Origin of the sequence: Sulfitobacter sp. EE-36 (assembly GCF_000152605.1) — a bacterium.
Classification (GTDB): domain Bacteria; phylum Pseudomonadota; class Alphaproteobacteria; order Rhodobacterales; family Rhodobacteraceae; genus Sulfitobacter; species Sulfitobacter pontiacus.
On the sequence record NZ_CH959310.1, the window covers coordinates 1,380,393 to 1,492,520 of the forward strand.

Here is a 112,128-nt window from a genome sequence, read left to right on the forward strand (position 1 = left end):
ACGCGCCGCGCATGATTGGCTGGCTGATGGCAGCGGGGTCGGCGGCGACGCTGGTCGCCTATCTGGCGATCATGGCGCTATGGGATACCTTGTCGCTGTCCTATAACATCGTTTATCTGATTGGCGGCGGGGTGACGGCGGTGATCGCGCTGGTCGCGTTGCTGGCCTATCCGCAGTTCGAGGCCCCGACACCGCAGGTCAAGAAGATGGTGCTGCGCAAGCGGTACTGGCTGTATTATGCGCTGCAATTCATGTCTGGCGCGCGGCGGCAGATCTTTGTCGTTTTTGCGGGCTTCATGATGGTCGAACGCTTTGGCTTTGATGTGCATGAAATCACCCTGCTCTATCTGATCAACCTGATCGCCAATATGATCTTTGCCCCGCTGATGGGCCGTGCAGTCGGCTTCTTTGGCGAACGCCGCACGTTGAGCTTTGAATACGTCGGGTTGATCATCGTGTTTCTGGCCTATGGCGGCGTCTATTATCTGGGCTGGGGCGTGGTGGTGGCCGCGACGCTTTATGTGCTGGATCACATGTTCTTTGCGCTGGCGCTTGCGCTCAAGACCTATTTCCAGAAGATCGCCGACCCTGCCGACATCGCGCCCACGGCGGCGGTGGCCTTTACCATCAACCATATCGCGGCGGTGTTCCTGCCTGTGGGGCTGGGGCTGCTGTGGCTGATCTCGCCCGCGGCGGTCTTTTTCCTTGCGGCGGGGATGGCGCTGGTGTCGCTGTTGCTGTCGCTGATGATCCCGCGCCATCCCGTGCCGGGCCACGAGACGATCTTTTCCAATCCACTGCCGGCCCCGGCCGAGTAGCATCCCCTGACACAGCCGGATGCCGCGCGGCGATATCGGCGATCCTGACGGAGTTTCCCATGCCAACATTCACAGCTTTGACGACCCTTGAAGGACGCAAGCCCGCCTATGCTTTGGGCGAGGCGATGGAGCGGCTGGTGCCAGAACCCACCGGTGTCGGCGTTTTCGAGATGGAAGACGGCTCGGGCCTGTGGGAAGTCGGCGGCTATTTCGAGGAACGCCCGGATGAGACGGCGCTGGCGGTGTTGGCGGCCTCTATGGGGGCGAAGGAATTTGTCGTGTCAGAGCTGCCGGAAACCGATTGGGTCGCCCATGTGCGCCGCGAGCTGTCGCCGGTCGAAGCGGGGCGGTTTTTTGTTTACGGCAGCCATGACGCGGACAAGGTGCCCGAAGACTGCGAGCCGCTGTTGATCGAGGCGGCAATGGCCTTTGGCACCGGGCACCACGGCACCACATTAGGCTGCTTGCGCGCGTTGGACCGGTTGGCGAACGGCGGCATGGTCGGGCAGAACGTGGCAGATATCGGCTGCGGTACAGCGGTGCTGGCGATGGCGGCGGCGCGCATCTGGCCGAACCCCGTTTTGGCCAGCGACATCGACGAGGTTGCCGTCGACGTGGCCCGCGCCAATGCGGCCGCGAATAATCTGGCCGACCGTTTGATCTGCGTCGAGGCCGCGGGGTTTGACCATCCCGAACTGGCATCGCGCGCGCCCTTCGATCTGGTATTCGCCAACATCCTGAAAGGGCCGCTGGTCGCACTTGCCCCCGATATGGCCGAGGCGCTGGCCCCCGAGGGCTATGCGATTCTATCTGGCATTTTAAACGAACAGGCGGATGACGTGATCGAGGTTTATGCGCAATCCGGCATCAATCTTGTGAACCGAGAGGTGATTGGTGACTGGACCACGTTGACTGTCCAGAAAATGCCATAATCTTTGTCACTTTTCGCCACGAACAAGGTCGAAATGCAGAGAATTTGACACATTCTTGCTTTATTATGATCTTGCGAGAGGTGGGGGCCTTTAGCGACTAGAGGCTGCCATGGTTGATGCTCGTCAACAATTTGGGACACGCGTAAAGAGTTTAGAGAGTAAGAACGTCAAGCTCGCGCGGGGCTATTACACCACCATCCGCGCTGACGGGCTGGTTGTCGCGCGGCCGGCGCGGCGCAGCCTGCGGGTGCCGACCAAATTACTGGTCGCGTTGGTGGTCCTGTTCGTCTGCTTCAAAGGGTTCGTTCTGGCGGCGATTGGCCCCACGGCCTATGACAGCAGGCTGGACAGTTTGGCGCAGGGCACCGTGATCGAGCAGGCGGGGGCTTGGGTTTTGCAGGTCGATCCGGTGACGCAAACGCTTGCCCGTAAGCTGGGGCCGGTCTTTCGCGGATAGGGACGCTGCGGGACGGTGGCCTGCACCGTCATATTTCACTGTCGTAGAATAAATGAAGCCACGCAGATCATTCAGATGTGCGTGGCTTGTGCTTTGGGTTGGCAGCCCCTTGGGCGCTATGAAACATCGACCCTTAGCGGATGAAGTGGTTCATTGCGACGCGTTCGATGTCGCCACGGACCAGACCGATATCGTCGAGTTCACGGTCGGACAGCGCGGACAGGGCGTTGCGTGTGACACGTGCGTCGTTCCATTTGATGATGCTGCCGACAACGTCGCCAAGATGCGCGAAAAAGCGGTTAACAGCAGCGGCGGTGCCGTAGGTGGTTGGGGTATTATAGTAAACAGCCATTGGAGCCATCCTTGAATAAAGAAAAGCCGGATAATCCGGCGGTGCGCTGTGCAATTAGGCAGAATGAAAACACTTCACAACACACACCGGCGCATGTGTGTTCTGCGTTTGCTGCATAGCAGCATTTGGCGGTTTAGCGCCTATGGATAAGGGGTTTTCCGCTATTGGCGCGGGGGTCGTTTTCAGCGTCTTGAGCGTCGTAACCCGCCCCGAAATTCAGGTTGCAGGTTGAATTGTGACTTTTGTGTGGCGCGGTGCAAAAACCTTGGTGGATGTTCGCGTTTCGTGCTACTGCCTTGGAAAAAGAAAATTCTTGAGGATAATGGGCATATGATACGGGTAATCGGCATTGATCCGGGCTTGCGCAATATGGGCTGGGGCGTCATCGACGTGGCCGGCAGCCGCATCACGCATGTGGCGAACGGCATTTGTCAGTCCGAGGGGGCCGATCTTGCCACGCGTCTTTTGTCTCTTCATGCGCAGTTGACGCGCATCATGGTGACCTGTCGACCCGATGCCGCAGCGGTGGAACAGACTTTTGTGAACAAGGACGGTGCCGGGACGCTCAAGCTGGGGCAGGCGCGGGGGATCGCGATGCTGGTGCCTGCGCAGGCGGGGCTGGCGGTGGGTGAATATGCACCCAATACGGTCAAGAAAACGGTTGTTGGCGTGGGCCACGCGGATAAGGGGCAGGTGCTTCATATGGTACGCATGCAATTGCCGGGGGCAGAGATTGCCGGCCCCGATGCCGCGGATGCCTTGGCGATCGCCATCTGTCACGCGCATCACGGGGGGGCCTCGACCTTGGCGCAGGCCGTCGCAAGGGCAAGCGCATGATTGGCAAGATCACAGGACGCATTGATTATCGTGCGCCGGATCATCTGCTGATCGACGTGCGTGGTGTTGGTTATCTGGTCTATTGCTCTGACCGGACGATGGCCGCGCTGCCCGGCGTGGGCGAGGTGGTGGCGCTTTTCACCGATCTGGTGGTGCGCGAAGACCTGATGCAGCTTTTCGGCTTTCAGACATTGGCGGAAAAGGAATGGCACCGGCTGCTGACCTCTGTTCAGGGGGTGGGGGCCAAGGCCTCGCTGGCCATTCTGGGTGCGCTTGGGCCAGATGGTGTCAGCCGCGCTATCGCGCTTGGCGACTGGAACGCGGTCAAAGTGGCCAAGGGCGTCGGCCCGAAGATCGCGCAGCGCGTGGTGCTGGACCTCAAGGATAAGGCGCCGGGGGTGATGGCGATGACCGGTTCGCTGGCCGAGGCGCATGGCGAGGTCGAAGCCACAGCAGAGGTGATCGAAACCGCTGCCCCCAAACGCCGCCCCGTGGCCCCGCCGAACCAGTCCGCGCAGGCCGAGGCGCTGTCGGCGCTTGGCAACCTCGGCTATGGTCCGGGTGATGCGGCAGGGGCCGTGGCGCAAGCCGCCGGAGAGATGCCAGAGGCCGATACCCCGCAGTTGATCCGCGCGGCGTTGAAACTGCTTGCCCCCAAAGGATAGGATGCGCATAGCCGCGTGGCCGTCCGTATGAACCTTGCTTGGATATTTGATGATCGACAGTGACCCAACTTTGCGGCCGGACCCGCAGCCCGGTGATATAGACCGCGCCCTGCGCCCGCAGATGCTGGACGAATTCGTCGGTCAGGCCGAGGCGCGGGCCAACCTCAAGGTGTTCATCCAATCCGCCAAGCAGCGGGGCGAGGCGATGGACCACACGCTGTTCCATGGCCCGCCCGGATTGGGGAAGACCACGCTGGCGCAGATCATGGCGCGCGAGCTGGGGGTCGGGTTCCGCATGACCTCTGGCCCTGTGCTGGCAAAGGCGGGCGATCTGGCGGCGATCCTGACCAACCTCGAAGCCCGCGATGTGTTGTTCATCGATGAAATCCACCGTCTGAACCCAGCCGTGGAAGAGGTGCTGTATCCCGCGTTGGAAGACTTTGAACTGGACCTCGTGATCGGCGAAGGCCCCGCCGCGCGCACCGTGCGCATCGAATTGCAGCCCTTCACGCTGGTGGGCGCGACAACGCGCATGGGGCTGCTGACCACGCCGCTGCGCGACCGTTTCGGCATCCCGACGCGTTTGCAGTTCTATACCGAGGATGAGTTATTCATCATCGTCGATCGCAATGCCCGCAAGCTGGGGGCCCCCGCCGATGAGGGGGGCGCACGCGAGATCGCCAAGCGCGCCCGTGGCACCCCGCGTATTGCGGGCCGTCTACTGCGGCGCGTTGTGGATTTCGCCTTGGTCGAAGGCGACGGCCGCGTGACCCGCGCGCTGGCGGATATGGCGCTGACCCGTCTTGGTGTCGACAAGCTGGGGCTGGACGGGGCCGACCGCCGCTATCTGCGTCTGATCGCCGAGAATTATCAGGGCGGACCGGTCGGGATCGAAACAATGTCGGCGGCGCTGTCTGAATCCCGTGATGCGCTGGAAGAGGTGATCGAGCCTTACCTGCTGCAGCAAGGGCTGATCCAGCGCACGCCGCGGGGACGGATGCTGGCGCAGAAAGCCTGGACGCATCTGGGGATGGCACCGCCCAAACCCCAAAGCGATTTGTTTGGCTGAGGGCGGGGAAGCCTTCGGCGAGGATTTAAGACCATTTGGAAGTTGAGATGACACCACAAGAGATCGAAGCGCTGTTTACCCGAAGCGACGACAGCTATGCCTTTGCCCGTTGGGGCCGCCCGTTGGCTCCTGTGGTCTTTGGCGTGGATGATGCGACGCTGACCGTGGTCAAAAGCGCGATCGAGGCGGTCTGTCAGTTGGCGGGGCACAGCATGTCAGAGACCGACCCCGAGCTTGGCAGCAATCTGATGATGTTCTTTTTCAAGGATTGGGCAGAGCTGTTGGAGGTGCCCGATCTGCACCGCCTGGTGCCTGATCTTGCCCCGCTGGTGGAAAAGCTGGATGCGGCGGGGGCCAATCAGTATCGTCTGTTCCGCTTTGACGAGACAGGCGCCATCAAGGCATGTTTCGTCTTCCTGCGCATGGACGAGCAGCTGAGCGCGATGCCCGCGCAGGCCCTGGCACTGGGGCAGATCGTGCAGTCTTTCTTGCTATGGTCTGATACTGCGTTCCGCGAGGTGTCGCCACTTGCTCTGCACGAGGGGGCGACGATCCTGAAGCCAGAGGTGGCGGCGCTGTTGCGTGCGGCCTATGACCCCGTGATGCCCGTGGCAGCGCAGGACCCGTCTCATGCACTGCGTTTGTTCGCGCGGGTGGGGGCGGCGCAATGACCCATCATCTGCCGATCCGCGTTTACTATGAAGACACCGATATGGCGGGGATCGTCTATTACGCGAATTACCTGCGCTATATCGAACGGGCGCGCAGTGACTGGGTGCGCGAGATGGGAATTGATCAGCTGGCCATGAAGGCCGAAGGCGTGGTCTTTGCCGTGCGGCGGGTAGAGGCGGATTACATCCAGCCTGCGGTATTCGACGATATGCTTGATGTAGAGACATGGGCCACGTCGATCACGCCGGCCCGCATGGTGATGCAGCAAGAGGTCAAACGCGGCGATACGGTTCTGTTTCGGGCGGTGGTCACGATTGTTTGTATCGCGGCGTCAGGTAAACCCTGCCGATTGCCAGCGAAACTTCGCTCAATCCCCGTTTAGCAGGCGGATTGGCCCCATAATCCTAGCAATAGATATTGCACTCGGCTAAGCTTGTGCCAAATAGCGCCTTGGAAAACAGGGCCGTTGAGGCAGATGAAGCCCCTTTTGGGCGCAACAAAAAGAGCAGAACCGATGGAAGCAGAAACGCTGGCGGCGGCAAGCGAGATTGATTTCTCGCTCTTGGGTCTATTTCTCCGCGCAACGATTACCGTAAAACTCGTGATGATCATGCTGATCGTCGCGTCCTTCTGGTCTTGGTCGATCATCATTCAGAAGATGATCCAGTACCGCCATGCCAAAGCCGAGGCAGAGCGGTTTGACCAGGCATTCTGGTCGGGCGAGCCGTTGGACGGGTTGTATGACACGATCGGGCCGGATCCGGATGGGGCCGCAGAAAAAATTTTCGCCGCCGGAATGACGGAATGGCGTCGGTCGCATCGCGAGGATGGCGGGCTGATCCCCGGTGCCACCGCGCGGATCGACCGCAGCATGGATGTGGCGATTGCCAAAGAGGCAGAGCGTCTGCAAAAGGGCTTGCCCGTGCTAGCGACCACCGGGTCCACCGCGCCATTTATCGGTCTGTTCGGGACCGTGTTCGGGATCATGAACTCTTTCATCGAGATCGCGGCCCAGCAAAACACCAGCCTCGTCGTCGTCGCCCCCGGTATTGCCGAGGCGCTTTTGGCCACGGGCATCGGCCTTCTGGCGGCTATTCCCGCGGTTATCTTCTATAACAAGCTGAGCGCGGATTCTGATCGTATTTTGGGCGGCTACGAAGCCTTTGCTGATGAATTCGCCACCATCCTTAGCCGTCAGCTGGATAGCTGAGCCATGGCAGGTGGGGTGATGAAAAAGCAGGGCGGGGGTGGCCGTGGCCGCCGTCGCGGCCGTGCGCAGCCGATGGCAGAGATCAACATCACGCCGTTCGTTGACGTGATGCTGGTGCTCTTGATCATCTTTATGGTCGCGGCACCTTTGCTGACCGTTGGCGTGCCGGTCGAGCTGCCCAAAACAGCGGCCACCGCCCTGCCGTCCGAGCAGGAGGAGCCGTTGACCGTGACCGTTCTGGCGGACGGGTCCGTGCAGATCCAGAAGACAGAAACCGGGCGTGATGATCTGGTTGCCAAGCTGCGTGCGATTTCGGCAGAGCGTGCGAGCGACCGTGTGTTCCTGCGTGCGGATGGGGCTGTGCCCTATGCCTCGATCATGGAAGTCATGGGGGCGCTGAACGCAGGTGGCTTTAGCAACATTGGTCTGGTGACTGAAACCGGCGGGCCGAAGTTGGACGGCACAGGCGCGTCAGGCGGGTAACCATGCACAAGGGGCATTACATCTCTGGCGCGGGTCACTTGGGGCTCATCGGCTGGCTATTGCTGGGGAATATCTTTACCTCGCACAGCGACCCTGTCGAGATGCAGGAGGTGTCGGTCATCTCTGCCGCGCAATATGACGAGATGGTCGCCGCGGCGCAATCCGCGCAGGCGGAGGCCGCAGCGCAGCCCGAGCCTGCCCCGGAACCTGCACCCGAACCGGAACCGACCCCTGAGCCTGCGCCGGAGCCCGAGCCCGCCCCGGAACCCGAGCCTGTGCCAGAGCCTGAACCCATCGCACCGCCCCCCTCGGAGGACGTAAGCGATCAGGCCCCCGAGCTGCCCGAGCCGCCTGCCGATGTCGCCGTTCTGACGCCAGAGGAAGCACCCGTCGCCGTGCCGCGCCCTGTAGAGCGTGTGGCACCCGAACCCGTAGAGGCCCCGGATCCCGAGGCGCGCACCGATGATGTGCTGCGCGAGGCCGCGACACCGGATGCGCCGGCGGAGAAGGTCGTGGAAGAGGCACAGGAAGCCACCGCCCCCGAAGAGGCGACGACGCAGATTGTGACCGAAGCAACGGAAGCGCCCAAAGCGTCGCCGACCCAATCCGCACGTCCTCCGGCCCGCCGCCCCACACCTCCTGCGCCGCAGGTGGCAGAGGCACCCGCCGAGACGCCGAAACCCGAAGCGCCAAAGCCCGCCACACCGAAGCCGGAAACTCCCAAGCCAGAGGCCCCCAAGCCGACGCCTGAGCCGACAACGGATAAGGACGCCGTGGCAGCCGCGCTCGCCGAAGCCATGGGAGAGACCGACGCGCCTGCAACGCCGGCGGCACCCTCTGGCCCGCCATTGTCGGCTGGCGAGAAAGAATCGCTGCGCGTGGCGGTATCGTCGTGCTGGAACGTGGGGTCCCTTTCCTCCGAGGCATTGCGCACTACTGTAGTGGTGAGTGTCGCAATGAACCAAGATGGCACGCCACAGACCAATTCGATCAAGATGACCAGCAGTTCGGGCGGATCACAGGGGGCTGCCAATCAGGCGTTCGAGGCCGCACGGCGGGCAATTATCCGCTGCGGCGCGCGCGGGTATCAGCTTCCTGTAGAAAAATTCGGTCAATGGCAGAATATTGAGATGACCTTTAATCCTGAAAGGATGCGCATCAAATGATTGTACGAATTCTGAGCCTCTGTCTCGCGCTTATCGGCGGTGTTGCCTCGGTCGCGCAGGCGCAGGATGGACCATTGCGGATCGAGATTACCGAAGGTGTGATTGAACCCTTGCCCTTTGCTGTGCCCAGCTTTCAGCCCGAAAGCGGGGACGCGGGGCAGATGGCCGTTGATCTGGCGCGGGTCGTGTCCGAAGATCTTGTCGGCTCTGGTCTGTTCCGTGAAGTACCGGCGAGCGCCTATATCTCGACCGTAAGCGATTTTAACGCGCCGATCCAATATGCTGACTGGAAGGCGATCAACGCGCAGGCGCTGATCACCGGTGCCGTCAGTGTCTCGGGCAATACGTTGAACGTGAAGTTCCGTCTGTATGACGTGTTTTCGGGCGCTGAACTGGGGTCGGGTTTGCAGTTTTCGGGAACGGTCGATGGCTGGCGTCGCATGGCGCATAAGGTGGCGGATGCCGTCTATTCGCGTATCACGGGCGAAGGGGGCTATTTCGACAGCCGCGTCGTCTATGTCTCTGAAACGGGGCCCAAGGACGACCGCGCGAAACGGCTGGCTGTGATGGATTATGACGGGGCCAATGTACGCTATCTGACCGACAGCTCGTCGATCGTGCTGGCACCGCGGTTCTCGCCCTCGGGGGATCGTATTCTTTACACCAGCTACGAAAGCGGCTTCCCGCGGATCTATGTGCTCGACATCGGGTCGGTTCAGCGTCGCGTGCTGGAAAGCGCCGAAGGCACCATGAGCTTTGCGCCGCGGTTCTCTCCGTCCGGCAATACGGTTGTCTATTCGCTGACCCAAGGTGGGAACACGGATATCTACACGATGGATATCAACACCGGCCAGTCGACACGGCTGACCAATACGCCCGCAATTGAAACCGCGCCCAGCTATTCGCCGGACGGCAGCCGGATCGTTTTCGAAAGCGACCGTTCGGGGTCGCAGCAGCTCTATATCATGCCAGCGACCGGCGGCGAGGCGACACGGATCTCGTTCGGCGAAGGGCGCTATGGCACGCCGGTCTGGTCGCCGCGCGGCGATCTGGTGGCCTTTACCAAGCAGAACAAGGGCCGGTTCCACATCGGCGTGATGCGGCTGGACGGGTCGGAAGAACGTCTGCTGACCGCGTCGTTCCTGGATGAAGGCCCCACATGGGCCCCCAACGGCCGCGTCATCATGTTCGCGCGGGAAACCCAAGGGGCAGGCGGGGCGTCGTCGCTGTATTCGGTCGATATCTCGGGCCGGAACCTCAAGCCTGTGCGCACCCAAGAGGGCGGATCGGATCCGTCTTGGTCGCCGCTTCAGAAGTAAACAACAGCCATAGTGCCTTGGTGTTTCCCAATACCAAGGCACTATGGTAACACCGTCACAACAGACACATTAAAATGCTATCGTCAAAAAGGCACAGTCCATGAACCGCATTCTCACCGCAACTCTATTGATCGCAGCCCTGGCCGTATCGGCTTGTACCAACCCTGACCGCTTTGGCGCGGACGGCATGAATAACGGTGCCGCGAATGGCGCAGGCCTGAACGGGGGCATTATCCCCGGCAGCGCGAACGACCCGGCTTCTACGGCATATTTCCAGCAAGCCGTTGGGGATCGCGTGCTGTTCCTGGTTGACCAATCCAACCTGACCCCCGAAGGCCAAGCGACGCTGGACGGTCAGGCAGCCTGGTTGAACACCAACACCGATTACCAAGCCGTGATCGAAGGTCACGCGGACGAGCAGGGCACACGGGAATACAACCTTGCGCTTGGCGCACGCCGCGCCAATGCCGCGCGCGAATATTTGATCTCGCGCGGGATCGCCGCCAGCCGTCTTCGCGTTGTAAGCTATGGTAAGGAACGCCCGATCGAAGTCTGTTCGAGCGAGGCATGCTATGCCAAGAACCGTCGGGCCGTGACCGTACTTGCGGGCGGTCTGACCAGCTAAGTCGTCTACGTTAGGTTAGGATTTTAATATGCGGTTTGCTTTGATTGTAGCGCTTGGACTGGCCTTTGGGCCGGTCGCGGCGCAGGCGCAGGATGCGCAGACTTTGGCGGATGTGCGTCAGGAACTGACGGTACTGAACGTCGAGGTGCAAAAGCTGCGCCGGGAACTGTCCACCACGGGCGGCGCGAGCGTTGCCGTGACCGGTGGGTCGGTGCTTGAGCGCGTCAATGCAATGGAAAGCGAACTGCAGCGCCTGACCTCTAAAACCGAAGAGCTGGAAAACCGGATCAACCGCGTGGTCACCGATGGGACCAACCGGATCGGTGATCTGGAATTCCGGCTGGTCGAGCTTGAAGGCGGCGATGTGGGCAGCCTCGGCCAGACTTCTACCCTTGGCGGGGGCGAGATGCCCGCGACCATGGCACCCGCCACGCCCGTGCCCGCACCAGCGGACCCGTTGGCCAATACCTCTACCCCCACCAATACCGCAGAACTTGCGGTGGGTGAAAAAACAGACTTCGAGCGGGCGAAGGCGGCGCTCGCTGACGGTGACTTTCGCAGCGCCGCAGACCAGTTTGCGACCTTCAATCAGACCTATCCGGGCGGACCGCTAGGCCCCGAAGCCGATCTGCGGCGCGGCGATGCGCTGGACGGTCTGGGGGATACCCGCGAAGCGGCACGCGCCTATCTGGCAAGTTTTAGCGCCGATCCCGCCGGGCCTGTCGCGGCAGAAGCACTTTACCAGCTTGGCAGCTCTTTGGGGGCCTTGGGCCAAACCCAAGAAGCCTGCGTGACCTTGGGCGAAGTCGCATCGCGCTTCCCCACAAGCCCCTTCGTCGCGCAGGCCCAATCCGAACGCAGCGTGCTTGCCTGCCAGTGATCCGATGACCGACCCGCTGGCGCAGAGCATCGCCGCCAGCTTTGACCCCGCGCCGCCGCCCGTATTGGGTGTGGCGGTGTCGGGGGGCGGCGACTCTGTCGCGCTTTTACATCTTCTGAACGACTATGCCCGCAGCCGCGGGATCGCGCTGCGCGCAGCGACCGTGGATCACGGCTTGCGACCCGAGGCCGCCCGCGAAGCCGCGATGGTCGCCGCCCAGTGTCGCGCGCTTGGCGTTCCGCATGACACGTTGAGGTGGACGGGCTGGGACCACAGCGGCAATTTGCAGAACGAGGCCCGCAAGGCGCGTTACCGTTTGTTGGCGGATTGGGCACGGGGGCAGGGCATTGGCGCTGTCTGCATCGGGCATACCGCCGACGATCTGGCAGAGACTTTCGTGATGCGTCTGGGGCGCCGGGCAGGGGTCGACGGGCTATCCGCCATGCCTGCGATTTTCGACCGACATGGCATGCGTTGGCACAGGCCCTTGCTCAACGTTCGCCGCGCCGACCTGCGCGCGCATCTGACGCGTTGCGGGGTGACTTGGGTCGATGATCCCAGCAACGAGGATGACAGCTTTGCGCGGGTGCGCATCCGCAAGGCGCTGGCGGTGCTGACCGATCTGGGCGTTGATTCTGCCGCACTTGCCGATGTCTCGCGCCACCTTGCCGATGCCCGTACAGCGCTTGACGCGCAGATGTTTGCCGCCGCGCGCGCCCATGCTCACGTTCAATACGGTGCCGTGGCGATGGATTGGCAGGCGCTGTGTGGCCTCCCGACAGAGACACGCCGCCGTTTGCTGACCCATACGATCGCCTGGATCAACGGTGCCACCTACGCCCCACGCAGCAGCGCCGTGGCAGAGGTGCTGACGGCGCTTGATGATGCCGGTGCCGCGACCGTGCAGGGGTGCGAGCTGCGGTTAAAACGCGATAAACTGTGGATTTACAGAGAGTTGCAGGCGGTGCGGGCGGTTGCTGCGCCCGCGGATGCACTCTGGGACGGCCGCTGGCGTCTGGAACCTTGCGGCGATGCGCCCGCGCCCAACACGCAAACCACGATCCGTGCCTTGGGCGCTGACGGGCTGCGCAGCTTTGCGGATTGGCGCGATTTGGGCGTGCCGCGCGGTGTCTTGCTGGCCTCTCCGGCGGTGTGGCAGGGCGCGGAACTGGTCGCTGCCCCCCTTGTCGGTCGGTCGCAAAACTGGCAAGCAGTGCTCGAACGCGGCGAAGATGCCTTTTTTGCCGCACATATGACGCATTGAACATGCGCCGATCGTGTCTATCTTACACGCATTGGGCGCTGTGTTTGGTGCCGTCCCCCGGATGTAGGAGACTTTCCTTTGGGTAATATGCGCAATCTCGCCTTTTGGGTTGTATTGATGCTTTTGGTTTTGGCGCTGTTCAATCTGTTCAGCGGCTCGACTGGCGGGCTGCAAAGCCGTGAAATCAGCTATTCCGAATTTGTGACAGCTGTCGAAGCAGGGGACGTGCGCAACGTCACGCTTGATGGTGAACAGGTCCGTTTCCGTCGTGCCGATGGCAGTGACTATGTCACGATCCGGCCCGAAGACGCCGAGGTCACCAGCCTGCTGATGTCCAAGGACATCCCTGTGCGCGCTGAACCCCAGCAGCAATCCGGTTTCCAGACCTTCCTGATGTCGCTGTTGCCCATCCTTCTGCTGATCGGTGTGTGGATCTATTTCATGAACCGCATGCAGGGCGGTGGCAAAGGCGGGGCGATGGGGTTCGGCAAGTCCAAGGCTAAGATGCTGACCGAAAAACACGGTCGTGTGACGTTTGACGACGTGGCGGGCATCGACGAGGCAAAGGAAGAGCTGGAAGAGATCGTCGAATTCCTGCGCAACCCGCAAAAGTTCAGCCGTTTGGGCGGCAAGATCCCCAAAGGCGCACTGCTTGAGGGCCCTCCCGGTACCGGTAAGACCCTGCTGGCGCGGGCGATTGCTGGCGAGGCGGGTGTGCCGTTCTTTACCATTTCGGGCTCCGACTTCGTCGAGATGTTCGTGGGTGTGGGTGCCAGCCGCGTGCGCGACATGTTCGAACAGGCCAAGAAAAATGCGCCCTGCATCGTCTTCATCGATGAGATCGACGCCGTGGGCCGGTCCCGTGGGGCGGGCTACGGTGGTGGCAACGACGAGCGTGAACAGACCTTGAACCAACTGCTGGTCGAGATGGACGGCTTTGAGGCGAACGAAGGCGTGATCATCATCGCCGCGACCAACCGCAAAGACGTGCTGGACCCTGCCTTGCTGCGTCCGGGCCGCTTTGACCGTCAGGTCACCGTGGGCAATCCCGACATCAAGGGCCGCGAGAAAATCCTCGGTGTGCATGCGCGCAAGACGCCGCTTGGCCCTGACGTAGACCTGCGCATTATCGCGCGCGGCACGCCCGGTTTCTCGGGTGCGGATCTGGCGAACCTCGTGAACGAGGCCGCGCTGACCGCCGCACGCGTGGGCCGTCGCTTTGTCGCGATGATGGATTTCGAGGCCGCGAAAGACAAGATCATGATGGGTGCCGAGCGCCGGTCGATGGTGTTGACGCAGGACCAGAAGGAAAAGACCGCCTACCACGAAGCCGGTCACGCCATCGTCGGGATCAAGCTGCCGAAATGCGACCCTGTCTATAAGGCCACGATCATTCCGCGCGGCGGCGCCTTGGGTATGGTGATGAGCCTGCCCGAAATGGACAAACTGCAGATGTTCAAGGACGAAGCCGAGCAAAAGATCGCCATGACGATGGCGGGCAAAGCGGCTGAGATCTTCAAATATGGCGCTGAAACCGTGTCGTCGGGCCCGATGGGCGATATCATGCAGGCCAGCCAGTTGGCGCGTGGCATGGTGATGCGCATGGGCATGTCCGACAAGGTCGGGAACATCGACTATTCGGAAGCGGCGGCTGGTTACCAAGCCAACGGCGGCGCGGGCGGGTTCAGCGTTTCTGCGGCCACGAAAGAGCTGATCGAATCCGAAGTGAAACGCATCATCGACGAAGGCTACGACCGCGCCTATAAAATGATCACCGATCACGAGGAAGAATTCGAACGTTTGGCCCAAGGTCTGCTGGAATACGAGACCCTCACCGGCGAGGAGATCAAGCGCGTCATGGAAGGCAAACCGCCACAAGACCCGGACGGCGATGACACCAGCGGCATGGACAAACCAAGCCTGACCGCGATCCCCAAGGCCAAAGGCAAGAAGACGCCTCCGCCAAGCGGGATGGAGCCTGAGCCAAGCGTCTGACGCCTAGGCATTGATCACCAGAATACGAAAGAAAAGGCCCTGCACCCGCGGGGCCTTTTCTTTTGTCGCGGCTTTGCGCAGGTTACGGACAACGCAGCGCGAAAGGATGCCGGTCATGCCGACGATGAAAGAAACCGATTTTACCGCAACGATCACATGGCTTGGTGTGGTGCCCAAGCTGGCCAAGGGCATCCGCGCCGAACCCCGGAGCGAAGCTTTCGCCAGCTATGCCGGTTTCGAGGATGACGTGCACGCGGGGCTGACCCGCGCGTCCTGTGTGCGGGTCACGAACCTCTATCCCAAGGGCACCGAGATCCGGAACGTGCGTCAGCTGTCGATCCTGTCTGCGGAAGAAATGGCCCTGATCGCGGCCGACATGGGGATGGAGGCACTGGACCCCGTGCACCTTGGCACGTCGATGGTGATCAAGGGCATCCCCGATTTCACGCATGTGCCGCCCAATGCGCGGCTTCAGGCTGCCTCGGGTGCGACGATCACGATTGATACCGAAAACCGCCCCTGCGTATTGCCCGGTCGCGAGATCGAACAAGACAGCCCCGGCCACGGTCCCAAGTTCAAATCCGCGGCCGAGAACCGTCGCGGCGTGACCGCCTGGATCGAACGCGAGGGGCTGTTGCGCGTCGGTGATACGCTGCGCCTGTTCATCCCCGACCAGCCAGCGTGGCAGCACGGCTAGGCCCAATGGAGCGCGGGGTCACAGCGACCCGCCATGCTCAAATCAGCGACACACCCGCCGGATCGCCGCATCAAGCGCCGGATATGTCGGAATTGCCCCCTCTGCCCATGCCCTCACAGGCGTATTGAGGACATAAGAAACATAGAACGCCGACGGCGCATCAGGGAGGACATATGACCTTTAAATCCGACATCCAAATCGCACGCGAAGCCAGCAAACGCCCCATTCAGGAGATCGGGCAAAAGCTGGGCATCAGCAGCGATGATCTGCTGCCCTACGGCCATGACAAGGCGAAGGTGTCGCAAAAGTTCATCAACTCGGTGCAGGACCGTCCCGATGGCAAGCTGATCCTCGTCACCGCGATCAACCCCACACCCGCGGGCGAGGGGAAAACCACGACCACCGTCGGTCTGGGCGACGGGTTGAACCGCATCGGCAAGAATGCCGCCGTCTGTATCCGCGAGGCGTCCCTTGGTCCGAACTTCGGCATGAAGGGCGGGGCGGCGGGGGGCGGCTATGCGCAAATCGTGCCCATGGAAGAGATGAACCTGCACTTCACTGGTGACTTCCACGCCATCACCTCGGCGCACAATCTGCTCAGCGCGATGATCGACAACCACATCTATTGGGGCAACGCGCTGGAGATTGATCTGCGACGCGTCGTCTGGCGCCGCGTCGTCGACATGAACGACCGCGCCCTGCGCCAGATCACGGCGTCCTTGGGCGGTGTGTCGAACGGTTTCCCCCGCGAGGCCGGGTTCGACATCACCGTCGCGTCCGAAGTCATGGCGATCCTGTGTTTGGCCAAAGACCTGAACGACCTGCAAAAGCGTCTTGGCGACATGATCGTCGCCTATACCCGCGAGCGTAAACCGATCTATGCGCGCGATATCAAAGCGGATGGTGCGATGACCGTGCTGTTGAAAGACGCGATGCAGCCGAACCTTGTGCAGACGCTGGAAAACAACCCCGCTTTCGTCCACGGCGGGCCTTTCGCCAATATCGCGCATGGCTGCAACTCTGTCATCGCGACCACCACCGCGCTGAAGCTGGCGGATTATGTGGTGACCGAAGCGGGCTTTGGCGCCGATCTGGGGGCAGAGAAGTTCCTGAACATCAAATGCCGCAAGGCGGGGTTGGCACCGTCCTGCGTCGTGGTTGTGGCCACCGTGCGCGCGATGAAGATGAACGGCGGCGTGGCCAAGGCCGATCTGGGCGCTGAAAACGTCGACGCCGTGCAGGCCGGTTGCCCCAACCTTGGCCGCCACATCGAGAACCTGAAATCCTTTGGCGTGCCCGTCGTCGTCGCGATCAACCATTTCGTCACCGACACCGACGCAGAGGTGCAAGCGGTCAAAGACTATGTCGCCTCGCAAGGAGCCGAGGCCGTGCTGTCCCGCCACTGGGAATTGGGCAGCGCTGGCTCTGCCGAACTTGCCGAGAAAGTGGTCGAGACGATCGAGAAGGGTCAGGCGGATTTCGCCACGCTCTACCCCGACGCGATGCCGCTGGCCGATAAGATCAACACCATCGCCACAAAGATCTATCGCGCGGATGGGGCGGTGATGGATCAGAAGATCCTCAACCAGTTGAAAGACTGGGAAGAGCAGGGATATGGCGATCTGCCGGTCTGTATGGCCAAAACGCAATACAGCTTTACCACCGATCCCGAAGCCCGCGGCGCGCCAACCGGCTTTACCATCCCCGTGCGCGAGGTGCGCCTGTCTGCCGGCGCGGGCTTTGTCGTGGCCATCTGCGGTGAGATTATGACCATGCCGGGCCTGCCAAGAGTTCCTTCTGCCGAAAATATTCGTCTCAATGACATCGGCGATGTTGAAGGTCTGTTCTAAGCGCGTATGAACAGGGCGCGGAGGGTCGCTCCTTCGCGCCTTCGCCTGCTGTGGCAGGTGATAGCAGCGCCACAACAGACAAAGGACGGTCCCCATGACAGCGACGATCATTGACGGCAAGGCATTTGCAGCACAGGTGCGGGGGCAGGTCGCCCAGCATGTCACGCGGCTGAAGGACGATCACGGGATCACGCCGGGGCTGGCTGTGGTGCTTGTCGGGGCCGATCCTGCCTCCGAGGTTTATGTCAAATCCAAGGGCAAGATGACCAAGGAAGTGGGCATGAAATCGGTCGAACACCGGCTGGCGGACACCACATCAGAGGCGGAGCTTCTGGCGCTGATCGACACGCTGAACAACGATGACACGATCCACGGTATCCTCGTACAGCTCCCCTTGCCCGATCACCTGAACGAAGACCTTGTGATCAGCGCGATTGATCCGGCCAAGGATGTCGACGGGTTTCATATCTCGAACGTCGGTCTGTTGGGCACGGGGCAGAAATCCATGGTGCCCTGCACGCCGCTTGGCTGTCTGATGATGCTGCGCGACCACCACGGCACCCTGTCGGGGATGGATGCAGTCGTGATCGGGCGCAGCAATATCGTGGGCAAACCTATGGCCCAGCTTCTGCTTAACGACAGCTGCACCGTGACAATCGCCCATTCGCGGACCAAAGACCTTGCCGCTGTTGTGCGCCGCGCTGATATCGTGATTGCCGCCGTGGGCCGCCCCGAGATGGTGCCGGGCGACTGGATCAAACCGGGGGCCACAATCATCGACGTGGGCATCAACCGTCTCGACGCGCCAGAGCGGGGTGAGGGCAAGACCCGTCTGGTCGGGGATGTGGATTTTGACAGCTGCGCCAAGGTGGCCGGTGCGATCACCCCGGTGCCGGGGGGCGTGGGCCCGATGACGATCGCGTGCCTGTTGGCCAATACGGTCACGGCCTGTTGCCGTGCCCATGACCTGCCCGAACCCGAAGGGCTGACCGCCTAAGCGGCGGTCGCCGGAACCGGCACCATCGTGCCCTGAAGCAAGGCGATCAGCACCTGCTGGTCGCCGGTTTGGGCAAAGACCTCGGCCGTGACCACACAAAGCCGCTTGCCCGGTTTCACCACCTTGCCAATCGCGATCAGCCGGTCTCCTCGGGCGGGGGCCAGCAGATTGATCTTGATCTCTGCGGTGACGACTTCGGACTCCAAGGGCAGTGTCGTCAGCGCGGCATAGCCCGCGGCGCTGTCCCCGATAGAGAACGTCAGCCCCGCGTGGCCAAACCCCTGCTGCTGGCGCGTGCCGGGCAGGATCGGTGCCTCGATCCGGATGAGCCCATTCGACACATCGCTGAGTTCAGCGCCGAGGGTCTGCATCATCGATTGTGCGGCAAAGCTGTCGCGGATGCGGGCGATTTCTTGCGGGGTCATAGGGGCTCTTTCAACATGGATGGCCGGCCCCGTGGCTGCGACTAGCGCGGCATGGGGATCGCGGTGGGCTGCGGTCCGGTAAGTATGGCGCAGGCCTGCGGACCCATCAATGCCTGTAGCACCGGCGCGTCACTGTACAAGCCACCGGTATAGGTGCCAAAGGCAGGCATGATCAGCCGTCGGTCGTCATAGAGGAAGGCCGGACGTGTCACCGACCGCCCGCGCAGCCGCAGCCGAGCCTTGGGGTGATAATGCCCCGAAACCTCGGCCTGCGCGCTTGCCTGCGCGATATGCCGGAACTGCAAGGGGCCGATCACAAGCTCGGCCAGATGCTCCCCGCCCAGTTCAACGGGACCGGGGTCGTGGTTGCCCTCTACCCACAGCCACTGCCGGCCCGCCTGCAGCCGCGCCAGCGTCAGCCGCGCTGGCTCGGGCAGGGCATGGGCCGCGTGAAGATCGTCGAAACTGTCGCCCAGACACATCACAACGCGCGCGGGCACACGGTCAAGCGCCGCCGCAAGCCGGGTCAACGTGTCCATCGTCTCGTAAGGGGGAAGCGCCGTGCCGCCGCGCCGCGCAATTCGTTCGGCTTTGCCAAGATGCAGGTCGGACACGCAGAGCAGCCCGTGATCTGCCCACCACAAGGCGCCAGAGCCAAGCGCCGTCAGCCGCGCGCCGCAAAAGTCGAATTCATACCCGATGTTCATGCTGCGTTCATCACCAAGTTTGCCCGCGGGCGCAAGGGGCGCTGGCCGATGGACGCGCCCTTGGCGGGGCGCAGGAGTATTTGAAAAAGGGTGAAGCGGAAGACGCCCCCGCCTGATCCCGAGGGGCGTGGGGGCGTCTTCACCCTTTGCGGTCATCGGCTCTCCAGCCTGTACCGCGGGGTGATCATGGGGCAAAATACCTAAGCGAAGGTTAATTCACCCTTTCAAAAATACTCAGCTGCGCAGCGATTGCCACGTCTAGCGCCGTTTGAGGGGGATGTTATCCGGCGCGGGGGTGATCTGTGCGAGGCCGGAGGCTTCCATCAACCGCGCGGATTCCTCGGCCAGCAGACGCTCTTCTGCCTGCCCCTTGACCGGCACGCGACCCATTTCCAGAAACAGCGGTGCGGACAGCGGGCTGACACGGTCGAGGATACGGTGGTCAATCCGGCCCTTGATACGATGCAGCATTTCCTCGATCCGGCCAAAGTCGACCAGTCCGCGCAGGGCCTCTTCGCGGGTGATATCGAGCAGGAGGTGATCGGGTTCGTATTTCTGCAAGGTGTCATACAGGATGTCAGAGCTGAAGGTCGCCTGCCGGCCAGACTTACGGGCTTGGGGGGTGTTCCGTTCGATCAGCCCCGCGATGGTGGCGGCGGCGCGGAACGTGCGTTTCATCACCGCATTGCCAGCCAGCCAATGGTCCAACCCGTCATGCAGGGCTGTGGCATCAACGAGCGGGGCAGGGTCATCGACCGGATCCAGCCCCCAGATCAGCGTGGCATAATCGGTCGCGACGAAGCCCAGGGGGTTGAGGCCCAGTTCCTCCATCCGTTTTGTCAGCAGCAGCCCGAGCGTTTGCTGCGCGTTGCGACCGGCAAAGCCGTAAAAGACCGTTTGGGCGCGGCCCTCATGGGGGAAGCTTTCGATCAGCAGCCGGCCCGGTTGTGGCAGTTGGCTGACCTCGCGTTGCAGGGTCAGCCATTCGGCCGTGTGGCGCGGCAGCTCGGGCCAGCTCTCTTGGGTGAACATGCGTTGCACGCGGGCGGAGAGCTGGGTCGAGGTGGCGAATTTGGTGCCCATGAACGTGGCAACGCGTGGTTTCTTGGCGGCGGAGCGGCTGACCTCTACGGTCATTTCCCGCAACCCTTCGTATTTGACGATCTGGCCGCCGATCAGGAATGTGTCGCCCGCGCTGAGCGAGGCGGCGAAACCTTCCTCGATTTCGCCCAAAGGCGCACCGCCGCGGTTGCGTTTCATGCGGACCTTCAGCGTGTCCGTGTCCTGAATGGTACCGATGTTCATGCGGATACGCTGGCTGCTGCGAGGGTCGCGCAGGTGCCATTTGCCGTTTGTGCACATCAGACGTTGCCATCTGTCGTAGGCGCGCAGGGCGTAGCCGCCAGTGGCACAGAAATCGAGGCAGGCGTCAAAGGCGGCGCGGCTGAGGCTGGCATAGGCCCCGGCCGAGGTCACCTCGGCATAGAGCGCGTCGGCGTCGAAGGGGCCGGCGCAGGCGGTGATCAGGATATGCTGGCATAACACATCGCGGGGGCCGGGGCCGCGCGGGTCGCCGTCAAGATCGCCTGCCAATACGGCGTCGAGGGCGGCGACACATTCGACCACCTCAAACCGGTTTGCAGGCACCAGCAGCGCTTTGGAGGGCGCGTTATAGCGGTGGTTGGCCCGCCCGATGCGCTGGACCAGCCGTTTGACATTCTTCGGCGCACCGATCTGGATCACGAGATCGACATCGCCCCAGTCGATCCCCAGATCAAGGCTGCCGGTACAGACAATCGCGCGCAGATCGCCGCGCACCATCGCGGCTTCGACCCGTTCGCGTTGCTGCCGATCGAGCGACCCGTGGTGGATGCCGATGGGCAGGCTATCTTCGTTGGCGAGCCAGAGATTGTGAAAGAAAATCTCGGCCTGAGCGCGGGTATTGTGGAAGATCAGGGTGGTTTTATGCTGGCGTATCTGGTCGAGCACTGCCGGAAGCGCATAGGCCGCCCCATTGCCGGACCACGGCGGGGCCGCGTCCGTGCGCAGCATCCGGATGTCGGGCGGCGGGCCGGGATCAGCCAGCAGGATCGGGCAGGGGTCGGGGTGACGCGCCATGAAATGCGCGATGGCGGCGGGATCTTCGACGGTAGCTGACAGGCCCACCCGTTTCAGCCCCGGGCACAGGCGTTGCAGCCGCGCCAGCGCCAGCATCAGCTGGTCGCCCCGCTTGCTGTCGGCCAGCGCGTGGATCTCGTCGATCACGACACGTTTGAGCCCTTTGAACATGCGCGGTGCATCCTCATAGGAGGTCAACAGCGCAAGGCTTTCGGGGGTGGTCAGCAGGATATGGGGCGGGTCGGCGCGTTGCCGGCGTTTGCGCGTTTGCGAGGTGTCGCCGGTGCGGTCCTCGATCCGGATGGGGAGGCTCATTTCGGTCACCGGGGTGGTGAGGTTGCGCTTGATATCCGCGGCCAGCGCCTTGAGCGGCGAGATATAGAGCGTGTGCATCCCCTCGTGATCGCCGTCGGCCAGATCGACCAGCGTGGGCAGAAAACCCGACAGCGTCTTGCCGCCCCCGGTCGGCGCGATCAACAGCAGGGCGGGCGCGTCGGCGCGGGCCAGCATGTCTTGCTGGTGGGGGTGGATGGACCAGCCTTTGGTGGCGAACCAGTCGGAGAACTTGGGGGGCAGGGTCTGCATGGGGTGCAAGATAGGCTGTTTGCACGCGGGGGCCAGCCCCCGCACCCCCGGAGTTTATCTGGCAAAATGAAGCGGATGCCCGCGCCCGTTTCGAGCGCGGTGCTACCTGACGATGGTTTCATCCTCGACGAACATATTGGCCCAAGCACGGTCAATCAGATCAGGGCGCATCTGGTGCGGGATCCCTTCGAAATCGCAGATGGAAATCATCTGGTCGATCAGGAAGATCGGCTGATAGTTGGCGAAAACATTGTTGATCGTGGGGTATTTTGTCTTCAGCAAATGGATCAGCGTCGCCTCGTCCAGTTTGATGTTTCTTTTCTTGGCGACCATGGCGAAGATCTTGAGGAAGTTTTCCTGATTGGGCCCGTCGATCTTGATCTTGAAGAAGATCCGGCGCAGGGCGGCCTGGTCGAAGATCTCATTGGGGTGGAAGTTGGTCGAGAAGACCACCAGCGTGTCGAAGGGAACTTCGAACTTCTCGCCGGATTGCAGGGCGAGGATGTCCTTGTTTTCTTCCAGCGGCACGATCCAGCGGTTGACCAGCGCCTGTGGCGATTCTGCCTGTCGGCCAAGGTCGTCGACGATGAAGATGCCGCCGGTGGATTTCAGCTGCAGCGGGGCTTGATAGGTTCGTGCGGTGGGGTTGTAGACCAGATCAAGCATATCGAGCGTCAGTTCGCCCCCGGTGATCACCGTGGGGCGTTCGCATTTGACATAGCGGGTGTCAAAGCGCGTCACGCGGCGCAGGGATTTCGGGTCTTGTTTCTCTTCGGAAATGGCGGTGTGCACGATGGGGTCATAGACCGTGATCACCTGACCGGCGTATTCAATCGCACGGGGGACATAGATCCGGTCACCAAGCGCGTCGCGAATCCCGTTGGAGATGCTTGATTTGCCATTGCCGGGGGGGCCGTACATCAGGATGGAGCGACCGGCCGTCACGGCTGGGCCAAGGTTGCCGATCAGCTCGGACGGGAGCACCAGATGGCCCATCGCCGCTTCGAGCTTTGCGCGGGTGATTTGCATATTGCGCACGGACTGGCGTTTGATCTGTTCGCGGTAGACATCAAGCGGCACGGGCATCGGGCCGAAGTATTCCGATTGCGCCAAGGCATCCAGCGCGCGGGCCTTGCCCAGATCGGTCAGCTGGTAGCCCATTTCATTGCCGTTATTCGCGTTGAGCGTGCCCGTCGCTTCGAGAAGGCGTTGTTCGCGCGACAGATCCACCAGTTCCTGCGTGACCTGAAGCGGCAGGCAGATCGCCGCTGCGAGCTCGCTGACCATGGTGACGTTCTTGCGGAACATCGTCTTGATCATGATGTCGCGCATCATCACCACGGGCAGCTTCATCTCTTGGATGGTGCGCGGCGGAGGAGGGGCCATGACGGCGCTGGTTTGCATATTCATGAAGGCTTCTTTCATGGGGACACGGGCGTGCCCCAAGGCGTAGCGGTTGAATATGGCGAAATCAGGCCCCGAAGTAGGCGCCGAGCATTAAATATGCGGCAAGCACAGTTCCAAGGGCGAGGCCCATGGGGAATTTCTTGGCTTCGTGCCAGCTGACCCATTGCGGGGCAAGCTTGCGCAGGGGGGAATATTTGGCGGCGCGGTGAATGATATAGGCGGCAACCAGCGTCGCCATGAACAGCGCCATGAAGAAGCGCACATCCCCGAGCGCGATAAAGGGTGTGGCGGCGGCGATGAATTTCGCATCCCCTGCGCCCATCAGCCCGCCCGCGTTCATGAAGATACCCACCACAAGCGCCACCACCATCGCCAGCAGGTGCCAGAGGTAGCTGTCAAAGGGCAGGGCAATCGGGCCGATCAGCACAAACACGGCGGCCAATGCGATCACCGTGACATTGGTGATCCGCATAAAGGCCAGATCGGTGTAGATCGTATAGGCACAAAGGGGCAGCGCGAAGGGCAGGAACCACAGCGCTGCGGAGCTGGTGATCTCCACGCGTTAGCCTGCGTTTTCCAGCGCGCGCAGCGACCGGACGGCGGCCTCGAAGTGCTGCGGGTGGGTGCTGATGGCGTCGCGCAGCAGCCCTTTACCGGTTTCAACGTCGCCCTTCTTGATCGCGGAGAGGGCGAGGGTGTGCAACAGTTGCGCGCGCTCGGTCTGGTCCATCTCGATCGGGGGGAGGCTGTATTCTCGTTGCGCGCCACGGGCGAGGATCAGGTTGTTCTTGGCGGTAAACAGCGTCGAATCCTGTTTCACAGCCTCGCCGAAAAGGCGTTCGGCAGCCTGATAGTCGCCGCGCGTCAATTTGGAGTAGCCCCAGTTGTTCATGACCGAACCGGGCTTGGTGGTCAGACCAATGGCGATCTCGTAAAAACTGTCGGCCTTGTCCCATTCCTGTTTGCTGTCAGCGACGATCGCCTCAAGCCGGTAGCGGTTGTAGGTTTCATGGGTGGGCGGGACGGAATCCAGCGTCTTTTCCGCTTTGGCCCAATCGCCCGCGCGGATCAGCGCATCGGCGTAATCAACCTTGTCGTCGGGGGTGGCATCCTTGGAAGCGGCAACTTTGCCCCAGACGGATGCGGCCTCTTGGTTGCGTTTGGCGCGGATCAGGGATTTGCCCAAGCTGCGCTGGATGTCGATGCGGTCGGGGTTTTCCTGCGCGGTGCGGGTGAAATAGCTGACCGCCTCGTTCGGGTCGGCCACTGTCAGCATCACATCGTTGAGGTTGCTTTCATCCACGACGTTCACGTCCTGGAAGGCGCGGGTGACGGTATCCTCGCCGGATTTCTTGCCGCAGCCTGCTACTGCGACGACGCCTGCAATGCAGGCGGCCAATAGGATAGGGTGGCGCATTTTTGCGTCCTTTTACTGCTCTGCCTCGTTATGATGCTGGCCGAACCAGATAGTCGCCCGAGCCGCGCCGCACCAATTTATAACTGTCTTCTTGATCCGGGATCGTAACAGAGTTTTCCGATTTTGCGAGTGCTAAGCGCAAATTGTCACGGATTGCGTCACTTTCGCCATTATCGAGCGCATAGGCCTTGCGAAAGGTCAGCTGGGCTTCGGCGAGTTTGCCGCGTTCCATCAACACAACGCCGAGATTATTCCAGACCTCGGGGTGGGTTTCGTCCTTTTCTACAGCGTCGCGCAGCAGCTTTTCCGCCTGACCCAATCGCCCCAGCCCAAGGTTGGCGCTGCCCAGTCCCGACAGGATTTCGGCGTCCAACTGGGAGGCGAGCGCGGCGCGGTTGAAGGCCCGGATGGCCAGTTCGTATTCGCCCGCGCGCATCAGACGGTGGGCGACCTCTACCCCGTCTTCGGCGTCCTTGCGGGTGTTGACACCGGGGGCAAAGGGGTTGTCAGGGCTGGCGCGCTTGCCCCCAAACGCGGAAAGACCGCCTGCAGAGCAAGCGGCCAATCCGGCGATCAGGGTCATACAAAGCGCGAGCCTGAAGGGTAACGCGCGCTTGGGAATGTGGATCATGCAGAGCCTTACTGACCTAGTTTGGTAATGTTCATCACCGATGGCGCGACCAGAATGATCAGCAGCGGAGGAACGGTCAGCATCATTGTGGCAAGTGTCATCTTGGTTGGCAACTTGTTTGCGGCCTCTTCGGCGCGCATTACGCGTTTGTCGCGCATCTCGGCGGCATAGACCCGCAGCGCGTCGGCGATGGATGTGCCGAAGGCGGCGGATTGTACCAGCACCGTCACAAAGGACGACACATCTTGCACGCCGCAGCGTTCGCCCATGGCGTTCAGCACGCTGACCTTGTCTTTACCGGCCTTCATCTCATAGGCGACGATTTCGAACTCTTCCGCCAGCGCAGGGTAGGAGGCGCGCAATTCGCGGGCCACGCGGACGATACATTGATCGAGCGACTGGCCGGCTTCGACGCAGACGAGCATCATGTCCAGCGCATCGGGGAAACCACGCGTGATTTCTTCTTTTCGCTCGGCGACGCGGCGGGTCACCCAATAGCGCGGCAGGAAATATCCGATGCCGCCGGGGCCCACGGTATACAGCATCATCTTGTTGGTGGTCATGCCTTCGCCGCCGCCAAGGAAGTTGATGTAGACGGTGCCGATCACCAGCCCGGCAATACCAAGCGCCATCTGGGCAAAGTGAAAGAACCGTACCGCATCGCGCGAGCTATAGCCCGCCTGACGCAGCAGCAGCGCCTTGGCGCTTAGCTCTTCCACGTCTTCGGGTTCAAGGAACTTGGCGAATTTTTGCAGCTTCTCGTTGCGGTCCGACTGGCGCAGGCGCTGTTGCTTGCCTGCATCGGCAGCCTCGGTCTGGCTACGTTTGAGCTTGGCCAAAGGGTCTTCGGGCTGGCGCAGGATCATGACAAGCGTTGCGCCCACCATGGTCAGGCCCAATGCGCCCAGAATGGCGATCCAGCCCATGGGACCAAGTGCGGTGTCGAGTGAGTTGAGGAAATTCACAGTGAGGCCCCCTTAGACTTTGATATCGGTCAGCTTGCGCATGACGATGAGGTTAAGCGACAGGAACAGGACAACCGCGATACAGCCGGGGATGAACAGCGGGTGGGTCATGACTTCGTCATAGTAATGCGGGTCACCGAGTTTGATCACGATCAGCGCGAGGATCGGGAAAGCAGACAGGAACTTGCCGGACCATTTTGCTTCGGCGGTGATGGCGCGCACGCGGCGGAACAGGCGGAAGCGGGCGCGGATGACCTTGGCCAACCCCGCAAGGATTTCGGCAAGGTTACCCCCCGATTGCTGCTGGATGGTCACAGCCACCGCGAGGAAGCGCAAATCCTGCATATCAAGCCGTTCAGCCATATCCTTGAGCGCCTCGCCAATGTCGCGGCCATAGGCGGTTTCATCGGCGATCACGCCGAATTCCGACGCCAGCGGGTCCTGGATTTCCTTGGACACGATAGAGATCGCGCTGGTGAAAGGGTGGCCAACGCGCAACGAACGCACCATCAGTTCCACCGCGTCAGGCAGCTGCTCTTCGATCATGTCCATACGCTTTTTCGCTTTGGACGAGATCCAGAAGAATACGGCCCCGACACCGATCCCGACAGAGATCAGGATGCGCACGGGCACTTCGGTATTGGTGCCGATGGTCAGCCCCAGAAAGGCGACGACCGAAAGGCCGGCCATGATCATGATCAGCTGTTTCGGCGCAAAGGCGATCGCGGCCTTTTGTGCTTTCTCGGCGAGCAGGGAATAGACCGGAATGGATTTATTATCCATGTGCTGCTGCATTTCCTTGCGCAGCTTGTCCAGAACCTCTTCGCGGCGGGCCCCTTTTTCCAGCATTTCAAGCCGGCGGTTGACCTTGCTGTTGAGGCTGATGGATTTACCGAAAGCGACCAGATACAGCCCTTCGACCAGCACAAGGACACCGACGAAGATCAGGCCATAGATAATGGGTTCTGCACTCATGATTGATAATCCTTACTTGACCACAACGGGTTCATAGATCGACGATGGCAGGTCATAGCCCCACATCTTGAAACGTTCAGAGAAGTGGCTGCGCACGCCGGTGCCGGTGAAGTGGCCGATGATCTTGTTTTCGGGCGTCAGGCCGACGCGCTGAAAGCGGAAGATTTCCTGCATAGAGATCACGTCGCCCTCCATGCCGGTGATTTCGGTGATCGACGTCATGCGGCGCGACCCGTCCTGCAAGCGCGATGCTTGTACGATCAGGTTCACAGCCGACGAGATCTGGCTGCGGACCGCTTTCAGCGGCATTTCGATACCGGCCATGGCGATCATGTTTTCCAGACGGCTGACACCATCGCGGGCAGAGTTGGCGTGGATCGTGGTCATCGACCCGTCGTGGCCGGTGTTCATGGCCTGCAGCATGTCGATCACTTCCTCGCCGCGCGTCTCGCCGACGATGATCCGGTCAGGCCGCATCCGCAGGGCGTTTTTCAGACAGTCGCGCGGGGATACCTCGCCCTTGCCTTCAACGTTGGGCGGGCGGCTTTCCATGCGGCCCACATGGGTCTGTTGCAGTTGCAGTTCGGCGGTGTCTTCGATGGTCAGGATTCGTTCATCGTTGGCAATAAACGATGACAGCGCGTTCAGCGTGGTGGTTTTACCAGAACCTGTACCGCCCGAGACGATGATATTCAGACGGGTGGCCACGGCGGCTTGCAGATAGGCTGCCATCTCTTCCGAGAAGGCCCCAAAGCTTACTAGATCATCAATGCCCAGTTTGTCTTTCTTAAACTTACGAATGGAGACAAGGCTGCCGTCCACGGCAATCGGCGGGACCATAGCGTTGAAACGCGAGCCGTCTTTCAAGCGCGCATCGACATAAGGGTTGCTTTCATCGACGCGACGGCCAACGGCGGAAACGATCTTGTCGATGATCCGCAGCAGGTGCTTTTCGTCTTTGAAGGTCACGTCGGTCAGCTGCAGTTTACCCGCGCGTTCCACAAAGATCTGTTGCGGGCCGTTGACCAGAATATCGTTGACGCTGTCGTCTTTCAGCAGCGTTTCCAGCGGACCAAGGCCGGTCACCTCGTCATACAGTTCGGAGTTCAGTTGAACGCGGTCCTCGCGGTTCAATACGATGGATTTCTCGGCCAGAATCTCGGTCGAGATTTCGTTGATCTCGCTGCGCAGATCCTGTTCCGAGGCATGTTCAAGGGCGGCGAGGTTCAGGTTCTCAAGCAGGGCACGGTGCAGTTCGAGCTTGATGTCGCTCATGCGTTGCTTGCGCTTCACGTCGCGATCCTGCGGGGCGACGGTTGCAGCTTGAGCCACGCGGCGCATGCTGGCGGGTTTGGGCGCGACCACTTCCTCGGGCGGTTGCTGGGGCGCGGGAGCCTTCGCCTTTGGGGCGGGTGTGGCTACGGCAACGTCACCTGGCTTTTTATACTTCGAGAACATCTGAATACTCTTTCTAAATTATCTGGCGCTTGGGCCGGATCAGGCGGCTTTGGCTTCGTCAGCCTTGAGGTCGTGGATAGAAGACGCGAGCTTTGCGATCTCGCGGCGTAGCGGGTTCTTGGCGGCGGTATTGGCGAGCGGCAGACCGTGGTCGTTGGCCTGCGTCACCTGCTTGCCGCCATCAGGCAGCTGCACGTCGATGGAAATACCAAGGCTTTCTGCCATCCGTTTGACCCGCGCTTTGGCGTTAAGGTCGGTAAATTTCGGCGCGCGGTTCATGACATAACGCAGCTTTTCGACCGGCAGCTCTTCGGATTGCAGCGCGCGTTTGAAACGCAGGGCGTTTTGGGCGCAGCGCATATCCAGTTCGAGCATGGCAAAATAGACATGCGCATTGCTCAGCACGGTTTCGGTCCATTGCACCAGCGTCGACGGCATATCGACAACAACGTAGTCGAACTGGTTGCGCGCCATATCCAGAATCCGCGTCACATCTTCCGAGGTGATCAGATCAAGCGGCAGCATATCGGCGGGGGCGGTCAGCACCTGAAGCGTGTCTTCATAGGTCAGCAGAGCCTGACCAAAGCTTTCCTCGTCCATCTCGTCTGTCTCGATCAGCATGTCATAGACGACTTCGCGGCGCGGCAGGTCCAGATAGGTCGCCACGGCCCCGAACTGCAGATCGAAATCCAGCAGGCAGACCTTTGGCGGATTCTTTTTGTCGGAGGTCGCCAGTTCCCACGCCAGATTAACGGCCATGCTGGTCGCACCGGTGCCACCGGCCAAACCATGTACCACGATCACCGCGCCGTCTTTATCGGCACCGGGTTTCAGCTTGGGGCCTGCCTCGATGTGTTCGGCTTTGGGCTCGGGGCCTGCGCGCAGACGTTCGATGGTCGCCGCCAATTCGCCTTCGGGCAGCGGGTAAGGGACGAATTCATCCGCACCTTGACGCAACAGGGAATGGAGCGAGGCCGGGGACATGTCTTCGGCGATCAGGATCACCTTGATATGACGCGATTTCGCCTGCGAGATGATTTCGGACATCATCGGCAGATTCTCTTCGTCCTCGGAATCAAGCGCCAGTGCAATCAGCTCGAGCGTCGCCGCTTCGGGCTGGCTGAAAAAAGCGAGGCTTTCAGAAAAGCCGAGATCACCCCAGGCTTCGCCCAAAGCTGATTCCATATCCTCGATCAGCAGGTCAAAGTTCTGTACATCACGGCTGACAGTGCAGGCGATGATCTGTGGTGCGTCAATCTGTGGCATACTGCTGCTCATACCTAAACTTCCCCTTCTTCTCTTTGGGGCGCGGCAAGGGCGGATCGGGCGTCGCCCTGTTCTTTGCCTTGCGGTCCCCTGCGTCAGACCACGGTGGCCGGGCGCAACTGTCCTATTGCAGTGAATATCCCTGCCAAGTTGGGCAAGATTGGGGCTAAATAGTTTCTATTGTTTGGTCTTTTGAAACGATCCGCAGGGATTTGCCGGATTGAAACGCAAAAGGCCCGACCGTCAGCGACGATCAGGCCCTTCTCGAGGTATCCTTTATCCGGTTATTCCGTCGCGGTACCCGTCGATGTCGCACCACCCGAGAGCTGAGTCGGCGGCACGGCGCTGGCAACGTAATCGCGATATATGATCTGCGCGTATTTGCCGTCCAGAACGGTGGGATGTCGCCCGACAAAGCCGCTGACTTCGGTCACGGTGCGACGGTTTGCCCGTTCGCGGCCCTGTGTCACGATCAACGGCTGTGTTTCGCCAAAGGAAACAACGGCCTCAAGACGGCTGCGGCTGATGCCCTGCGTTGACAGAAACGCAACAACGGACTGTGCACGGCGCAGGCCCAACGCCTTGTTGTAGCTGTTCGAACCGACGGCATCGGTATGGCCATAGACGCGGAAGCGGACCTCGGGGAACTGGCGGATCCATCCCGCTTGGCGCCGCAGCACAGCCTGCGCGGCCCCGTCCAGCTGGGCCGAGTTAAAGGCAAAGGTCACCGTGGATTCGACTTCGCTGGCAAAGCGGTTGGCCAGATCGAAGGTGTACTGGCGTTCGCCTGTCATTACCAAACGGTTGTTCAGCGTGGCGTTACCGAAGGTGCCCAGATCGGTCAGGGATCCTGCTTCGCGGTGGAACTGGGTATAGACCGGATCAGGGCTGCTTACGCAGCCTGCTACGGTCATCGCCAAAGCGGCGCATAGCCCGGTGATTTTGCCTGTCGAAGGGATCGCTGAAGTCATCTGATCAATCCAATACATAGCCATATGACCCGCTAAAGTCCTGTTTGGCAACCTCGCCAGCAGCCCCTTTGGTGGGCGCTGTGCTGCCTTTGGACGTGCGACCTGACAGGAACAATTCGCTTTCCGTGGGCGGTTTGATCCGGTCGGTGGGCAGGGCCAAAGCCTCGCCGCGGGTGGGGGTCACAAGATGGGCCGTGATAATGATCACCAGTTCGGACTGGCTGCGCTGATAGTTCGCGCTGCGGAACAACGCGCCCAATACAGGCACATCGCCGATCCAGGGTAGCTGGCTGGAGTTATCGGTGAAATCGTCGGTCAGCAGACCCGCGATCGCAAAGCTTTCGCCGTCACGCATTTCAACCGTGGTCGAGGTTTCGCGGCGGGTGAAGGCCGAGATGTCGAAACCATTGCCCAAGGACACGCTGTTGCTGGCATCAATCGCCGACACAGCAGCTTTGAGTTCGAGGTTAATCAGGTCTTTATCCACGACACGGGGGATAAAGCTCATCTCTACGCCGAAGGGTTTGTACTGCACCGAAATCTGGTCGCCGGTCTGGGCGACAGGCACGGGGTATTCGCCACCGGCAAGGAACGTCGCCTCTTGCCCGGACAGCGCGACGAGGTTCGGTTCGGCAAGGAAGCGTACGGCACCCTTCTGCTCCAGGGCTTCAAGCAGCAGGCCGACTTGGGTGGACCCTGCGTTAAAGCCGAACAGTACCGCGCCTGCGTTGCTGTTGGACGCAGGTGTCGTGCCACCAAGAGAGTTTGCAATCGCGCCTGCCGTATTTGTCGTATTGGTCCCGCCGTTGATCGCAAGATCATTGCCCACCAACCCGTTCAACGCGAGCGACGCGCTTAGGGATTTGGAGACAGATCGGCTCATCTCGGCAAAGCGGACTTTCATCATCACCTGCTGGATGCCGCCGACGCTCATCAGGTTGGAGACGCGTTCTGGCGCGTAGCGTTCGGCCAGATCAAGGGCGCGCTGCAGGCGTTGGGTGGAGGACACGATGCCCGACAGGACGATACCGTCGTTGGCTGTGCGCACTTCGATCTTTTCGCCGGGCAGGATTTGCCGCAGGCGTTCCTTGAATTCAGAGACATCCGCCGCGACGCGCACATCCACGTTGGTGATCAACTGACCGGCCGCATCCAGCAGGGTCAGCGTGGTCAGGCCAGGGGATTTGCCCAGCACATAGATGGTGCGATCGGAGAGGGATGAGATATCTGCGATCCCCGGGTTGGCGATGCTAAGCTCGGCAAAGGGGATGTCGCTTTCAACCACAACCGCGCGGTTCATCGGGACTTCCAACACACGGTTGGTGCCCTTTTTGACCACACGGAGAGTGTTGGCCTGCGCGTCGATCGGCGCCGTCAATGCAAATGGCATCGCGCCAATGGTCAGTCCCAATAGGGCTGCTTTAATAAACTTATCGATTTTCATGTGACCTGCCTTTGTGATCACGCCTCAAAATAGGGTCTTTGCGCCCGCCGTTTGCGCCACTGTGCGGTCCTTTGCGTTTTTTTGCAAGAATCAATGACAGGGGGTGGCGGGTATATGTGGATTAACAGCAACATATCCGAAATGGCAAAACGCCGCGCAAAGGGATGCGCGGCGGTGCTGAGGTCCGTATTTGCCCTGCCTGATAAGCAGATCAGTTGGTGCAGGGGATCGGGATTTCGACCACTTCGGCACCACGACGGGTCCGGATGGTGCAGACTTTTTCTGTAGTTGTTTCGACTTTGACCGTTTCTTCCGTCAGGCCGAGCAGGCGGCGCTGGTCGACTTCGATCTCGCCGGCGACGGTGTCATCCTCTGCCCCGACGAGCGAGAGGGATAGGTCACCCGTCGATTGCGCCTGTGCCAATGCGGCAACTTGATAGGGCTGAACGGCAACAGTCACAGTATTCGCAATGGCCGCTTCGCTGCGTTCGCCGCCGGCGCTTTGGTCGATCGCGATGATCTTGACGCCTGCCTCGATCAGTTTGGTCACGTCTCCGGTATCGGCGCGGTCATTGCCGCCCCGGTTGATGCGGCCGGTCCAGTAGACATCGACACGGTCACCGGGGCGCAGGAAGCCCGAGACGCCACTTGATACATCGACGCGGATCGCGAAAGCACGGCTGCCCCGTTCCAGCTGCGAGGTGAGGCCGGTATCGGCACCGGGTTCGGTCACCTTCACGGCCATAATGGCTTCGTCTTTTTCCATCGCACGCAGCACGACACGCAGGTCATCGCTATTTTCGGGGAAAAGCGCTGCTTCTTCGATAAACGTGCCTTCGGGGATCGCATTTTCAGGCCAGTTCACCTGCCGCACATCTTCGCGGGTCAGGCGCTGGCCGTATTTCAGCGGCCCGTTGGCCACATATACACCAACCGTTGGCACAATCTGTGCCAAAGCCTCTTGGGCCTGTTGGTTGGCGCGTTGATATTCACTGATGCGGCCCTTTGCCAGATACACAGCACCACCTGCCAAAGCGATACCGGCGAGCAGGACCAGTCCAAAAACCATCCGCATGTTACTTACCTCTCTTGAGTGTGTGCCGGTCCCAGGACGCGGCGCGAAACTTATACCAATGGATAGGCGGTGATTGTGTTCAGACTATGGATAATCCGCGACCAAGCTGGGTCATTATGGGGGGGCTTGGGTTAGATGTCGCCCGGCGTCTGGGTCATCACCCGGTCTGCTAGATCCACAGTTCCGGTAGTCATGCTGACGACAATGAGAACCGCCAGAGATACCACGGCCGCACATAGAACAACCCAGTCAACTGTGACCGCACCGCTTGGGCTTCGCCAGAATTTGATAAGCTTCGAGAGCATTGTTTTGCCTTGCGTGATGAAGGTCTAAAAAACTGGCCGCATCCTGTCGAGCAGAATGCGGCCAGCGAAATTTCGTGGTGTGACGAACGCTTAGCCGCCGATGCTGCCAGGGTTTTGTGTCCCCATGTAGGAGTTGGTTTTCGATGTCAGGTTGGAAGCGCCTGTTTCGATCGAGGAGTAAGCTGCCACGGCCAGGCCAACAACGGCGGCGGTCAGAACAACCCAGTCAACAGTCACAGCGCCGGATTCGTCGTTTTTGAAGTTCTTGATAAAGTTCATCATGGTATGTCCCTCCAAGGATCATAAAGTTTTCAATCTCAACCCTGTCGTCCGTTTCGATGCTTCTCTCTCAATTCCGCATCTGGCTGACTTGGTATGAGCCTATATAGCCTTGTGAATGGGGCACGAATTTGGCGGCAATTGTGACATTTCGTTATTCAGGGCCGGTTTTTGGCAGAATTATTGTAGCCCGCTGATACAAAACAATTTTCCATCTTCATTTTTTGTTATCCTTGATGGGGAGCGGGGCAGGATTGCATCAATTATGGCGAAATCGCCATGTTCCCTGCCATGTTTGGTTGGTTTGGCGAGGGTTTCCGTGCGAGATTGCTGAAAAAGAGCATTAAATAATCAGTGCAGGCAGCGATGTTTCGACGAATGACCGTATCTTTGATGGTGGGGATGCTGGCGGCCTCGGCTGTCTGGGCAGACGCGCCAAAGCCGTTTCCCAAGTTCGAGGCAAAACGTGTGAAGCCGCCCAAGCCGGGCAGTACCAATCGGATCAATGTCTTTATCGAACCCAAGGCCGACGACGTACCCGAGGTTGTCGCAACCGACTCCGGTGCCATCGTGCCAGCGTCGCCGGGGCAATATGATTGGTTCTGGGATCGTGTCTCTCCGGCGGTCGAGAAATCTGGCCCGGGCCGGCTGGAGGCCGCGATGATCACGCTGGCAACGGCCAGCAGCAAAATCCCCGCGCCACGCATGCAACAGATGCAAGAGATCGCCAAGGCCAACGGGATCGACATCCTCCGCTCTACGATCGGGACACAGGTGTCACCTGCGCTTGTGCTCGCGGTGATCACGGTTGAATCCGCAGGGCGGCCCGATGCCATCAGCGGGGCGGGGGCGCAGGGGTTGATGCAGCTGATGCCTGATACAGCGACGCGCTTTGGGGTAACAGATAGTATGGTCCCGACGCAGAATATCGCGGGCGGCGTAAAATACCTAGATTGGCTGATGGGCGAATTTGACCGCGATCCGATCTTGGTGCTGGCGGGCTATAACGCGGGCGAAGGGTCCGTGCACAAGCACGCGGGCGTGCCGCCTTTTGCCGAAACCCGTGACTATGTGCCCAAGGTGCTGGCCGCTTTTCAGGTCGCCAAGGGCCTGTGCCAGACCCCGCCCGAGCTGATCTCGGACGGGTGTGTCTTTGCGGCGATGAACTGACACCAGTTCGGGGCCGGATGTAAAAGGGGCGCGGCCATCGCTGGCAGCGCCCCTTGTCGTTTATCGTGTCAGCAGATTAGACGATTGTCGCTTCGGTCGCGGCGCGCAGTTCGTCTTCGGTCACGCCATCCGCGCATTCAACGATCTTCAGCCCGCCTTCAACGACATCCAGCACACCCAGATTGGTGATGATGCGGTCAACGACGTTCTTGCCGGTCAGCGGCAGGGTGCATTCTTTCAGCACCTTGCTGTCGCCATGCTTGCTGGCGTGGTCCATGACCACCACAACGCGGCCCACACCCGCGACCAGATCCATCGCGCCGCCCATGCCTTTGACCAGCTTGCCGGGGATCATCCAGTTGGCAAGGTCGCCGTTTTCAGCCACTTCCATCGCGCCCAGAATGGCCATGGCAATCTTGCCGCCGCGGATCATCCCGAAGGAGGTCGAGCTGTCGAAATACGAGGTGCGGTCCAGCTCGGTGATGGTCTGCTTGCCCGCGTTGATCAGGTCGGCGTCTTCCTCGCCCTCGATGGGGAAAGCGCCCATGCCCAACATGCCGTTTTCCGACTGCAACGTCACATCCATCCCCTCGGGGATGTAGTTGGACACCAGCGTCGGAATCCCGATGCCAAGGTTTACATACCAACCGTCTTGCAGTTCCTGCGCGGCGCGTGCCGCCATTTGATTGCGATCCCAAGCCATTATGCCGTCCTCACTGTGCGCTGTTCGATGCGTTTCTCGTGATCACCCTGAATGATGCGGTGCACATAGATGCCGGGCAGGTGGATCGCGTCGCCGCCAAGGCTGCCACGGGGGACGATCTCTTCGACCTCGGCGATGCAGATCTTGCCACACATGGCCGCTGGCGGGTTGAAGTTGCGCGCAGTCTTGCGGAACACGAGGTTGCCAGTGTCATCCGCTTTCCAGGCTTTCACGATCGCCAGATCCGCAACGATGCCCCGCTCAAGGATATAGGTCTCGCCGTCGAAATCCTTGTGCTCTTTGCCTTCGGCGATCACAGTGCCAACGCCGGTTTTGGTATAGAACCCGGGGATGCCCGCACCACCCGCACGCATACGTTCGGCCAAGGTGCCTTGCGGATTAAATTCCAGCTCAAGCTCGCCGCCGAGATACTGGCGCATGAATTCCTTGTTCTCGCCGACGTAAGAGCTGATCATTTTCTTGACCTGCTTGGTCTGCAACAAGATACCGATGCCGAAATCATCTACGCCCGCATTGTTCGAGGCAAAGGTCAAATCCTTGGTGCCCGCGTCCCGGATCGCGTTCAGCAGCAGTTCGGGAATACCGCAAAGGCCAAAGCCCCCCGCTGCGATCAGCATGCCATCGTGCAGCACGCCTTCCAGCGCCTCGGCAGCGCTTCCATAGATTTTCTTCATTCCGGCTCCTTTCAAGAGAGGCTCACGGCCCTGTCGTATTATCGTTATACGACTTCTATGACGCGGCGTAACGAACGTGTCAAACCGCCGACGCTAATGTCAGCGGTACCAGTGGAGCTTGCCGGAAAATTCGGGTGAATGTGCGCCCACCCTGCGTCGGGTGGGCAGCTGTCGTTGCGGGGCCAGTGCAGCCCGCAGCGAGGTCAGACGATGCGTACCTGCGTGCCGATGGGGGCAATCTGGTACAGCGCCTCGATCATGTGGTTGTAAAGCCCGATGCACCCGTCCGAGCTTTGCCGCCCGATCTTGCGCGTGTCATGGGTGCCGTGGATCAGATAGGCGGGCCAGCTGAGGTACATCGCATGGGTGCCAAGCGGGTTGTCCGGACCGGGCGGCATATACTTCAGATCGGGATCGCGTTCGATCATGCTGGGGGTCGGTGTCCAGTCGGGCCCGACACGTTTGCGCACAATGCGGGTGTAGCCGCGTTTGGTCAGCTCGTCGCTGCGGGGCACGGAGGTCGGGTAAATCTTGTAGGTCTCGCCATCGCCGCCCCAATAGTGCAGCGCGCGGGAAGAGGTATCAGCCACGATCGCGGCTTTGCCCAATGTATCAAAGTGGTCCTGCCAGTTCTGGCTGGAAAATCCGTTGGTGTTATGACGTACCGGCGCCGCGATCTCTGGCACCGGCGTCTGTGCGCGCAATAGGGCCGGCGTGAAAAGCGCCGCGCCCGCTGTCAGGATCAACCCGCGTCTTGAGAATGTCTGCTCTGCCATCTTTATGTCCTTCTACCGTGGCGATTGTCACAGGTAAAAGCAGCAAGGGCAGGGCGGGGCAACTCACATATATGTCATTTCATGAATATGTGAGTTGCGCTCTCACTCTTCCGGTGCGGCGGCCGATTTTGCGGGTGCCTTTTTGGCCGCTGGTTTCTTTGCGGGGGCCTTCTTGGCAGCCGTTTTCTTGGCCGGAGCCTTTTTCGCAGCGGTTTTCTTTGCTGCGGGCTTCTTGGTTGCGGCTTTGCGCTTGGCAGGGGATTTCGCCAGCTTTTCCTCGATCAACTCAACCGCACGTTCCATGGTCAGATCGGCAGGCTCGACCTCTTTGGGGATGGTGGCGTTGACTTTCTCCCACTTCACATAGGGCCCGTATTTGCCTTCCATGATGTTGACCTCGCCGCCCAGATCAGGGTGTTCGCCCATCTCGCGGATCGGTTTTGCCGCTTTGCCACGCCCGCCACGGCTGGCGACTTTCTCGGCCAGCAATTGCACGGCGCGGTTCATGCCAACGGTGAACACCTCGTCCAGTGTTTCGAGGTTCGCATTGGTCCCGCCACGGTTCGACGTGCTGTCGGCGTGTTTGATATAGGGGCCGTAGCGCCCGATATTTGCCCAGACCATCACCCCATCTTCCGGGTGCGGGCCGATCTCTCGCGGCAACGACAGCAGCATGACAGCGCGTTCCAGCTCCAGCTCTTCGGCGGGCCAGTCCTTGGGCACCGATTGACGCGGCGGTTTTTTGTTCTCTTCGGTGACGGGGCCGCGCTGCACATAGGGGCCGAAGCGCCCTTTGAACACGCGAATCTCGTCGCCCATATCCTCGCCCAGAAGTTTGCCATCGGGCGGAATAGCCGAGGCTTCTGCCTCGGGGTCGGGCGGGCCGAAGGGGCGGGTATAGCGGCATTCAGGGTAGTTCGAACAGCCGATGAACGCGCCGCCGGACCGTGCGGTGCGCATGGACAAACGCCCGATCTCGCAGTTGGGGCACAGGCGCGGGTCGCTGCCATCCTCATTGGGCGGGAAGAGATGCGGCTCGAGTACCTCGTTGATCTTCTCCAACACCTCGGTGATGCGCAAATCGGCGGTTTCGGCAATCGCAGCCGAAAAATCCTGCCAGAACCGGCCCAGCACATCCTTATAGTCGGCATCCGCCGCGCTCACCTTATCAAGCTGGTTTTCCAGATCGGCGGTGAAGTCATAGCCCACATATTTGCGGAAGTAATTCTCGAGGAAGGCCGTCACCAAACGGCCCTTATCCTCGGGGAACAGACGGTTGCCTTCCTTGCGAACGTATTCGCGGTCCTGAATGGTGGTGACAACGCTGGCGTAGGTCGACGGGCGCCCGATTCCCAGCTCTTCCATGCGCTTGACCAATGTCGCTTCGGTGTAGCGGGGGGGCGGCTGGGTAAAGTGCTGCTCTGGCGTGACAGAGCGTTTGTCCATCTTGTCGCCTTGGGTGATCTGCGGCAGGCGCTTGTCATCCTCGTCCACGACATCGTCGCGGCCTTCTTCGTAGACGCGCAGGAAGCCGTCGAATTTCACCACCTGACCGGTGGCGCGCAGCCCGACCTGTTCGTCCTTGCTGCCGATCTCTACCGTGGTGCGTTCCAGACGGGCACTTTCCATCTGGCAGGCCAGCGTGCGCTTCCAGATCAAGTCGTACAGCTTGCGTTGATCCGGTTCGGTCAGTTTCAGCGCGTCGGCATCTTTGGTCATGTCGGTGGGGCGCACACATTCGTGCGCCTCTTGCGCGTTCTTGGCCTTGTTCTTGTAGATACGCGGCTCAGACGGGACATACTCCGCCCCGAACCGGTCCGAGATGGCGTCCCGTGCCATCGTGATCGCCTCGGGGGCCATGTCGATGCCGTCTGTCCGCATATAAGTGATGTGGCCAGCTTCATAAAGACGCTGTGCTGTGCTCATGGTCTGGCGTGCGCCCATGCCGAACTTGCGGCTGGCTTCCTGCTGCAACGTCGAGGTCATGAACGGGGCCGAGGGGTTGCGGCTCGCGGGTTTCGCTTCGACACTTGTGACCGTCAGATCGCGGCTGGTAATCGCCTGTACCGCCATCTCGGCCTGGGTTTCATTGCCAAGATCAAAACGGTCCAGCTTTTTACCGGCAAGCGTGACCAGACGGGCCTCGAACTCTTGCCCGCGCGGCGTGGCGACCAGTGCCTTGACGCTCCAGTATTCGCGGTTGCGGAAGGCCTCGATCTCCATCTCGCGCTCGACGATCAGACGCAAGGTGACCGACTGTACCCGCCCCGCCGATTTCGCGCCCGGCAATTTACGCCACAGGACAGGCGACAGGTTGAAGCCCACCAGATAATCCAGCGCGCGCCGTGCCAGATAGGCCTCGACCAGTGGCATATCGACCTGACGCGGGTTCGCCATCGCTTCGGTCACGGCCTTTTTGGTGATCTGGTTGAACACCACGCGGCTGACCGGTGTGTCCTTCTTGATCGACTTGCGCTTGGTCAGCGCCTCTTGCAGGTGCCAGCTGATCGCTTCGCCTTCGCGGTCAGGGTCAGTCGCGAGGATCAATGCGTTGTCGTCTTTCAGCGCATCCGCGATGGCTTTGACGTGTTTCTTGCTTGCTGCGGCGACTTCCCAAGTCATGTCGAACCCGTTTTCCGGGTCGACCGATCCGTCTTTGGGCGGCAGATCGCGGACGTGGCCGTAGGACGCAAGCACGGTGTAATCACTGCCGAGATACGAGTTGATCGTTTTAGCTTTGGCAGGTGATTCGACGACGACAACTGGCATAAAATTCGGCACCTTGGATCAAATTAATTCGCGTGGCTTATGCTGTGACATGTGGCGTGAAGCGAAGTTTGTCAATCCGCAGAACAGCGCGCCCCCTTTGATACACGGGTTATAAAGCGCGTTTTCGGGGGTGTTTCACGGTGCAATCCGGCCGCGGTTCCGGCTTCCAGATGGTCTAAATCCCGGGGGCGCTTTGGAGGTTCTCCAAAGCGGGGGCTGGCCCCCGATCTGCGGCCGCGTCACGCTCAGTCCGCGCGGGATACCAGCCCGCCTGCATGGCGCAGGATATGCCCGTTCAGCTCAAGCTCGACCAGAACAGGTGTGGCGATCCCCGGTGCGACCGCCAGATCGCGCAACAGCTGGTCTTCGGCAACGGGGCTGGGGCCAAGGCGTGACAATATATCGGTGTGCAGCGCTGCAATGTCGCGCTGGGGCGCGGGGGCGGCTGCTGGGGGAATGGGCGGGCTGGCGGCGGGAGCCTTTGCCGGCCCCAGTTGATCAATCACATCTGCGGCATTGCGTACCAGCGCCGCCCCGTCACGGATCAGCATGTTGCAGCCCGCGGCACGGGCATCGAAGGGGTGGCCGGGCACGGCAAGCACCTCTCGCCCCTGATCCAGCGCGTCACGGGCGGTGATCAGGCTGCCGGATTTCGCCGCCGCTTCGACCACGACCGTTGCGCGGCTTAGCCCTGCGATGATCCTGTTGCGGCTGGGGAAATGCCGCGCCATCGGTTGCAGCCCCATCGGTTGTTCCGAAATGCGCAGCCCTTGGGCCGCGATATCTTGGGCAAGCGTCGTATTCTCTACCGGATAGATCACATCGACGCCCCCCGCTTGCACCGCGATTGTGCCGGATTCGAGCGTGGCCAGATGCCCCGCGGCATCAATCCCCCGCGCCAATCCCGAGACGACCGTAAACCCCGCCTCACCCAAGCCGGATGCCAAGGCGCGGGCCATGCGCGTCCCGAGCGATGAGGCGTTTCGCGCGCCCACAATCGACACCAAGGGGCGGTGCAGCAGCTCGATATCTCCGATTGCCCATAGAAACGGGGGGGCGTCGTCAAGCTCTGCCAGATGAGGGGGATAGGCTGCGCAATCATGGGTGATCAAGCGCGCATTCGCGGCCTTTGCCGCGCGCAGCTCTGCGTGCACGACATTCTCGGGGCAGATGCGATAATCTTTCACACCTGCGGCGCGGGCGACGTCGGGCAATGCCTCAAGCGCGGCACGCGCTGTGCCGTAGTCGCGCAGCATGCGGTAATAGGTGACAACGCCGACACGGCGCGAGCGCAACAGACGAAGCCGCGCAAAGCTGTCGTCTTCCAGGGTGGGTGGGACCAAGGGGGGCGTGGAAGAGGAAGGAGCGTTGTTCCTGTCAGTCATCCCGCGTCTCCGTCCGTTGCCTCACCAGCTTTAGGCAAAGCTGCTTAACGAAACGTGAACGGCGAAGGTATAATCCGAACTACTAATCTTCTTCGGTGTGCGATCCGGTATCGGATTTCCGGATCACCGGAGCACCTGGGTGCACTCCGGCAATCCGGTGTGCTCAGGCGGCAGCGGCACCGCCGACGGTCAGGCCGCCGATCATCAATGTGGGCTGTCCAACGCCCACGGGCACCCATTGGCCCGCCTTGCCGCAGTTGCCCATGCCCGGATCCAGCGCGGGATCATTGCCGATGGCGCGGATCTGTTGCAGCGCCGTGGCCCCGTCTCCGATCAGCGTGGCCCCTTTGACGGGGTCCCCGACCACGCCATTGCGCACACGGTAAGCTTCGGTGCAGGAGAAAACGAACTTGCCGTTGGTGATATCCACCTGCCCGCCGCCAAAACCGACCGCATAGATGCCGTCCTTGAGGTCCGCGACGATATCACCGGGGGCCACGTCACCGCCCAGCATATAGGTGTTGGTCATGCGCGGCATCGGGGTGTGGGCATAGGATTCGCGGCGGCCATTGCCGGTCGGGGCCACGCCCATCAGCCGGGCGTTCTGCCGGTCCTGCATATAGCCTACCAGCACACCGTCCTCGATCAGCACATTCTTGGCGGAGGGCGTGCCTTCGTCATCAACAGAGATAGACCCGCGCCGGTCGGGCAGGGTGCCATCATCCAGCACCGTCACGCCTTTGGCGGCGATGCGTTGGCCCATGAGGCCGGCAAAGGCGCTTGAACCCTTACGGTTGAAATCTCCTTCCAATCCGTGACCGATGGCCTCGTGCAGCAGGATGCCGGGCCAGCCGGGGCCAAGCACAACATCCATGACGCCCGCAGGCGCAGGCACGGCACGCAGGTTGACGCAGGCGATGCGCAGGGCTTCGCGCGTTTTGGCCTGCCAGTCGGCGGGGTCCAACAGTCCGTCCAGCCCGACACGCCCGCCGCCACCGGCGGTCCCGCTTTCGCGGCGGCCATCCTGTTCGACAATGACCGACACGTTCACCCGCGTCATCGGGCGCACATCGCGGACAGAGGTGCCCTCTGGGCGCAGAATCTCGACCTCCTGAATAGAGGCAGAGATAGAGGCAGAAACCTGCACGACACGCGCATCAAGGCTGCGGGCGAAGTCGTCGATCTCGCGCAGGGTGTCGACCTTGACGGGAAAGGCCGCGCCCGCGATCGGATCTTCGTCGGTATAGAGCTTTTGATTGGTCGCGGCTGGCGCATCCGCCCATGTGCCGCCCCCCGCACCCACGGCCAGCCGTGCTGTCTCGCTTGCGCGGCGCAGGGCGGCTTCGGTGATCTCGGTCGAGTGGGCATAGCCAGAGACATCGCCCCGCACCGCCCGCAAGCCAAAGCCTTCGGAGGCATCGTAGCTGGCCGTTTTCAGCCGCCCGTCGTCAAACACCAACCCTTCAGACCGCCGGCGTTCGAAAAACAGTTCCCCGTCGTCGGCACCTGCCACAGCGTCGCGCAGGATGGACAGCGCGGCGTCACGGTCAAGCTGCGCCTCAAAGGGGTTGAAAGGCGGCTGGCTCATAAAAATGTTCCCTGAATCGTGTCATAAAAATCGCTTCGCGTCCGTTTGACGCAAGCAGAAGTCTTTATCTTGAAGTTAGAATATGATTGTAAGCGTACAGATTACAACGGGACAGCTGCCTCCAATTGCGGGGTGCTGCTGGGATTCGCTTATCAATGGTCACAAGATCAGGACGACATATGAAACATCTTCTCTCTTTTTCGGGTCTCATGGCCGCTTTTTCCGCCGTGCCAGCAATGGCGCAGGAAAACCTTCGCATCGACGGGCTGGAAATCATTGGTGAGCCGGTAGACGGCAAGATGGGCTTTCAGCCAGCCGTGACCCGCGTCGCGCAAGACATTCACGATCTGGACCACCTGATCCTGATCATCATCACCTTGATCACCATCTTCGTGACCGGTCTTATCCTTTGGGTGGCGATCCGCTATAACCGCAAGCGCAACCCCGTTGCCGCATCCTTCACACACCACACGCCGGTTGAAATCCTCTGGACCGTCGCACCGATCGTGATTCTGGTGCTGATCGGGGCCTATTCGCTGCCGATCCTGTTCCGTCAGCAGGAAATCCCGCAGGCCGACCTGACCATCAAAGCGACCGGCAACCAGTGGTACTGGTCCTATGAATATGTCGACGAGGGCTTTGGCTTTGACAGCTATATGATCGGTGCACCGGCTGTTGGCGGCGAAAACCGCAAAACACCCGAAGTTATCGCGCAGCTTGAAGCGGCCGGCTATACCGAACAGCAGTTCCTGCTGGCGACCGATACCGCCGTTGTGATCCCTGTCGGTCAGACCATCGTTGTTCAGGTCACCGGTTCCGACGTGATCCACTCCTGGGCGATGCCTGCCTTCGGTGTGAAACAGGACGCCGTGCCCGGCCGTCTGGCGGAGACATGGTTCACCGCCGAGAAAGAAGGCGTGTACTTCGGTCAGTGTTCCGAGCTGTGCGGCAACGCCCACGCCTATATGCCGATCACTGTGAAAGTCGTCTCGGAAGAGGCCTATGCCGAGTGGCTTGGCAACGCGAAAGAAGAGTATGCGGGCATCCCGCAGACTCTGACTGTTGCGTCCAAGTAAGGCACAATTGCTGATGCGGGGTGCGCGAGGCGCGCCCCGGGTTCCTTTTGTATGAGAGATCGCATGACAGATACCAGCACGACACCTGCGGGCGAGTATGAGGCGCAGTTCGGCGATTATTTCGCCCTGATGAAGCCGCGCGTCATGCAGTTGGTGGTATTTACCGCACTTGTTGGCATGCTCGCCGCGCCCGAGTCTGTGCACCCCGTGATCGGCTTTGCCTCGATCCTGTTTGTTGCAATCGGGGCAGGGGCCTCGGGCGCGCTGAACATGTGGTGGGACGCAGACATCGACGCGATCATGCGCCGGACCCAAGGCCGCCCGATCCCGTCGGGGCGCGTCCAGCCGGGCGAAGCACTGGCGATCGGTGTGGCGCTGTCGGGCATGTCTGTCGTCATGCTGGGGCTGGCGGCCAACCTGCTGGCCGCGGGCATGCTGCTGTTCACGATCCTCTTCTACGCCGTTTTCTATTCCATGTGGCTTAAGCGTGCGACGCCGCAGAACATTGTCATCGGTGGTGCTGCGGGGGCGTTCCCGCCCGTGATCGGCTGGATCATCGCCACCGGCAGCTTTTCGGTCGAGGCATGGCTGATGTTCGCGCTGATTTTCATGTGGACCCCGCCGCACTTCTGGGCCTTGGCGCTGTTCATGCGCAATGACTATGACGACGCGAAGGTGCCGATGCTGACCGTGACCCACGGCCGCCGCTCCACCCGTCGTCATATTCTGGCCTATACTGTTTTGCTGGTCATTCTGGCGGTCGGCACCGGCTTCACCTCGATCGGCGGGCCAATCTATCTGGCGACCGCGGGCGTGCTGAACCTGTTGTTCCTGATCGGGGCCTTCCGCATCTGGCAACGTGATGAAGACGACAGCGAAGCCGATGATTTCCGCGTTGAACGCAAGTTCTTCCGCCTGTCGCTATGGTATCTCTTCCTGCACTTCGGTGCCATTTTGCTTGAGGCCACCCTGCGGGGCTACGGCTTGGGAGGCTGGTAATGGGCATTCGCGCTGAACACGAGATTCACACACGCCGCCGCGGGCGCAACCTTGGCGTCGGTCTGCTGCTGGCCGCCTTCGTCGTGCTGGTCATGGCGCTGACCTTTGTCAAAATCACCAACATCGATTTCAACGATCTGCCCGGTGGTGAGCTTCAAACACAGGAGAGCAACTGATGGCCCTGTCCGGACCCGCGAAGACTGTGGTGCAAACCGTCTCTGTCGTCATCCTGATGGGCGGGCTGGCCTGGGCATCGGTGCCGTTCTACGATTGGTTCTGCCGCGTCACCGGCTTTGGCGGGACGCCGGGACAGGTCGCGGGGGCCGAGGGCGAGGTGCTGGATCAGACGATCAAGGTGCGTTTCGACGGCAGCTTGAACGAAGACATGCCTTGGGAATTCAAACCCGTCGTCAACGAGATGGAACTGCGCATCGGCGAGACCGGGCTGGCGTTCTACGAGGCCTATAACCCAACCGATCACCCCGTCGCGGGGCAGGCGTCCTACAACGTGACGCCCTATGCCGCCGGGGCCTTCTTTGAAAAGATCGAATGTTTCTGCTTTACTGAACAGGTGCTCGCCCCCGGTGAGCGTGTTCAAATGCCCGTCAGCTTCTTTGTTGACCCCGAAATCGTCGAAGACCGTGATGGCAAGTATGTACATACGATCACACTGTCTTATACGTTCTATGAAATTGACCTGCCCGAGGACTATGAAGCCCCCGATCAGGACAGCGAGACAAACCTGAATTAAGAAAAAGGTGAGGGACTGAACCAATGGCCCATGAAAAGAACCATGACTATCACATTCTGCCGCCGTCCACATGGCCATTGCTCAGCTCCATCGCCGGCTGTGTCATGCTGGTTGGTGGTGTCTTCTGGATGCACGATGTAACCCCCTTCGTCTTCTTGGGTGGTCTGGTTGCCGTTCTGTACTGCATGTTCGGATGGTGGTCCGAGGTGGTTGCTGAAAGCCACGTCGGCGATCACACCAACGTCGTGCGCATCGGTCTGCGCTATGGCTTCATCCTGTTCATCATGTCCGAAGTGATGTTCTTTGTGGCGTGGTTCTGGACCTTCTTCAAAGAAGCCCTGTACCCGATGGATGAATTCCCGGGCTCCACATATGTGCAGCCGGATATCATTCCCGTTGACGCCTTCCACCTGCCGCTGATCAACACGCTGATCCTGCTGCTGTCGGGCTGCGCTGTCACATGGGCACACCACGCGCTGGTACATGAAAACAACCGCAAAGACCTGATCGCCGGCCTGTCCATCGCGATCGTTCTGGGCATGCTGTTCACCGCGTTCCAGGCCTATGAATACTATGAACTGCTGGCCCATGACGACTGGACCTTCGGCGGCGACCTGTTCTTCTCCAGCTTCTTCATGGCGACAGGCTTCCACGGTTTCCACGTTGTGATCGGCACGATCTTCCTTGCGGTCTGCCTGTTCCGCGCGATGAAAGGCCACTTTACCCAAGAGCAGCACGTAGGCTTCGAAGCCGCCGCCTGGTACTGGCACTTTGTTGATGTGGTCTGGCTGTTCCTTTTCTTCGCCGTCTACATGTGGGGCATCTAAGCCCGCAGTCGGCTTGCAAACCGGGCCGCAATCACTAAAAGCAACAGGCGCGCGAGGGGGACCTTGCGCGCCTTTGCATTGCCGCCACCCGTCCACGGGTGCCAACCTCAAGAGAGCTTTATGCGTCGTACGCTATTCCTGCTGATTGTCGGCCTTGGCGGGGCTGCTATCCTGATCTGGCTGGGCGTTTGGCAGATCCAGCGGCTAGCGTGGAAAGAGGCGATCATCGCCGACATCAACACCCGCATCGCCGCCGCCCCCGTCGACCTGCCCCCTACCGTCAACGCCGAGGATGACGCCTATTTGCCCGTCGCGGTGACCGGTGCCTATCGCGCAGGCGAGGTGCATGTGCTTGTGTCCCAGAAAGACGTCGGCGCAGGCTACCGCGTCATCGCGCCTTTCACGCTAGAGGATGGCCGCCGCATCATGGTCGACCGCGGCTTTGTCCTGACGACGGACAAGGACGCCTCCCGCGCGTTGGGCCCCGCGACGGTGACGGGCAATCTGCAATGGCCGCGCGAAACCGATAGCTTCACCCCAGAGGCCGACCTGAAGGGCAACATCTGGTTCGCCCGCGATGTGCCGGATATGGCGCAAACGCTTGGCACCGACCCCGTTCTTCTGGTTGCGCGCAGCAGCACGCCTCAGCCAGCGGCGATCAGCCCGTTGCCCGTCGATACCGCCCGTATTCCCAACGACCACTTGCAATATGCCATCACTTGGTTCTCTCTTGCCGCGATCTGGCTTGGGATGAGCCTGTTCTTCTTGCGCCGCCGCCGCGCGCCCAAAACCGAAAGCTGACCCTTATGCGTTATGTCTCCACCCGTGGTTCCGCCCCCGTTTTGTCGTTCGAAGAGGCGCTGCTGACCGGCCTCGCCCGTGACGGCGGCCTGTATGTGCCCGAAACGATCCCGACGCTCGGCACCGATGAGCTGCGCGAGATGGCCACGATGTCCTACGAGGATGTCGCCTTTCGTGTGATGAAACCCTTTGTCGGCGACACATTCAGCGACGATGAATTCAAGGCACTGATCGCCAAGGCCTATGCGGGCTTCAACCACAAGGTGCGCGCGCCGCTGGTGCAGCTTGAACAGGGGCATTTCCTGCTTGAACTGTTCCACGGTCCCACGCTGGCGTTCAAAGATTTTGCCATGCAGTTGATCGGCCACATGTTCCAGGCCGTTCTGTCGCGCAAGGGTGAACGGGTGACCATCGTCGGTGCGACCTCGGGCGATACCGGATCGGCCGCGATCGAAGCCTTCCGCGGGCTGGATAACGTTGACGTTTTCATTCTTTTCCCCCACGGCCGCGTGTCCGAAGTACAGCGCCGACAGATGACCACACCATCGGAAAGCAACGTGCACGCGCTGGCGCTGGACGGTGATTTCGACGACTGTCAGGCGCGCCTGAAAGACATGTTCAACGACCACGCTTTCCGCGACGGCGTGCAACTGGCAGGGGTCAATAGCATCAACTGGGGCCGCGTGCTGGCGCAGGTGGTCTATTACTTCACCGCAGGGCTGGCTATGGGCGCGCTGGACCGCAAGGTCAGCTTTACCGTGCCCACGGGCAACTTCGGCGACATCTTCGCGGGCTATATCGCGCGCGAAATGGGACTGCCGATTGCCGATCTGGTGGTTGCGACGAACCAGAATGACATCCTGCACCGCTGCCTGACCACAGGCGGCTACCACAAGGGCGAGGTTCATGCCTCTATCAGCCCATCGATGGATATTCAGGTCAGCTCCAACTTTGAACGCGCCTTGTATTTCGCCTACGGCCAAGACAGCGACGCGATCAATGCGCTGATGGGCGATCTGGCGAAGGGTGGGTTTGACGTCGGCGACAATGCCCTGCGCGACCTGCAAAACACCTATAAATCGGGCCGCGTTTCCGAAGAGGAAACCAGCGAGACGATCAAGACCTTCTACGCCGACACAAACGAACTTCTGTGCCCGCATTCTGCCATCGGGGTGCGCGTGGGGGCGGCCTTGCGTGATCCTGCGACGCCGATGATCACGCTGGCCACCGCGCATCCGGCCAAGTTCCCCGACGCGGTCGAAGCCGCCACAGGCCAGCGCCCGCCGCTGCCCGATCACATGGCCGATCTGTTCGATCGCGAAGAACGCGTGACCCGCGTGCCGAACGACCTTGAGGCGCTCAAGGATATCATTAAAGGGGGCATCGCTCAGTGAGCTTGCAACAACACCGCCTGTCCAACGGCTTTCGTATCGTAACCGAGCATATGCCGGGGCTTGCATCGGCATCTATCGGGGTCTGGGTTTCGGCGGGCGCGCGGCATGAGACGGCCACGCAAAACGGTATCGCGCATTTCCTTGAGCATATGGCGTTCAAGGGCACGGCCAAGCGCACCTCGTTGCAAATCGCCGAAGCGATCGAGGATGTGGGCGGCTATATCAACGCCTATACCTCGCGCGAGGTGACGGCCTATTACGTGCGCGTGTTGGAAAATGACGTGTCGCTGGGGCTGGATGTGATCGCGGATATCTTGCGCAATCCCGTCCTTGATAATGGCGAGATCGAGGTGGAGCGCGGCGTGATCCTGCAAGAGATCGGTCAGGCGCTGGATACGCCGGATGATGTGATCTTTGACTGGTTGCAGGAAAAAGCATACCCCAACCAACCCATCGGGCGTACCATTCTGGGCCCGTCCGAACGCGTGTCGAATTTCAGCCGAGAAGACCTGTCGGGCTTTATCAGCCAGCATTACGGCCCCGACCAGATGATCCTCGCCGCCGCTGGGGCGGTGGACCATGACGAGATCGTGCGCCTTGCTGAACAGCTGTTCGGCGACATGCCCCCCAAGCCTCTCTTCGACGTGGATGCTGCCAAATTCAGCGGCGGTGAAGTGCGCCAGTTGAAACCGCTTGAGCAAGCGCATTTCGCGCTCGGGTTCGAAGCGCCCGGCTACCGCGCTGATGATATCTATGTCGCGCAGATCTATGCCTCTGCCCTGGGGGGCGGCATGTCGAGCCGTCTGTTCCAGGAGGTCCGCGAGAACCGCGGCCTGTGTTATACGATCTTCGCGCAGGCAGGGGCCTATGCCGATACGGGCATGATGACGATCTATGCGGGCACCAGCGGTGAACAGCTGCCCGAACTGGCGGGCATCACCATTGACGAGATGAAGCGCGCCGCCTCCGACATGTCCCCGGCCGAGGTCGCGCGGGCACGGGCGCAGATGAAGGCTGGGCTGCTGATGGGGCTGGAAAGCCCGTCGAACCGCGCGGAACGTCTGGCGCGTCTCATTCAGATCTGGGACCGCGTACCCCCGCTGGAAGAGACCATCGCGCAGATCGACGCGGTCACCACAGGCGACGTGCGCGACTTTGCCCAGAATATCGCCGCCAGCGCCCCTGCGGCATTGGCGCTTTATGGACCCGTTGACGGCGCGCCCACATTGGAAGAACTTCAGGAGCGTCGCGCTGCCTGATGCAACTGCTGAAACGAAAGCTTGCCATTGAAACCGAAAGGCTGACGTTGCGGCCACCGGTGCATGCTGACTTCCGCCCCTGGGCCACCCTGCGGTCGGACAGTATCACCTACCTCACCCCGTGGGAGCCGTCTTGGGCACCGGACCACCTGTCGCGCAAAGCGTTTACCAATCGGGTCTACTGGGCCAATCGGTCGGTCTCTGCGGGGACGGCGCTGCCGCTGTTCCTGATCCGCCGCAAGGATAACATGCTGATCGGGGCGATCACGCTGGATAATATCCGCCGCGGCCCGGCACAGGCGGGCACCTTGGGGTATTGGACCGGCGAACAATTCGCCCGCCGTGGCTATATGCGCGAAGCGATCGAGGCGACGGTGCACCACGCCTTCACCCGTCTGGACATCAGCCGCGTCGAGGCCGCCTGCCTGCCCGAGAACATCGCCTCGCGCGGGTTGCTGGAAAAGACCGGTTTCAAATACGAAGGCGTCGCGCAAAGCTATCTGCAAATCGACGGGCGCTGGCGGACCCATGTGCTTTATGCGCAGCTGCGCGGGGACCGTCGGGGCAAGACCGCAGCGGGGTAGGGGGCTATGATCGCCTATGTCACTGTCGGGGCCGACGACCTTGCACGTGCCAAACGCTTCTATACGGCTTTCCTGCCAGCCTTGGGCTATGCGTTGACCGAAGGTCCCGAGGGCCTGAGCTTTGTGTTGCCACAGGCTTCGGGGCAGCCCGTGGCCTTGCCGGACTTCTACGTCAAACCGACCTTCGATGGTGCGCCGGCTTCTGCTGGCAACGGGTCCATGATCGCGTTCGAAGCAACCAGCCAGGCGGAGGTGCGCGTGTTACACGCCGCAGCGCTGGCCGCGGGCGGCAGCGATGAGGGCCAGCCGGGGTTTCGCGCCACCTATGGTCCGCGCTTCTACGTCAGCTACCTGCGCGACCCCCAAGGCAACAAGATCGCGGTGTTCTGCGATAATCCGGCAGAGCCGGCCAGGGATGATCCACCCAATGCGCCGACGCGTTGATGCGAAAAAGGCCAGACATCGCTGACTGGCCTTTCGTTACTCTGTTGTCCGCAGCGGCTTACTGGCGGCTTAGCGGCGGCGGTCGCGCCGCGCGCTCATCGGTTGGAAGGCGACGCCGACGTGTGCCTCGCAATAGGGCTTGCCCTGCTGTACGGGCAGACCGCAGAACCAGAAATCATCCGTCGCAGGGTCACCGACGGGCCATTTGCAGGTCCGCTCTGTCAGGTCCATCAGGCCAATCTTCTTCGACTTTTTCTCGACCTCGCTCACCTTGGCAAGCGCCTCAGGGCTGATCTCGTTCGCGGAGGGCTGCGGCGGCAGCGGCTGACCGGCGGGAATGATCTTGGCGCGCGCGGGCAGGTTGGGGCGGGGCGCTGGCGCGGCCTCTGCCGGTTCCGGCTCTGCGGCTTCGGGGGCGGGTTCAGCCTTGGGTTTGGCGGCCGCGGCGGGTTTCGCGGCAGGCTTGGCCTTGGCTTCCGGTTTGGCAGCAGCAGCAGGGGCGGCGGCGGGCGCTGCGGTTGCGGTCCGGTTGGACAGCCCCAGACGATGCACCTTGCCGATCACGGCATTGCGGGTCACACCGCCCAACTCCTTTGCAATCTGGCTTGCGGATTGGCCCTCGCCCCACATTTTCTTCAGGATCTCTACGCGGTCATCGGTCCAAGACATTTGGCGTCCTTAGCTAACAAGCGGCCCTTCTCAGGACCGCCGTGGAAAAATCTCAAGCCCCTATACTAATCACTGACAGCTTGGGTGCAAGGCGCGAACGGGCGATTGGGACGGCAGCGGGCGCAAACGCTCCCTTAAAACCACAGCAAAGCATCCCCGGCACCGTTCGTGGCACAGATTGCGGCGATCGCGCGCCAATTTTTGCTTTGCAAGCCGCGAAAAGCTGCTTATGCAAACGGCATGATCAACCGTTCGACATCCTCATTGCGACGACGCCAAGGCTAATTGGCGACACCGGTCCCTGACACGGGGGGCACGGCATTGATCTTTTGCGACATAAATTGCGTCGCACCCCTTCAAATCTTATTGACCCTCTCCGTCACACATGGCCTTTTGTGCCTTTGATGCGGCCAAACCATAAGGATGATCCTGATGATCCCATCTGTTCTGCCGACCTATTCACGCGCCCCCCTGAGCTTTGTCAAAGGCGAAGGGTCCTGGTTGATTGAACAGGACGGCCGCCGATTTCTGGATCTGGGCGCAGGCATTGCGGTGAACGCGCTTGGCCATGCGCACCCCGCGCTGGTGGCGGCGCTGACCGAACAGGCGGGGCAGCTTTGGCACACCTCGAACCTCTACGAGATCCCCCAGCAACAGGAACTGGCCGACCGGCTGGTCGCGCTCAGCTTTGCCGATACGGTGTTCTTCACCAACTCCGGCACCGAGGCATGCGAACTGGCGGTCAAGATGGCGCGCAAGTATTTCTACGACAAGGGCCAGCCCGACCGGACCGAGATCATCACCTTCTCGGGTTCGTTCCACGGGCGGTCATCTGCCGGGATCGCGGCGGCAGGGTCCGAGAAAATGACCAAAGGCTTCGGCCCGCTGCTCCCCGGTTTCAAACATATCGAATTTGGCGATATGGAGGCGCTTGGCGCGGCGATCACCGATACCACAGCCGCCATCATGATCGAACCGGTGCAGGGCGAAGGCGGCATCCGTCCCGTGCCGGATGCGGACCTCAAACAGATGCGCGCGCTGTGCGAAACACACGGGCTGCTGCTGATCTTTGACGAGGTGCAATGCGGCGTGGGCCGCACCGGCAAGATGTTCGCCCATGAATGGGCCGGTGTCACCCCCGACATCATGATGGTTGCCAAAGGCATCGGCGGCGGTTTCCCCCTGGGCGCCGTGCTGGCTACAGAGAACGCGGCTTCTGGCATGACGGCGGGTACCCACGGGTCGACCTATGGCGGCAACCCGCTGGGCTGTGCCGTGGGCAATGCTGTGGTCAATATCATCGGCACAGACGCCTTTCTTGACGATGTGAACCGCAAGGCCGGCCTGATGCGCCAAAAGCTCGAAGGGTTGGTCGCCAGCCACCCTGACGTGTTCGAAAGCGTGCGCGGCAGCGGGCTGATGCTGGGGCTGAAATGCAAAGCCACCAACAGCGATGTCGTCTCTGCGGGTTACCGTCACGAGGTCATCACAGTACCGGCGGCGGATAACGTAATCCGCCTGCTGCCCCCTCTCAATATCACCGATGAAGACATCGCCGAGGCCGTCTCCCGCCTTGATCAAGCGGCCAGCAGCCTTGCTGCGAGCTGACCTTCATTTTGCCCTATAAACTCCGGGGGGCCGGGGGGCTGGCCCCCCAACTCCCTAAAATTAAAAGAATACCCCATGAAACATTTTCTCGACATTCACCAAACCGATCCGGCTGACCTGCGCAGCATCATCGACAATGCCGCCACGATGAAATCGTCCCGTCTGGGCCGCCCCCGTGGTGCGCCGGATGATGAACAGCCGCTCAAGGATCACATGGTCGCGCTGATCTTTGAAAAGCCCTCGACACGGACGCGGGTCAGCTTTGACGTGGGCGTGCGTCAGATGGGCGGGCAGACGATGGTGCTGTCTGGCGCAGATATGCAACTCGGCCACGGCGAGACCATCGCCGACACGGCACGGGTGCTCAGCCGCTATGTCGATCTGATCATGATCCGCACCTTCGAAGAGGCGACCCTGCTGGAGATGGCGGAATATGCCTCTGTCCCGGTGATCAACGGGCTGACCAACCGCACCCACCCCTGCCAGATCATGGCCGATATCATGACCTTTGAAGAGCATAGCGGCCCGATCAAGGGCAAAAAGGTGGTCTGGTCCGGTGACGGCAACAACGTTTTTGCAAGCTTCGCGCATGCGGCCAAAGCCTTTGATTTCGAACTTGTGTTTACCGGCCCGCAGACACTGGACCCCGAGGCCGCGCTGAATGGCCTCTACACAACCGTGCGTGACCCGAACAAAGCGGTAGAGGGCGCGGATCTGGTCGTGACAGACACATGGGTATCGATGCATGATCCGCAATCGGCGCGCGAACGTCGGCACAACCAGCTGCGCGGCTATCAGGTGAATGACGCGCTGATGGCCAAGGCAAAGCCTGACGCGCTGTTTATGCACTGTTTGCCCGCACACCGCGATGACGAGGTGACAAGCTCTGTTATGGACGGCCCGAGCTCGGTCATTTTTGACGAGGCTGAAAACCGGCTGCACGCGCAAAAGTCGGTCATGCGCTGGTGCTTGGGGAAATGAGCGATCGGCGGCCCATCGTTGTCGCGGGTGCGGGGGCGATCGGCTGCTTTGTGGGTGGCATGCTTGCCGCCCACGGTCGCGATGTCACGCTGTTGGTACGTCCCCGCGTGGCAGAGCAGATCCGCAAGCATGGTTTGCGGCTGACGGGTTTTGACGGGCTCGACCAACAGGTGCCTGCCGCAAGCCTGACCCTCTCTCAGGACCCTGCCTGTCTTGCCGAGGCGGGGATCGTGCTGGTCACGGTCAAGACCGACGACACCGCCGACATCGCGCGGCTGGTGGCGCAGCACACGCCGGCGCTTTCGACCATTGTCAGCCTGCAAAACGGCCTCGACGCGGCCGAGATCCTGCGCGAGGCCTTGCCGCTGCATGATGTACGCGGGGGCATGGTGCCTTTCAACGTCGTCCCCCATGGCGACGGGCGGTATCACCGCGCGACCAGCGGGGATATTTTCGTCGAAACGGGCCGGATGCCACTGGCGGGCTATCTGTCGGTGCCGGGGTTGCAGGTGACGGGGACGGGGGCGATCATCGGCGTTCAATGGGGCAAGCTGTTGCTGAACCTGAACAACGCGCTGAATGCCCTGTCAGGGCTGACCTTGCAGCAACAACTGCTTAACCGGCGCTGGCGACGCGTGATGGCCGCCCAGATGGCCGAGGCGCTTGCCGTGCTGAAGGCTCATGGCATCCACCCTGCATCCTCTACGCCACTGCCCGCACAGCTGATCCCTTGGGTGCTGCGCCTGCCGACGCCGCTGTTCACGCGTGTCGCGGCCAAGATGCTGACGATTGACCCGATGGCGCGGACCTCGATGTCCTATGACCTGGAAGCAGGTAAACCGAGCGAGATCGACGCGCTTCAGGGGCGGATCATCGCGATGGGGGCGCAGGAAGGCATCGCCACGCCGCTGTGTCAGCGGGTCTCTGATCTGGTGAAAGAGGCGCAGGCGCGCGGTCCGGGGTTGCCCGATATGGACCCCTCGGACCTGCGCTAGGCGGCAAGGCCATGCGCCACAGCGCTTAGTTGACCAGCGCGTTCAACCCCAGAAAGATCATCGCTGACATGGTTGCTGCCGCAGGGACAGTGATGACCCATGCCGCGACGATGGTCATGAAGTGCGACCGGCGCACGAGTTTTCGGCGGCGGCGTTCCTCTACCGCGATGCGTTTGACCTGACCGGCTTTGGCACCGGGGCGACGCAGGCGGCGCTCCATATGCCATTCGCGGTAGAAGCCTACGCCAAAAACGCCCCCCACAGCGATATGGGTAGAGCTGACGGGCAGGCCCAGCCACGAGGCGATGATCACGGTGATCGCCGCAGAGAGGGCGACGCAATAGGCGCGCATCGGGTTCAGCTTGGTGATCTGGCTGCCCACCATGCGGATCAGTTTCGGCCCGAAAAGGAACAGCCCGAAGGAAATGCCGAAGGCCCCGATCACCATCACCCACATAGGGATAGAGACTTTGGCCTCGAACCCGCCGAACTCCGAGGCGTGGACGATCGCGGCAAGGGGCCCAACCGCGTTGGCGACATCATTGGCCCCATGGGCAAAGCTGAGCAGCGCTGCGGAAAAGACCAGGGGCAGGCCGAACAACACTTTGACGGACTTGTTGCGGTTTTCCATCCCGATCGACGCGCGGCGGATGGCGGGGTAGGAAATGGCATAGGCCAGAACGCCACAGGCCAAACCGATCAGCAGGGCCGAGCCCATGTTGATCTCGACGATCTTCTTGAGCCCCTTGAGCGCCAGATAGGTGGCAAAGACGCCGGACATGACGCCAATCAGGATCGGCACCCAGCGACGCGAAGCTGCGATCTTGTCCTCTTGGTAAAGGATTTGCGACTTGATCAGCGCAAGGAACATCGCCGCGACAGCGCCGCCCAAGACGGGCGAGATGATCCAGCTGAGGGCGATCATACTCATCGAAGGCCAATTCACTGCCGCCAGCCCCGCAGCCGCGATGCCGGCCCCCATGACGCCGCCCACGACCGAATGTGTGGTCGATACCGGCGCGCCCACCCATGTGGCCAGATTGACCCACAATGCCGACGAGATCAGCGCGGCCATCATGGCCCAGATGAACACTTGGGAATCTGCGACCGACGCGGGGTCGATGATCCCTTTTGAGATAGTCGATACCACGTCGCCGCCAGCCAGAAGGGCACCGGCACTTTCGCAAATGGCAGCGATGATGATCGCACCGCCCATGCTCAGCGCCTTGGCCCCGACGGCGGGGCCCATATTGTTGGCCACGTCATTGGCCCCGATGTTCACCGCCATATAGGCCCCGAAGGCTGCGGCAGCGATCACCACATAGTTGGACGGCTGCGCACCAAAGAACAGACCGGCGACCAGCGCGGCCAATACGATGAAGGCAAGGGCAATGCCAAATCCGACCATAGGCCGCGCCACATAGGTCGCGGCCTGCTCCACCCGCGAGATGCGGTTCAGGTCAGAATCCAGTGTTTTCCACTGTTGGCCTTTGGGTCCGTCGGTCATTGCTGCCTCATTTTCTAAAACCATGCGCTCGTGGCACAGTGAAAACGGTTTCGCAAGGCCGCACGGGGGCTATCGGGGCGTGGCGACTAGAGGTTCAGAAGGATTTCGCGCAAATCAGGCTCTGCCACCAGTTCGGCGGCTTCCTTTGGGGGCATCCAGCGGCGGGTGCGCATGTCAACCTCGGGGTATTCATCCTCGATGTGACGGACGCGGGTCAGGTAGACCTGTGCGATGACCGGCGTGGTCATCCCTTCGGACAGGCCCTTGTCATAGTCATAATACCCGATCGGCTCGCTTTCGATATCGGCCTTGGACACGCCTGCCTCTTCCCATGCTTCGCGCAGGGCGGCACCGGCCCCGTCCAGCCCGTCAATAGGCCAGCCTTTCGGGACGATCCATCGGCCGGTGTCACGGCTGGTGATCATCAGGACTTCTTTACCTTCGGGGGTTTCACGGTAGCACAATGCGGCGACCTGAATACGTTTGGGGCGGCGCCAGATGGGGAGGATCATACCCTCCCACGCGCGTTTGAGTTCATGTATCATAATTAAAACGTTAACCTGTAACTTCGTTGTTCTTGCTTTTATCCGGTCATCGTAGCTGAAAAAGAGACGAGAATCAATTTCACCCCCGCAAACCCTTGTGCAGCGGCGGTGTGCATCCCACTGTTTGATGGACCTTATAGGAGATTTAGCGCGATGGCCGCAGATTTAAAGACCGCAGATATTGGCGTTTATGGTCTGGGGACGATGGGCAGTGCGTTGTCGCTTAATCTGGCCGAGCAGGGGTTCCGTGTGGCGGTCAGCAACCGCGAAGCCGATTGGATCGCGCCCTTTCTGGAGGAGGCCGGACCGCTGGCGGGTCAGCTCTCGGGCCACGCGACGCTTGAGGATTTTGTCGACAGTATCGCGCAGCCCCGCAGCATCTTGTTCATGATCCCGTCGGGCGCACCGATGGATGCGATGATCGACGCGGTGATGCCGCTGCTGGATGAGGGCGACACCATCATTGATGGCGGCAACGCCGATTTCCACGACACCCGCCGCCGCGCCGCCGCCTTTGACGGTACGGGGCGGCATTTCGTTGGCATGGGCGTGTCGGGCGGTGAAGAGGGCGCGCGCCACGGCCCGTCTATGATGGTGGGCGGTACCGATCACAGCTGGACCCAGCTGCGCCCCATGCTCAGCGCGATTGCGGCCAAGTTTCAGGGCGCGCCTTGCGTAGATCATCTAGGGCCGGACGGGGCGGGGCATTTCGTCAAGACCGTGCACAACGGGATCGAATATGCCGACATGCAGATGATCGCCGAAGTCTACGGGCTGCTGCGCGACGCCGGTGGGCAAACGGCACCGCAGATCGGGGCGCTGTTTGAAAGCTGGCAGAAAGGGCCGCTCAGCTCTTACCTGATCGAGGTGTCTGCCGCCGCGCTGCAAACCGTGGATGCCGAGAGCGGGGCGCCGATGGTGGATCTGATCCTTGATAAGGCAGGTCAGAAAGGCACGGGCCGCTGGACCCTGATCGAGGCGCTGAAGCTTGGCCAGTCGGTCAGCACGATCGAGGCGGCCGTCGGCGCCCGTGGCTGGTCCAGCGAGAAAGCCTTGCGGGTCGCGGCGGCACCGCTCTTGCCGGATGCGGTGACCGGCGGCACGCTGCCAACCGAGGATGAGATGAAATCGGCCCTGCTGGCCGCGCGCATTCTGGGTCACGCGCAGGGGTTCCGCGTGTTGTCCGCCGCCTCTGACGAATTTGGCTGGCAGCTGGATATGGCCCGCATTGCAGAGATCTGGCGTGCGGGCTGTATCATCCGGTCAGCCTTGCTGGACGATCTGGCCGATGCGTTCCACGCAGGATTGCCCGAGGGGGCCTTGATCCTCGCCCCGGCCATCCGCGATATGCTGGGCGATCACCTTGCTGGCCTGCGCAAGACCGTCGCCGCCGGGGTGAGCCTGGGCGTGCCCATGCCCGCGCTAAGCGCGTCACTGGCGTGGTATGACAGCATCCGAACCGCACGCGGCTCCGCGAATTTGATCCAGGCGCAGCGCGACTTTTTCGGCGCGCATGGGTTTGAACGCGGCGATATCGCGGGCGCGCACCACGGGACGTGGAACGCGATCCGGCGCGACTAGGGCGCTGGTTTAGCCACGGCGCAGGGACGATTGCGCGAAAGGATCTGTCTCGTAGGTGACATGCGACAGATACAGACCCTGCGGCGGGGCGACGGGGCCGCAGGCTTGACGGTCCCGCGCAGCGAGCATCTGTTTCACATCGTCGGGCGCGAATGATCCGGCCCCGACGCGTTCAAGCGTGCCCACGATGCTGCGCACCTGATTGTGCAGGAAAGACCGCGCGCGCACGTCGAACTGCACCTCGACACCGCCGCCGACGGGATGCTCTGTCATATCCACGCGGTCCAGCGTTTTGACCGGCGTTTGCGCCTGACAGATGGTCGAGCGGAAGGTGGTGAAATCATGCTCGCCGATCAGATGGGTCGCGGCCTCGCGCATGCGGTCGATGTCCAGCGGCTTCTTGACCTGCCAGACCAGCCCCGCCTGATGTGTCGCCGGTGGGCGGCGTACCAGCACACGAAACAGATACCGGCGTTCGAGCGCGGAAAAACGGGCGTGAAAGTCATCATCCACCGCGACGCAATCGACGATCGCAATGGGCAGTGGTTTCAAATGATAGTTGATCGCCTCGGACAGGCGGAACGGGGTCCAGTCACGTTCCATATCGCAATGGGCGACCTGCGCCAGCGCGTGGACACCGGCGTCGGTGCGCCCTGCGGCGGCGATGTTATGGGCGCGCGGTTCGATCTTGGCCAAAGCGTCCTCTATCGCGCCTTGGACCGACGCAAGGTCGATCTGGCGTTGCCAGCCGACAAAAGGTGCGCCGTGGTATTCGATTTTCAGGGCATAGCGTTGCATGGCGGGCGTTTACCCTGAGGGTGCCCATCTGGCAATCCCTGACCCGCGTGCCTATGTTAGAGCGTAACGACAGGTGAAGGCGGGCACGGGCTTTGGTACTCTCAAGAATTGCCGATGGCATTTGGCGGCAGGTGGAAAATGTGCAGGACGGCGTATCCGAGACGTTTTTCGAGCCTGTGATCCGTCTGGGCGTGACCGGTTTGGCGCGCTCCGGCAAGACCGTCTTTATCACCTCGCTTGTGGCGAACCTGCTGGATCGCGGGCGGATGCCGGGGCTGCTTGCGGCCTCCGAAGGGCGGATCGAGGCGGCGTTCTTGCAGCCGCAGCCCGACGATACCGTGCCGCGGTTCGAATATGAAAACCACCTTGCCGCGCTGACGGGGCCCACGCCGCATTGGCCCGACAGCACCCGCGCCATATCGGAACTGCGCCTGTCCTTGCGGGTGCGGCCAAACGGCTTGCTTGCGGGGTTTCAGGGGCCGCGCACGGTGCATCTGGATATCGTGGATTACCCCGGCGAATGGCTGCTGGATCTGGCGCTGATGGATGTGAATTATGCCACGTGGTCGGCGCAGGTGCTGGCGCGGATCGCCAACCGCGAAGAGGCCGCGGGCTACCGCGCGCTGGTGGAGGCGACCGACCCCGAGGCGGCATTGGACGAACCCGTGGCCCAAGCGCTGGCCGCCAGCTTTGCCGAGTATCTGCAAACGGCACGTGCGAATGGCTATTCCGACTGCACACCGGGGCGGTTCCTGCTGCCCGGTGATCTGGCCGGATCGCCGGTGCTGACCTTTGCGCCCCTGCCGGGCGGCGAGGGGCCGCGCGGGTCACTGCTACGCGAGATGGCGCGGCGGTTCGAGGCGTATAAGCGGCAGGTGGTCAAACCGTTCTTTCGCGATCACTTTGCGCGGATCGACCGGCAGGTCGTGCTGGTGGATGCGCTTGGCGCGATCAATCAGGGCCCCCGTGCGGTCGAGGATCTGCGCGCTGCCATGAGCGATATCCTTGGCAGCTTCAAACCCGGACGCAACGGATTTCTGACGCAGCTTTTGCGCGGCAAACGGGTCGAGAAAATCCTCTTTGCCGCGACCAAGGCCGACCATTTGCACCACAGTCAGCACGCCAGCCTCACCGCGATCATGGAAGCGCTGACACGGGATGCCCGCGACCGCGCGCGCTTTGCGGGGGCTCAGACATCGGCCATGTCGCTGGCGTCTTTGCGTGCTACCACCGAAGCCACAATGACGCACAACGGCGAAACCCTAGAGGTCGTGCGCGGCAGCCTTCTGGATACCGGCAAAGAGGCCGCGTTCTATCCCGGTGAACTGCCCAAAGACCCGGCACATCTTCTAAGCCCGGCGCGGGCGGGGGCGGAAAAATGGCTGGATCAGGATTATCAGATCATGCGTTTTGCGCCTGCTCGGCTGAACCTGCGCCCCGGTGACGGGCCGCCGCATATCCGTCTGGACCGCGCGGCGGAATTCCTGATCGGGGATCGTCTGTGACCGGTGACGATGTGACCATCGCACCCGCGCGGGTGCTCGATGCCGGTCGCCTGTCAGAGGTGATGGCCTGTGCCAATGCAGATCACGATTGGCTGCCTCAGGCCCACAGCCGCGCAGAAGAGATCGGCACCCTGGGTGACATGATCGACGTGGGCTGGGTGCAGGTGGCGCGGACCGAGGGGCATGTTGTGGGCTTTCTGGCACGGCGTGCGGCCGAGATTCACGGGCTGTATCTGCACCCCAAGGCCCAAGGCAAAGGCATCGCGCAGCGTTTGCTGAACGGGGCCAAGGCGCAAAGCGATCGGCTCGCGCTGTGGAGTTTCGAGGCGAACCTGCGTGCGTCGCGGTTCTACCGTGCCGCGGGCTTTATTGAGGTGGCGCGCAGCGACGGGGCAGGCAATGATTTCGGGCTACCCGATGTGCGGTTTGAGTGGATGAAAGGGGCGGCGTGATGGCCAAGGGTCCGGTGCTATTTGATCTTGAAGAAGACACAACCGCGCGGCCTTCGGTATCGGATGCGCCGCCGGTGCCCGATGTGGGGACACCCGCGCCGCAAGGGCAGGCGATGCAGATCGCGGCACGGCTGGCCGCGCGCAAGCCGTCTAAGCTGGTGCGTCTGTTCTGGTGGTTGCTGACCACGCTGGTCGGCGCGCTGGTGTCCATTGCCGCGTGGAACTTTATCATGGGGCTGCTGGCGAGTTATCCGCTGTTGGGAATGGCGATGACGGTGCTTATTGGTGCGGTGCTGCTGGTTCTGGTACTGCTCTGTCTGCGCGAATTGGCGGCGTTTAGCCGTTTGGCGCGGCTTGACGGTTTGCATCACGATGTGGGCGAGGCGCTGGCGCAGAATGATCTGAAAGCCGCGCGGGCTGTGACGGACCGGCTGGTCGGCCTGTATCAGGGCCGCGAGGATACCCGTTGGGGCCGCGACCGTCTGGCAGAGCTGCGCGGTGATCAGTTGGATGCGCAGACCTTGCTGGCCCTGACCGAGGCAGAGCTATTAGGCCCTCTCGACATCGCCGCCAGCCGCGAGGTCGAGGCGGCGGCCCGTCAGGTCGCGACGGTGACGGCGCTGGTGCCCCTGGCGCTTGCCGATGTGGTCGCGGCGATGACCAGCAACCTGCGCATGATCCGCCGCGTGGCCGAGATATACGGCGGGCGCTCGGGCTTCTTTGGCTCATGGCGTTTGACGCGGGTGGTGCTGTCGCATCTGGTGGCGACAGGGGCCGTGGCTGTGGGCGACGACATGCTGGAACCGATCCTTGGTGGAACGATGCTGGCGAAACTGTCGCGCCGCTTTGGCGAAGGGCTGGTGAATGGTGCGTTGACTGCCCGCGTTGGCGTCGCCGCGATGGAGGTTTGTCGCCCCATGCCGTTCTCTGAACCCCGCCGCCCCAAGGTGCGTAGCATCATCAAACGCGCGCTGTCGGGGCTGTTTTCCAAAGGCAGCTAGATGCCGGGGCGAGGGGGCTTGTCGGTCGATCTGCTGCGGCCTATAAGGCTGCATATGACCCGGAACTCCGCGATCATTATTCGAATTATTTTCCCGGCGCTCTGATTGACGAGACGCCGGGCAGAGGTGCTTGAGTTTTTCGCACCGCATCCGAACATTCACCATTCCGAAATACCGTTGCCAAAGGACGCCCGCCATGTGCGCCGACACCCCCGAAACGCTTGACTATAAATCCACGCTGAACCTGCCAAAAACCGATTTCCCGATGCGCGCGGGCCTGCCCAAACGCGAACCCGAATGGCTGGAGCGGTGGGAAAAGATCGGCGTCTATGACCGCCTGCGCGAAAAGCAGGGGCGCAAGCCCTTTACGCTGCACGACGGCCCGCCCTATGCGAATGGCAACCTGCATATCGGCCACGCGCTGAACAAGACGATCAAGGACATGATCGTGCGGTCGCACCAGATGATGGGCTTTGACGCGCGCTATATCCCCGGTTGGGATTGCCACGGTCTGCCCATCGAATGGAAGATCGAAGAGCAGTACCGCCAGAAGGGCCGCGACAAGGACGATGTGCCGATCAACGATTTCCGCGCCGAATGCCGCAAGTTCGCCGCCGGCTGGGTCGATGTGCAGCGCGAGGAATTCAAACGTCTGGGCATCACCGGCAACTGGGCAGACCCCTATCTGACGATGGATTTCCACGCGGAACGTGTGATCGCCGAAGAATTCATGAAGTTCCTGATGAACGGCACGCTCTATCAAGGCTCCAAACCCGTGATGTGGTCGCCGGTTGAAAAGACCGCGCTGGCCGAGGCCGAGGTGGAATACCACGACAAGGAAAGCTTTACGATCTGGGTGAAGTTCAAGGTTGTTGGCACGGATGACGCCACCCTTGACGGCGCGCACGTCGTGATCTGGACCACGACGCCCTGGACCATGCCGTCCAACAAGGCCGTCGTCTATGGCGAAGATATCTCTTACGGTCTGTACGAAGTCACCGGCCGCCCCGAGGAATCCTGGGTCACTATCGGTGATCGCTATCTGCTGTCGGACAGCATGGCGATGGATGTGTTCGGGCGTGCGCGTCTGGACGACACGATGGTGCGCCGTTTGCGAGATGTGACGCAGGACGAGCTGGCAAAGATCAAGCTGCAGCACCCGCTGGCGGGGGCCGAAGGCAGCAATGGCGAATGGGACGATCTGCGCGACTTCCGCGCCGCTGATTTCGTGACCGACACCGAAGGCACGGGCTTTGTCCATTGTGCGCCGTCGCATGGTCTTGAGGAATATGAACTTTACCGCGGTCTGGGGATGCTGGATCAGGTGATCACCTATAACGTGGTCGAAGACGGGTCTTTCCGCGCCGATCTGCCGTTTTTTGGCGGCAAGAAGATCCTCAAACCCAACGGCAAGGAAGGCGACGCCAACACGGCCGTGATCAACAAGCTGGTCGAGGTCGGCGGGCTGCTGGCGCGTGGCAAGATCAAGCACAGCTATCCGCATTCCTGGCGCTCCAAGGCTCCGGTCATCTACCGCAACACGCCACAGTGGTTCGCCGCGATCGACCGGCCCGTTGGTGACGGGCAGGACACATTCGGCAAGACCATCCGTGAACGCGCCCTGACGGAGATCGACAACGTCAACTGGGTGCCCAAAAAGGGCCGCAACCGTCTGCACTCGATGATGGAGGCACGCCCCGACTGGGTGCTGTCGCGTCAACGGGCCTGGGGTGTGCCGCTGACTTGCTTTACCAAGAATGGCGCGCTGCCAACGGATGAAGACTTCTTGCTGCGTAACCCAGAGGTCAACCAGCGCATCGTCGAGGCGTTCGAGGCTGACGGTGCGGATGTCTGGTACGAAGATGGCGCGAAAGAGCGGTTCCTTGGCGGCATCGTGAACCCCGACGACTATACCCAAGTATTCGACATTCTGGACGTGTGGTTCGATTCCGGTTCAACCCACGCCTTCGTTCTGCGCGACCGTGAGGATGGCTCGGAAGACGGTATCGCGGATGTCTATATGGAAGGTACGGACCAGCACCGCGGTTGGTTCCATTCGTCGCTGCTGCAATCCGTGGGCACCACAGGCCGCGCGCCTTATCGTAACGTGGTGACGCATGGGTTCACGCTGGATGAGAAGGGCATGAAGATGTCCAAATCCATCGGCAACACCATCGTTCCTGAAAAGGTCGTGCAGCAATACGGCGCAGATATCCTGCGTCTGTGGGTGGCGCAGACCGATTACACTGCGGACCAGCGGATCGGGCCGGAAATCCTGAAAGGCACCGCCGACAGCTACCGCCGTCTGCGCAACACCATGCGCTATATGCTGGGCGCGCTATCGGACTTTACCGATGCTGACCGGACCGACCCCGCGGAGATGCCAGAGCTTGAACGCTGGGTGCTGCACCGTGTGGCAGAGCTGGATCAGATCGTGCGCGAAGGCTATGCGCGCTACGACTTCCAAGGCGTGTTCCAGGCGGTGTTCACCTTTGCCACGGTTGATCTGTCCGCGTTCTATTTCGACGTGCGTAAGGATGCGCTGTATTGCGACGGCGACACGTTGCGCCGCCGTGCTGCGCGCACGGTGCTGGATATCCTGTTCCACCGTCTGACGACATGGCTGGCCCCTGTGCTGGTGTTCACCATGGAAGAAGTCTGGCTTGAACGGTTCCCCGGCGACGAAAGCTCGGTTCACCTGACGGATATCCCTGAAACGCCCAAGGCGTGGCTGGATGCCGATCTGGCAGCGAAATGGGCCAAGGTGCGTGCCGCGCGGCGGGTTGTGACCTCGGCGTTGGAAGTGCAGCGGGTCGAGAAGGTCATCGGGGCCTCGCTTGAGGCCGCACCTATGGTGTTTGTTGCCGATGACGCTCAGCGGGCGGCGCTTGAAAGCGTTGCGTTCGAAGACGTTTGCATCACCTCGCAGATCGCCATCACCGGCGATGACGCCCCGGCAGAGGCGTTCCGTATGCCAGAGACCGACGGCGTTGCCGTGGTGTTCGAGAAAGCGTCGGGCGAGAAATGCGCACGCTGCTGGAAAGTACTGCCGGATGTCGGCACCCATGATCACGCGGGCGTTTGTGCCCGGTGTGACGAGGCTGTGTCCTAAGATGACGCCGCGCCGCTTGATCCGGAAACTCGGGTGAAGCGGCGCAGCATTCCCACGCGCTTTGGCACCTTGGTCGTGACCGAGGATGCGGGCGCGATTACCCACCTGCATTGGGGGCAGGATACCCTACACCAAGACAAAAGCGCACTGCTGGATGAGGCAGAGGCGCAGCTGCGCGCCTATGATGCCGGGCGGCTGAGACAGTTCACTTTGCCACTGCGCATTGGCGGAAGTGCCACGTTGCAAGCGGTCTGCGCCGAGATGTCGGCGATCCCCTTTGGCGATACAGTGACCTACGGTAACATCGCGACCAAACTGGCGATCCCGGCGCAAGTGGTGGGGCAGGCCTGCGGGCAGAATCCTGTACCTGTCATTGTACCGTGCCACCGTGTGATGGGGGCCAAGGGGCTGACCGGATACTCGGGTGCTGGCGGGGTAGAGACCAAGGTCGCCCTGCTACGCCACGAAGGGGCGGCAGGGCTGCTGATCTAGTTTAGAGGTTTCGTGCCGCTGCTTTGGCCCTGCGCGCCTCTATCAGGCGTTGCGGTCGTAAAGATACTGCTGCGCGACACCGGCAAACATCAGATAGACGCTGGTGATGATCAGGCCCCAATGGGCCCAGCTTTGCGGGTGAAAATCGACCCACGCGGCCCAACCGGCAAAGAACGTCCAGCCCAATGCCATGGGCAGGGTGACCATGCGCCAACGCTCTGTCCGGACGGGATGCACGAATTTCAGCGGGGCGAACATGGTAATGGCCAAGACCGTGACAAGCACCAGCGACACCCACCATGGCGGCGACAGGGCAAAGAGCACCAGCACCAGCATGTTCCAGCATCCGGGGAAGCCCCAGAAGGAGTTATCCTTGGTTTTCATGCGTGTGTCGCAGAAATACATGGCGCTGGCGAAGGTGACGATGATGATCATGACCCAACCGCTCCACCCGTCCATGAGGCCGGAATGGAATAACGCAAAGGCCGGAATGAATACATAGGTGAGATAATCGATGATCAGATCAAGCAGCACGCCGTCGAATTCGGGCGCATTGGTCTTTACGTCGTATTTACGCGCCAGCGGCCCGTCGATCCCGTCGACAAAGAAGGCGACAACCAGCCAGAGAAACATCATATCCCAGCGTTCGTCGGCGGCCGCAAGCATGGCCAGCATGGCGAAAATCGCACCCGTCGCAGTGAACAGATGGACAAGAAGGGCACGGGAATGAATATTCATATGCGACAGATGACAAATCTTTTCGACGGATGCAAAAGGAAAAGCGTGTGTTGCCGCGCAGGCTTGGGTTGACCCCGCTCGCGATTCCGCCTAAAGCCAGCAAACCAATTTCAGGGTTTGCCGTAGCGCGGCCCATATGGGTATTGCACCGGATCGCCGGAAATGCCCCGCAGCAAAAGGATAGACCCATGTCGCGCGTTTGCGAATTGACCGGAAAAGGCCCGATGACGGGCAACAACGTAAGCCACGCCAAGAACCGTACACGTCGTCGGTTCTTGCCAAACCTGAACGATGTCACCCTGCAGTCCGAAGCACTGGGCCGCGGTTTCAAGTTCCGCATCTCGGCAGCTGCTTTGCGCACTGTTGACCACCGCGGTGGCTTGGACAAGTTCATGGCGAAGGCAAAGGACACTGAACTGTCCGTCAACGCGTTGAAAGTTAAGAAAGCAATTGCAAAGTCCAGCGCCACAGCCGAAGCGCTGTCGTAAGACTTTCCAATCGTTACGATGTTGTAGCCCTGGCCCTTGGCCGGGGCTGCGTCGTTTTGGGCTGGTGCTTTTTCAAGCGCTTCGTCTAGGGTGCGGTTCATGACCCTGCGTTCCCTTTCAGCTTTGGTCCTGGCGTTGATGCTGGCCCTCACGGGTCAAAGCATGGCTGTCGCGCGCGGGGCCTCTGCGGCGACGGGGCAGATAGTGCTGTGCACCGGTGCGGGCCCTGTGGCGATTTATGTGGATGCGCAGGGCAAGCCGACGTCTGCCCCGCATATCTGCCCCGATTCGGCACTTAACGTTGCAATGGCAGGCGCGGTGGTTCTGGCGGCCGCACCGATGCGGATCGTGACCTTTGTCGCGCCGGCGGTGCATGTCCTGACTGCCGATGTGCCGCGACGTAAAACGCGCCACGACCCAAGGGCCCCGCCTGTCGCTGTCTGAGCCACACCCTTCACAGACATTTTGAATATGACGACAGGATATACCAATGACCCCTGCTTTGCTGACCCGCGCTGTCTGCGCATTGTTTCTCTTTTCCGCCCCTCTCGCTGCCGAGGGCATCATGGTGGATGACGCCTACATCCGCAGCTCGACCGCGAAATCCACCTCCGGTGCGGCGTTTATGGTGGTGATGAACCACTCTGGCGCGGATGACCGCTTGATCGGGGCGTCCTCCGACGTGGCTGACAAGGTCGAATTGCATACCCACACCTCTGACGACAATGGCGTCATGCGGATGGGCGAGATCGAAGGCGGCGTGGCCATTGCGGCGGATGACATGCACGCCTTCAAACGCGGCGGCGATCACCTGATGTTTATGGGCCTGAAAGGCCCGCTGGAGCAGGGCGCGATGGTGCCCGTCACACTTGAGTTCGAAAAAGCCGGTGCGGTCGAGATCGAGGTGATGGTCGATCAGGACCGCAAGCCGAACCATGGCAAGATGAAGCATGACCACGGTGATATGGATCACACCGGTCACGAGATGCCGAAAGACTGAGCCTTTTCGCCCCCATGAATGGTAGCGGCCCGATCTGTGTTAAAACGCGGGCCGCTGCTGGGGGGGGCTGCCCAAGAGTTGCTCCACCCAATCGGTGACCACACGTGTCGCCGGACCGGTGCGGTGTTCGGCGAACTGGTTCCCCACGGCAGAACGTTCGAGGTTCAGCTCTACCGTATGGGCCCCGTTGCGCCGCGCCTCTGCCACGAAACCGGCGGCGGGGTAGACGTTGCCAGAGGTACCGATGGCTGCAAAGATATCGGCCTCGGCCAGATGGTCAAAAATCTCGTCCATGTCATAGGGCATTTCGCCGAACCACACGATGTCGGGCCGCGCGGCTGCGGCATTGCAGGCGGGGCAGGGATCACCGACGGCCATGACTATAGGTGCGGGCCAACGGTGGTCGCAGGCAGCGCAGAGCGCTGAATTCAGCGCGCCGTGCATATGGATCACCCGCGCGCCGCCCTGTTCGTGCAGATCATCGACATTCTGCGTCACAATCACCACCTGTCCGGCATAATTTGCCTGCAGTCTGGCCAGCGCTTGATGCGCCGCGTTCGGTGCTACCTCTGCCGCCTGTTTGCGGCGACCGTTATAGAAATCGACAACCAGTTGCGGATCGCGGGCAAAGCCTTCAGGGGTGGCGACGTCCTCGACCCGGTGCTGCGCCCAAAGCCCGTCTTCGGCGCGGAAGGTATCAATGCCGCTTTCCGCAGAAATGCCCGCGCCGGTCAGAATGACGATCTTGCTCATGTCAGCCCCTTTGTTTTACGCGCCAAGTGAACCAGCCGCGCAGCTTTTGCGCAAGCGGTCAGCCCTCTAACGCCTCGAAGCTGGAAGAAAGCCACGGCAACTGCGTCACCGTTGGCGCGATCATGTGGGACCGAAGCAGTTGCCGCATCGTGTCGGCAATATTCTGCGGCACCGGCCCCGTCCAGTCTGACCCCGCAAACAGCGAGATCTGTCGCGTTAATCCGGGCGTGGGGAGCGGGTGCACCGCAAGCTGCTGGTGAAACCGCTCTGCGCGGCAATAGCCGAAGGGCGTCGTGATGGCCCAGCCGATACCCCGTGCCACCATCGCCATCAGGGCGAGATGGCTGCCGATCTCGAATTGCGAGGTCAGGGTGATATTGCTGCGCGTCAGATGGTTGTTGATCTGGTCGGCGATCAACTGGTCCGCCGCGTACTTAACGAAGGGCAGGCCGGATCGCCCCGTCATCAGCGCGGCGCTGTCGCCGTCAAAGCTTGCCGGGGTGACGATAACAAAGGGATCGCGGGCCAGAGGAATTTCGATCAGCCCGCTTTTTGCATCCCCACTGGTGGCCGCAATGGCGACATGAAGCGATTTGTCCTGCACCGACTGGATCAGCCCCTTGCTGCCGTCGGTTACCATGCGAAAGCGACAGCCCGCCATACTGTCGGCCAGTAGGGTCGCCAGACGCGGCGTGACATCGTTGTCAAAGTCGTCGATCACGCCAAGGCTCAGGTCGCTGAGATTGGCAAGATCCATGACCGTCAGCTCGGATTGCGCGAGCCGGATATGGGTCAGCGCCGCGCCACTGTGCCGCAGAAAGCTTTCGCCCGCCGCGGTCAGACGCATGGGGCGTGTGCTATGGTCGATCAGGGCGGTGCCCATGGCGGCTTCGAGGTTGCTGATCTGCTGGCTCACGGCGGGTTGGCTTAACCCTGTCAGCGCGGCGGCCTGTGCAACCGAACCACGGCTGGCCAACGCCTCGAATACCTCTATACCGCGCAGGGTGATGCCCTTTTTGATCATGGTGCTCGCCCCCTTCGTTCTTTCCAGTTTTGTGAAGCACGCCCGATAAATTGGCAAGCTTGTCGCGGATCATGCGCCCATAGTTTCACAAAAGTGAAATGAGCCCTGGGGTGGGGTGGTGGTACTTGAAGCTTGGCTACGCGCGGCGCACCATAAGGGAAACCACGCACCGGAGGCCCCATGAAAATCGCAACCGCCGCATACCCGCTGGATGTCCTGACCAGCTGGGCGCAATATGAAGACAAGCTTGCAGGCTGGGTCGCGACGGCGGCCGCCAGCGGGGCAGAGCTGTTGGTTTTCCCCGAATATGGCGCGATGGAACTGGCGACGCTCGCCGGCCTCGACGTGGCGGGCAATCTTGAGGCGTCGCTGTTTGCAGTCTCTGACCGGTTGGCGGATGCGGATGCGGCGCATCAAAAACTGGCGGCGGAATATGGCGTGCATATCGTTGCGGCATCGGGGCCCGCGGTGACGCCTGCCGCTGCCCGTCCGGTGAACCGCGCACGCCTGATCACCCCTTCAGGTCAAATCGGGGTGCAGGACAAGCAGATCATGACCCGATTCGAACGCGAGGTCTGGGGCGTGGTCGGCGGGGAGCCTCTGCGCATCTTCGAGACCACATTGGGCAAGATCAGTATCCTCATCTGCTATGATAGCGAGTTTCCCCTGCTGGGCCGTGCTCTTGCCGATTGTGACATCATCGCCGTGCCGAGCGTGACCGAGGCGCTGGCAGGCTATTGGCGTGTCCGTATCGGATCCATGGCGCGTGCGCTGGAAAATCAATGCGTTACGGCCATGTCATCCTGCATCGGCCCTGCGGATTGGTCAGAGGCGCTTGGCACATCTTACGGGGCGGGCGGCATCTTTTGCCCGCCGGATGTGGGCTTTCCATCCACCGGAGTCCTTGCCGCCGCAGAGATCAACGTGCCCGGCTGGACCTTCGCCGAGGTCGACATCGCCCAGATCAGCCGCGTGCGTGCAGACGGGGTGGTTTTGAACCGAAACCACTGGGAGGATCAGTTTGGGCGTGACGCAACGGCCATAAACGTGCCTTTGATGTGAATACCCCTTGAAAAAAGGGAAAATTGCGCCCATTTAAGCCTGCGTCCTGAAATTGCAGGGCAAAGTGTTCAAGGAGAGACCATGGCCAAGGAAGACACGCTCGAATTCCCCGGTATCGTGAAAGAACTTCTGCCGAACGCGACGTTCCGGGTCGAGCTTGAAAACGGCCATGAGATCATCGCACATACGGCAGGAAAGATGCGCAAGAACCGCATCCGTGTTCTGGCTGGCGATAAGGTACAGGTGGAAATGACCCCCTATGATCTGAGCAAAGGCCGGATCAATTACCGCTTTAAATAATACGCTTTTCCGAGAATCACCTAGTGGTTTTCGGGCAGCGATCTAGGATCGCATATGAGTTTTATCCTCGGATCAGGAAGTCCGCGCCGCAAGGAATTGCTGGCGCAAATCGGCGTTGTGCCTGACGATATTCGCGCGCCCGATATCGATGAAACCCCCCATACCGCCGAACTGCCGCGCCCCTATTGTGCGCGTATGGCCCGTGAAAAAGCCGCCGCCGTGCAGGCGGGGGCCGATGATATCGTGCTATGTGCCGATACCACCGTTGCGGTGGGGCGACGAATCCTGGGCAAGCCTGCGGATGAAGCAGAGACGATCCGTTTCCTGCGCCTCATGTCGGGGCGTCGCCACAAGGTTATCACGGCAGTCGCGGTCAAGCGCGGCGACAAGCTGTGGCAGCGCGATGTGGTCAGCACCGTCCGCATGAAACGACTGTCGGACACCGAGATCACGGCCTATCTGGCAACCGGTGACTGGCAGGGCAAAGCTGGCGGCTATGGTATTCAGGGCCCGGCTGGTGCCCTTATCCCGTGGATCAGCGGATCATTCACCGGCATTGTCGGCCTGCCACTGGCCGAAACCGCAAACCTGCTGCGTGCTGCAGGATATGTTTTCGCAGGAGAGACCTCATGAAGGGCCGTACGATCGTTCTGGACCATTTTGGCGACATCGAAGCCGCCGCGCTGATCGTGGACGGCAAGCTGGATGACCTTCTGATCGACAGCGACGGCCCGCGCCCCGGCACGATCTACCGCGCCATCGCGGATCGTCCGGTCAAGGGGCAGGGGGGGATGTTCCTGAAAACGCCCGACGGCTCTGCGTTTCTGCGCCAGATCAAGGGGCTCGCACCGGGGCAACCCATTCTTGTGCAGGTATCCGGCTATGCTGAACCCGGCAAGGCCGTTCCCGTCACCCAGAAGCTGCTGTTCAAAAGCCGCTATGCCATCGTGACGCCGGGCGCACCCGGCACCAATATCTCGCGCAGTATCCGCGACGAGGAGGAACGGGACCGGCTGCTCGAAATCGCGCACGAAGCGTCCGACGGGGCCGCACATGGCCTGATTCTCCGGTCCTCTTGCGCTGGCGCGGATGCCGATGACATCGCCGATGATATCGACGCGATGTTGGCGCTGGCGGACAAGGTATTGGACGACCCATCCACCGACATGGAGGTTCTGTCCGAAGGCGATGGTCCGCATATTCTGGCTTGGCGCGACTGGGTCGAGCCCGCCGACGTCGTGACCGACCCCGGTGGTTTTGAAACCCATGGCGTGTTGGACACTGTCGACAGCCTCTCGCAGCCGCGCGTCGCGCTTGACGGTGGTGCCTTTATGTTTGTGGAACCTACCCGTGCGTTGGTGGCCGTTGATGTGAACACCGGTGCGGACGTGTCCCTTGCTGCCGGGATCAAAGCGAATATGGCCTGTGCCCGCGCCTTGCCCCGTGCCCTGCGTCTGCGCGGGTTGGGCGGGCAGATCACGCTTGACCTTGCGCCCATGCCCAAAAAAGATCGCCGCCCGTTCGAGACCGCGTTGCGCCAGGCCTTCCGCGCCGATGACGTGGAAACGACGCTGGTCGGCTGGACCCCCTTGGGCCACTACGAACTGCAACGCAAACGCGCCCGTATGCCTTTGGCCGAGGTGCTGAAGTGACCTGCCCGATCTGCGACCGCGAAAGCTCTCCCAAGTATCGCCCCTTCTGTTCGGGGCGCTGCGCTGACGTGGATCTGGCCAAGTGGCTGAACGGCAGCTACGCGACCCCCAGCCGCGACCCCGAGGATATCGAGGCCGCAATCGAAGCCACCGAGGCCGCTTTGAACGCCCCCGACAAGCCGCATTAGAATTTTCCGAAAAAACCTTTGCCAAACATGGCAAAACCCTCTGGACACCCCCGCCGCAAACTCCTAGAACCCGCACACCCGACCACTACGGTGGTCTCCGGTGCCCGGGTAGCTCAGGGGTAGAGCAGTGGATTGAAAATCCTCGTGTCGGTGGTTCGATTCCGCCCCTGGGCACCATTTAAATCTCTGAATATAGCTGATTGTCCCAAGGAAATAAGCGTATCTCGCGGCGTTCCTCCCTTTGAGAGGCCTGATTTGCTACAGAAATTTCTACAGGACGCTACGGTTTCCGAGCCTGCTATTGCGGAAAATAAGGGGTTGTATGGTCGCCTTTCGAAATGATGCTGCTAAGTAGGTTCGATAGTGCCAGCCCTTCCGAGAACGATGCGCGAAGGATGCCATGTTTTATCGGTGATGCGAGCGGCGCGGATCATTTCCGGCGGCTCTTGGATCCCGTCATTGGTCAGTGCGGCACCGATTGCAGTGACGAATGTCTCTTATGGGGCGCTTACGTATTGCGGTAGGTAGGGCGGATTGCGGAAGTTCGCTGCAATTGCGCTTCTATGGCAGAGCATCTTGGAAGCCGCCGTTGAAATACAGCCAGAAGCAGGCACTCAGTGGTGGCGCATTTATGGCCAGCCGGTAGACCGAACTCTGAACCGCACAGGAAGCAGTGTCGCACGCACGATTGTGGAGCCGGTATTGAGAGACCGCCGCACCCCTATGGCTGCGGCGGTCTAAAGGGTCGTCAGGCGAAATCTACACCGTTTTCGATCATCGGCAGGTGGGTCACCAGATCACGCCCGGAGGCTGCGATTGCGTTGGCGAGCGCTGGACCCGCCGGCGGTGTGCCCGGTTCACCAATGCCTGAGGGTGCTTCGTTTGTCTTGACGATATGCACCTCAATGGCCTTGATGTCGCGCATCCGCAGCGGTTCGTAGTCGGGAAAGTTTTGCTGCACTACGACGCCGCCATCCAGCGTGATCTGATCGCGCATGATGTGACCGAGGCCAAAGCCGATCGCCCCTTCGACCTGGGCTTTGATGACATCGGGGTTCACCGCGACGCCACAGTCGACGGCGGCGGTGTATTTCTCGATCTGAACATCGTCATCTTCGTCGATCGAGATTTCGCAGATCTGCGCACAGTAGGTACCAAAGGATTTGTGCACCGCCACACCGTGGAAATGCCCGTCGGGCAACGGCTTGCCAAACCCGGCATTCTCGGCAGCCAGTTTCAGGACGTCAGCTTTGCGTTTTTGATCGACTGTGTCGCCGGGCAAATACGCAAGACGGAAGCTGACGGGATCCTGACCCGCTGCTGCGGCAGCCACATCCATCATGGTTTCCATGACATAGGCGTTATGGCTGTGACCGACGGAACGCCAATAGTTGACGGTTGTTGCAGGGGCCGCGTCCGTCAAGCCGATGTGCATTCCGGGGATCGCATAGGGATTTTCTGCCGTCCCTTCCACCGAAGAAATGTCCACACCGTCTTTGACATAGAAAGCGTCAAATGGCCCATCTTTTGCAATGGATTGACCCGCTACGCGGTGATCCCAGCCGACAATCTTGCCCGCATCGTCCAGACCGACACGCACCTTGTGCGCATAGGCCGGGCGGTACCAGCCGCCAGACAGGTCATCTTCGCGGGACCAGACCAGCTTTACCGGGCGGGTCTGGTCGGTCATCGAAAAGGCGAGTGTCGTTTCTACGATATAGTCCGCACCCGCGTTGAAGCGACGGCCAAAGAACCCGCCTGCATAAAGGGTTTTGACCTGAATCTTGTCCATCGGGATGCCAAGGATCTGGTGCATTGTGGCGTGGTTCATGGTTGGACCCTGCGCGCCATCATACATGATCACGCCGCCGTCTTCGGTGGCCGCGATTGTGGCCGACAGGGGCTCCATCGTTGCGTGGGCCAGCATCGGCAGGAAGAATTCCCGCTCTACGACTTGAGCGGCCCCTTCCAGCGCGGCCGTCGTTGCATCCAATGTCGTTTCGGATGCCTGCCACTGCGGGTCAGTGTTCACAGCTGCCAGCAGTTGTTGCTTGATCTCGTCGCTGCTGCGGGTTTCGGCCTTGCTCAGATCCCACTCCACCTCGATCGCGTCACGCGCTTGAAACGCGGCCCAGGTGTTTTCGGCATAGGCCACCACACCCGCGCCGTTGGGCAGCGCCTTGGCCATGATAAATCCCGTGACGTCCTTGGCGGCGCTATCGTCGAACGACGCGACAGTTGCGCCGTATTGCGGGATGCGTTTGATTGCGGCAACCATCTGGTTATCCAGTTGGATATCCATGCCATAGATGCCTTCGCCGTTGACCTTGTCATGGCTGTCGCGGCGCGCTTTTTGGGTGTTGCCGATCTGGGTCCAGTCTTCGGGGGCCTTCAGGACGGGCTCGGCCGGCACCGCGATCTGCGCAGCCGTGGAGATAAACTCACCGATCTGGCCCTCTTTGCCCGCGCCTGAAATGACGCCATTGGCAAGTGTCAGCTCAGAGGTGTCCACGTCCCAATCCTTGGCCGCGGCCTGCAACAATACGTCACGCGCGGCCGCGCCTGCGGTGCGATATTGCATGAACGAATTGGCCATCGCGGTCGATCCGCCCGTGCCCTGCAGCGCGCCAAAAAACAGGTTGTTGTAAACGGCGGTATCCGAAGGGGCCATTTCGAAGGTGATATCGCTAAGCTCCATGTTCAGCTCTTCCGCGATCAGCGTGGACAGGCCCGTAGAGGTGCCTTGCCCGCCTTCAAAGTGCTTGATGACGGCTGCAACCGTACCATCGGCATAGATTTTTACGAAGGGCGTAATGGCTGTGCCAGCCTCCGACGTCGAAGCGGCAAGCGCGCCCTTGGGGTCAATTCCAACGGCCAGAACGGCAACGGCCGCACCTGCACCTTTGAGGAAACTGCGGCGGGATGTGTTGATGGTCATGGCTTAGCCCTCCACGATGTCTGCGGCGCGCTGGATACCGGCGCGGATACGTTGATAGGTGGCACAGCGGCAGGCATTGCCGTCCATGTAGGCGTCAATCTCTTCCAGCGTTGGCTTTGGCGTTTCTTTCAACAGGCCCACCGCAGACATGATCTGACCAGACTGGCAGTACCCGCATTGCACCACGTCGAGCTCTTTCCAGGCTTGCTGTACCGCGGCACCGATCTTGTCATCGCCAATCGCTTCGATGGTGGAAACTTCGGCACCTTCGACGTCTTCGATATAGGTCTGGCACGACCGGGTCGGTTCGCCGTCGACATGCACGGTGCAAGCGCCGCACGACGCGACGCCGCAGCCGAATTTGGTGCCGGTCAGCTTCAGTTCGTCCCGGATCACCCACAGCAATGGTGTGCCCGGTTCTGCTTCGACAGAGCGTTCGGCCCCGTTAATCTTTAGCTTGATAGTCATGGTCAATCTCCATCTGGCAATACGATTGGAATGTGGGTAAACTGGTGGGTGTACTTATATGGCGTCGAGGGGCACAGGTAAACCCGCAAGTTTACCAAGCCGAAACAATTGGCAATTCCTGGATGTGGTGTGTAGACCGACAGAATGAGTGAAGTGGCTGAAAATTCGGTAGATAAACGTGACTCGATCCTGCAAGGCGCGTTTGATGAATTCTGCGAGAATGGGTTCCTTGCGGCCAGCATGGACCGAATCTCCAAGCGGGCCGGTGCGTCCAAGCGCACCGTGTATCGGTATTTTGAAAGCAAGGAAGTGCTCTTCCAAACCCTGATGCTGCGCCAGTGGAGGGTCATCGCGGACAACCTGAAGGTCAGCTACCAGCCCGGCATGGATATCCGAGAGCAACTGATTGAGATGGGCCGCGCGCAGGCGCGACTTTACACGTCGCCCGAAGTCATGAACGCCAACAAGATGTTGATGACTGAGATCCTGCGGGATCCGGAACTTGTCAGGGAAATCCAGAATGAAGTCGACTATACGGCGTCATTTGAACAGTTGTTCAAAGAGGCCGCCGCCGACGGGGTGCTGACCATCTCAAACCCCCGACAAGCGGCCGAAGAATTCATATCGTTGTTGAAGGGTAAGGCGTTTTGGCCGTTCATGTTGGGGGCTCCCTTGGTCAGTCCTGACGAAATGGACGCCATGATTGACCAGTCGGTTGATATGATGATGAACCAATATGGCACCTGAGCAATCAGGTCTCATGCGATCCGCCACAGCAGGAAATCCAGCACCGAACGACCTGTGACGCGAAGAGATCCAACGATATAGATCAAACTGACCAAGCCGTCGAACAATACAAAGGCGTATTGCGACGGATCAGCCAACCCGTTTGGCACGGCGTAGAGCACAGCCGTGATTGCAGCCAAACGCGATATAGCGCTCCAGAACACAACGGGTGCGCGCGCGACAAGATCGCGGGTTGCCCAGATCAACAATGATGCGGCCATGATGAAGAAACCCGCAAGCGTGAAGGAAAACACGAAATTCGCAGGGTTGGGCATTTGCACAGCCTGCCCGATGATCATTGGCGCAAAGAGAAAGTTCAGCAACGCAGTGCCGATGATGAATTTTTTGAACATGCCAGTGGCCCTTCGTGTCGTTCAGTTATTTGGAAAAAACTGCGGATGATTTTGGCAAATCAGCCGCGAGAGTTGCAGCGGCAAGCTCGGCCGCCGCTGCAGGCTCATCCGAGCCATTGCCTTGAAAGCCGACTGTTGCGGCGGTCGATTGGGATCCGCGCCCGGCGCAACCGGTGGGGTTACAGGCTGGCGTGCCAATCACGGACGGCTGCACCGATCTCGTCAGGGGAGTCTTCCTGAATGAAGTGCAATCCGGGCACTGTGACTTCGGTGATATTGGGCCAACTGCGCACACGGTCGCGTACCGCCCCCGTGATCAACACGCCGGGGTCCGCATTGACGAAGAGCTTGGGTATTGATGTCTTGCCGAGCCAGTCGACATAGGCATCGACGATTTCGGTCACATCCGCTGGCTGCCCTTCAATCGGGATCTGACGCGGCCATGTCAATGTGGGGCGGCGATCTTCGCCCACGTTGGCGAAGGGTCGGCGGTATTCGTTCATTTCTTCTTCGGTCAAATCCCGCAGGATGGAACCCGGCACCAGCGCTTCGACAAAGACGTTCTTTTCAAGAACCACCTCCTCGCCAGCAGGCGAGCGTAGGGCTTGGAACATTTCGCGGGCGCGGTCGGGAAATTGGTCCCAGCTATCACGGGTTTCGACGATAGCTTCCATGAAGGCAATGCCTTTGACGGCCTCGGGATGCGTATGCGCCCAATGGAAACCCAAACCGGAACCCCAGTCATGGATGACCAGTGTGACGTTGTCGGTGACGCCCAATTGTTCAAGCAAAGCAAACAGATATTTGCGGTGTTCGACGAAGGTATAGCTGTCCGGGCCAGAATTATCGAGCTTGTCACTATCGCCCATGCCAATCAGGTCTGGCGCGATCAAGCGTCCCTTGCCTGCAAGGTGGGGCATCACATTGCGCCACAGATAGGACGACATCGGGTTGCCATGCAGGAAGACAATCGGATCGCCGGTCCCTTCTTCGATATAGGCCATCTGCTTACCATGGACGGTGGCAAATTTCTTTTTGTCGCGGAAAGACGTAGTCATGCGAGCACCTCGGGCTTGTGTTTGAGCCGGGGAAGATGTAGAAGAACGATCATTCTAAAACAAGGTCAAAAATGCCAAGAACGAAATCTCAATCCCGCGAAAACCTGTTGGACAGTGCGCTCAATACGTTCTGGAAGACTGGTTTCCACGTTGTTTCCATGGGCGATCTGGTGCGCGAAACCGGCGTGAGCCGAGCTGGAATCTACAGCGATTTTGACGGCAAGGAGGATCTGTTCCATGCCTGTCTCGACAGGTACCAAGACACCGTCGTCACTCCAGCCTTTGCCCCGGTCGAGGCCGAAGGCGCGGGAATCGAGGGCATTCAAAAGTATTTCGATAACCTTCTGACGCGTTTCGAGGACTCGGGCGGCTTTGGTAAGGGATGCCTTGTGGGCAACACACTGTCCCAGATCCCCGAAGATGCGCAGGAAACCCGCCAAAAGCTACGCGTGCATAGCGATCGCCTGACGGCAGGCTTTCGCAAGGTGCTGTCCCATGAGAATGGGGATCATGGTTCATTGAGTGATGCCGAAATCGAGGCGCTTGCGCGCTATACCATGATCTCGGTGCAGGGCATTTGGTCTTACTCCCGTCTGACAGGGGATGTCGCGGAATTGCGTGCGGCGTCTGACATGCTCATCGCTGTGTTGAAAGCCCGGCTTCGGGGAACACCGGATTGATGCTGCCTCTGCCCGTAGGTGATTTCCAGTTCATTGCACTGGATGTCGAAACCGCCTGTGGTGACAGCGCCAGTATTTGCCAGATCGGGATCGCCTGCGTTGGCTTTGATGACAGCATTCTTACATGGTCTACCTATGTCGACCCGCTTATGCCGTTCGCGCCCTTCAATGTTGACCTGCACGGGATTGGGCCGGAGACTGTGCGCGGCGCCGGAAGCTTTGCTCAGATCTGGCCCCAAATCTGGCCGTTGCTGTCACGCCACCCGATGGTGCAGCACAGCAGGTTCGATGAATATGCGATCAACGCCGCGTGCAAAGCGCAGGGCCTTCCGCGACCACGTCTGACATGGCACGACAGCGTGACCATCGCGCGCAGGGCTTGGCCCGAATTGAAGGGCAACGGCGGCCACGGTCTGGCCAACCTGAAACAGGTGCTGAACCTTGACTTTCACCACCATGACGCAGGCGAAGACGCCCGCGCCGCTGCGATGGTGGTTCTGCGGGCGCAGGCCACGACCAAAGACCACCGGCTGTTCAAACCCGTGCAACTGTCACTCCCTTTGTAAGGGCGGCTCACCCGCCGTTTGCCTCAGCCCCAGCCAAAGCTTCCGATAATTTCGGGTCCGCCAAGGCGACGCTCAGCGGAACCGAAACCATTTGAACTACCATCCAAGGCCACGCCCATCACGAGCATCCGGGTGTCGGAGAGGAGATCCAGTTTAAGTGGCTACGTGGCAGCTTTGTCCCGCGTTGGGTCAGTTCGGCCCGCATCACGTTTTGCGCTTGCAGCAAAGGTCGGCAATGTGTGCTGCAACCGCCGCATCGAAGGTCTTGGGAAAATGTCGGCTTTGGGCCGTTCGTATCGACCGACATCTTCGGCGAGAAGCGGTCATTTGTTGCAAGTGCAAAGTTGCTCTCAAGGTGCATGGCCCTTGGTTTCCTAGACACCTTCTTGGTTCACATTGGACTGTCTGTTTTCGAAGTCGACAGGCGACAGCATACCGTTTCTGGCATGTTTGCGTTTCGGGTTATAGAACATTTCGATGTAGTCGAAGATGTCCTGTCTGGCCTGCTCGCGGGTTTTATATGTTCGACGCCGGACGCGTTCCCGTTTGAGCAGGTTGAAGAAGCTTTCGGCGACCGCGTTGAAGCTCCTATATTCGTCAAGCCTTGATCCGTGTGGATCAGGACGCGTCGCTTAGGTTTGCGTCGCCAGACAGCCATCAGAAGGGTTTGCAGCACGAGGTCTGTTGGGTGCCGCGTTTGTGTCGCCCAGATCAGTATCAGCCAATGGGCCAATGAGGATCTGCCCGACACAGAGGCCGAGGAAGAAAATCGAAAGCGAAAGTTCAGCCGCCGTATGGGTGGCGTTCATCGAGGCCGCGAGCTCACCGAGTGGGGCGAGGTACATATCGGTGGCCAATGGGGGAAAGAGGGACATAAGGCCCAAGGTGGCGGTAACGGCAAAGGCCCGTTTGGGGATAAGGGAAATCTGTGACAGCTCGGCTCCGGCGATATTATTAGACGGCGGTCTATTTTCAATTAGCGGACGGCAGCCTGATGATCAATCACGGACTATTCTGCATCTATGAACAGGCTGTGCATGTCAGGAAAAAAGCCAATCGGACGGCCCGCAAATCAAGACGCCAGCACGGCATTGAAGGCTGTGGCTTTACGTCTGGTTCGGGAACTGGGCTATGAGAAAATCTCGGTTTCGGAAATCATCGAGCAGGCTGGCGTGGCGCGCCAAACGCTCTACAACCGCTGGAATACGAAGGCTGACCTTGTCCTCGAAGCCGTTTTTGAGCAGAGCAACACCTATGCCGCCGAACCTTCTTGGGACGGGGCAGAGGATTGTCGGACCTTGCTCGAAGATTTCCTGATCCGTATTTTCGAACACTTGCGCATCGACGGGGACACCCTACGAGCTTTGATCACCGCTTTGCTCCGCCGGGCGCAGGACCGCGGAGAGCTTTCGCCGGGGCGGAACGTGGAGACACTGTCGGCCTTGATACATGGCGCGTTCTGGTATCGCTTGCTGAACCGCGGGGTGTTGGACGCTGGGTTCGCGAAAGAAATAGTGGCGGAAACCTTCGCCTGATCGTTCGGCACCCGGACTGCCTTCGGCAAAGGGTTGTCGCCGAAATCAAACTCCTTCGCCCGAAGTGCCCGAACGTAACGCTTGGAAAAATCAGGACGGCGGCGTCAACAGGGCCGCCGCGGCGATTGTTCCTTCCCAAACCGTGTCCAACGCGGCACTCAGTGATATTCCTTCTCCGTGCTCCCAGAGGAAGATCGCCCTGCCCACTGCTTCGGTAGTGTGGCTTGCGAGCGCGGCGGCGGCTTGGGAGTGCTCGATGCGGTGGCTCAGGCATTCTGTAAGCTCTCTGCGCTCCATCATGAGGAACCTTTGCAGAATACCTCTCGCTTTTTCGTTTGAACGCAGAACCGTGCCGATCATCTTGAGAATAGGTTCATCATTGGTCAGCGCGGCGAAGTGTTGATCCAAGAACATCTTGAGATCGTCCGCGAGCGGGCCGTTTCCGCTGCGTAACGCTTCTTTCGCAGCCTCCGAAAAGGGGGGCGGGGCCCCAACCGCAGCCGTTTCCTTGTTGGTATAGTAGTTAAAGAAAGTCCGCGTACTGATGCCAGTTGTCGCAGCGATCTCCTCGGTCGTCACATTCTCTAACCCTTTTTTAACGGCCAGATCCAGCGTCGCCAGCTGAATGTCACGCGCCGTCTGCTGTCGTCTTCGCTCTCGTAACGAAAGTGTCATGTCTGAATTCCTTGCGTACTGTGCAACTACTGCCTACAAGGCATCAAACCTGCTGGATAGTCAAGGATCGAGAAGCACATGAAAATCGGCGTTTGGAAGATGTTTGGCGCAGCGCTTGCGTTCGCGGGGGCTGCCACGATGGCGAGCGCGCAGGGCGGCCCTCCAGATGGCATGCCTCCCGCGGGGCCGCTTGAAGTAGGTGTGATCGACATGCAGATGCAGGAAATCCCACGCATTGTGACCACGCCGGGCCGGGCCGTTGCGTTTCAAGACGTCGAAGTGCGCCCGCGTGTCGGCGGTGTGGTCAAAGAGATCCTCTACACGCCCGGACAATTGCTTGAGGTCGGGGACCCGCTTTTCCGGATCGACGATGCCTCCTATCTCGCGGCTGTCGCGACAGCCCGTGCCAATCTGGCCACTGCCGAAGCCAACCTGCCTGTGAAGCAGGCGGCCTATGACCGCGCCGAACAACTCTCCGGACGCGGCTACACCGAGGCAGAGGTCGAAGCGGCGCGTGCCAGTCTGGCCGAAGCAAAGGCCACGCTTGATGCAAACAAAGCGGCGGTTGAATATGCCGAGACCGAACTGTCGTGGACGACGATGACCAGCCCGATCGCCGGGCGTGCGGATGTATCAACCGTTTCGGTTGGGGATTTGGTCACGGCTGGGCAGGCCGACGCTTTGACGAGCATCGTCACCTCAGATCCGATCTATGTGGATATGATGGAGGCAAGCGCGCGTATCCTGTCGGTACGCAGCGCCATTGCCGAAGGTGATCTGCAACAAAACGACACCCTTCAAGCGACATTGACGTTAGAGAACGGCGACATCTATCGTGGAACCGGGCAGTTGGTCACGCCGGGTAACAATGTCTCGACCTCCACCGGAACCGTGACCATCCGTTTCACCTTCGACAACCCTGACCACATTATCCTTCCCGGCATGTTCGTGCGGGGGGAAATCGTGCTTGGCACGATGCAAGCCTACCTTGTTCCGCAGCGTGCAGCGACGCGTGGCAACTCAGGCAAACTGACTGCGTATGTTATCGGTGAAGACGGCAAGGCCGAACAGGTGACTCTCGAAGATGACGGTACCTATCAGAACGCATGGATCGTGCGTGAGGGGCTGAACGATGGGGATCGGCTCGTCGTGGACGGCCTTTCATCCGTCCGCGCAGGGCAAGAGGTTAGCCCCGTGGCCGTGACGATCGACGAGGATGGCGTTTCTCGAGATATCGCTGCCCCCGCGGCGGAGGATTGATCTATGGCGCGTTTCTTCATCCACCGCCCTGTTTTTGCTTGGGTTCTGGCGATTGCCACCGTGTTGCTGGGCGCTTTCAGTATGACGGGTCTGCCGATCTCGCAGTATCCTGATATCGCGCCCACCACCGTTCGAATTTCCGCCACTTATACTGGGGCCTCGGCCGCAACGGTGGAGAATTCGGTCACCACTGTCATCGAGGACGGGCTGACGGGGTTGGACGGGCTCACCTATATGACCTCATCCTCCAGCGAAGGTGCGGCGAGTGTATCGCTGACCTTTGACGATAGTATTGATCCTGACATGGCGCAGGTGCAGGTCCAGAACAAACTGCAACTGGTCGAATCGCAGCTGCCCGACACCGTGACGAGCCAGGGCGTTTCCGTCTCCCGCTCGACGGACTCGGTCCTGATGGTCGGGGCGCTTGTCAGCGAAGACGGCAGCTATACCTCGCTTGAACTGGGCGACCTGCTGAGCAGCACGATTGAAGACCCGGTACAGCGCACGGCGGGGGTGGGGTCGATCAATGTTTTCGGCACCGAATACGCAATGCGCATTTGGTTGAACCCCGAAAAGCTGTTCCAATATCAACTGACATCTTCGGACGTGACCACCGCCGTATCCGAGCAGAACACAAACGTGACGGTCGGCAGTCTGGGTGAGCAGCCGGTAGTGAAAGGTCAGCAGTTCACGGTCTCCCTATCGGCACAGTCCCAGCTTGAATCGGTTGAGGACTTTCGGAACATCCTGCTGAAGACCAACTCGGACGGGTCGGCCATTTACCTTGCTGATGTTGCCACAATCGAACTCGCCGAAGAGGACTACGGCAGTGTAAGCCGCTTTAATGGTCATCCGGCGGCGGGCTTTGCGGTGAACCTTTCCACCGGGGCCAATGCGGTGGATACCGCCGAAGCGGTGCGGGACGTGGTGGGCAATCTTTCTTCCGCGTTGCCCGAAGGCGTAGTGGTCGAATATCCCTATGACACCTCGCCCTTCGTCGAGGAATCCATCGACCAAGTCTATGAGACGTTGCTCGAGGCGATTGTCCTCGTCTTTCTTGTCATCTTCCTTTTCTTGCAAAGCTGGCGGGCGACGATCATCCCGACCATCGCCGTGCCTGTGGTGTTGTTGGGAACCTTTGGCGTTCTGTCCGCCTTCGGCATGTCAATCAACACCCTTTCCATGTTCGCATTGGTCCTGGCCATTGGTCTGTTGGTCGATGACGCGATTGTTGTTGTCGAAAACGTCGAACGGGTGATGGAAGAAGAGGGGTTGGACGCCGTCGCCGCTACGGAAAAGAGTATGGGAGAGATTTCCTCGGCGCTGATTGGCATCGTGATGGTGCTTTCTGCTGTGTTCCTGCCGATGGCCTTCATGGATGGGTCGACGGGGGTCATCTACAAACAGTTCTCGGTCACGATCATTTCGGCGATGGTGCTGTCGCTTTTCGTCGCCCTGATCCTTACGCCTGCAATGTGTGCGCAGCTTCTCAAACCGAACCATGACAAGAAGCCTCTGCTTCCGCTGCGCTGGTTCAATGGCGGCCTTGACCGTCTGACGGGTGGCTATGCTTCGCTTGTCGGGCGGTTGTCCATGCGGCCTTTCCGTATGGTGGTGGTATTGGCCCTCGTCGGATTTGGCGCGTATTGGGTCTACGACCGTCTGCCCTCGTCGTTCCTGCCTACCGAAGATCAGGGCGTCCTTATGACCATGATCGAACTGCCTCAGGGATCGACAGTTCAGCAGACAGCCAACACGATTGAACAGATCGAGCAATACTTGCTGATCGAAGAGACCGAAATGGTCGATGGCGTCTTTGCCAATGTCGGATACAGTTTCGGGGGGTCTGGTCAGAACTACGGGATGATGTTCATCAGGCTCAAGGACTATGAAGAGCGTCCCGGGCTTGATGCGGCTGATCTGATGATGCGGGCCAATGGCAAGTTCTTCCAGTCCCGACTGGGCAGCATCTTTGTCCTTCAACCGCCTGCCATTCCGGGGCTGGGTACCTCTTCGGGCTTTGCAATGTACCTCGTCGATCAGTCGGGCGCGGGTCAGGAAGCACTGAGCGATGCCGCAGATAAACTGGTCGCGGCAGGGCTTGCGGACGGTCGCGTGACCAACCTGCGCGGCAATGATGCTGCGACAGAACCTTCGTTGAAGCTGCGTATCGACCAACAGAAGGCCGAGGCTTTGGGCGTGTCTTTGTCGAGCGTGAACACCATGCTCGCGACCGTGTTCTCCGGCACCTATGTCAACGACTTCCCGTTGGGCAATAACCTGCGCGAGGTCATTGTACAGGGCGGTGCGGACTGGCGCATGCAGCCTGACGACATTGACCATTGGTATGTGCGGAACGACAGTGCGGAGATGGTGCCGCTGTCGGCCTTTATCAGCCGCGAATGGGAAACTATCACGCCCAAGCTGTCGCGCTATGGCGGCACCCGCGCACTGGAACTTTCCGGCGAAGCGGCAGCGGGCATCAGCTCGGGCGATGCGATGGAGGTGATGGAACAGCTTACCGCTGATCTGGACGGGTCCTACGCCTCGGCCTGGACAGGGCTGAGCTATCAAGAACGGTTGTCCGGCGATCAGGAAGCCATTCTCTATACAATCTCGGCGCTGGTCGTCTTTCTCTGTCTCGCCGCCCTCTATGAAAGCTGGGCCGTGCCTTTTGCGGTGATGCTTTCGGTGCCAGTGGGCATTCTGGGGGCGCTGGTGACAACGTGGTATTTCGGACAGTCGAACGACGTCTATTTCAAGGTAGGCTTGCTGACCACGATCGGCCTTGCGGCGCGAAATGCCATTCTGATCGTTGAGTTCGCGGAATCCCTACGGGCGGAAGGCAAGGCGTTGCTGGAAGCCACCGTCATGGCAGCGCGCCAGCGTCTGCGCCCCATCTTGATGACCTCTCTTGCCTTTGGTTTTGGCATCATGCCGCTGGTGCTCGCCTCCGGGGCAGGGGCCAATGCGCAAAAATCCATCGGGACGGGGATGCTCGGCGGGATCATCTTTTCAGCGGTCATCGGGATCGTGATGGTGCCGGTCTTCTACGTCGCCGTAATCCGAACAACAGAAATTTTCCGTAAGCGAGTGGAGAAAGCTCAGTGAAACCTTACTATCTCGTACTGGGTCTGCTTGTCGCGGGCTGTGCTGTCGGCACTGATTACCAGCGCCCCGAAGTGGCCATGGAAACCCGGTTTGTCGGTGGCAATGCAGAGCAGATCGGCGCGGTAGCCACTCAGCAGTGGTGGCTGAACTACAAGGATTCGAACCTAACAAGTCTTGTTACGCGCGGCCTTGCCCAGAACCTTGATGTGATTGCCGCGGGTGAGCGCATACGCCAAGCGCAAGCTGAGTTGCGCACAACCGGGGTAAACGCTGCGGCGGACGGATCGCTGACCGGATCAGTGACCACATCCGGTGGCGACGGCACCAGCGGTACAAGCACCGTCGAAAGCGGGTCTTTGGGTGCCTCGCTGGTGATTGATCTCTTCGGTGGTATCCGGCGTGAGCGCGAGGCCGCTGTTGCCTCTCTCACGGCCGCCCGGGCGGAGGAAGAGACCGTTCGTCTTGCATGGCTGGCCGAACTTATCGCTGCCTATTCCGACGCGCGCTATTACCAAGAGGCGATGGCCTTGACGCGCACCGCCATCGCTACGCGCGAAGAGACGGTGAGCATCACCCGAAGCCAGTTTAATGCGGGCGCGGCCACCGAATATGAAGTGGCCGAAGCGCAGGCCTTGCTTTCGACGGCGCGGGCCGATTTGCCGCAGTTCGCCGCCTTGTTTGACGCAAATGTCTACGCCATTGCGACACTGCTGAACGAACCCGCAGGACCGATCAAGGCACAGATGCAAAAAGGTGCCCCCCAACTCTCCAGTCCCGGGGATGCGCGCACCGGCGTACCGGCGGACCTGCTTCGTAATCGTCCCGATGTGCGCAGTGCCGAAGCCGATTTGGCCGCTGCCGTTGCCAACGTGGGCGTCGCCGAAGCCGCGCTTTACCCGGCCTTGTCCCTGTCCGGAACGGTGGGCCGTACGGACGCCACAGATGCGTGGAGCTTCGGGCCGCAATTGTCCCTTCCAGTATTTAATCAGGGCCTCTTGAAAGCCAGCCGTGACGCGCAACTCTCTGTCGCACGGCAGGCCGAGATCGCATGGCGGGCCTCGATCAACGAAGCGGTCGAGGATGTTCAGGTGACACAGTCCAACCTGTCGCGGGCGCGGCAGAGAGCGCAACTGCTGAGAACTGCCGCCAGTGACTACAGTCGGGCGCTGACATTGGCACAGGAGAATTATCGAAACGGTGCCATCACGCTGTTGAACCTGCTGGAAACCGACCGGAATACCAATGCCGCAAGGATCTCTGCGGCCTCGGCCACGAATGAAGCGGCGCAGGCTTGGGCCACGCTGAAGATCGCGACGGGGGCGGGGGCGGCCGTGACTGGTCAGCCGAGTAATTGAGCACATATCAACGCTGGTTGTGAAAGGCCGAACATATGAGACATACTGGAAAAATTGCCGCCCTGATCGCCGTTGCTGGGTTAATCTGCGTTACACTGATCTTGTTCGGAGCGCGCTTGGGGCTTTGGGAGCCGATCATAGGGTTCGGGCTTTACCGGAGCTACTTTAACGCAATCGGGGTGGGCATCTTCAGCGCGGGGCTGATCGCTTTGGCCGTCCATCTTGGCCGGGGCGAAAAGGGTTGGGCTGCGATCGGCGGCGTGGTCGCGCTGCTTGGACTGGGGGTCCTGTTTCCCCTGATTTCAAGCACTGTGACCCCCCAACCGCGCGCGGCGCCAATCCATGACATCACGACTGATACCGCCAATCCCCCGGCCTTCGAGGTGCTGGATGACACCCGCGCGGGTGCGAGCAACACGCTGGAATACGGCGGTGCAGACGTGGCAGATCAACAAGCGACAGCCTATCCCGATATTGCGCCACTTGAGACCGGCCTGAGCACGGACGCAGCCTTTGAGCGGGCATTGGAGGTGGCAGGCGAAATGGGGTGGGAGATCGTTGCGACCGTTCCAAGCCGCCATCGGTTCGAGGCCACGGCGCGCACCCCTGTCTTCTATTTCGCCGACGATATCGTCGTTGCAGTTACCCCTGCCGAGAACGGGAGCCGCGTGGACATGCGCGGCGTTTCACGGGTGGGGCGCAGTGACCAAGGCGTCAATGCAGCACGCATTCGTACCTTTCAACAACAGTTCCATAAGGAGTAAGCGATGAGATTTCCAAGCTCAAACTTGGCCTTTGCCGCGCTGATCGTATTGGGCCAAAGCATCCCATTCTCGGCTCATGCGGAGGCACCAAGCCTCCAGACCGACGGGCCCGTCATTCATCTTGCCGATAACCTTGACGAGGAAGCGTCGCTCGGCTGGTGCATCGATACTGAAGGGCGCGGTCTGAGCGATCAGCTTCACGCCCATTCATGCAAACCGGAAGGGGGCGACGTGTTGTTCACCTATGCGGCAGAGACGGGCACGATCGCGTCGGCGACCTATGATGGTCTGTGCATGGCGTATAGTGATCCCGAGAATGCCGAAAACCCATTTGGTCTGGTTTCTTGTGACGAGGGCGATCCCGCACAGCAGTTTGTTTATGACGATGCGAGCATGGAGATGCGTTTGGCCTCGGACCCCGCGCTATGCGTCACCGTTGCCGAGATAATTGACGATGCGGACTCATACCAGTCCCGCGACCTGTTCCTCGCGCCATGTGGCGCATTGGAGGCCAGCTTCAAACAATGGGTCATTCGAAGGTAAGAAGCATTAACGGTAACGCATATCGGGAAGCACTTGGTTTAGTCGGTGAAGATCGTAGCGGGAAAGCTTGCGGTTTATAGCCAAAAGTCTCTGAAAAAGACTTTCCTTGCCCGTCGGCCCAAGGTCCGGTTTCCGCCGTTCGCTTCGGCCGACACGATGGGTGGCTTATGTACTTTGACGGTAGGTGCGAAGATTCCCTATAAAGGTAGGGAGATCGGCTATTAAGCTTTAGATCGCCGAACGAACGGAGAATTTGCCCCGCAACCCCTCGCTTACGTCAACGCGCGCTGGCGGCGGCGCTGTTGGGTTGACCACAGACGGTACACCTCAAGAACGGCCAGAGGCGCAAAATGCACGAGAGCCGCGCCGACGCCGCCCCAATCGTGCAGGGCAGCCCAGTGGATGAGGGTTAGTATAGCCGCAGCATAGACAAACTGCTGTAGCTTTTTCCACGACCGCCCAAGGCGGCGCACCCATGCGTCTGTCGAGGTAACAGCCAATGGCACAAAGATAAGAAAGGCGATCCAGCCGGTCCAGATGTACAGCTTTGATACCTCGCCCCCAGTGAAGGCTATGGCGCCTTCATCAATGAGATAAAGCACCGTGTGGGCCAGCGCGTAGAAGAATGCGGCCACGCCAAGATAGCGCCGACGCTTCATCAGCCAGCGCGGCCAGCTCGCATCGCGAAAAAGCATCATCAGCGGGGTGATCATCATCGCGATGATCATGAACCGCGCGGCGAATTCACCGGTGGGATGCAAAAGACTGCTGACCGCGTCCGGCGCGCCGGAGGTCAGGCCAAGGGTCATTGGAATGGCGGGGAGGCTCAACAGCGCCCAGAAGGTGAGGGGGTGATCCCATGTGGATTTCAGCACGCAGATATCTCCGAAAGGTTGGTCATTCTACGCGGGTCGCCCCGCGTATCTGTGGCGATCAGCGTAACAGCGAGGTGAAATAATCTTCCCAGCTTTGATGCGGGCGTCCGGTCGCGGTTTCATAATCGCCGGGGGCGTCAAAGGCACCGCGGCGGATGCCGTCGTAGATGCCGCCGATAATCGGGCCGATAAAATCGCCAAGCTCGGCGGTGCGGTCAGCGACATAGTCTTCGGCTGGCATGCTGCGATAGGTAAGCGATGTGCCATATGCGGCGTTCATATACTGCGTTAGTTCCGCCTGAGTGATCTGCGTGCCGTTCAAATCAAAGGTTTGGCCGATCAGCTCGTTCCGCGTCAGCAAAGCGGCATAGGCATGGGCCAATTCGGAACGGGTCGTGTAGCCGCATTTGCCGTCCCCCGCGCTGTTGGCGATCTCGCCCTTGGCGCGGTAGCTGTCGATATATTCAACGTCAGGCTCGATGTAGATGCCGTTGCGACCGATGGTCCAGTCCAGACCGCTGGCGCGGATGTCGGCCTCGGTCTGGCGGTTGCTCTGCACGACGGGTGAGAAGGCGGTCCCGACTTCGGGACCTTGAATGCTGGTGTAGACGATCTTGCCCACGCCGGCCATCTTGGCCGCCTCGATCACGTTGCGGTGCTGGCCGATGCGGTCTTCGGGCGGGGCCATGCCTGAGACGAGCACAAGGGCATCAACGCCCGCAAGAGAAGTCCGAAGCGCGTCCGGCTGGTCATAATCGCCGAGGCGCACCTCGATCCCTAACTCGGGGGCATTGCCCGGCGTCCGGGCGAGGCCGATGACCGAGGCGTGATCTGTTCGTTCTATGAGTTTACGGGCGATTTCTTGACCGAGTTGTCCTGAAACGGCGGTGACAGCATAGCGCATCGGGCTCTCCTTTGACTGGGGTCTCGCTGGCAGGGCCTGACGTGCCCTGCCATGTTGCGGATATTAGCCGTGGTAGGCTTGGCTGACGGCAAAGCTGTCTTCGAACCAGTGCCACAGCACCACCTGACCATCGCGGACCTTGGCACGCAGGGCAAAGGTGAAGGGGCCAGTCTCTTTGCCGGATTTCGTGGTTATGCCGCTCATCTTTCCAAAGACGGCAACGGTGTCGCCTGCGGCAAAGGCATCTGTGTTGTCCCAAGCGGTTGTCTGAAAATTCTGGCCAAAGACGCCAAGAAAGTCGAAGACTGCCTCCTTGCCGCGTGCCTCACCGATCCACGGCAAGCTTTCGTCGCCCTCGTTGTGCCAGACCATATCCTCGGCCATCAGGGCCCGCATTTTTTCCATATCGCCCGCCCCCATAGCGCCCATGAAGGCCATTACGGTGTCAAAGCTCTCTTGTGTAACTGTGTCCATGTCTTTTGCTCCTGCGTGTTGTCCGAGAATGATGGCCAGAGATGCGCCGAGTGACGTTTTCAGAAGGGTTCTGCGTTTTATGTGTCGCTCCATATCGGGTGCCCCGAAGGAATGGGGCCTTGGTTAAGTTCAAGATTTCGGGTGCTACTCCGCGCGGCACCCGAAAAGTTCGGGCCAGCTGAGCTCTCAGGCGGCGTAGGTCCAAGTGAGCTTGGGGTCTTCGCGGAAGGCAAAACGCTCGAGGTGGCTGGTAATGACCTGCACGACCTTATCGAGAGCGGCCCGGTCATCGGCTGTCGCGCTCAGTGACAACTGGCCCTTTGTTGTGGCCAGTTCACATGCCCCGAAAGGCAGTTCGATATGGCCGTTTTGGCGCGTGTGGGTGACGGGCACCTTGTGGCCGAAATGTTTGCAGAGCGTGCCCAGATAACGCTCTGCGCTTTCGGTGTTGAGATGAGTGGTCGCTTTCATGGCGGTGTTCCTCGTGTTGCAAGGAACATCTATTCCCGGCGGATTGATCGGGGTATTCATGGAATCCAGAAGTGATAGTTCCGGCAGGCCGAACAATGATCGATCATCTAAAGCATATGGCCATCTTCGCCCGGGTGGTGGACGAAGGCTCGTTCCGGGCCGCGGCGAAAGCCCTTGGCGTCGCACCGTCGCGGGTGAGTGAAACCGTCTCCGAACTCGAAGATTTCCTTGGCGTGACACTGCTTTACCGCACAACCCGCAAGATCGCGCTGAGCAACGAAGGGCGGATGTTCTACGCCCGGGTGACCGACATGCTGCGAAGCGCCGAAAGCGGATTGAATGACCTCAACGCCCTGTCGTTGGAGCCTGTGGGCGCGCTTAGGGTGTCGATCCCTGCCTTTATGTCGTCATCGACCCTGTCGACGGCGATCGCTGAATTTTCCCGTCTTCATCCGCAAGTCGCCCTGTCGCTGGCTTTTTCGGATCAGAGGATGGACCTTATCAACGATGGTTTTGATGTGAATATCCGCGCGGGCTGGCTCGACGACAGTGCGATGATGTCGCGCAAGCTGGGTGAAAGCGCGCGTGCCTTGGTGGTCGGCAGCGACTATGCCGCAACGCGCCCGGCCCCCGCACATCCTTGCGATCTGGAAGACTGGGACTGGGTGCGTTACCGACATCGCTCAGACTATACTCGTCTCAGCGGCCCCGGCGGGGAAGAGGCGAAAGTTCTGGGCCAAGCCCGGCTGGAAGTGGACAGCGTGGATGCCCTCTACCATTTCGCCTGCAAGAACCTTGGCGCCACGGTTCTGCCCGAGCATCTCGCCGCCCGGGGGGAGGCGGAGGGCAAGCTGAGCCGCCTGTTCCCCGATTGGCGGCTGAAACCGTTGGGAATTTTTGCCGTCTGGCCAGACACCTCGCGCCGCGAGAACCTCACGCTTCTGTTCGTTCGGTTTTTGGCAAAAGAGCTCCATCAATAGGACGGTGCCTATCGGGCCATTTGGTCCGGCATGAAGGGGCATCTGCCACGTCGCCTTAGATTACCTCGTGGTGCGGCCAAATGAGCCTTTCGCTGAACGAAGCCCCGGTGCAGGTGGCTGAACGCAAGGCCAAAAGATACGATCTTTGCCGGGTCCTCGCTCCTTCGGACAAAGATGCTCAGATGACGGCCCAAGTTCCGAAGGTCAGCGCACTTGGCGGGTCGCTCACGATCAACGGGCCTTCCTTTCAAATTCTGAGGCGATGATTTTGTATGTCATCGCAACCCTTTCGCAAGGTGATCAAGCAACAGCCGGACCTTTGGCGAAAGATGCCGGTTCTGCGGATAGATCGCCCAGATGCCATCGTCCGGCGCGCGATACGTATCCAAAACAGAGACCAACCGACCGGCCCTCAGCTCCGCCTCGACATAATAATCCGGCAGCTGGATGATCCCGAGGTTCTTCAGCGCCGCATCGACCAGCGATGCGCCGCTGTTGCAGCGGAGATTGCCTTTCACCCGGATGTGGCGGGTGGTTCCTTTTTCCTGAAACCGCCAATAGCCCAAAGTGCCTTGCAAACAGTTGTAGCCGTCAAGTTCGGACAGGGTGTGCGGGGTTCCGTGAGCGGAAAGGTATTCGGGTGCCGCGCAGGTGTAATGCCTGCGAGAGGCCAGCCGCTTTGCCATCATGGAGCTGTCTTCCAACTCTCCCAGCCGGATTGCGAGATCGTAGCTTTCCGCTACAAGATCGAGCAGCTGATTGGTCAGCCTGAGGTTGACCTCAAGATCAGGATAGCGCCGCACGAAGTCATTCACCAAAGGCGCGATGCGGTTCTCGCCATATGTCACCGGGGCTGTGAGATTGAGCCGTCCCTTGGGGCTTTGATGCAGATCGGTGATCGCGCGCTCGGCTTCGGCCAGCCCATCAAGCACCTGCCGGCAATGGTTGTAATACACCTGACCCGTCTCGGTGATCGTGACCTTGCGCGTGGTGCGGTAGAACAGCTTGGTGTCCAATCGCGCCTCAAGTGCGCCGACTTGGCGGCTTACCTGAGCCGTAGAAATACCCAAGCTGTTGGCAGCAGCTGTAAAGCTTTGGGCTTCAGCGACGGCCACAAATTCTGATACCCCCTCCCAACTCAGCATGATGTTCCTTTCAATCTTAATGGCGGAATAACTATTGCTAATAGGTAATGGTGTTTTACAGATATCTCTGATTATCGCCAGTGGGAAACAGTGTAAATGACAGTCCCTACACCGTCACCCGCCAAAATAGTCCTAACCGCGAAGTGAGACCCATGACCGATATCATCAAATGCAAAGCGGCCGTCGCCTGGGCCGTTAACGAACCTCTCTCGATCGAGGAAATCGACGTAATGCCGCCTAAGGCTGGCGAAGTGCGCATCAAAATTATCGCCTCGGGCGTTTGCCATACCGATGCTTTCACTTTGTCGGGCGAAGATCCCGAAGGCCTGTTCCCGGTCATTCTGGGCCATGAAGGGGGCGGGATTGTCGAATCCATCGGCGAGGGCGTCACCAGCGTGGCGGTGGGTGACCATGTGATCCCGCTCTACACGCCAGAATGTGGCGAGTGCAAATTCTGCAAATCCGGCAAGACCAACCTCTGCCAGAAGATCCGGGAAACCCAGGGGCGCGGTCTGATGCCCGACGGTACCAGCCGGTTCTACAAGGATGGTCAGCCCATCCTGCACTACATGGGCTGCTCGACCTTCTCGGAATACACAGTGCTGCCCGAGATATCGCTTGCCAAGGTCAACCCCGACGCGCCGCTGGAGGAGGTCTGCCTGCTGGGCTGCGGCGTCACCACCGGCATGGGGGCTGTGATGAACACCGCGAAGGTCGAAGAGGGGTCGACCGTTGCGATCTTCGGCATGGGCGGCATTGGCCTGTCCGCCGTGATCGGCGCGACCATGGCCAAGGCCAGCCGCATCATCGTGATCGATATCAACGAAAGCAAGTTCGATCTGGCGCGCAAGCTGGGTGCCACCGATTTCATCAACCCCAAGGATCACGACAAACCCATTCAGGACGTGATTGTCGAGATGACCGACGGCGGTGTGGATTATTCGTTCGAGTGTATCGGCAACGTCAATGTTATGCGCTCGGCGTTGGAATGCTGCCACAAGGGCTGGGGCGAATCCGTAGTCATCGGTGTCGCAGGGGCAGGGCAGGAAATCTCGACCCGTCCGTTCCAATTGGTCACGGGCCGCGTCTGGCGGGGGTCGGCCTTTGGCGGGGTCAAGGGACGCTCCGAGCTACCTGACTATGTCGAGCGCTACATGAACGGCGAGTTCAAGCTGAATGATTTCATCACCCACACCATGGGGCTGGAAGAGATCAATGAAGCCTTCGACCTGATGCATGAAGGAAAAAGCATCCGCTCGGTCATCCACTTCGGCGAAGGATCTTCCGCCGGTCGCGCCGTTTGTAGGCGCGGCCGGGGTGATCTGGAAGCGTTGCTGGAAAGCCTAAAGTCAGCCCACCTCGCGCCGCTGTGCATCCCTGACCAGCGCTGCCATTCGGTAGAACCCATGCGCCATCTTGGTGAAAGGCGTGAGCAGGAAAAACGCCAGCACCGCGCCGAGATGTATAACCAAAAGACCCGGCATCCAGCCGGTGCCCCCTGCCGCATAGAGCAGCAGACCAGATAGTCCGACAAACCCCAGCAACCCGGTAAAGGCTATTTCGCCGCCAAAGGCATTAGTCGCGCCGAGTGATTTGTCAGACCGCAGCTTAAGCCAGACCATCTTGCCACAGCCCAACACCAGCAGAACACCGCCGGAAAGGCCGAGGATCTTGGGGGCGGAAAACAGCCCGTAGGGGGCGGGCATGTCGAGCAGGTAATGCATCAGCGTCGCCACGCTGGTCGAAGCGAAACACAGCAGAAAGCCATACATGATTGCCTGATGCGCATAGCGGCGGGAATGGGTAAACCGGTCTTCGTCCTCGAAATTGCAGCCGTCGCCGTGGCCGCCTTTGAGGTTGCGCATGTTCGCGACAGAGGCGATGGCCTCGCGCAGATGCGACAGGCGCACCGGGGCACCGCCCACGGTTTGCCAGTAGCGGCGCAGGCCGATGGCAATGCTTAGCAACGGAAACAGAAAGGCGGGCAGGAAGATCGCCACCATCGCATTGTGGGATAGCACGGCGTAGAAACCTTCGCCTCCTGCGGCGGCCAGCGCACGGGCAGCCCAAAACAGCAATGCAAAGCCCAAGACTGTGGCGAGCACTATGGCGAGGCCGTTTTTCTGGAAGGCTTTCCCGGCGGCACGTGGAAAGGCAAACTCTTCCCAACTGTCTTGGCGCACATCGGCCAAGGCTTGCGGCAAGTTCAGTTCAAACTCATGCGGGGCGGTGTATTGGCAGGCATAGTAGCAGCCTCGGCAATTGTGACAGAGGTTCGCCAGTTGCGTTAGATCCCCGTCCGAAAAAGCGCGTTCGGCCTGAAGGGCAGGGAAAACCGAGCAGTACCCCTCGCAATAGCGGCAGGCGTTGCAGATTTCGGCCTGACGGCGGGCCTCTTGGAGTAGATCAATTTGCATGGGCTGCGGCCTCCTTGCCTGCGATACGTCCGAATACGGTGCCGATGGTCATGCCGAAACCGGCGAGGTAGCCTTGGCCCAGAATCGACCCGGCCATGGTTTCGCCCGCAGCCCAAAGGTTGCTGACAAGGCGGTCGTCGATGGAGCATTGCGCGTTTTCATCCACCTTCAGCCCGAGATAGGTAAAGGTGACGCCAGTGCGCAGCGAATAGCCGTAGAACGGCGGCTCGGTGATGGGGCGGGCCCAATTGGTCTTGGGCGGGGTGAGGCCGGAAGTGGCGACCCCGTCCAGCTCGGTGGGGTGAAAGCCGCTTTGATCGCCGCAGGCTTCGTTGAATTCGGCCACGGTCTGCTCTAGCGCCTCGCCGGGCAGGCCCATTTTATCCGCCAGTTCCGCCAGCGTGTCGGCCTTGATCGGGGGGAAGACCGAAGGCATGAACAGGTTCAGCGATTTCGCGTCGATGATGACATAGCCGACCTGATCGGGCTGCGCGGCCACCAGCCGGCCCCAGATGGCGTAGCGTTTCGGCCAGACATCCTCACCCTCATCATAGAACCGCTGTGCGTCTTTGTTGACGACGATGGAGAAGGGCACGCAATCCAGCCGTGTGACGATCCCGCCATCGAATTTCGGCGCGCGTCCGTCGATGGCGACGGCGTGACATTGGGTCGGATCGCCAACCTGTGCGATGCCTTGATCCAGCAGATCCGCCAGAACCACGCCGCGGTTATAGGGCGTGCCGCGGATCAAGAAGTTCTTCGCCGCTGGCCCCCATGCGCGTGCCAGCCAGTCGGTGTCGGCCTGAAAGCCTCCAGAGGCAACGACGACGGATTTGGGCGAGAGGCTCTTGGCGGCCCCCTCATGGGTATAGTCCACCCGCGTCACCCGGTCGCCTTCCAGCTCGAGGTGGGTCACGGCGGCTTCATAGAGCACATCCACGCCCAGCCTTTCGGCAGTGCGGTAATAGGCGTTAACGAGGCTCTTGCCACCGCCACGGAAAAAGGCGTTGGTGCGGGCCAGTGACAGGGTGCCCGAGAGCGAAGGCTGAAACCGCACGCCATGGGCTTCCATCCACGGCAGGCATTCCTCGGAAGAGCGGATGGCGAGGCGTGCGAGATGTTCATCCGTCTTGCCACCCGTCACCTTCATCAGATCGGCGAGGTATTCCTCTTCGGTGTAGCTTTCGACCAATGGGCCCAAGGGGCCATGGTGCATGCAGCGGAAGTTGCGGGTGTGGCGCGAATTGCCGCCCCGGTAGGGTTTTGGCGCGGTCTCAAGGATCAGCACGCGGGCGCCGTCTTCGGCGGCGGTGATCGCGGCACAAAGCGCCGCATTGCCGCCGCCGATCACGACGATATCGTAGGTCTCGGTCACAGCAGGTCTCCGTCATAGGTCTCATCGCGCGTGGGCTGTGCGCGCAGGGCGCGCACCCGGACCCGTTGGGCCGCTTCGATATGCGCGCGCATCGCCGCTTCGGCGAGGGCGGCATCACGGGCCTTGATCGCATCCAGAACGCCAAAATGTTCCTCCACCGCTTTCTCGGCACGGGCAGGATCGGTGAGCGTCGTCGGGCCGAGGATCATCAGCGTCTTTTGCAGTGTATGGATCGACCGGGTGAGAAAACGGTTCTTCGCCGCGTCCAGAAGGGCTGCGTGGAACTGGCGGTTGAGGGTGAAGGCTTCGGGCACATTGCCCAGGGTGGCAAGCTGCTGGTTCATGTCCTGCAATTCTTCGATCTCGATGTCCGAGGCAGCGCGGGCGGCCAACCGCGCGGCGGTGCCCTCCAGCACGGCGCGCATCTCGTAGAGTTCCATCACCTCGGCGTAGTCCAGCGTGCGGATGCTCGCCCCCTGCCGGGGGATATGCGCCACGACACCGTCTGCCTCTAACTGTCGGATCGCTTCGCGCACGGGGGTGCGGGAAACGCCCAAACGTTCGGCCAGTTCGGTTTCACGCAGCCTGTCGCCGGGGTTCAGCCGTCCGGCGCGTAACTCATCCATTAGTTGAGCATAGGCAGAGTTGCCCTGCGGTGTGCGGTCTTCTTCGCTCATAAAACGCCCCCAAAGGTCATTATTGCATACAGGTGGATACAATAGTATGCAATAACGATCAAGTCCGATAAACTGCAGGAGTGGACCCCATGCGCATTGCCCTACCAACCCGAAGCCGGTCGCTTACCCTCATCCTCGCCGGGGCTGGCACTTTGGCCTTCTGGGCGCTTGATCTGCCGCTACCATTCCTTTTCGGCCCTATGGCCGCCTGTCTTATCGCGGCGCTGTCGAACCTGCCGATCAACGGCTTCGGTCAGGTCTCGGTCGCGGCGCGCACGATCCTTGGGGTGGCGGTTGGGGCTTCGATCACGCCTGATCTTTTTCACCAACTTCCACAAATGGCGATGTCGGTGGCGTTGGTCCCGGTCTTTATCGCGTTGATCGGGATTATCGGCGTCCCGTTCTTTCGGCATGTTTGGGGCTTCGACGGGCCGACAGCCTATTACGCCGCGATGCCGGGTGGCCTGCAGGACATGGTGATTTTTGGCACCGAAGCGGGGGGCGATCCGCGGGCGCTGTCGTTGATCCATGCCACGCGGGTGCTGATTATCGTCACCCTCGCGCCTGCCTTCTTGACGCTGGTTTACGGAGCAAGGCTGACCAATCCTATCGGCGCGCCGGTGACGGAACTGCCGGTGAGCGAGATGGCCTTGATGGCCGCCGCCGCCCTGATCGGCTGGAAGGGAGGAGAGCGGATAGGCCTGTTCGGCGCGTCGATCCTTGGCCCCATGATCGTCACCGCCGTTCTGTCACTGGCTGGCCTGATCCACAGCCGCCCGCCCGCCGAAGCGATCCTGGCCGCGCAGTTCTTTATCGGCTGCGGGATCGGCGTGCATTTTCTGGGCGTGACATGGGGCGAGCTGACGCGGGTGGTGCTGGCGGGCATCGCCTATGTGCTGGTGCTCGCCGTTTTGGCCGCAGGTTTCACCGGTCTCGTCACTTGGGCCGGGTTGGGCAACCCGGTCGAGGCATTCCTTGCCTTCGCGCCGGGCGGGCAGGCCGAGATGACGGTGCTGGCCATCGTTACCGGGGCCGATCTGGGCTTTGTCATCACCCACCACCTGACCCGCATCGTGTTGGTGATCGTCGGCGCGCCGCTGGTTGCGGGGTTTATGGCGCGTAGACGGAAGGGTTGATCATATGGATCGGTGCGCCTGCCGCATAGGCGTTCACCTGTTCGAAGATATCCGCGAATTGCTTGTCGAATTCATCCTCGGTGACAAAGCCGATATGCGGGGTGGCGATCAATCTGGGATGCGAGAGCAGCGGGTCGTTGGGATCGGTCAGCGGCTCGAAATCAAAGACATCCACCGCCGCCGCGCTCAGATGCCCGGCGTTAAGCGCTTGCAGCAGCGCGCCTTCGGCAATCAGCCCGGCGCGCGAGGTGTTCACTAATACCGAACGCGGCGGCATCGCACCGAGGTCGTCGGCGGTGACACTGCCGCGCGTGTCAGATGTAAGCCGCAGATGCAGCGAAACCACGTCACATGTGCCGAAAAAGGCCGCTCGGCTCTCGGCGACGGTTTCGCCATCGGCTTTCGCCCGCGCGCGCCCGGCTTCGGAACTCCACCAGACAACTTCCATGCCAAAGGCGCGGGCATAGTCCGCCACCACACGTCCGATACGCCCATAGCCATAAAGCCCCAGCCGCCGCCCGCGCAGACTGCGCCCTACGCCCATCTGCCAGTTGCCTGCCTTCACGCTCGCCATCTGCTGCGGCAACTGCCGCATGGCCGCAAGGATCAGCGCAAAGGTCAGTTCCGCCGCCGCATGGTTGGCCCCATCCGCACCTTTGTTGGAACACAGCAGCACGCCCTGATCGGTGCAGGCCGCGACGTCGACATGCGGATAGGCACCGCGCTGTGAGATCAGGCGCAGGTTTGGCAGACGCTCCAGCAGCCCCGGCGTCACCTTGGTCCGCTCGCGAAAGAGTACGACGCAGTCGGCATCCTGCAAACGGTCGGCCAAGATGGCCTCGTCAGGCTGATGGTCCGTCCAGACGGTGACATCATGCCCCGCCAGCAGGTTAAAGCAGGGCAGCCCGCGCAGAGTGTCGAACCAGTCGTCGAGGATATGAACCTTCATCCCTGCACCCTATGCTGAAAGCGCGTTGATCGCTTTGCTGACCCGTTCGTGCAGGATCAGCAGATCAGAGTCGCGATCTTTTTGCGTGTTGAGGCTGGCGATCAGCTCGGCACGCAGTTTTTCCAGATCACGGCGGGCGATTTTGATTTTCTCGTAGTTGGTCATCATTTGCTTCTCAATGGGACAACAGAACTGGGATTTTGATCTTTTCCAGCACCTCGGCGGTCACGCCACCAAGGAAATCTTCGCGAAACTTGGAGTGTTCATAGGCACCCAGCACCAGTAGTGAGGGATCGTGCCGCTCGCAATAGGACAGCAGAGTCTGTGACACCGGATGGGTTGTCGGAAAGTCTTCATGCACCGCTTCGACGCCGTGGCGGTCGAGGTGGGTCATCAGATCGGTGATCGGCCAAGATGTGCGTTTGCCCACTGTCAGAACGCTGACACGGCCATCGGCCTCAAGCAAGCGCAGGCTGTCTGACAGTGCCCGCGCGGCGGCGCGCCCGCCGTCCCATGCCAGCGCCGCGTGGCTGTGCTGCGCGCCTGCGTCATAGCCCGCGGGCACCACGATCACAGGGCGCCCGGACTGCAAGGCGATGCGATCAGGATGGTGGGTCACATGGGCGTCGTCGCTCTCGGTCCGGGCACCGACGATCAGCATGTCATAGTACCGAGCGCCTTCGGAAAGCAGCATGTCGACGCGGCCGGTCTCCTCGCGGAAATCCAGCGCGTCGCCCAGACCGAGGGCGGGGCGGAGTTCTTCGAACCGGCGGATGACCTCGGCCAGGATTTCGCTGTTGGCAGCCTCCAACAGAGCGCGGGCCTCTTCAGGGATCCAACGGGAACGACGGTCGATCACCTCATGCGCAGTATGCGCAAGGATCGCCGTGACATGCGCGCCGCGCCGTTTCGCGAGCGAGGCCGCATAGCGCAGCGCGGCGACGGAGGCGTCGGAGCCGTTGAAGGCGACAAGAAGGTTCATCACGGGCATATCAGCGGCCCTCCCAAATGCGCGAGGGGACAAAGACACAGCCATCCGCCAGCTTGCGGGCCGTCCGCAGCAGCCCGGCGGAGTTCAGCGCGAAGCCGTCCGACGTGTCGTAATCCACCAGCACGTCAATCGTGCCAGAGGCATGTTCAAGCACCACATCAGCGGGGCTTTGGCCGGGCCGGTCAAGCAGCCCATCGGCCACACTGCCGGGCGTGAGCGCGCAGGAAGCAAGACATTGCGCCCCGGTCACCGCCATGGAGGGGTGCGTGTTCCACGGCATGAAATAGCGCGTCGCGATGGTGCCGCCCTCGCGGGCAGGGGCCAGCAAGCCGAACTTGGGCGTGACGGATTTTGCCACATCCCCCATGCCCATAGCGGCCCCGGCCTGAAGGCGAATGGCTTCCATACGGGCAAAGAAATCCGTGTTCGCGTCAAGCTCGGCGACGCTCTCGTACCCCGTCAGGCCAAAGTCCGCCGCGCGGGCGATGACCATCGGCATGGCAACATCCATGCAGGTGACTTCGATCCCGTCAAAGGTATCGCGGATACTACCCGTGGGCAAAAACGCCCCGGTCGAAGAGCCGACAACCCCCATGAAGTTCAGCGTCACGGCTGCACCGGCACCGGGCACGCCCGCGATCTCGGTGTCGCCGTCATAGGTGAGCACACCGCCGGGGGTCAGCACTTTGGAGAGCACCTTGGCCCCAGTGTTGACGGCGTGGATCTTCACATCCGTCACATCGCCGGTGGGCTGGACGAGGCCCAATTCCACCGCCGCAGGGCCAACACCCGACAGGATGTTTCCGCAGGTCGGTTTGAAATCGACCAGCCGATCCTCGACCGAGACTTGGGCGAAGAAATAGTCCACATCTGCCCAAGCGTCGTCTGAAGGCGATAGCATCGCGACCTTGGTGGTCACCGCCGCGCCGCCGCCGATTCCGTCGATGTTGAGCGGATGGCCGGAGCCCACCACGGCGAGCAGCACCTCGGCGAGGGTTTCGCGGTCTTGGGGCAGATCCGCGCGGTTGAAGTATGGCCCCCGCGAGGTGCCGCCGCGCATGAAGAGATAGGGGATAGCAGTCTGTGTCATCTCTAAGCTCCTCAGTTCAGCGGCCAGGGCAGATCGACTGCGCCTTGCAGCAGACCCGGCGGGAAATCACGGTTGAGTGCCCCGGCCATGACGCACATCAGCGCGATGCCGCAGGCGGTCAGGATCAGGGTTTTCGGCCAATGCGCCTGTGCGCGGACCCGCAGGAAGCTGATCAGAAAGCCCAAGAGCGCGAGGATGAAGCCGACGAAGTATGTGGCGACGATCAGCCCCACGAACCACGCTAGTGTGCTCCAGAGGCCATAGGGCGCATCCGCGTCCTCGCCCGAGACTTCCTTGTCGGCAAAGATCGCATCGCTTTCGGGGCGCAGGATCATCTGCACCAGCAAGATCAGCAGCGCAGCCAGGGCGATACCCCCCACAACCAGCGGCACGATCTTGTCGGTCATGTTGTAGTCGGGGATCAGCGAGGCATTGATCAGCGCGGCCACGACGTAGCCCATGATGATCAGCAAAAAGACCAACGGCGCGCGTTTTGAGCCGGACTGCACATCGCCTTCGGCCATGATCGACTTGGCCTGACGCAGACCCAGCACGACCGAGACCACGGTGATGATCAGCAGCACGATGACGATGGGGGAGAAGATATAGTCCATCCCATCCTCAAAGGATTTGCGGAACCGGAACGACGCGATCTGAAACGCTTGGTTCGAGAATTTCTCGACCGGGTTCGACAGCACGAAGCCGATCAGGAAGGCCGGGCGCGACCAGTCGAAGCGGCGCAGGAAGATACCGATCAGGCCGATCACGAAAAGCGCGAGGATGTCTTCGAAGTTCTGTCCCGACTGGAACGCCGCGAAGGAGATCAGCATAAAGAGGAACGGCGCGAGGTAGGTGAAGCGGATCGTGGTCAGCTTGGCGATTCCGCCCGAGGCCGCGATGCACAGCAGCGTGCCCACGACATTGGCCAGCGCCAGCAGCCAGACAATGGAATAGGTGATGTCGAGGTTGTCGCGCAGCATTGAGGGGCCGACTTCGATCTCGCCGGAACCCAGCAGGGCGATGGCACCGATGAAAATCGCCATGGAGCCAGAACCGGGAATGCCGAACAGCAGGGTAGGGACCAAGCCGCCGCCCTCTTTCGCGTTGTTCGAGCTTTCCGGCCCGATCACGCCACGCACTTCGCCTTTGCCGAAGTTCGATTTGTCTTTCGTCGTTTGAACCGCGTGGCCATAGGCGATCCAGTCAACGACTGACCCACCAAGGCCGGGGATGACGCCGACCACCACGCCGATCAGTGAGCAGCGGACCGACAGCCATTTGTTGGCCACCCAGTCGCGCACGCCGTCGCCCCAGCCCGCGCCGAGTTTGGCTTCTTTGGAAATCGCCCGGTCTTGGCGCAGGAGCGATACGATCTCGGGCACGGCAAAGATGCCAAGGCCGACGATCACCAGTTTCAAGCCGTCTGTTAGATAGGGGATGTCATAGGTCGCCATCCGCAGGGAGCCGCCCGCATCAGCCTCGCCGATGGTGCCGATGAGCAGGCCAAGCCCCGCGGCCGCCAGACCCTTAAGCGCTACGCGACCCGCCAGCACCGCCACCATCGACAGGCCGAGGATCGAGATCATCAGCATCTCGGGCAGGCCGAAAGACAACACGATGGGACGCGCAACAACGATGAATAACGTCAGGAAAGCCGCGCCGACCAGACCGCCGAAGAGCGATGAGGTGAAAGCCGCCGAAAGCGCCCGCGCGGCTTGGCCTTTCTTGGCCATGGGAAAGCCATCGAGCACCGTAGCTTGGCTGGCCGAAGAACCGGGGATGCCCATGAGGACGGAAGCGAAAGTGTCTGAGGTCGGCACGACCGCGACCATGCCGATCATCAGCGCCAGACCCAGCACCGGGTCCATGCCGAACATGAAGGGCAAGAGCAGCGACAGCCCCGCGATCCCACCGAGGCCGGGAAAGACGCCGACAGCCAGGCCCATGACGACGCCCAACACCAGATATCCCAGTACTACAGGTTGCAAAATTAGAGCCCATGCCTGGCCAAGCGCAGGCAGAGCGGTTGCGAACAGATCCATCGCACCGACCTCGAAATGTTAGATTAAAGGGAGGGGGTGGCCCCGGGGCGCGCCCGGGGCCTTGGGGGTTTCGCTTACTTCAGCGAAACGCCATAGGCTTCTTGCAGCCAGTTGGTGACGAAGGCTTTCGCCTCTGCAGAGACGGTCGTGCCACGCTGTGTTGCCTTGGCTGCGCCTTCACCTACGAAGACGGGGTATTTTCCGACGCGCTTCTCGGCGATTTGGGCGAAATCTTCGCGGTTGCGCACCGCGTCAAAGGCTGCCGTGTAGGTTTCGATCACGTCATCGGGCGTCCCTGCGGGCAGGAAGGCGATCTTTTGCACCGGGAAACCTGCGATAAAGAAGGCTTTCCACGCGTCCCAAGCCTCGCCCTCGGTCGCGCAGCCTTCAGTGGCTTCGCAGACTTCCTTGAAGGTCAGGATGTCGGGGAAGGTGGGGTCACGAACGATGTTGCCGTCTTCGTCCAGCGCGCCCCATGTCATCATCGGCACGGCTTGACCCTTTTCCACCAGATCGGCAGAGGCACCGAGGTAGCTTGACGAGGTTTGGTAGTCGATCGTGGCCTCGCCGCGTTCAAACATCAGACGGCCATCGCCACGGCCCTTGATGCCAAAGACCGGCTCAACATTCATTCCCAGCATTTCCCATGCCAGCAGCGGCACGAGGTCAAGGCGCGTGGCCCCCTGCGAGCCGTAGATGAAGTTGATGTCTTTAAGGTTATTGGCGGTGCCGTCGAATTTTTCGCCGTCCGAGGGGTTCAGATAGGCGACGCCCCCGGTGCCCGATGCCATGACAGGCTTCCAGTCGCTGTACTCATACCGCACACGTGGATCGTCCAGCAAATAGGGGAACTGGGTCGAGCCGGAGGTGCCGAAAAGGACCGTGCCCTCGTCATGCTCTTGCTCTTGGAACCAGTTGGCGCCTTTGGTTGAACCTGCACCCGGCATGAACTTGACGACAACGGTGGGGTTGCCGGGCAGTTCTTCGGACAAAAGCGGCGCAAAGAAGTTGGCCCATTTGGCCGATCCCCCCGTTTCCGAGAAGGGGATGACCCACTCGATGGTTTTGCCTGCAAAGTCGACCTCGGCCAGCGCCGGGGCGGCAAGGCAAGCAGCAGATACAGCGGTTGCGGCGAAATACTTGATAGTCATTGGTGTCCTCCCGTAGACATTCTGTATCGGTCAGACTTTCACGCCTGCCGTAATTCGTATTTGTTTCAGGGAACGAATCCCTCCTCCAACACGGGCACACTGCCTTTCCAACCTTGCGCGAAACTTGCGCATCAGGATTAAGTTTTAATCATGCGCATTGCAGTCATCGAAGACAATGAGGCTCTGGCACAGGGAATTGCCCATCGCTTGCGCGATCGAGGCCATGCGGTGGACCTGCTGCATGACGGGGAAGATGCTGACATTTTCTTGCGACATGAGGGGGCTGACCTGATCGTGCTGGACTGTAACTTGCCCGGTTGTGACGGGCTGGAAGTTCTGAGCCGTCTGCGCCGCCGCGGCGATGGCACGCCAGTGATCCTGCTGACCGCGCGGGCGGAGACTTCAGAGCGAGTAGCAGGGCTGGATGCCGGAGCCGATGATTACCTGACCAAACCCTTCGAGATGGATGAGCTCGAGGCGCGACTGCGGGCCATGGCGCGGCGCAAGAACCTTGAGTTCGCCGCCCGAGACGCGATTGGCCCCTTGGTCTTTGACCGCACGAACCGGCAGTTGTTGGAGGGTGAGCAGCCGCTGGCCTTCCCCCGCAAAGAACTGGCGACGCTGGAATGTCTACTGGAAAGGCGCGGACGCATCGTGTCGAAATCCCAGTTGATCACCCATGTCTATGGCACCGGTGCCGCGCAGGAAGACAGCGCCATCGAGCCGCATGTGTCCCGTCTTCGCAAACGGTTAGAGCCCTTCGGCATCCGCATCAAAGCCGCCCGTGGGCTGGGCTATATGTTGGAGGTCGACAGCGCATGACCTCGATGTCGCTGCGCTCTCGGCTCTTCATGCTGATCCTGCCGCCGCTGCTGCTGCTTTCGATCGTTCTGGGGTTTTGGCGCTTTGAAGTGGCGCAGCGCACTTCTGAAACCCTGTTCGACCGGAGCCTGCTGGCCGCGGCCTTGGCAATCTCTCGCGATGTGGCAATCTCAGGCGGCGATGCGCTTTCTCCCAGCACGCGGGATTTCGTCTCGGACGCGGGGGGCGGGGAGCTTTTTTACCACGTCACGGGTCCTGGTGGCATCTACATTACCGGCTATGCCTATCCACCCGTTTCCGGCGGCCGGGCAGGCGAGGATCGGCTGGACTACACGAAGGCGGAATATCGGGGCGAGCCTGTGCGGGTTTTGCGGATGGCGGAGAGCACGACCATCGGCAACCTCACGGGCGATACGATCGTCACCGTCTGGCAAAGGGACAGTGACCGAAATGCCTTTGCCGCCGCTTTGGCGCGCCGCGCGGCGGCCTTGATCGCCAGTCTGATGGCGGCCCTTGCTTTGGTGGTCTGGTTCGGGGTGAAGATCGGCCTGCGCCCCTTGAACGATTTGCAAGATGCGATCCAACACCGATCCCCCGATGACCTGCGCGATATCCGCCGCCCAGTCCCGGCCGAGGTCTTTGGCATCGTCGCCACTTTGAACCGGCTTTTCGGGCAGGTGCGCCAGAGCATTGAGGACCATCAGGTCTTTATCTCCAACGCCGCGCATCAGCTGCGCAACCCCGCCTCCGCACTGTTGTCATTGGCCGAGGTTTTGCCAGATGTCAGCGACCCGCAAGAGCGTCGCCTGCGCGAACGCGAATTGATCGCCGCCGCACGTAAATCGGCGCGGCTTGCCAATCAGTTGTTGTCTCTCGAACGGTTGCGCTACGACGAGGCACCAACATTCGATAGACTGGAAGTTAACGCTGTCGCTGCCGAAGTATGCAGTGACTTTGCCCCGACGATCCTGTCGCGGGACATAGGCTTTGGCTTCGAGCCATGTTCGGAGCCGCTACCGATCAATGGTGACAATGTGCTGCTGGGTGAGGCGATCACCAATCTACTTGAAAACGCGCTGTCCCATGGGGGTCCAGGCATCTCAGCGATCCGCGTGAGCACCGTGGCCGAGGCGGGGTATGCGGTGCTGACCGTACAAGATGACGGCATCGGCATCCCCAAAGACAGCACGCAGGCCGCGTTTCAACGGTTCGGTCAATTGAGCGAAGGGGAGGGCAGCGGGCTTGGGCTTGCCATCGTTCAGGATGTCCTGCGCCGTCACGGTGGTGACGTCGAGCTGTTGCCGCAGGAGCGGGGCTTAATCGTGAGATTGAAAGTCCCGTTGGTGTCGCCAGTCGCAAAGCCCTGACACAAACCGCGCGCTGCTTGCTACTCTAATTCGTGTAGCCAGTTACATAGGTCAGTGCATCGACCCTGTCGACCGCGTCGTGGTTTGGTGCAGACTTTCCGTTCTAAATCAAATCCGCTTGCTTGCAGGTATTTAGCTTTATGCAATTCGGTTTTTTGGTCTGCAAGCGGCGCATAGGGAGCGGCAAGGCGACAGAGTTCCGATGGTGCGACAAAGCACGAACGGCCGTTTTGGGCAAATTGCGGACCTTTGCTGCGGGTGGCGCAGCATGGGGAAGATAATGGTGAAAGCGGACGTATCACGAGCGGCTAAGACTTCATTGTCTTTCTAAAAAGCTGACCTGCCGAAAGTCGACAGATCCACGTGCCGGTTTGTTCGATTTCAGAAAAGCAGGCGGATGCACGATACAGGAGCTTGCTATTTTCTTTGCCAGTGGACCGCGATCGCTTGAACTTGGGACTAGAGCCATCTTTCAAACGACCGCGGCACTGCGATTACTTCCCGGTGAAAGTGTATTTGCCTTCTGCCCGCACATACAGCATGCAATCATCTTCGATCTGGCAAGACAGATCATATGATCCGCCTGTTTCGGAGCCAAAATAGCTGCCGGGAACCAGATCGCTTTCTGTGGAACCTTCCGGGACGGTTAGGTCCGTTTTGCCAGAGATTGTGACAGCGCGGAGCAATCCAGCATTGCTTTCGAGCGTGCCGGAAGTTCCTGCCGGAATTTTCAGGAATGTTGCATTGGTTGCGCTGGTCTCTCCCCAAAGGTAGGCGAGCTGCGGGGCGGCGGTGTTGTCCTTGGCGGCAGGCTGATCGATCCATGTCACATCATCCGTGCTTAGCCAGACAACGTTGCTTGAATCCAAATTCACTGGAAGTTCGTGGTTGTCAAAAGCCTCTTCGGTCGGCCGGACCAGATATGGCCCTTCGAGGATCTCCAAAAAGATCGTTGCGCCGCCCTCTGCCGCCGCAGATGTGATGTGAGGCTCACCCGCCGGCTGTGACCAAAAAGAGCCCGGCCCCATCCACATGTTTGCGGCATCGGGATCATCATTGTGGACAGCACCTTCGATAACGATGCCCCGATAGGTGATGTTGTGAATATGGGGCGGCGAAGAAAAGTTCTCTCCGAATTTGATAATGGCACCGGTGGGCACGTCTTTGGCGATATCCCCCCAGAGCACGCCGGCCTGAGGTGCTGCGTCTCCGCGTGCTGGGTTGAGCGGCTGATAAGTAACATCCGAAAATTTCACGATCTCGGTGGCTTCTTGTGCAAAGGATTGCTGCGAACTTAGCGATAGGGCTATTGCGGCTATGGGCAGAACGGAGTGTTTCATCATGTCATATACTTTCGTGGTAAAGTGTCTTGGCTCGTTGCCGGGAGTGAGATACTATGAAACCAACGAATGATAATGGCTTCAAAAAATAATATACTATTTGGCTGTGACAAATAATGATTAACGATCTGAAATTGCTGGAATTGTTCGTTCGGGCAGCGCGGTTGGGAGCTATCGGTAAGGCCGGTGCAGAGTTTGGTTTGTCGCCGACGAGCGCGACGCAACGCATTCAGGCACTCGAATCCGAAGTGGGCGCGCAGCTTTTGCACCGGACAACTCGAAGCGTCAGCGTGACGCTTGAAGGGGAGCGCTTGCTGAAACATGCAGAGCGGATTTTCGAGACGGTGCAGGACGCCATGCTTGACGTAAGTGGCGAAAATCAAGTCCTGCGCGGTACTCTAAGATTGGCTGGCCCTGCCTCATTCGGGCGGAAGTACATTGCGCCATTTGTGACGGAATTCTTGTCGATGCATCCGGGTTTGACCGTGCAACTCCACCTTAGTGATACGGTTTTTGACATCGTGGATAACGGGTTCGATTGTGCTATCCGATTGGGTGCTCTGGAAAGCTCGAGCCTCAAGGCGCAAAAGCTTAGTTCATGTCCACGTATTCTGGTTGCTGCGCCAGACTACCTAAAAGCGATGGGCACGCCACAAACGCCACAGGACTTGGTTCATTTTGACTGCGTAATTCGCGATGCATTGCAGAACTGGAAGTTCAAAGGGCCTCATGGGAAGGAAGCTGCCGTCAAAGTTGCGGGCCGTTTTGTGACCAATCTTGCAGAGGGTGTTACCGAAGCTGCCATTTCCGGCTTTGGCATCGCGCGCAAATGTACATGGGAAGTTGCCGAGCATCTTGAAAGTGGTGAACTGGTAACTGTCCTGGACAGATATATCGTCGCGCCGGAGTGGAACATTCACTTCATGCACCCGCCCGGCGGGATCGAGCCGCTTAGGGTCCGGCAATTCAGATCGTTTATCAAACAAAAGATGGCGCAGGTGCCGACTTTGAGGCAGTGAAGCGGTTTTTACAATGACCGGTAACTTGCGACCCACGACCGAACGGCGCCGTTTTGGATTATGGTGCCCGATATACACAGCAGGGCATATATGGCCGGATTGGATTGGACTGGGCGTGACATTGACCTCAAGGCGTTCGTCAACAAGCGTCTCATGTTTTCACAAAATGAGACGCTTACATTTGTGAAAATGTTCGTGTTTCTCCACGCTATATAAGCCTAATTCAGCACGTCAGCCCATTCGGGGTGTTTTCGAAACTGTGAGGCGGCGAAGGGGCACAGCGGCACGATCTTTTTGCTTTGCTCTCGCATGTCAGCGACAATTTGTTTGATAAGCATCTGCCCGTACCCGCGACCCCGCAAGGCGTCGTCGACTTCGGTGTGGTCGATGATGACGATCTTATCTCCAGCTTTGGAGAAGGTCGACACGGCCTCGCCATCCTTGGTTCGGAGGACATAGCGTCCCCCTGTTTCTCCGTCTTCAAAATCTACCTGCATGAGGATCTCCGTCAAGTTTTCAACTGGGGTTCAGCTATTCAAATGGTTCCAGACTTCGCTCATGACGACCGAGCCTTCGCCCACCGATGACGCCACTCGCTTGACCGAACCGGACCGCACGTCGCCAACTGCAAAAATGCCGTGGGTCGATGTTTCAAACGGCGATCGGCCACCGTTTTCGGTGCCTGTCAGAACGAAGCCCTTATCGTCCAACGCGACGTGCCCGGCCAGCCAATCTGTATTGGGCGCAGCCCCCGCCATGATGAAAACTGTGCGGCTGTCATAGCGATGATGTGTGCTGTCGGCTTTGTTTTTCACTGTCACTG

111 protein-coding genes, 1 tRNA gene and 3 pseudogenes (2 of these 115 running past the window's edge) are annotated in these 112,128 nt (G+C 60.5%); 63 read left to right on the plus strand and 52 right to left on the minus strand.

What is annotated here, in order from left to right:
* The 3 genes from EE36_RS09275 to EE36_RS09285 form a co-directional block, all read left to right on the plus strand.
* Positions 1-818 carry the 3' portion of an MFS transporter gene (locus EE36_RS09275; RefSeq protein ID WP_005851629.1) on the plus strand. 415 nt of this gene lie to the left of the window's left edge, so the window shows 818 of its 1,233 coding nt (coding positions 416-1,233); its start codon lies off the left edge, out of view; the stop codon is at positions 816-818.
* 59 nt (positions 819-877) lie between these two features.
* Positions 878-1,750: a 50S ribosomal protein L11 methyltransferase gene (locus EE36_RS09280; protein WP_005851631.1), complete on the plus strand. Its 873-nt coding sequence runs from the start codon at positions 878-880 to the stop codon at positions 1,748-1,750.
* A gap of 109 nt (positions 1,751-1,859) precedes the next feature.
* Positions 1,860-2,207, plus strand: a complete 348-nt coding sequence (locus EE36_RS09285; protein WP_005851633.1) for a hypothetical protein — start codon at positions 1,860-1,862, stop codon at positions 2,205-2,207.
* A 133-nt stretch (positions 2,208-2,340) separates the two neighbouring features.
* Here the strand turns inward: EE36_RS09285 and EE36_RS09290 are convergent, their stop codons facing one another.
* Positions 2,341-2,559: a DUF1127 domain-containing protein gene (locus tag EE36_RS09290; RefSeq protein ID WP_005851636.1), complete on the minus strand. Its 219-nt coding sequence runs from the start codon at positions 2,557-2,559 to the stop codon at positions 2,341-2,343.
* 330 nt (positions 2,560-2,889) lie between these two features.
* Between EE36_RS09290 and ruvC the strand changes: the two genes are divergently transcribed.
* The 16 genes from ruvC (at position 2,890) to folD (ending at position 18,288) form a co-directional block, all read left to right on the plus strand.
* Complete coding sequence (gene ruvC / locus EE36_RS09295) at positions 2,890-3,396, plus strand: crossover junction endodeoxyribonuclease RuvC (protein ID WP_005851638.1); 507 nt, start codon at positions 2,890-2,892, stop codon at positions 3,394-3,396.
* Complete coding sequence (gene ruvA, locus EE36_RS09300; RefSeq protein ID WP_005851640.1) at positions 3,393-4,061, plus strand: Holliday junction branch migration protein RuvA; 669 nt, start codon at positions 3,393-3,395, stop codon at positions 4,059-4,061. Before ruvC ends, ruvA begins: the two co-directional genes overlap by 4 nt.
* Positions 4,062-4,110: 49 nt before the next feature.
* Positions 4,111-5,130, plus strand: a complete 1,020-nt coding sequence (ruvB, locus tag EE36_RS09305) for a Holliday junction branch migration DNA helicase RuvB (RefSeq protein ID WP_037965161.1) — start codon at positions 4,111-4,113, stop codon at positions 5,128-5,130.
* A 47-nt stretch (positions 5,131-5,177) separates the two neighbouring features.
* A complete protein-coding gene (locus EE36_RS09310; protein ID WP_037965041.1) occupies positions 5,178-5,801 on the plus strand; it encodes a hypothetical protein in 624 nt (207 codons plus the stop codon).
* On the plus strand, positions 5,798-6,184 hold the full coding sequence (gene ybgC / locus EE36_RS09315; RefSeq protein ID WP_005851645.1) for a tol-pal system-associated acyl-CoA thioesterase: 387 nt from the start codon (positions 5,798-5,800) through the stop codon (positions 6,182-6,184). Before EE36_RS09310 ends, ybgC begins: the two co-directional genes overlap by 4 nt.
* Before the next feature lie 132 nt (positions 6,185-6,316).
* On the plus strand, positions 6,317-7,012 hold the full coding sequence (gene tolQ, locus EE36_RS09320; protein WP_005851646.1) for a protein TolQ: 696 nt from the start codon (positions 6,317-6,319) through the stop codon (positions 7,010-7,012).
* Positions 7,013-7,015: 3 nt separating this feature from the next.
* The gene (gene tolR / locus EE36_RS09325; RefSeq protein ID WP_005851648.1) at positions 7,016-7,495 is read left to right on the plus strand and encodes a protein TolR; all 480 of its coding nucleotides are present in this window, start codon (positions 7,016-7,018) and stop codon (positions 7,493-7,495) included.
* A 2-nt stretch (positions 7,496-7,497) separates the two neighbouring features.
* Positions 7,498-8,661, plus strand: coding sequence for a hypothetical protein (locus EE36_RS09330; protein WP_005851650.1), 1,164 nt, complete (start codon positions 7,498-7,500; stop codon positions 8,659-8,661).
* Positions 8,658-9,980 carry a Tol-Pal system beta propeller repeat protein TolB gene (gene tolB, locus EE36_RS09335; protein ID WP_005851653.1) on the plus strand — a complete coding sequence of 441 codons (1,323 nt, stop codon included), beginning with the start codon at positions 8,658-8,660 and terminating at the stop codon, positions 9,978-9,980. Before EE36_RS09330 ends, tolB begins: the two co-directional genes overlap by 4 nt.
* Positions 9,981-10,080: 100 nt before the next feature.
* Complete coding sequence (gene pal, locus EE36_RS09340; protein ID WP_005851654.1) at positions 10,081-10,605, plus strand: peptidoglycan-associated lipoprotein Pal; 525 nt, start codon at positions 10,081-10,083, stop codon at positions 10,603-10,605.
* Between the two features lie 28 nt (positions 10,606-10,633).
* The gene (gene ybgF, locus EE36_RS09345) at positions 10,634-11,485 is read left to right on the plus strand and encodes a tol-pal system protein YbgF (protein WP_005851655.1); all 852 of its coding nucleotides are present in this window, start codon (positions 10,634-10,636) and stop codon (positions 11,483-11,485) included.
* Positions 11,472-12,749, plus strand: coding sequence for a tRNA lysidine(34) synthetase TilS (gene tilS, locus EE36_RS09350; RefSeq protein ID WP_254655567.1), 1,278 nt, complete (start codon positions 11,472-11,474; stop codon positions 12,747-12,749). The genes ybgF and tilS overlap by 14 nt, the downstream gene beginning before the upstream one ends.
* Positions 12,750-12,836: 87 nt before the next feature.
* On the plus strand, positions 12,837-14,744 hold the full coding sequence (ftsH, locus tag EE36_RS09355) for an ATP-dependent zinc metalloprotease FtsH (protein ID WP_235183810.1): 1,908 nt from the start codon (positions 12,837-12,839) through the stop codon (positions 14,742-14,744).
* A 115-nt stretch (positions 14,745-14,859) separates the two neighbouring features.
* Positions 14,860-15,441: a sulfurase gene (locus tag EE36_RS09360; RefSeq protein WP_005851659.1), complete on the plus strand. Its 582-nt coding sequence runs from the start codon at positions 14,860-14,862 to the stop codon at positions 15,439-15,441.
* 173 nt (positions 15,442-15,614) lie between these two features.
* Complete coding sequence (locus EE36_RS09365; RefSeq protein WP_005851660.1) at positions 15,615-17,291, plus strand: formate--tetrahydrofolate ligase; 1,677 nt, start codon at positions 15,615-15,617, stop codon at positions 17,289-17,291.
* Between the two features lie 94 nt (positions 17,292-17,385).
* Complete coding sequence (gene folD, locus EE36_RS09370) at positions 17,386-18,288, plus strand: bifunctional methylenetetrahydrofolate dehydrogenase/methenyltetrahydrofolate cyclohydrolase FolD (protein WP_005851661.1); 903 nt, start codon at positions 17,386-17,388, stop codon at positions 18,286-18,288.
* Here the strand turns inward: folD and EE36_RS09375 are convergent.
* The 15 genes from EE36_RS09375 to EE36_RS09445 all read right to left on the minus strand — a co-directional run bounded on the left by EE36_RS09375 (position 18,285) and on the right by EE36_RS09445 (position 34,319).
* The gene (locus tag EE36_RS09375) at positions 18,285-18,713 is read right to left on the minus strand and encodes a PaaI family thioesterase (RefSeq protein ID WP_005851662.1); all 429 of its coding nucleotides are present in this window, start codon (positions 18,711-18,713) and stop codon (positions 18,285-18,287) included. The two genes, folD and EE36_RS09375, sit on opposite strands and share 4 nt — an antisense overlap.
* A 41-nt stretch (positions 18,714-18,754) precedes the next feature.
* Complete coding sequence (pdeM, locus tag EE36_RS09380; RefSeq protein ID WP_005851663.1) at positions 18,755-19,420, minus strand: ligase-associated DNA damage response endonuclease PdeM; 666 nt, start codon at positions 19,418-19,420, stop codon at positions 18,755-18,757.
* A 258-nt stretch (positions 19,421-19,678) separates the two neighbouring features.
* Positions 19,679-22,123: a ligase-associated DNA damage response DEXH box helicase gene (locus EE36_RS09385; RefSeq protein ID WP_005851664.1), complete on the minus strand. Its 2,445-nt coding sequence runs from the start codon at positions 22,121-22,123 to the stop codon at positions 19,679-19,681.
* Between the two features lie 102 nt (positions 22,124-22,225).
* Positions 22,226-23,533, minus strand: a complete 1,308-nt coding sequence (locus tag EE36_RS09390) for a hypothetical protein (protein ID WP_005851665.1) — start codon at positions 23,531-23,533, stop codon at positions 22,226-22,228.
* A 61-nt stretch (positions 23,534-23,594) separates the two neighbouring features.
* Positions 23,595-24,089 carry a prepilin peptidase gene (locus tag EE36_RS09395; RefSeq protein ID WP_005851666.1) on the minus strand — a complete coding sequence of 165 codons (495 nt, stop codon included), beginning with the start codon at positions 24,087-24,089 and terminating at the stop codon, positions 23,595-23,597.
* A 3-nt stretch (positions 24,090-24,092) separates the two neighbouring features.
* Positions 24,093-24,947, minus strand: a complete 855-nt coding sequence (locus tag EE36_RS09400) for a lipopolysaccharide assembly protein LapB (protein ID WP_005851667.1) — start codon at positions 24,945-24,947, stop codon at positions 24,093-24,095.
* A 28-nt stretch (positions 24,948-24,975) separates the two neighbouring features.
* Positions 24,976-25,530 (minus strand): tetratricopeptide repeat protein, encoded by a 555-nt coding sequence (locus EE36_RS09405; RefSeq protein WP_005851668.1) that lies wholly within the window; start codon positions 25,528-25,530, stop codon positions 24,976-24,978.
* Between the two features lie 56 nt (positions 25,531-25,586).
* Positions 25,587-26,504: a type II secretion system F family protein gene (locus EE36_RS09410; protein ID WP_005851669.1), complete on the minus strand. Its 918-nt coding sequence runs from the start codon at positions 26,502-26,504 to the stop codon at positions 25,587-25,589.
* A 51-nt stretch (positions 26,505-26,555) separates the two neighbouring features.
* Positions 26,556-27,518, minus strand: coding sequence for a type II secretion system F family protein (locus EE36_RS09415; protein ID WP_005851670.1), 963 nt, complete (start codon positions 27,516-27,518; stop codon positions 26,556-26,558).
* Between the two features lie 12 nt (positions 27,519-27,530).
* Entirely contained in the window at positions 27,531-28,976 is a 1,446-nt protein-coding gene (locus tag EE36_RS09420; RefSeq protein ID WP_005851671.1) for a CpaF family protein, read from the minus strand.
* Between the two features lie 39 nt (positions 28,977-29,015).
* Entirely contained in the window at positions 29,016-30,254 is a 1,239-nt protein-coding gene (locus EE36_RS09425) for an AAA family ATPase (RefSeq protein WP_005851672.1), read from the minus strand.
* 272 nt (positions 30,255-30,526) lie between these two features.
* Positions 30,527-31,231 (minus strand): OmpA family protein, encoded by a 705-nt coding sequence (locus EE36_RS09430; protein ID WP_005851673.1) that lies wholly within the window; start codon positions 31,229-31,231, stop codon positions 30,527-30,529.
* Entirely contained in the window at positions 31,218-32,657 is a 1,440-nt protein-coding gene (locus tag EE36_RS09435; RefSeq protein ID WP_005851674.1) for a type II and III secretion system protein family protein, read from the minus strand. The genes EE36_RS09430 and EE36_RS09435 overlap by 14 nt, the downstream gene beginning before the upstream one ends.
* A gap of 211 nt (positions 32,658-32,868) precedes the next feature.
* The gene (gene cpaB, locus EE36_RS09440) at positions 32,869-33,732 is read right to left on the minus strand and encodes a Flp pilus assembly protein CpaB (RefSeq protein WP_005851675.1); all 864 of its coding nucleotides are present in this window, start codon (positions 33,730-33,732) and stop codon (positions 32,869-32,871) included.
* 395 nt (positions 33,733-34,127) lie between these two features.
* Positions 34,128-34,319 carry a Flp family type IVb pilin gene (locus EE36_RS09445; protein ID WP_037943339.1) on the minus strand — a complete coding sequence of 64 codons (192 nt, stop codon included), beginning with the start codon at positions 34,317-34,319 and terminating at the stop codon, positions 34,128-34,130.
* A 375-nt stretch (positions 34,320-34,694) separates the two neighbouring features.
* Between EE36_RS09445 and EE36_RS09450 the strand changes: the two genes are divergently transcribed.
* A complete protein-coding gene (locus EE36_RS09450) occupies positions 34,695-35,486 on the plus strand; it encodes a lytic transglycosylase domain-containing protein (protein ID WP_005851678.1) in 792 nt (263 codons plus the stop codon).
* Between the two features lie 76 nt (positions 35,487-35,562).
* On the opposite strand, the gene EE36_RS09455 is transcribed toward EE36_RS09450, so the two are convergent.
* From EE36_RS09455 to tldD, 6 genes are all read right to left on the minus strand, one after another.
* Complete coding sequence (locus EE36_RS09455; RefSeq protein ID WP_005851679.1) at positions 35,563-36,189, minus strand: 3-oxoacid CoA-transferase subunit B; 627 nt, start codon at positions 36,187-36,189, stop codon at positions 35,563-35,565.
* Positions 36,189-36,884 carry a CoA transferase subunit A gene (locus EE36_RS09460; protein WP_005851680.1) on the minus strand — a complete coding sequence of 232 codons (696 nt, stop codon included), beginning with the start codon at positions 36,882-36,884 and terminating at the stop codon, positions 36,189-36,191. Before EE36_RS09460 ends, EE36_RS09455 begins: the two co-directional genes overlap by 1 nt.
* A 203-nt stretch (positions 36,885-37,087) precedes the next feature.
* The gene (locus EE36_RS09465) at positions 37,088-37,660 is read right to left on the minus strand and encodes a L,D-transpeptidase (protein ID WP_005851682.1); all 573 of its coding nucleotides are present in this window, start codon (positions 37,658-37,660) and stop codon (positions 37,088-37,090) included.
* A 102-nt stretch (positions 37,661-37,762) separates the two neighbouring features.
* Entirely contained in the window at positions 37,763-40,429 is a 2,667-nt protein-coding gene (topA, locus tag EE36_RS09470; RefSeq protein WP_005851683.1) for a type I DNA topoisomerase, read from the minus strand.
* Positions 40,430-40,674: 245 nt separating this feature from the next.
* On the minus strand, positions 40,675-41,814 hold the full coding sequence (dprA, locus tag EE36_RS09475; RefSeq protein ID WP_039911769.1) for a DNA-processing protein DprA: 1,140 nt from the start codon (positions 41,812-41,814) through the stop codon (positions 40,675-40,677).
* 163 nt (positions 41,815-41,977) lie between these two features.
* Positions 41,978-43,402, minus strand: a complete 1,425-nt coding sequence (gene tldD / locus EE36_RS09480) for a metalloprotease TldD (protein ID WP_005851686.1) — start codon at positions 43,400-43,402, stop codon at positions 41,978-41,980.
* A gap of 179 nt (positions 43,403-43,581) precedes the next feature.
* Between tldD and coxB the strand changes: the two genes are divergently transcribed.
* From coxB to EE36_RS09530, 10 genes are all read left to right on the plus strand, one after another.
* Entirely contained in the window at positions 43,582-44,478 is an 897-nt protein-coding gene (gene coxB / locus EE36_RS09485) for a cytochrome c oxidase subunit II (protein WP_005851687.1), read from the plus strand.
* A gap of 63 nt (positions 44,479-44,541) precedes the next feature.
* Complete coding sequence (cyoE, locus tag EE36_RS09490) at positions 44,542-45,477, plus strand: heme o synthase (RefSeq protein ID WP_005851689.1); 936 nt, start codon at positions 44,542-44,544, stop codon at positions 45,475-45,477.
* Positions 45,477-45,653: a hypothetical protein gene (locus EE36_RS09495; RefSeq protein WP_005851690.1), complete on the plus strand. Its 177-nt coding sequence runs from the start codon at positions 45,477-45,479 to the stop codon at positions 45,651-45,653. The genes cyoE and EE36_RS09495 overlap by 1 nt, the downstream gene beginning before the upstream one ends.
* Positions 45,653-46,228 carry a cytochrome c oxidase assembly protein gene (locus tag EE36_RS09500; protein WP_005851692.1) on the plus strand — a complete coding sequence of 192 codons (576 nt, stop codon included), beginning with the start codon at positions 45,653-45,655 and terminating at the stop codon, positions 46,226-46,228. The genes EE36_RS09495 and EE36_RS09500 overlap by 1 nt, the downstream gene beginning before the upstream one ends.
* 23 nt (positions 46,229-46,251) lie before the next feature.
* Positions 46,252-47,055 (plus strand): cytochrome c oxidase subunit 3, encoded by an 804-nt coding sequence (locus tag EE36_RS09505; protein ID WP_005851694.1) that lies wholly within the window; start codon positions 46,252-46,254, stop codon positions 47,053-47,055.
* Positions 47,056-47,175: 120 nt separating this feature from the next.
* Positions 47,176-47,856: an SURF1 family protein gene (locus EE36_RS09510; protein ID WP_005851696.1), complete on the plus strand. Its 681-nt coding sequence runs from the start codon at positions 47,176-47,178 to the stop codon at positions 47,854-47,856.
* Positions 47,857-47,861: 5 nt separating this feature from the next.
* Positions 47,862-49,250 carry a threonine synthase gene (gene thrC / locus EE36_RS09515; protein ID WP_005851697.1) on the plus strand — a complete coding sequence of 463 codons (1,389 nt, stop codon included), beginning with the start codon at positions 47,862-47,864 and terminating at the stop codon, positions 49,248-49,250.
* Positions 49,247-50,509: a pitrilysin family protein gene (locus EE36_RS09520; protein WP_005851699.1), complete on the plus strand. Its 1,263-nt coding sequence runs from the start codon at positions 49,247-49,249 to the stop codon at positions 50,507-50,509. The genes thrC and EE36_RS09520 overlap by 4 nt, the downstream gene beginning before the upstream one ends.
* On the plus strand, positions 50,509-51,093 hold the full coding sequence (locus EE36_RS09525; protein ID WP_005851700.1) for a GNAT family N-acetyltransferase: 585 nt from the start codon (positions 50,509-50,511) through the stop codon (positions 51,091-51,093). The genes EE36_RS09520 and EE36_RS09525 overlap by 1 nt, the downstream gene beginning before the upstream one ends.
* Positions 51,094-51,099: 6 nt before the next feature.
* Positions 51,100-51,537, plus strand: coding sequence for a VOC family protein (locus tag EE36_RS09530; protein WP_005851701.1), 438 nt, complete (start codon positions 51,100-51,102; stop codon positions 51,535-51,537).
* A 69-nt stretch (positions 51,538-51,606) separates the two neighbouring features.
* On the opposite strand, the gene EE36_RS09535 is transcribed toward EE36_RS09530, so the two are convergent.
* Positions 51,607-52,206, minus strand: coding sequence for a GcrA family cell cycle regulator (locus EE36_RS09535; RefSeq protein WP_005851702.1), 600 nt, complete (start codon positions 52,204-52,206; stop codon positions 51,607-51,609).
* A 432-nt stretch (positions 52,207-52,638) separates the two neighbouring features.
* On the opposite strand from EE36_RS09535, the gene EE36_RS09540 reads away from it, so the two are divergent.
* From EE36_RS09540 to EE36_RS09550, 3 genes are all read left to right on the plus strand, one after another.
* Positions 52,639-53,814 (plus strand): aspartate aminotransferase family protein, encoded by a 1,176-nt coding sequence (locus tag EE36_RS09540; protein WP_005851703.1) that lies wholly within the window; start codon positions 52,639-52,641, stop codon positions 53,812-53,814.
* 75 nt (positions 53,815-53,889) lie between these two features.
* The gene (argF, locus tag EE36_RS09545) at positions 53,890-54,795 is read left to right on the plus strand and encodes an ornithine carbamoyltransferase (RefSeq protein WP_005851704.1); all 906 of its coding nucleotides are present in this window, start codon (positions 53,890-53,892) and stop codon (positions 54,793-54,795) included.
* Positions 54,792-55,790, plus strand: coding sequence for a 2-dehydropantoate 2-reductase (locus tag EE36_RS09550; protein ID WP_005851705.1), 999 nt, complete (start codon positions 54,792-54,794; stop codon positions 55,788-55,790). Before argF ends, EE36_RS09550 begins: the two co-directional genes overlap by 4 nt.
* Positions 55,791-55,815: 25 nt before the next feature.
* Here EE36_RS09550 and EE36_RS09555 read toward each other — a convergent pair whose 3' ends face one another.
* Positions 55,816-57,297, minus strand: coding sequence for an inorganic phosphate transporter (locus EE36_RS09555; RefSeq protein ID WP_005851706.1), 1,482 nt, complete (start codon positions 57,295-57,297; stop codon positions 55,816-55,818).
* Between the two features lie 86 nt (positions 57,298-57,383).
* Positions 57,384-57,842: an NUDIX hydrolase gene (locus EE36_RS09560; RefSeq protein WP_005851707.1), complete on the minus strand. Its 459-nt coding sequence runs from the start codon at positions 57,840-57,842 to the stop codon at positions 57,384-57,386.
* A 153-nt stretch (positions 57,843-57,995) separates the two neighbouring features.
* Between EE36_RS09560 and gndA the strand changes: the two genes are divergently transcribed.
* On the plus strand, positions 57,996-59,423 hold the full coding sequence (gene gndA, locus EE36_RS09565; RefSeq protein ID WP_005851708.1) for an NADP-dependent phosphogluconate dehydrogenase: 1,428 nt from the start codon (positions 57,996-57,998) through the stop codon (positions 59,421-59,423).
* Positions 59,424-59,432: 9 nt separating this feature from the next.
* Here the strand turns inward: gndA and truA are convergent, their stop codons facing one another.
* Positions 59,433-60,221, minus strand: coding sequence for a tRNA pseudouridine(38-40) synthase TruA (gene truA / locus EE36_RS09570; protein ID WP_005851709.1), 789 nt, complete (start codon positions 60,219-60,221; stop codon positions 59,433-59,435).
* Between the two features lie 92 nt (positions 60,222-60,313).
* Between truA and EE36_RS09575 the strand changes: the two genes are divergently transcribed.
* From EE36_RS09575 to EE36_RS09595, 5 genes are all read left to right on the plus strand, one after another.
* The gene (locus EE36_RS09575; RefSeq protein ID WP_039911770.1) at positions 60,314-61,726 is read left to right on the plus strand and encodes a YcjX family protein; all 1,413 of its coding nucleotides are present in this window, start codon (positions 60,314-60,316) and stop codon (positions 61,724-61,726) included.
* Positions 61,723-62,178 (plus strand): GNAT family N-acetyltransferase, encoded by a 456-nt coding sequence (locus EE36_RS09580; protein ID WP_005851714.1) that lies wholly within the window; start codon positions 61,723-61,725, stop codon positions 62,176-62,178. The genes EE36_RS09575 and EE36_RS09580 overlap by 4 nt, the downstream gene beginning before the upstream one ends.
* On the plus strand, positions 62,178-63,179 hold the full coding sequence (locus EE36_RS09585; protein WP_005851716.1) for a YcjF family protein: 1,002 nt from the start codon (positions 62,178-62,180) through the stop codon (positions 63,177-63,179). The genes EE36_RS09580 and EE36_RS09585 overlap by 1 nt, the downstream gene beginning before the upstream one ends.
* A gap of 196 nt (positions 63,180-63,375) precedes the next feature.
* On the plus strand, positions 63,376-66,291 hold the full coding sequence (gene ileS, locus EE36_RS09590) for an isoleucine--tRNA ligase (RefSeq protein ID WP_005851719.1): 2,916 nt from the start codon (positions 63,376-63,378) through the stop codon (positions 66,289-66,291).
* A gap of 33 nt (positions 66,292-66,324) precedes the next feature.
* Positions 66,325-66,783: a methylated-DNA--[protein]-cysteine S-methyltransferase gene (locus EE36_RS09595; RefSeq protein WP_005851721.1), complete on the plus strand. Its 459-nt coding sequence runs from the start codon at positions 66,325-66,327 to the stop codon at positions 66,781-66,783.
* A gap of 42 nt (positions 66,784-66,825) precedes the next feature.
* Here the strand turns inward: EE36_RS09595 and EE36_RS09600 are convergent, their stop codons facing one another.
* Positions 66,826-67,521 carry a phosphatidylcholine/phosphatidylserine synthase gene (locus EE36_RS09600; protein WP_005851723.1) on the minus strand — a complete coding sequence of 232 codons (696 nt, stop codon included), beginning with the start codon at positions 67,519-67,521 and terminating at the stop codon, positions 66,826-66,828.
* Positions 67,522-67,709: 188 nt separating this feature from the next.
* On the opposite strand from EE36_RS09600, the gene rpmB reads away from it, so the two are divergent.
* The 3 genes from rpmB to EE36_RS09615 all read left to right on the plus strand — a co-directional run bounded on the left by rpmB (position 67,710) and on the right by EE36_RS09615 (position 69,009).
* A complete protein-coding gene (gene rpmB, locus EE36_RS09605) occupies positions 67,710-68,009 on the plus strand; it encodes a 50S ribosomal protein L28 (RefSeq protein ID WP_005851725.1) in 300 nt (99 codons plus the stop codon).
* A gap of 99 nt (positions 68,010-68,108) precedes the next feature.
* Positions 68,109-68,453 (plus strand): hypothetical protein, encoded by a 345-nt coding sequence (locus EE36_RS09610; RefSeq protein ID WP_005851726.1) that lies wholly within the window; start codon positions 68,109-68,111, stop codon positions 68,451-68,453.
* Positions 68,454-68,499: 46 nt separating this feature from the next.
* On the plus strand, positions 68,500-69,009 hold the full coding sequence (locus EE36_RS09615; protein WP_005851728.1) for a copper chaperone PCu(A)C: 510 nt from the start codon (positions 68,500-68,502) through the stop codon (positions 69,007-69,009).
* A gap of 39 nt (positions 69,010-69,048) precedes the next feature.
* Here EE36_RS09615 and EE36_RS09620 read toward each other — a convergent pair whose 3' ends face one another.
* On the minus strand, positions 69,049-69,762 hold the full coding sequence (locus EE36_RS09620) for an NAD-dependent deacylase (protein WP_005851730.1): 714 nt from the start codon (positions 69,760-69,762) through the stop codon (positions 69,049-69,051).
* A gap of 58 nt (positions 69,763-69,820) precedes the next feature.
* On the minus strand, positions 69,821-70,786 hold the full coding sequence (locus EE36_RS09625) for a LysR family transcriptional regulator (RefSeq protein WP_005851732.1): 966 nt from the start codon (positions 70,784-70,786) through the stop codon (positions 69,821-69,823).
* Between the two features lie 180 nt (positions 70,787-70,966).
* On the opposite strand from EE36_RS09625, the gene EE36_RS09630 reads away from it, so the two are divergent.
* The 6 genes from EE36_RS09630 (at position 70,967) to EE36_RS09655 (ending at position 74,165) form a co-directional block, all read left to right on the plus strand.
* Positions 70,967-71,848 (plus strand): carbon-nitrogen hydrolase family protein, encoded by an 882-nt coding sequence (locus EE36_RS09630; protein WP_005851734.1) that lies wholly within the window; start codon positions 70,967-70,969, stop codon positions 71,846-71,848.
* A gap of 81 nt (positions 71,849-71,929) precedes the next feature.
* A complete protein-coding gene (gene infA / locus EE36_RS09635) occupies positions 71,930-72,148 on the plus strand; it encodes a translation initiation factor IF-1 (protein ID WP_005851736.1) in 219 nt (72 codons plus the stop codon).
* Positions 72,149-72,202: 54 nt separating this feature from the next.
* Complete coding sequence (locus EE36_RS09640; protein WP_039911772.1) at positions 72,203-72,781, plus strand: nucleoside triphosphate pyrophosphatase; 579 nt, start codon at positions 72,203-72,205, stop codon at positions 72,779-72,781.
* Positions 72,778-73,800 carry a ribonuclease E/G gene (locus tag EE36_RS09645; protein WP_005851740.1) on the plus strand — a complete coding sequence of 341 codons (1,023 nt, stop codon included), beginning with the start codon at positions 72,778-72,780 and terminating at the stop codon, positions 73,798-73,800. Before EE36_RS09640 ends, EE36_RS09645 begins: the two co-directional genes overlap by 4 nt.
* Positions 73,797-73,988, plus strand: coding sequence for a DNA gyrase inhibitor YacG (locus EE36_RS09650; protein ID WP_005851742.1), 192 nt, complete (start codon positions 73,797-73,799; stop codon positions 73,986-73,988). Before EE36_RS09645 ends, EE36_RS09650 begins: the two co-directional genes overlap by 4 nt.
* Before the next feature lie 102 nt (positions 73,989-74,090).
* Positions 74,091-74,165 (plus strand) — tRNA-Phe (locus EE36_RS09655).
* A gap of 571 nt (positions 74,166-74,736) precedes the next feature.
* Here the strand turns inward: EE36_RS09655 and EE36_RS09660 are convergent.
* Positions 74,737-76,926 carry a xanthine dehydrogenase family protein molybdopterin-binding subunit gene (locus EE36_RS09660; RefSeq protein ID WP_005851744.1) on the minus strand — a complete coding sequence of 730 codons (2,190 nt, stop codon included), beginning with the start codon at positions 76,924-76,926 and terminating at the stop codon, positions 74,737-74,739.
* 3 nt (positions 76,927-76,929) lie between these two features.
* Entirely contained in the window at positions 76,930-77,394 is a 465-nt protein-coding gene (locus EE36_RS09665) for a (2Fe-2S)-binding protein (RefSeq protein ID WP_005851746.1), read from the minus strand.
* Positions 77,395-77,538: 144 nt separating this feature from the next.
* On the opposite strand from EE36_RS09665, the gene EE36_RS09670 reads away from it, so the two are divergent.
* Positions 77,539-78,141 carry a TetR/AcrR family transcriptional regulator gene (locus EE36_RS09670; protein WP_039911774.1) on the plus strand — a complete coding sequence of 201 codons (603 nt, stop codon included), beginning with the start codon at positions 77,539-77,541 and terminating at the stop codon, positions 78,139-78,141.
* A gap of 11 nt (positions 78,142-78,152) precedes the next feature.
* On the opposite strand, the gene EE36_RS09675 is transcribed toward EE36_RS09670, so the two are convergent.
* Positions 78,153-78,533, minus strand: coding sequence for a hypothetical protein (locus EE36_RS09675; RefSeq protein WP_005851749.1), 381 nt, complete (start codon positions 78,531-78,533; stop codon positions 78,153-78,155).
* A gap of 179 nt (positions 78,534-78,712) precedes the next feature.
* Positions 78,713-79,591, minus strand: coding sequence for a haloalkane dehalogenase (locus EE36_RS09680; protein ID WP_005851751.1), 879 nt, complete (start codon positions 79,589-79,591; stop codon positions 78,713-78,715).
* Between the two features lie 71 nt (positions 79,592-79,662).
* On the opposite strand from EE36_RS09680, the gene EE36_RS09685 reads away from it, so the two are divergent.
* Both EE36_RS09685 and EE36_RS09690 read left to right on the plus strand, forming a co-directional pair.
* On the plus strand, positions 79,663-80,271 hold the full coding sequence (locus tag EE36_RS09685; RefSeq protein WP_005851752.1) for a TetR/AcrR family transcriptional regulator: 609 nt from the start codon (positions 79,663-79,665) through the stop codon (positions 80,269-80,271).
* A complete protein-coding gene (locus EE36_RS09690) occupies positions 80,271-80,837 on the plus strand; it encodes a 3'-5' exonuclease (RefSeq protein WP_005851754.1) in 567 nt (188 codons plus the stop codon). Before EE36_RS09685 ends, EE36_RS09690 begins: the two co-directional genes overlap by 1 nt.
* 374 nt (positions 80,838-81,211) lie before the next feature.
* On the opposite strand, the pseudogene EE36_RS17320 reads toward EE36_RS09690, so the two are convergent.
* Positions 81,212-81,555 (minus strand): annotated as a pseudogene (locus EE36_RS17320) (IS3 family transposase); the annotation flags it as partial.
* Between the two features lie 319 nt (positions 81,556-81,874).
* Here EE36_RS17320 and EE36_RS09705 point away from each other — a divergent pair.
* Positions 81,875-82,372, plus strand: a complete 498-nt coding sequence (locus tag EE36_RS09705; RefSeq protein ID WP_005851760.1) for a TetR/AcrR family transcriptional regulator — start codon at positions 81,875-81,877, stop codon at positions 82,370-82,372.
* 90 nt (positions 82,373-82,462) lie between these two features.
* Here EE36_RS09705 and EE36_RS17200 read toward each other — a convergent pair whose 3' ends face one another.
* A complete protein-coding gene (locus EE36_RS17200) occupies positions 82,463-83,047 on the minus strand; it encodes a TetR/AcrR family transcriptional regulator (protein WP_005851761.1) in 585 nt (194 codons plus the stop codon).
* 78 nt (positions 83,048-83,125) lie between these two features.
* On the opposite strand from EE36_RS17200, the gene EE36_RS09715 reads away from it, so the two are divergent.
* Genes EE36_RS09715 through EE36_RS09735 form a run of 5 tightly spaced genes read left to right on the plus strand, consistent with a single transcriptional unit; the run spans position 83,126 to position 90,080 of the window.
* Positions 83,126-84,307, plus strand: coding sequence for an efflux RND transporter periplasmic adaptor subunit (locus tag EE36_RS09715; RefSeq protein ID WP_005851763.1), 1,182 nt, complete (start codon positions 83,126-83,128; stop codon positions 84,305-84,307).
* Between the two features lie 3 nt (positions 84,308-84,310).
* The gene (locus EE36_RS09720) at positions 84,311-87,418 is read left to right on the plus strand and encodes an efflux RND transporter permease subunit (RefSeq protein ID WP_005851765.1); all 3,108 of its coding nucleotides are present in this window, start codon (positions 84,311-84,313) and stop codon (positions 87,416-87,418) included.
* A complete protein-coding gene (locus EE36_RS09725; RefSeq protein WP_005851766.1) occupies positions 87,415-88,773 on the plus strand; it encodes an efflux transporter outer membrane subunit in 1,359 nt (452 codons plus the stop codon). Before EE36_RS09720 ends, EE36_RS09725 begins: the two co-directional genes overlap by 4 nt.
* A 35-nt stretch (positions 88,774-88,808) precedes the next feature.
* Positions 88,809-89,537 (plus strand): DUF1499 domain-containing protein, encoded by a 729-nt coding sequence (locus tag EE36_RS09730; RefSeq protein ID WP_005851769.1) that lies wholly within the window; start codon positions 88,809-88,811, stop codon positions 89,535-89,537.
* A 3-nt stretch (positions 89,538-89,540) separates the two neighbouring features.
* Entirely contained in the window at positions 89,541-90,080 is a 540-nt protein-coding gene (locus EE36_RS09735) for a ricin-type beta-trefoil lectin domain protein (protein WP_005851771.1), read from the plus strand.
* A gap of 272 nt (positions 90,081-90,352) precedes the next feature.
* Here EE36_RS09735 and EE36_RS09740 read toward each other — a convergent pair whose 3' ends face one another.
* The 4 genes from EE36_RS09740 to EE36_RS09755 all read right to left on the minus strand — a co-directional run bounded on the left by EE36_RS09740 (position 90,353) and on the right by EE36_RS09755 (position 92,804).
* The gene (locus EE36_RS09740; protein ID WP_005851773.1) at positions 90,353-90,955 is read right to left on the minus strand and encodes a sulfite oxidase heme-binding subunit YedZ; all 603 of its coding nucleotides are present in this window, start codon (positions 90,953-90,955) and stop codon (positions 90,353-90,355) included.
* Positions 90,956-91,013: 58 nt separating this feature from the next.
* Positions 91,014-91,859: an SDR family oxidoreductase gene (locus EE36_RS09745; RefSeq protein WP_005851775.1), complete on the minus strand. Its 846-nt coding sequence runs from the start codon at positions 91,857-91,859 to the stop codon at positions 91,014-91,016.
* 63 nt (positions 91,860-91,922) lie between these two features.
* Positions 91,923-92,333: a nuclear transport factor 2 family protein gene (locus EE36_RS09750; protein ID WP_254655568.1), complete on the minus strand. Its 411-nt coding sequence runs from the start codon at positions 92,331-92,333 to the stop codon at positions 91,923-91,925.
* A 186-nt stretch (positions 92,334-92,519) separates the two neighbouring features.
* The gene (locus EE36_RS09755) at positions 92,520-92,804 is read right to left on the minus strand and encodes a DUF2218 domain-containing protein (RefSeq protein WP_005851778.1); all 285 of its coding nucleotides are present in this window, start codon (positions 92,802-92,804) and stop codon (positions 92,520-92,522) included.
* A gap of 95 nt (positions 92,805-92,899) precedes the next feature.
* Between EE36_RS09755 and EE36_RS09760 the strand changes: the two genes are divergently transcribed.
* Positions 92,900-93,784, plus strand: a complete 885-nt coding sequence (locus EE36_RS09760; RefSeq protein ID WP_005851779.1) for a LysR family transcriptional regulator — start codon at positions 92,900-92,902, stop codon at positions 93,782-93,784.
* A 275-nt stretch (positions 93,785-94,059) separates the two neighbouring features.
* Here EE36_RS09760 and EE36_RS09765 read toward each other — a convergent pair whose 3' ends face one another.
* Positions 94,060-94,929, minus strand: coding sequence for a LysR substrate-binding domain-containing protein (locus EE36_RS09765; RefSeq protein ID WP_005851782.1), 870 nt, complete (start codon positions 94,927-94,929; stop codon positions 94,060-94,062).
* A 161-nt stretch (positions 94,930-95,090) separates the two neighbouring features.
* Between EE36_RS09765 and EE36_RS09770 the strand changes: the two are divergent.
* A pseudogene (locus EE36_RS09770) lies at positions 95,091-96,200 on the plus strand (S-(hydroxymethyl)glutathione dehydrogenase/class III alcohol dehydrogenase); the annotation flags it as partial.
* Positions 96,201-96,278: 78 nt separating this feature from the next.
* Here EE36_RS09770 and tcuB read toward each other — a convergent pair.
* From tcuB to EE36_RS09785, 3 genes are read right to left on the minus strand one after another with little or no spacing between them, the layout of a single operon-like run.
* The gene (tcuB, locus tag EE36_RS17325) at positions 96,279-97,346 is read right to left on the minus strand and encodes a tricarballylate utilization 4Fe-4S protein TcuB (RefSeq protein WP_083776459.1); all 1,068 of its coding nucleotides are present in this window, start codon (positions 97,344-97,346) and stop codon (positions 96,279-96,281) included.
* On the minus strand, positions 97,336-98,721 hold the full coding sequence (gene tcuA / locus EE36_RS09780; protein ID WP_005851790.1) for an FAD-dependent tricarballylate dehydrogenase TcuA: 1,386 nt from the start codon (positions 98,719-98,721) through the stop codon (positions 97,336-97,338). The genes tcuB and tcuA overlap by 11 nt, the downstream gene beginning before the upstream one ends.
* Positions 98,718-99,398, minus strand: a complete 681-nt coding sequence (locus EE36_RS09785) for a GntR family transcriptional regulator (protein WP_005851792.1) — start codon at positions 99,396-99,398, stop codon at positions 98,718-98,720. The genes tcuA and EE36_RS09785 overlap by 4 nt, the downstream gene beginning before the upstream one ends.
* A gap of 89 nt (positions 99,399-99,487) precedes the next feature.
* On the opposite strand from EE36_RS09785, the gene EE36_RS09790 reads away from it, so the two are divergent.
* Positions 99,488-100,534, plus strand: a complete 1,047-nt coding sequence (locus tag EE36_RS09790; protein ID WP_005851794.1) for an AbrB family transcriptional regulator — start codon at positions 99,488-99,490, stop codon at positions 100,532-100,534.
* Here the strand turns inward: EE36_RS09790 and EE36_RS09795 are convergent.
* The 6 genes from EE36_RS09795 to EE36_RS09815 form a co-directional block, all read right to left on the minus strand.
* Complete coding sequence (locus tag EE36_RS09795; RefSeq protein ID WP_005851796.1) at positions 100,509-101,483, minus strand: D-2-hydroxyacid dehydrogenase family protein; 975 nt, start codon at positions 101,481-101,483, stop codon at positions 100,509-100,511. The two genes, EE36_RS09790 and EE36_RS09795, sit on opposite strands and share 26 nt — an antisense overlap.
* A gap of 9 nt (positions 101,484-101,492) precedes the next feature.
* Positions 101,493-101,648 (minus strand): hypothetical protein, encoded by a 156-nt coding sequence (locus EE36_RS17595; RefSeq protein WP_198005510.1) that lies wholly within the window; start codon positions 101,646-101,648, stop codon positions 101,493-101,495.
* A 10-nt stretch (positions 101,649-101,658) separates the two neighbouring features.
* Positions 101,659-102,474 carry a universal stress protein gene (locus EE36_RS09800; RefSeq protein WP_005851799.1) on the minus strand — a complete coding sequence of 272 codons (816 nt, stop codon included), beginning with the start codon at positions 102,472-102,474 and terminating at the stop codon, positions 101,659-101,661.
* A 1-nt stretch (position 102,475) separates the two neighbouring features.
* Positions 102,476-103,564 carry a 4-oxalomesaconate tautomerase gene (locus EE36_RS09805; RefSeq protein ID WP_005851802.1) on the minus strand — a complete coding sequence of 363 codons (1,089 nt, stop codon included), beginning with the start codon at positions 103,562-103,564 and terminating at the stop codon, positions 102,476-102,478.
* Between the two features lie 11 nt (positions 103,565-103,575).
* A complete protein-coding gene (locus tag EE36_RS09810) occupies positions 103,576-105,606 on the minus strand; it encodes a tripartite tricarboxylate transporter permease (RefSeq protein WP_005851803.1) in 2,031 nt (676 codons plus the stop codon).
* 74 nt (positions 105,607-105,680) lie between these two features.
* The gene (locus EE36_RS09815; RefSeq protein ID WP_005851805.1) at positions 105,681-106,757 is read right to left on the minus strand and encodes a tricarboxylate transporter; all 1,077 of its coding nucleotides are present in this window, start codon (positions 106,755-106,757) and stop codon (positions 105,681-105,683) included.
* Positions 106,758-106,907: 150 nt separating this feature from the next.
* Between EE36_RS09815 and EE36_RS09820 the strand changes: the two genes are divergently transcribed.
* On the plus strand, positions 106,908-107,579 hold the full coding sequence (locus EE36_RS09820) for a response regulator transcription factor (RefSeq protein WP_005851808.1): 672 nt from the start codon (positions 106,908-106,910) through the stop codon (positions 107,577-107,579).
* On the plus strand, positions 107,576-108,946 hold the full coding sequence (locus tag EE36_RS09825) for a sensor histidine kinase (RefSeq protein WP_005851809.1): 1,371 nt from the start codon (positions 107,576-107,578) through the stop codon (positions 108,944-108,946). Before EE36_RS09820 ends, EE36_RS09825 begins: the two co-directional genes overlap by 4 nt.
* A gap of 494 nt (positions 108,947-109,440) precedes the next feature.
* Here EE36_RS09825 and EE36_RS09830 read toward each other — a convergent pair whose 3' ends face one another.
* Entirely contained in the window at positions 109,441-110,289 is an 849-nt protein-coding gene (locus EE36_RS09830; RefSeq protein WP_198005484.1) for a DUF4437 domain-containing protein, read from the minus strand.
* 113 nt (positions 110,290-110,402) lie between these two features.
* On the opposite strand from EE36_RS09830, the gene EE36_RS09835 reads away from it, so the two are divergent.
* Positions 110,403-111,305, plus strand: a complete 903-nt coding sequence (locus EE36_RS09835) for a LysR family transcriptional regulator (RefSeq protein WP_005851813.1) — start codon at positions 110,403-110,405, stop codon at positions 111,303-111,305.
* A gap of 218 nt (positions 111,306-111,523) precedes the next feature.
* Here the strand turns inward: EE36_RS09835 and EE36_RS09840 are convergent, their stop codons facing one another.
* Complete coding sequence (locus EE36_RS09840) at positions 111,524-111,802, minus strand: GNAT family N-acetyltransferase (RefSeq protein WP_005851817.1); 279 nt, start codon at positions 111,800-111,802, stop codon at positions 111,524-111,526.
* 30 nt (positions 111,803-111,832) lie between these two features.
* Positions 111,833-112,128 (minus strand): annotated as a pseudogene (locus EE36_RS17705) (NAD(P)/FAD-dependent oxidoreductase) (its annotated part continues 370 nt past the right edge of the window); the annotation flags it as partial.

Excerpts from the sequence above, each read along its gene's own strand:
- EE36_RS09280 (WP_005851631.1), top strand. The coding sequence starts at position 878 with ATGCCAACATTCACAGCTTTGACGACCCTTGAAGGACGCAAGCCCGCC.
- EE36_RS09285 (WP_005851633.1), top strand. The coding sequence starts at position 1,860 with ATGGTTGATGCTCGTCAACAATTTGGGACACGCGTAAAGAGTTTAGAG.
- EE36_RS09290 (WP_005851636.1), bottom strand. The coding sequence starts at position 2,559 with ATGGCTGTTTACTATAATACCCCAACCACCTACGGCACCGCCGCTGCT.
- ruvC (WP_005851638.1), top strand. The coding sequence starts at position 2,890 with ATGATACGGGTAATCGGCATTGATCCGGGCTTGCGCAATATGGGCTGG.
- ruvA (WP_005851640.1), top strand. The coding sequence starts at position 3,393 with ATGATTGGCAAGATCACAGGACGCATTGATTATCGTGCGCCGGATCAT.
- ruvB (WP_037965161.1), top strand. The coding sequence starts at position 4,111 with ATGATCGACAGTGACCCAACTTTGCGGCCGGACCCGCAGCCCGGTGAT.
- EE36_RS09310 (WP_037965041.1), top strand. The coding sequence starts at position 5,178 with ATGACACCACAAGAGATCGAAGCGCTGTTTACCCGAAGCGACGACAGC.
- ybgC (WP_005851645.1), top strand. The coding sequence starts at position 5,798 with ATGACCCATCATCTGCCGATCCGCGTTTACTATGAAGACACCGATATG.
- tolQ (WP_005851646.1), top strand. The coding sequence starts at position 6,317 with ATGGAAGCAGAAACGCTGGCGGCGGCAAGCGAGATTGATTTCTCGCTC.
- tolR (WP_005851648.1), top strand. The coding sequence starts at position 7,016 with ATGGCAGGTGGGGTGATGAAAAAGCAGGGCGGGGGTGGCCGTGGCCGC.
- EE36_RS09330 (WP_005851650.1), top strand. The coding sequence starts at position 7,498 with ATGCACAAGGGGCATTACATCTCTGGCGCGGGTCACTTGGGGCTCATC.
- tolB (WP_005851653.1), top strand. The coding sequence starts at position 8,658 with ATGATTGTACGAATTCTGAGCCTCTGTCTCGCGCTTATCGGCGGTGTT.
- pal (WP_005851654.1), top strand. The coding sequence starts at position 10,081 with ATGAACCGCATTCTCACCGCAACTCTATTGATCGCAGCCCTGGCCGTA.
- ybgF (WP_005851655.1), top strand. The coding sequence starts at position 10,634 with ATGCGGTTTGCTTTGATTGTAGCGCTTGGACTGGCCTTTGGGCCGGTC.
- ftsH (WP_235183810.1), top strand. The coding sequence starts at position 12,837 with ATGCGCAATCTCGCCTTTTGGGTTGTATTGATGCTTTTGGTTTTGGCG.
- EE36_RS09360 (WP_005851659.1), top strand. The coding sequence starts at position 14,860 with ATGCCGACGATGAAAGAAACCGATTTTACCGCAACGATCACATGGCTT.
- EE36_RS09365 (WP_005851660.1), top strand. The coding sequence starts at position 15,615 with ATGACCTTTAAATCCGACATCCAAATCGCACGCGAAGCCAGCAAACGC.
- folD (WP_005851661.1), top strand. The coding sequence starts at position 17,386 with ATGACAGCGACGATCATTGACGGCAAGGCATTTGCAGCACAGGTGCGG.
- EE36_RS09375 (WP_005851662.1), bottom strand. The coding sequence starts at position 18,713 with ATGACCCCGCAAGAAATCGCCCGCATCCGCGACAGCTTTGCCGCACAA.
- pdeM (WP_005851663.1), bottom strand. The coding sequence starts at position 19,420 with ATGAACATCGGGTATGAATTCGACTTTTGCGGCGCGCGGCTGACGGCG.
- EE36_RS09385 (WP_005851664.1), bottom strand. The coding sequence starts at position 22,123 with ATGCAGACCCTGCCCCCCAAGTTCTCCGACTGGTTCGCCACCAAAGGC.
- EE36_RS09390 (WP_005851665.1), bottom strand. The coding sequence starts at position 23,533 with ATGAATATGCAAACCAGCGCCGTCATGGCCCCTCCTCCGCCGCGCACC.
- EE36_RS09400 (WP_005851667.1), bottom strand. The coding sequence starts at position 24,947 with ATGCGCCACCCTATCCTATTGGCCGCCTGCATTGCAGGCGTCGTCGCA.
- EE36_RS09405 (WP_005851668.1), bottom strand. The coding sequence starts at position 25,530 with ATGACCCTGATCGCCGGATTGGCCGCTTGCTCTGCAGGCGGTCTTTCC.
- EE36_RS09410 (WP_005851669.1), bottom strand. The coding sequence starts at position 26,504 with ATGGGCTGGATCGCCATTCTGGGCGCATTGGGCCTGACCATGGTGGGC.
- EE36_RS09415 (WP_005851670.1), bottom strand. The coding sequence starts at position 27,518 with ATGAGTGCAGAACCCATTATCTATGGCCTGATCTTCGTCGGTGTCCTT.
- EE36_RS09420 (WP_005851671.1), bottom strand. The coding sequence starts at position 28,976 with ATGTTCTCGAAGTATAAAAAGCCAGGTGACGTTGCCGTAGCCACACCC.
- EE36_RS09425 (WP_005851672.1), bottom strand. The coding sequence starts at position 30,254 with ATGAGCAGCAGTATGCCACAGATTGACGCACCACAGATCATCGCCTGC.
- EE36_RS09430 (WP_005851673.1), bottom strand. The coding sequence starts at position 31,231 with ATGTATTGGATTGATCAGATGACTTCAGCGATCCCTTCGACAGGCAAA.
- EE36_RS09435 (WP_005851674.1), bottom strand. The coding sequence starts at position 32,657 with ATGAAAATCGATAAGTTTATTAAAGCAGCCCTATTGGGACTGACCATT.
- cpaB (WP_005851675.1), bottom strand. The coding sequence starts at position 33,732 with ATGCGGATGGTTTTTGGACTGGTCCTGCTCGCCGGTATCGCTTTGGCA.
- EE36_RS09445 (WP_037943339.1), bottom strand. The coding sequence starts at position 34,319 with ATGATGAACTTTATCAAGAACTTCAAAAACGACGAATCCGGCGCTGTG.
- EE36_RS09450 (WP_005851678.1), top strand. The coding sequence starts at position 34,695 with ATGACCGTATCTTTGATGGTGGGGATGCTGGCGGCCTCGGCTGTCTGG.
- EE36_RS09455 (WP_005851679.1), bottom strand. The coding sequence starts at position 36,189 with ATGGCTTGGGATCGCAATCAAATGGCGGCACGCGCCGCGCAGGAACTG.
- EE36_RS09460 (WP_005851680.1), bottom strand. The coding sequence starts at position 36,884 with ATGAAGAAAATCTATGGAAGCGCTGCCGAGGCGCTGGAAGGCGTGCTG.
- EE36_RS09465 (WP_005851682.1), bottom strand. The coding sequence starts at position 37,660 with ATGGCAGAGCAGACATTCTCAAGACGCGGGTTGATCCTGACAGCGGGC.
- topA (WP_005851683.1), bottom strand. The coding sequence starts at position 40,429 with ATGCCAGTTGTCGTCGTCGAATCACCTGCCAAAGCTAAAACGATCAAC.
- dprA (WP_039911769.1), bottom strand. The coding sequence starts at position 41,814 with ATGACTGACAGGAACAACGCTCCTTCCTCTTCCACGCCCCCCTTGGTC.
- tldD (WP_005851686.1), bottom strand. The coding sequence starts at position 43,402 with ATGAGCCAGCCGCCTTTCAACCCCTTTGAGGCGCAGCTTGACCGTGAC.
- coxB (WP_005851687.1), top strand. The coding sequence starts at position 43,582 with ATGAAACATCTTCTCTCTTTTTCGGGTCTCATGGCCGCTTTTTCCGCC.
- cyoE (WP_005851689.1), top strand. The coding sequence starts at position 44,542 with ATGACAGATACCAGCACGACACCTGCGGGCGAGTATGAGGCGCAGTTC.
- EE36_RS09495 (WP_005851690.1), top strand. The coding sequence starts at position 45,477 with ATGGGCATTCGCGCTGAACACGAGATTCACACACGCCGCCGCGGGCGC.
- EE36_RS09500 (WP_005851692.1), top strand. The coding sequence starts at position 45,653 with ATGGCCCTGTCCGGACCCGCGAAGACTGTGGTGCAAACCGTCTCTGTC.
- EE36_RS09505 (WP_005851694.1), top strand. The coding sequence starts at position 46,252 with ATGGCCCATGAAAAGAACCATGACTATCACATTCTGCCGCCGTCCACA.
- EE36_RS09510 (WP_005851696.1), top strand. The coding sequence starts at position 47,176 with ATGCGTCGTACGCTATTCCTGCTGATTGTCGGCCTTGGCGGGGCTGCT.
- thrC (WP_005851697.1), top strand. The coding sequence starts at position 47,862 with ATGCGTTATGTCTCCACCCGTGGTTCCGCCCCCGTTTTGTCGTTCGAA.
- EE36_RS09525 (WP_005851700.1), top strand. The coding sequence starts at position 50,509 with ATGCAACTGCTGAAACGAAAGCTTGCCATTGAAACCGAAAGGCTGACG.
- EE36_RS09530 (WP_005851701.1), top strand. The coding sequence starts at position 51,100 with ATGATCGCCTATGTCACTGTCGGGGCCGACGACCTTGCACGTGCCAAA.
- EE36_RS09535 (WP_005851702.1), bottom strand. The coding sequence starts at position 52,206 with ATGTCTTGGACCGATGACCGCGTAGAGATCCTGAAGAAAATGTGGGGC.
- EE36_RS09540 (WP_005851703.1), top strand. The coding sequence starts at position 52,639 with ATGATCCCATCTGTTCTGCCGACCTATTCACGCGCCCCCCTGAGCTTT.
- argF (WP_005851704.1), top strand. The coding sequence starts at position 53,890 with ATGAAACATTTTCTCGACATTCACCAAACCGATCCGGCTGACCTGCGC.
- EE36_RS09550 (WP_005851705.1), top strand. The coding sequence starts at position 54,792 with ATGAGCGATCGGCGGCCCATCGTTGTCGCGGGTGCGGGGGCGATCGGC.
- EE36_RS09555 (WP_005851706.1), bottom strand. The coding sequence starts at position 57,297 with ATGACCGACGGACCCAAAGGCCAACAGTGGAAAACACTGGATTCTGAC.
- EE36_RS09560 (WP_005851707.1), bottom strand. The coding sequence starts at position 57,842 with ATGATACATGAACTCAAACGCGCGTGGGAGGGTATGATCCTCCCCATC.
- gndA (WP_005851708.1), top strand. The coding sequence starts at position 57,996 with ATGGCCGCAGATTTAAAGACCGCAGATATTGGCGTTTATGGTCTGGGG.
- truA (WP_005851709.1), bottom strand. The coding sequence starts at position 60,221 with ATGCAACGCTATGCCCTGAAAATCGAATACCACGGCGCACCTTTTGTC.
- EE36_RS09585 (WP_005851716.1), top strand. The coding sequence starts at position 62,178 with ATGGCCAAGGGTCCGGTGCTATTTGATCTTGAAGAAGACACAACCGCG.
- ileS (WP_005851719.1), top strand. The coding sequence starts at position 63,376 with ATGTGCGCCGACACCCCCGAAACGCTTGACTATAAATCCACGCTGAAC.
- EE36_RS09600 (WP_005851723.1), bottom strand. The coding sequence starts at position 67,521 with ATGAATATTCATTCCCGTGCCCTTCTTGTCCATCTGTTCACTGCGACG.
- rpmB (WP_005851725.1), top strand. The coding sequence starts at position 67,710 with ATGTCGCGCGTTTGCGAATTGACCGGAAAAGGCCCGATGACGGGCAAC.
- EE36_RS09610 (WP_005851726.1), top strand. The coding sequence starts at position 68,109 with ATGACCCTGCGTTCCCTTTCAGCTTTGGTCCTGGCGTTGATGCTGGCC.
- EE36_RS09615 (WP_005851728.1), top strand. The coding sequence starts at position 68,500 with ATGACCCCTGCTTTGCTGACCCGCGCTGTCTGCGCATTGTTTCTCTTT.
- EE36_RS09620 (WP_005851730.1), bottom strand. The coding sequence starts at position 69,762 with ATGAGCAAGATCGTCATTCTGACCGGCGCGGGCATTTCTGCGGAAAGC.
- EE36_RS09625 (WP_005851732.1), bottom strand. The coding sequence starts at position 70,786 with ATGATCAAAAAGGGCATCACCCTGCGCGGTATAGAGGTATTCGAGGCG.
- EE36_RS09630 (WP_005851734.1), top strand. The coding sequence starts at position 70,967 with ATGAAAATCGCAACCGCCGCATACCCGCTGGATGTCCTGACCAGCTGG.
- infA (WP_005851736.1), top strand. The coding sequence starts at position 71,930 with ATGGCCAAGGAAGACACGCTCGAATTCCCCGGTATCGTGAAAGAACTT.
- EE36_RS09640 (WP_039911772.1), top strand. The coding sequence starts at position 72,203 with ATGAGTTTTATCCTCGGATCAGGAAGTCCGCGCCGCAAGGAATTGCTG.
- EE36_RS09645 (WP_005851740.1), top strand. The coding sequence starts at position 72,778 with ATGAAGGGCCGTACGATCGTTCTGGACCATTTTGGCGACATCGAAGCC.
- EE36_RS09660 (WP_005851744.1), bottom strand. The coding sequence starts at position 76,926 with ATGACCATCAACACATCCCGCCGCAGTTTCCTCAAAGGTGCAGGTGCG.
- EE36_RS09665 (WP_005851746.1), bottom strand. The coding sequence starts at position 77,394 with ATGACTATCAAGCTAAAGATTAACGGGGCCGAACGCTCTGTCGAAGCA.
- EE36_RS09670 (WP_039911774.1), top strand. The coding sequence starts at position 77,539 with ATGAGTGAAGTGGCTGAAAATTCGGTAGATAAACGTGACTCGATCCTG.
- EE36_RS09675 (WP_005851749.1), bottom strand. The coding sequence starts at position 78,533 with ATGTTCAAAAAATTCATCATCGGCACTGCGTTGCTGAACTTTCTCTTT.
- EE36_RS09680 (WP_005851751.1), bottom strand. The coding sequence starts at position 79,591 with ATGACTACGTCTTTCCGCGACAAAAAGAAATTTGCCACCGTCCATGGT.
- EE36_RS09685 (WP_005851752.1), top strand. The coding sequence starts at position 79,663 with ATGCCAAGAACGAAATCTCAATCCCGCGAAAACCTGTTGGACAGTGCG.
- EE36_RS09690 (WP_005851754.1), top strand. The coding sequence starts at position 80,271 with ATGCTGCCTCTGCCCGTAGGTGATTTCCAGTTCATTGCACTGGATGTC.
- EE36_RS09705 (WP_005851760.1), top strand. The coding sequence starts at position 81,875 with ATGTCAGGAAAAAAGCCAATCGGACGGCCCGCAAATCAAGACGCCAGC.
- EE36_RS17200 (WP_005851761.1), bottom strand. The coding sequence starts at position 83,047 with ATGACACTTTCGTTACGAGAGCGAAGACGACAGCAGACGGCGCGTGAC.
- EE36_RS09715 (WP_005851763.1), top strand. The coding sequence starts at position 83,126 with ATGAAAATCGGCGTTTGGAAGATGTTTGGCGCAGCGCTTGCGTTCGCG.
- EE36_RS09720 (WP_005851765.1), top strand. The coding sequence starts at position 84,311 with ATGGCGCGTTTCTTCATCCACCGCCCTGTTTTTGCTTGGGTTCTGGCG.
- EE36_RS09730 (WP_005851769.1), top strand. The coding sequence starts at position 88,809 with ATGAGACATACTGGAAAAATTGCCGCCCTGATCGCCGTTGCTGGGTTA.
- EE36_RS09735 (WP_005851771.1), top strand. The coding sequence starts at position 89,541 with ATGAGATTTCCAAGCTCAAACTTGGCCTTTGCCGCGCTGATCGTATTG.
- EE36_RS09745 (WP_005851775.1), bottom strand. The coding sequence starts at position 91,859 with ATGCGCTATGCTGTCACCGCCGTTTCAGGACAACTCGGTCAAGAAATC.
- EE36_RS09750 (WP_254655568.1), bottom strand. The coding sequence starts at position 92,333 with ATGGACACAGTTACACAAGAGAGCTTTGACACCGTAATGGCCTTCATG.
- EE36_RS09755 (WP_005851778.1), bottom strand. The coding sequence starts at position 92,804 with ATGAAAGCGACCACTCATCTCAACACCGAAAGCGCAGAGCGTTATCTG.
- EE36_RS09760 (WP_005851779.1), top strand. The coding sequence starts at position 92,900 with ATGATCGATCATCTAAAGCATATGGCCATCTTCGCCCGGGTGGTGGAC.
- EE36_RS09765 (WP_005851782.1), bottom strand. The coding sequence starts at position 94,929 with ATGCTGAGTTGGGAGGGGGTATCAGAATTTGTGGCCGTCGCTGAAGCC.
- tcuB (WP_083776459.1), bottom strand. The coding sequence starts at position 97,346 with ATGCAAATTGATCTACTCCAAGAGGCCCGCCGTCAGGCCGAAATCTGC.
- EE36_RS09785 (WP_005851792.1), bottom strand. The coding sequence starts at position 99,398 with ATGAGCGAAGAAGACCGCACACCGCAGGGCAACTCTGCCTATGCTCAA.
- EE36_RS09790 (WP_005851794.1), top strand. The coding sequence starts at position 99,488 with ATGCGCATTGCCCTACCAACCCGAAGCCGGTCGCTTACCCTCATCCTC.
- EE36_RS09795 (WP_005851796.1), bottom strand. The coding sequence starts at position 101,483 with ATGAAGGTTCATATCCTCGACGACTGGTTCGACACTCTGCGCGGGCTG.
- EE36_RS17595 (WP_198005510.1), bottom strand. The coding sequence starts at position 101,648 with ATGACCAACTACGAGAAAATCAAAATCGCCCGCCGTGATCTGGAAAAA.
- EE36_RS09800 (WP_005851799.1), bottom strand. The coding sequence starts at position 102,474 with ATGCCCGTGATGAACCTTCTTGTCGCCTTCAACGGCTCCGACGCCTCC.
- EE36_RS09805 (WP_005851802.1), bottom strand. The coding sequence starts at position 103,564 with ATGACACAGACTGCTATCCCCTATCTCTTCATGCGCGGCGGCACCTCG.
- EE36_RS09810 (WP_005851803.1), bottom strand. The coding sequence starts at position 105,606 with ATGGATCTGTTCGCAACCGCTCTGCCTGCGCTTGGCCAGGCATGGGCT.
- EE36_RS09815 (WP_005851805.1), bottom strand. The coding sequence starts at position 106,757 with ATGACTATCAAGTATTTCGCCGCAACCGCTGTATCTGCTGCTTGCCTT.
- EE36_RS09820 (WP_005851808.1), top strand. The coding sequence starts at position 106,908 with ATGCGCATTGCAGTCATCGAAGACAATGAGGCTCTGGCACAGGGAATT.
- EE36_RS09825 (WP_005851809.1), top strand. The coding sequence starts at position 107,576 with ATGACCTCGATGTCGCTGCGCTCTCGGCTCTTCATGCTGATCCTGCCG.
- EE36_RS09830 (WP_198005484.1), bottom strand. The coding sequence starts at position 110,289 with ATGATGAAACACTCCGTTCTGCCCATAGCCGCAATAGCCCTATCGCTA.
- EE36_RS09835 (WP_005851813.1), top strand. The coding sequence starts at position 110,403 with ATGATTAACGATCTGAAATTGCTGGAATTGTTCGTTCGGGCAGCGCGG.
- EE36_RS09840 (WP_005851817.1), bottom strand. The coding sequence starts at position 111,802 with ATGCAGGTAGATTTTGAAGACGGAGAAACAGGGGGACGCTATGTCCTC.